Origin of the sequence: Streptomyces roseochromogenus subsp. oscitans DS 12.976, assembly GCF_000497445.1 — a bacterium.
Lineage (GTDB): Bacteria > Actinomycetota > Actinomycetes > Streptomycetales > Streptomycetaceae > Streptomyces > Streptomyces oscitans.
In genome coordinates this window covers 648,619-733,247 of record NZ_CM002285.1, presented here as the reverse complement: position 1 = coordinate 733,247, position 84,629 = coordinate 648,619, and the positions used below count along the sequence as shown (strand labels likewise).

Genomic DNA, 84,629 nt, shown 5'->3' with positions numbered 1-84,629 from the left:
CCCGCAGCCGCGCCCGCCCGGCCGCACCGGCGACCTGCCGCAGCCGCTGCGTCCGGTCCAGCACGTCCCGCGCGTACGGCAGCAGCAGCACCCCCAGCTCCGTGGTCGTGATCTGCCGCCGCGAACGGTCGAACAACGGGCCGCCGAAGTGCTCCTCCAGCGTCTTGATACGGCGGCTGAGCAGCGGCTGCGCGATGCCGAGCCGGTCGGCCGCCCGGGAGAAGCTCACTTCGTCGGCCGTCGCGACGTAGGCCTCTAGGTGCGCCAGGAGATCCATCCAGCACTCATATCAATAAGGCATGGGATATTCAAACTTCACTCTTGGACATGAGTGCACAGGTGGTGCTTCGCTGTCCGCGTCGAAGATCCAGGAAGCCGACCGACGGCGGACGACCGGAAGGGCTGCGCCCATGACCAGCGACCACCACCCCACCCCCATGGCCCGGCGCCGCCTGCTCAGGGCGGGCCTCGCCGCCACCACCGCGGCCCTCGCCGCAGGCGCCGTCTCCGAGTCCGCCGCATCGGCGGTCCCGGACCCCGAACGGCACGGTGCCGGGGCCGAGTTGACCGATCTGGAGCGGCGGCACGGCGCCCGGCTCGGCGTGTACGCGCGCAATGTCCGCACCGGGCGGACCGTGTCCCATCGGGCGGGGGAGCGGTTCGCGATGTGTTCGACGTTCAAGGCGTTCGCCGCGGCGGCGGTGCTGCGCGACCATGGCCGCTGCGCACCGTTGGACACGGTGATCCACTACCCGCCGCACGACATCCTGCCCCACTCGCCGCGCACCGAGGAGCACGTGGACACCGGTATGACGGTGGCCGACCTGTGCGCGGCGGCGATCCAGTACAGCGACAACGCGGCGGGCAATCTGCTGCTGCGTCAGATCGGCGGTCCCGACGGACTCACCCGCTTCTTCCGTTCGCTCGGCGACGGAACGAGCAGGCTCGACCGGTGGGAGCCGGAGCTGAACACGGCGATCCCCGGCGACCGGCGCGACACCACGACTCCCGAGGCCCTCGGCCGCGGCTTCGAGCGGCTGACCCTGGGCCGGGCGCTCGCCCGCGCCGACCGGGCGCAGCTCGTCACCTGGCTGAAAGGCAACACCACCAGCGCCGCGCGGTTCGGCGCGGGGCTGCCGCGCGACTGGGTGCTGGCGGACAAGACCGGCACCGGCGACTACGGGACCGCCAACGACATCGGCGTGGCCTGGACGACCCGGGGGACACCGGTCCTGCTGACCGTGCTGTCGAGCAAGACCGCCCAGGACGCGGCGGCTGACGACGCGCTCGTCGCGGAGGCGGCCCGGATCGCGGCCCGCGTCCTCGCGCCGGGGGAGTGAGCGTCCCTGTGCTGGGCGTCCCGTACGGCCGGGCCCGCGTGACGGTGTACTCGACGGGCGTCACCCACATCACCCGGGCCATGACCCGGCACGGCGTCCGGCGCCTGGTGTGTGACCTCCACCGTGCTGTTCGACGCGAGTGGGGTGAGCGACTACTGGTTGGCCCCGCACGGGCTGCCCGGACGGTTCACCTCCCGCGCCGGCCTCGCGCACGCGCTCGTGCGCGAGGCCGTAAGTGAGGGGCCTGTGCGCACCTGCCTCGACATGATCAGAAAGGAGGCGTTCGGCAGGTGAGGAGTGAGCCGGTCACGACGGCCAGCCGCCGTAGGGGACCGTGAGCAACTCCATGGCGTGGCCCGCCGGGTCCAGGAAGTACACGCCGCGGCCGCCGTCGTTGTGGTTGATCGTGCCGGGCTGCTTCCGGTGCGGGTCCGCCCAGTGCTCCATGCCGCGTTCGACGATCCGCTTGTACGCGGCGTCGAACTCCTCCTCGGAGACCAGGAACGCGTAGTGCTGTGGCGTGATCTGGTCCTCGGGGGCGGTGGCGTAGTCCAGCGTGACCCCGTTGCTGAGGGTGACCGCGACGAACGGGCCCCACGCCTTGGCGGTCTCGAGACCGAGCAGCTCGGTGAAGAAGTCGGCGGACTCCCGGTTGTTCCGGGCGTGGACGATGGTGTGGTTCAACTCGACTGACAAGGAATCCTCCCAGTCGTGTCCTGGCACCTCCATGCCTCACCCAGCCGGTGACCGACACGCGATGCCATCCTCGATCTTAGCCCGGCGTACCACGAACGGCTCAACCGACCGTGTCATCTTCGGCCACGCGGAAACGGTGGGTCGGCCCCTCCCCGGGATGCTCGTCCCAGACCCCGGGCAGGCCGTACGCGCAGGCGTTGACATGTGCTGCTCGAAGCCGCCTTCGACCGCGCCGGGATCATGCCGCTGATCATCGCGCCGGAGAACCTGGTGCTGGGCCCTGCTCTCGACCTCGCCGCATCCCTGGACCACACCCCTGCGCTTCTCGGTAAAGCGGACACTTTCCGACCTACATCCGCTCTACGGTGGTGTCATGGTCACTTCACCGGAGACCACGCGTCCCTGCCGTCCGACGAGTCCGCCGAGCTGCTCCAGGCCCTCGCCGAACAGCGGGACATCATCCGGGAGACGCTCGACGGGGCGAACACCACGGCGCAGCGGTGAGGGACGGTACGGGTTTCCCAGTACCGCCAGTAACATGATCACCTTGGCTCCGGGTGTACCAGTCAGTCAACTAGGCGCTGTCCCAGGACGCGCCCGGCCCGGAGATGTCCCAGATGTCCATGCATTCTCTCAACGACGCGTTGGAAAACGCGCGCCTCACCTATGAGCAGCACGTGCGGACGTGCCGCCAGTGTCACGCCGACGGCGCGGCCTGCGCCGTGGCCAAGCATCTCCTGCGGATCTACAACAACGCCCGCAGGGACCGTATGCGCTCGGGAGGGCAGCACACCACGATGGACCATCAGGGCTGACATCACGTCAGATCCCGTACACCGCACCCACATTGGCGCGGGGCGGCGGGGCGTGCCGGGCCGCGGGCCCCTTCGCGAACGTACGCAGGAGGTTCTCGGTGGTGCGGGTGACGAAGACGCGGGTGCGGGCGTCCATGCCGTGGTCGCGCCCCAGCGTGTCCGTCCCGGCCACCAGGCCCTCCACCCAGCGCATGATGCCGGTCGCGAACACGCCCGCACCGCCGGAAGCCGTGTAGTACGCCGAGTCGCTGTGGCTCGGCCGCCCGCCGCAGACCAGCGGGGAGTGCGCGATGATCTCCAGCGGTCCCGGGGTGGGGGCCCCGGGGGTGATCCGGTCGTACTCGACGCCGACGAGATGGGCGAAGGCGTCGCCGGAGCGTGCGCCGGTGCCTTCGTACAGCCAGTGATCGGCGGCCCGGACGACATAGGGGGCATCGACCGGATAGCCCTCGTAGAGCACGCCGGTCAGGGAGGACTCCGGGTCGGGCGCGGGCGCCAGACGGTAATCGGTGGTGACCAGCGCGGGGTGGGAGTCGTAGCAGGGATCGGTGCGGTAGGAGCTCTTGTAGCAGACCACCGTACGGTCGGCCGCGGCCTCTCCGGCCTCGAGCCGGACCCGGCGGAAGCACGTGTTCGCGCCCAGGAAGGCGATGTTCGTCCCCGCGTCCCGGGCGGCCGTCACATGGGCGCGTTGCTCAGGCGTCCAGTACTCGTCGTGGCCCAGGCAGACGACGGCGTGCGCGCCGCGCAGCACCCCGGGATCGCGGTGGACGTCGACGCCGGTGGTGTAGGCGAGCGGTATGCCGAGGCGTTCGGCCAGCACCACCAGCGCTCGCTCGTACACCAGGAACTTCTCGGCGCCCGTGCCGTCGTAGGGGCGGTCGAAGCTGACCGCGAGGGAGCGGGTGGCGTAGGCGCCGGACGCGCCGTTGTAGAGGCTGCTGCCGCCCCAGCGGTTGTACGCCTGCCAGGTGGCCGGGGCGTGCAGCAGGACCGTGCGGCCGGCGCCCACGGTGGAGCGGACGATCAGCGGAACGTACCGCTGGTGACCGCTGTCCGCCTCCAGCCGCAGCAGATAGGCACCCTCCGGCCAGCCGGCGGTGTCCACCGGCAGCGTGACCGGCCAGTCGGCGCGCACGGTGCGGGTGGCGGGCAACAGCCGCGGAGCCGGCCGGGTACGGCCGGGTATACGTCCGGACGCCCAGATCCGGCGGGCCTGACGCCCGCCGTACCAGCCGATCCGGAACGCGGACACCCGGAACGCCGCTGCGGTGGTGGACACATGCAGCCCGAACTCCTCGCCCGGGGTCACGCTCACCCGGTCCGTGTAGCCGGCCACCGCGTCCGGCGAGCCGGTGGAGGCGAGACGCCAGCCGGCGGTGCCCGGCGCGTCCTGCTCCGCCTCGGGCCGCAGCCGCCCGTCAGGGGCCGCGGTGGAGTGCGGATGCGGTGGTGCCGCCGTGCATGCGGCCGCCGTGCCGAGGCCGACGCCTGCGCACAGGGTGAGGAAGCGCCGGCGGCCGAAGCCGTCCGGCGGCGTGGTGTCGTGTGCCGGAGCCACTTCACCTCCCGGGGTGTGTCGGCTCCAGCGTCACGACGCCCGCGCGGCCGGCGCAACCCGCGGAGTCGGGCGAAGGCCGGTGCGAGGGCGACGCCGGCATGCCTGACCGGGCCATCGGCGATACGGCCGAACGGGTGACGGGTCTGATGCTGTCGGGCGCCGTCAGGTGCCGTCAGGTGCGGAAGCCGATGTGCACGTGGTCGTGATGGGTGGCGTCGCTGAAGAACTGTCCGGGGCCGCCGCCCGGCAGCAGCATGGGACCGCCCACGTTGTACGACCCGGCGGCCGCCGCGTCTCGCATGAACCGCTCGATCAGGCCACGTGACGTCGCCGGGTCGACGACCGCGTGGCCGTCGATCCGCCACACGTCGAAGGCCCGGCCGCGCGGATGGTCGCTGGGCCGGCTGGTGCCGAACACGTCCAGGGGATGCCCGGAGCGTACGACGCTCACCTCCAGCCGGTACGTCCGCGCCAGCGCGAGCATCGCCCCGGCCACGCTGGAGTGCACCTGACCACTGCGCAGATCCGCCACGGCGGCAGGCGGCAGCACGATCCGGTCGTCGGACAGCACGGTCCGGACGTCGGACGCCAACGACCGGGCGGCCGGCCCGGGTTCCGCCGGATGCAACGCGTCGACCGTCCAGTCCGGCCCCGACCGTGACAGGCGCACGTCGACCGTCGTCCCGCCCGCACTCACCGTGCCGCCGCGCCGGGTCCACTGCCGGCACACCACCAGCACGCTGGCGGACCGGGACAGAATCCCGCCGTACTGTGCGTCCACCACCTGCAGCGCCGCCGTGTCGGCCAGCGGCAGCAGCGGTCCGGCCTGGCCCACGAGGCCCGTCGGCAGCCCGAGCGCCGCGACCTTCGCCCGCGCCGCCGCCGCGCCACCGTGCCCGGCCGCCCACGCACCGATCGCCTCCACCAGCTGCACGGCGCGCAACTTCGCCGCCGGCTGGACTTCGGCGGACGTCGGCCGCCAGGGAGTGGTGTGCGGCAGGCCGGGCGAGGGCGACGGCGAACCGCTGCGGCTCGGGGCCCTCTCGGTCGGTGACCCTTGGCGTGGGTGTCCGGCCGGTGCCGTACGACCGGAGCAGCCGGCCGCGCCGAGCGCGACTCCGGCGAGGGCGGCCAGCACGACCCGGCGACCGGGCGGGGGAGCGGCGGGCGCACGCGCGCGGGTGACAGGGCCCAGTGTGGTCATAGGGCCCAGTGTCCGCCCGGTGGCGGGGTGCGGGCGACCGCGCACGGCGGATCGACCGGCGGGGTGTGGACCGCGGGGACGGCTCGGTGCTCCCGTCGGCGGCCGCCGACCGTGCTCGACGCGGCCCGCTCTCCCGCAGGTCCCTGTCCAGAAGGCATACCCTGGCCCACAGCCCTGATCAACACCGCTGTACCCATGCTCCCCACCACCGAACTCCCTCAGAACGGCGGTTCGTTGAGGAGTTCCAACAGGGACTCGGAGCTGTGCTCGTCGCCCGAGGCCGGCGCCGACGGGTCGGGGAACGTGCGGCCCCAGGCCGCCGCGCGGCCGAGGGCGCTCAGCCGCCAGGCGAGGTGTGCGGCGCGGCGAAGGTCCGCCGCCGTGCGGCCGGGAGCCGTCCAGGGTTCCAGATAGGCGTCCAGCAGGCGGGGCAGGACCTGCGGTCCGTACCGTGCGCGGGCCTTTTCGACCGGGATCCGCAGGCTGCAGAACGGGTGCGAGACGGCCGCGTCGCCCCAGTCGAAGAAGGTGCACCGGCCCGGTGCCGGACGGAACAGCTGGCCGTCGTGCAGGTCGGCGTGGTCCAGGGTGTCCTCGATGCCGGCGGACGCGAGTTCGGCGGACCAGTCCGCAAGGCGGGGCAACAGCCGTTCCAGCCGGGCACGGGCCTCCGGGCGCAGCGCGGTGTTCTGGGCCAGCAGATTGTCGAATGCCGCGGGCAGGTCCGGGGTCCGGGCGGAGGGCACCCCGAGCCGCTCGATCTCGCGGGCGTGCGGACTCACGGCCCGCTGCATGCTCCCGTACTGGCGCAGCAGGTCCTCCCAGGCCCGCGGCCCGACCGGCGCGCGGGAGAGCACGGAGCGGAACAGTTCTCCTCCGTCGGGCAGCAGGACCCATGCGCGCTGGGCGTCGACGGCCAGCGGCTCCAGCACATGCCCCGGCACCCAGCGGGCCAGCGCGGCGGTCAGCGGGCCCTCGAAGGCGCTGGCCGGCGGATTCGCCTTGAACCAGACGACGTCCCGCCCCTCGACGGGCACCCGCACCAGCACGGACCACGGACGCAACCGCACAGCCAGGTCACCGCCCATCCGCAGGCCGCGTTCGGCGAGCCGGTCCGCCACCCAGGCGAGGGCCGCGTCCCGCCAGGACTCCCGCTCCCACGGAGTCGGCGCGTACTGGTAGGTGCTCCGGTCCACGACGATCGAACACGCACGGTGCATCGCGCCATCTCACCATCGCCGCCGGGAACCGGCCACCCGATTTCCCCGGCGGTGCGGCCGAGCGCTCATGCGCCGGGGTGCGCGGACCGGACGATCAGGGTGCGCAGTTCTTCCACGGCACGTGTGCGTGCCCCCGTCAGTTCGGGCGCGGGCACGCATCCGGCCGCGATGCGGACCGGTCGTGGACCGCGGGCGGCGTTCGCCTCGATCGCGGCGATCAGGCGTGGGTGCCGGCCCCATTCGCCGCCGATGACGATCAGCTCGGGGTCGGTGAGGCAGACGGCCGCGGACACGACGCCGTCGACGGCGCGGGCGAGGGTCTCCCGGACCCGGTGGGCCCGCTCGTCGTCGCCCGCCACGGCCGCCTCCAGCGCCGCGACGTCGATGGCCGTCGAGTCGGCCCGGCGTAGCCCGAGCACGGCGAACACCTCGATCAGCGGCATCGCCGTGCCGTCCGGTCCGGCCGTGGGGACGTGGGCGATCTCGCCGCTGAGGCCGCGGTGGCCGCGCCGTACCGCGCCGTCGGTGACCACGGCGCAGCCCAGCCCCTCGCCGAGGTGGACGTAGACGAAGTCGTCGACACCGGCGGCGCATCCGGTGGAACGCTCCGCGCGGGCGGCCCAGTTGATGTCGTTGTCCACCAGCACGGGTCCGTCGACGTACCGGGCGAGGACGGTGGTGGGGTCGAGGTCGCCGACCAGGAACGGAGAGTCGGGCAGCCGTACGAGCCGGCCGGTCGCGCGGTCCACGGGATCGGCGGCGCTGACGACCGCGGTGCGCAGTCCGCCCGGTGCCGTCCTGCGCAGCCGGCGAGCGGCCTGGGCCAGGGCCTTGGCCGCGAGGTGTTCGCTCGCGTTGCGGCCGAGCTCGACCCGGGTCTCGGCGACGGCGGTGCCGTGGGCGTCCACCGCCTGAGCCGTCACGCCGTACGGGGAGATGCTCGCGACCAGGGCGAGACCGAGCTGTGGTGCCAGGGCGTAGTAGGAGCCCGCGCGTCCGCGGCCTGTCGTGCGCTCGCCGGTGTCCACCAGCAGGCCCGCCTCGGCCAGGCGCTGCACGCCGTCGGAGATGGTCGGCTTCGAGATGCCGGTCAGGGCCGCGATCTCCGCCCTGGTCAGGCGCGGACGGTCCATGAGGGTGCGCAGCACGTGCTCGTCCGTGAGGGCGCGCAGCATGTCCAGCGAGGGCTTGGCCGGGGTCATGCGCACCATTCTAGTAAGGACTGTTGCCTGAAACTCGGGAGCGGGGCTAACTTGGATTTGGTAAGGAGTCCTGACCAAAGGAGCCGGACCATGACGAGCGTCGCTGACCCGCGGCCATCGACCGTGGAGCTGCCGCACTGGGAGACGGTGCCCGAGGACCTGCCCGCCGCGATCCGCGCGATCAAGCGGGCACTGCGGGCCCGGATCGAGGCCTCCGGGCGGACCGTCGCGGAGGTGTACGCCGCCGCCGAGCGGCGCGTCGCCGCCCGGGTCACCGAGATCAAGGCGGCGAAGGAGGCCGGCGAGAGTGTCTGGCCGGCGATCGACTACGCCGACATCGAGAACGGCACCGTGCGCCCCGCGCAGGCCGACCTGGTGAGGAAGCGCGGATGTCTCGTCGTACGCGGTCACTTCCCGAGGGAGCGAGCCCTCGCCTGGGACGTGTCGATCGTCGACTACGTCGAACGCAACCACTTCTTCGAGAACTACACCAGCCCCGGCGACGACTTCTTCGGCAGCGTCGGCTCCGAGCCCGAGATCTATCCGATCTACTGGTCCGAGGCCCAGATGGAGGCCCGGCAGAGTGACCGCATGGCCCGCGTGCAGTCGTTCCTGAACTCCTTCTGGACGCATACCTCCGACGGTGTGCGCTGGTTCGACCCCGACCGCGACGCGCTCTACCCCGACCGCATCCGCCGCCGCCCGCCGGGCACCGACTCCCGCGGCCTCGGCGCCCACTGCGACCCCGGCACCCTCGACCTGTGGATGACCGAGGCCTATCAACGGGCGTTCCGGCACCTCTTCGACGGAAGCGTCGAGAGTTACGACCCCTGGGACGCCGCGCACCGCACCGCCGGCCCCCAGTACCCGGGCTCCACCATGTGCTCGGCGTTCCGCACCTTCCAGGGCTGGACCGCGCTGTCCGACATGGACCACGACCAGGGCGTACTGCACACCGTGCCGATCCCCGAGGCGATGGCCTGTCTGCTGCTGCGCCCGCTGCTGCCGGACGTCCCCGGCGACGACATGTGCGGCGTCACCCTCAACCAGGTCTTCCCCGCGAGCGAGAAGTGGCACCCGCTGCTGCTGGAGGCGCTCACCGGCATCCCGGACGTGCGCGCCGGTGACTCCGTCTGGTGGCACTGCGACATGATTCACAGCGTGGCACCGGTGACCGGCCAGCGGGGCTGGGGCAACGTCATGTACATCCCCGCCGCGCCCTGGTGCCCGCGCAACGAGCGGTACGCCGCCTCCGTGTGCGAGGCCCTCCTCTCCGGCTCCAGCCCGGGTGACTTCCCCGAGGAGCACTACGAGCGTTCCTGGACCGGGCGCTTCACCGCCGACCGGCTGGGCACCACCGGCCGCCGGGGCCTCGGACTCGACTGAGCGCGGCCCGCACACGAACGCGCCCCCGGTCGGTGAACGGGGGCGCGTTCGTGTGCGGGGAAGGTCAGGCGCGCTGCCTGCGGCGCATCGTCAGATACGTGCCGGTCGCGCCCGCGGCCACCAGGGCGCCCACGCCGAGGCCGACCGGCAGGGCCGGGAAGCCGGAGGCGTCGGTCGTCGCGGCCGTGTTCTGCATGGCCGGACCCGGAGTGATGCTGGTGGACACCGGGGCGACGTGCTGGATCGGGCCGACGTGCTTGACGGAGCCGTCGGAGTTCAGCAGCACCTGCTTGTTGTTCGGGTGCCGGAAGTCGAACATGCCCGACAGCGAACCGGCCGTCGCGTCGAAGGAGTGGTCACCGATCTGGCCGGTGCTCCAGTTGTCCTCGATGAACCGGGTGATCGACGCCTGGTTCGTCAGGGTGTGGTCGACCTTGTTCACCTTGCTGTACGGCGAGATGACCAGCAGCGGCTGGCGGGTTCCCGGGCCACAGCGGTCCGCGTAACCACCGGACGCCTTCGGGCCCTTCTGGCAGGCCGGGCTGTCCGTGGCCTTGCCGTTAGAGGCGACCGTGGAGTCCGTCGAGCCGTTCTTCGGGACGACGTAGGCGTGGTCGTACCAGCCGTCGGAGTCGTCGTAGGCGACCACGACCGCGGTGGACTTCCACTGCGGCGAGCTCTGGATCGCGTTGATCTGGTTGATCAGGAAGTGCTGCTCGTCGGTGGGGTCGGAGTAGCCGGCGTGGCCGTCCTGGTACTCACCGGCCTTGACGAAGCTGACGGCCGGCAGCTTGCCCGCCTTGAGCGCGGCGGAGAAGTCGGTCAGGTCGTAGTTGTGGTTGGCCTGACCGTCGTGGCCGATCTCCGAGACGGACTTCGGCGCCAGGTGGTGCGGGTTCGCCGTCGACTTGTAGTACGAGAACGGGTTGTGGTGCGGGCTGTAGTCCACTACGGACGCGCCGCCCACGTTGGTGTGCGCGGTGTCGCACTTGGCGTACGAGCCGGACGTGCCGTTCCACGCGGTCGACGGACGGAAACCGCCCTGGAACCAGCCCCAGGAGACCTTCTTGGTGTTGAGCAGGTCACCGATGTTCTTGCCCTGCAGCGACGCCAGCGCGTTGGTGCTGGTGTGGTCCTTGCCGGAGCAGTCGTCGTAGGCCGGGTCGGGGTCGTTGATGACCGTGCCGACACCCTTGGCGTCGGGCGACGCGATCGCGTACGAGTCCGGCTTCGGCGTCTGCTTGCCGGTGGCCGGGTCCACGGAGATGGCGCCGTGCGTGTTGCCGGAGATGAGGTTCAGGGCGCCGGGCGTGGACGGGCCGTAGTTCGAGCTGTAGGAGCGGTCGCCCAGCGAGTAGTTCTGGGCGTAGTTCCACAGCCCGGTGACGGTGTTGCCGTCGTAGTAGTCCATCGCCAGGCCCGGCTCGCCGAACAGGCCGCCGCTGCACTTGTCGACCTCGGTGTTCTGCACGAACTGGTCGGCCTTGCCGCCGTTGTAGGCGTACTGCTCCGCACCGTAGGAGTGGTTCTGGTCGCAGGTCATCGCCTGCGAGGGGGACAAACGTTTCGGCGCGTACTGGTTCGGGTTGTTCTTCAGCAGCCCGGCGTGCGCGAGGGTGTCGATGTCCTTCGGGGTGTTCTTCGACGCGGTGAACTTCGTGCCGTCGGTGTTCGCGGCCTTCGGGTACGTGGCGAAGTAGTGGTCGAAGGAGATGTTCTCGTCGAAGAGCACGACGACGTGCTTGATCGGCGTCGCGGTCGAGGAGTGCCCGCCGAGCGCCGCGGCGGGCGCCGCCGCCCAGCCGGGCGCGTTACTGCCGAGCACGGTGAGCGCCGCGGCTCCCGCGAGCGCGCCCAGGCTCCGCATAGCGGCTTGTCTTCCCCTGCTTGCCATGGTGGTCTACCCCTTTGGACAGAACGTCTGTACGTCGTACGAGCACGGATGCTGCGCTCGCTGCGCAGCGCGTCGGCGGAGCCATGATGACGTGCAGGTGAACACCAAGTCAGGGATGTCAGGGCAAAACTTGACTGTGTGTTGACCCAGCCGGCTGATGAGTTGTCCGGACAGGTTCAGCCGAACAGGGCGCGCCCGTACCAGTCCGAGGCGTCTTTGACACCGGGCAGCGCGAAGAAGTAGCCGCCGCCGAACGGGCTGATGTAGTCCGTCAGCGGCTCGCCCGCCAGCCGGTGCTGCACCGTCTCGAACTGCCGCTTCAGGTCCTGCTGGTAGCAGCAGAACAACAGGCCCATGTCCAGGTTGCCGTTGGCGTCCATGCCCCGGTCGTAGTTGTACGCGCGGCGCAGCAGGCGTTGGTCGGCGGTCGCGGGCGTACGCGGGTTGGCGAGCCGCATGTGCGCGTCCAGCGGGATGACGTCGCCCTTGGGGTCGTCGGCGTACTTCGGGGTGTCGTGCTCGTGGTCGCCGTCCAGCGGCGCCCCGGAGGAGCGGGCGCGGCCGAACATCCGCTCCTGCTCGCTGAGCGAGACCCGGTCCCAGAACTCCACCAGCATCCGGATCAGCCGTACGACTTGATAGCTGCCGCCGACCGCCCAGTCCGGCTCGCCCATGCCCTTGCCCACCCACACCAGACGGTCCATCTCGCGCGCGCTGGCGGTGTCCGGGTTGGCGATGCCGTCCTTGAAGCCCAGGAGATTGCGCGGGGTGCCCGAGGGCCGGGGCGGACTGGAGAAGCCGTCCAGCCGCCAGCGCACCTGCAGGGCGCCCCGGGTGTGCCGGGCGATGTCACGCAGCGCGTGCAGAGTGGTGTCCGGCTCGTCGGCGTGCAGGTGGAGGCTGAGGTCGCCGTGGCACCACTCCGCCTGGAGGTCGTCGTCCGGGAACTCGGGCATGGCGGTCAGCCGCCGGGGCCTCTGCGCGGCCAGCCCGAACCGGTCGTCGAACAGCGAGGCGCCGACGCCCACGGTGACGGCGAGTTGACCGGAGGGCGGTTCGTCGCCGAGGACGCCCGAGTCGGCGGGCGGTGCGGTGATGCCGGCCGGGGACGGCGTCCCGCCGGAGGTGAGGAAGCGGGCCCGGTCGGTGAGCGTGCGCAGCAGCTCGGTGAGGTCCGCACGGCTCTCGGCGGTCACGTCGAGGGAGGCGAACACACTCGTGCGGCGCGGAGCCGCGATCGCCGAGGCCTGGTGGGCGCCGTGGAAGGGGGCTATGGAGTCCGTCGTGGCGGCCGGCGCGGAGGCGGGGGCGGCGGCGCTCGTGGCGAGGCCGGCGCCCGCCAGGGCGGCACCGCGCAGAAAGCCGCGCCGGGCCAGACCGTCGGAACGCTCGGAACTGCTCACACGGTCCTCCGCGGGTCGCACAGGGTGGCCACCGAGGCCAGCCGCTCCACCAGGTCGCCGAGCACGGAGTCGGCCCGCTCCCGCTGGGCGCGGGTCAGTGCGTCGAGCGAGGTCCAGTCGTCGCCGTGCCGGAACCCGTCGAGGCTGTGCTGGGCGCGGTCCAACTCCTTGTCCAGGCCCGGCAGATCGGCGTACCGGGTGGCGAGCAGCGGGCGAAGCCGGGAGAGCACCTCGCGGGTGCCGTCCAGATTGGCGCGGGAGGTGGCGAGGTTGCTGCCACTGCCGTAGTCGGTACGGCCGGTCAGCTCGAACTGCACGGTGTTCTCCAGGATCTCGTGCGCGCGCAGACCCAGCTGGGCGGGGTCCATACGCGTCTGCGACCAGCTGTCCCGCAGCCCCGTCACCGCCTTCACCAGCGCCGCGGCCGGGGCGCGCAGACCGGCTGCCGCCTCGCCGTGCCACAGCCCGTACTCGATGCGGTGGAACCCGGCGAAGTCCTTGTCGCGCACCCCGCCGGCCAGGCCGGCGTCGGTGCCGTTGATCGCTCGGTCCGCGTCCCCGAAGGCGTCGTACGCCGCGCCCAGCCGCTCGTACTCCAGATGCGCCGGCAGCCAGGCCGACCGGGCGGCCGCGAGGTCACCCCGGTCGATCGCGTCCTTGAGCGTCGCCGTCAGCCGGACGACGTCGTCCAGGCCGCCGCCGACCCACTTCTGATAGGAGAGGGCGGGCGGGATCAGGTCGTGCTGGGTGACGGGTGCGGCACCCGGGCCGCGGCTGCCGCTGGTGATGTGCACGGTGGGCCCGGTGACGGCGTCGGCGTCGTCGGGCACGCACTTGAAGGCGTACGCGCCCTTGCCCAGCCGCACCGTCAACTGCCGTGTCGTACCGGGACCGATGCCCTCCACCTCGCCGTACACCGCCTGGCTGGCCGGGTCCTCCAGGTAGACCTCGGCGGCGCCGTCGGAGGAGTTGTGCAGATCGAAGGTGCGCACCCCGGGCTCGGGACGGGTCCAGCCGCGGCCGCAGTGACTCTCCGAGACGTCGACGACGACGTGCCCCGACGGCGCGCCGGCGGACCGGCCGTGCCGCGGCCCGCCCAGCGAGTACGCCAGCAGCGTGCCGCCGAGGACCACGGCGAGGACGACGAACACCGCGGGCGCCGTCCGGAGACGAACGGACCGCGTGCCGAGGCGAGGCAACGGCATGGCGAGCCTTTCCGGAACGACGTACGCAACGGCCTCATGGTAGGCGCCGTTCCGAATCCGAACACCCGTCCCAAGGTTTCGATGACCAAGAATTCCCCCCGGGTTAACCGGCAGGTGGTCTGCGGCGAGCCGCCTGACCAGGCCCGGCGCCCCCGGAAGGGCCGGTTCAGCGCACCGGGAAGCCGAAGGAGTAGCCCTGCTGCTTGAGCCACGGAAGCAGGGTGCGCAGCGCCGCCACGGTCTGCGAGCGGTCGCCGCCCGCGTCATGGAAGAGGATCGTCGGGCCGTTGGCCAGCTCACGCTTGACGGTGGCGACGATGGCGGCGCTGCCCGGCCGCTCGAAGTCCTTGGAGTCCACGTTCCAGCCGAGGGGACGCATCCCGTGCGAGGCCGCCAGCCGTCGGCTGTACGGGGTGAAGGCACCGCCCGGAGCCCGGTAGTACATCGGCTTCACGCCACCGGACGCCTGGGTGATCTGCCGCTCGGCCTCCAGGATCTGCTGCGACTGGTAGGCCTCGGGCTTCTTGTCCATCGTGGTGTCGTGCGACACCGTGTGGTCGCACAGCCGGTGCCCGGCCGCCACCACCTGCCGGACCAGGTCGGGGTGCGCCTGGGCCTGCGGGCCGATCATGCAGAACGTCGCCTTCACGCCGTTCTCGCGCAGGATCTGGAGCACCTGCGGGGTCCAGACCGGGTTCGGTCCGTCGTCGATGGTGATGTTGACCGCGTGCGCGCCGCCGTCCGAGGCATGGGCGATGTCGGCGGAGACGGGTGTCTCCTGCTTCGGCGCGGCGGGCTGCTGCGCCGAGATGTCCGGTGCCGCCGGACCGCCGCCGGACTGGCCGGCCTGCGCGGTCCACACCGAGGTGGCGGCCGCCACCGCCGTGACCCCGACCGCCGCAGCGACCATCCGGCCGTACCATCCCCGCCCGTTGTGCTGCGCCATGTCCCGCCCCGATTCGTTCCGTGTCCGTTTGGTCCCGTGCACCCGTGTTCTGTGCACCTGTCAGGACGGTGGGGGTTGAGTGGAGGTTCAAAGGAGGATCTGGTTGTTACCGATCACGGACAATTCCAGGGCGCTTCCACGACAGACGCCTCCGCGACAGAGGACACGAAAACGCGTGGGCGGTCGGCCGACGCAGTCGGTACGGTGCCCGGATGGCCCTCTATCCGGAGCTCGAACCGTACGCGCACGGCATGCTCGATGTGGGCGACGGCAACCACGTCTACTGGGAGACCTGCGGCAATCCGCACGGCAAGCCCGCCGTCGTCCTGCACGGCGGGCCGGGATCCGGGTGCACCCCCCACCTCCGGCGTCTGTTCGACCCGGCCGCCTATCGGATCGTCCTGCTCGACCAGCGCGGTTGCGGCCGGTCCAGACCGCACGCGAGCCGCCACGACACCGACATGAGCGTCAACACCACGGCGCACCTCATGGCCGACCTGGAACTGCTGCGCCGGCACCTGGGCGTCGAACGGTGGCTGGTGTGGGGCGTGTCCTGGGGGTCGGTGCTCGCGCTGCGCTACGCGCAGACCCACCCGGGCGTCGTCTCCGAGCTGGTACTCACGGGCGTCGCCACCGGTTCGAACGCCGAAGTCGAGTTGCTGACCAGGGGACTGGGCCGGATCTTCCCGGACGCCTTCGAACGGTTCCGGTCCGCGTTGCCGGCCGGCGAACGCGACGGGAACCTCGCCGCCGCCTGCAACCGGCTGCTGGAATCACCCGACCCGGAGGTGCGGGAGCGAGCCGCACGGGCCTGGACCGACTGGGAGACGGCCATGATCCCGGCGCCTCCGCGCTCCGTGGCTCGCTACGAAGACCCGGTCTTCCGCATGGGCTTCGCCCGCACTGTGACGCATTACTGGGGCAACGGCCACTTCCTCGGCGAGGGCAACGACGACGGTGTGGTCCTGCGTGACGCACACGTGCTCAAGGGGGTCCCGGGCACTCTGGTCCAGGGAAGCCTCGACTTCGGCAACCTCCTCGGGATCGTCTGGCGGCTCCAACAGGCATGGCTTGACAGCGAGTTGGTTATCGTGGGCGACGCCGGACACAACAGCGGGACGCCGGGCATGGCGGAGGCGCTGGTGGCGGCCACCGACCGGTACGCGGCCGGTGCCGGCCCAAGCGCCCGATGACGATCAGGAGCCCCGATGGCACCAGGAGAGCCGGATGGCGACCAGGACAGCCGGATGACGGCAGCACCGCCCCGACTCCGCCCGCTGCTGGACCAGTTCGACTTCGCGTGCGAGCGCCTCCTCGGTCGGCTGACCGGGCCCGTCATGGACAGCGGCGACGGTGCGGACACCGAGGTCGAGCCGCTGACCGACGACGAGTACCGCTGGGAACCGGTCCCCGGCTGCTGGTCGGTGCGACGGCGCGCGGACGGGCCGGGGCCGCGGGCGGCCTTCCTGGCCGGCGGCGGCTCGTGGGGGCGGGACACCGCGCCGTACCCGCACCCGTGGCCACCGCCCGTCACGACCCTCGCCTGGCGCCTGAGCCACCTCACCGAGATGTTGTCCCTGCGCGCCGACCACACCGCGGGCAGCCGCGAGGCGACGCGGGAGGAACACCCCGTCAGCGGGGACGCCGCCGGTGCCATCGCGGCCTTCGAGGCCGGCGCCGCCGCCTGGCGGCAGGCACTGCTGAGCGCCGACGACACGGCGCTGGACACCGTGGGGTACTGCGCCTACCCGTACGGCAGCGATCCGGAGGAACCCTTTCTCGACATCGTGTGGTGGGTCAACCAGGAAGTGCTGCACCACGGAGCCGAGATCGCCCTGCTCCGCGACCTCTACCGAGCGAGCCGGGCGAACCCGCAGACCTGACGGCCGCGGCCGGCTTCCTCACTCCCCGGCCAGTGCCGCCCGTACGATCGCCGCGGCCGCCGTGCCCGCCGCCCGCACCGGCCCGGAGCTGCGCGCGGCCCGGCCGAGCATGAAGGCGCCCTCCAGCAGGGCGATGACCGAGCTCGCTGTCTCCCGGGCGGCGGGCTCGGGGATGCCGCCCTGGGCGTAATAGGCGGCCAGATGGTCGATCCAGCTGTCGAACACCTCCGAAGTGGCCTGCCGCAGCGTCTCGTTGGTGCTCGCCACCTCCATCGCGACGGTCGCGATCGGGCACGGGTCGGCGAAGTCCAGCTCGGCGAGGGTGCCGGCCGCGGCGGCGAAGGCGTCGGCGGTGGCCGCCACCCGGTCCTCGTACGGCGTCATCAGCGTGGTGATGAGCTCCAGATAGACGGCGCCCGCGGTACGGATCACCTCCTCGCCCAACTGGGCCTTGCCGCCCGGAAAGAAGTGGTAGATCGAGCCGAAGGGAGCACCGGCCGCCTCGGCGATCTGCTTCATACCGGTGCCGGTGTAGCCCGAACGCCGGAACAGCTCGGTGCCGGCGTCCACGATGCGCCGCCGGGTCTCATGGGTGCTGATGGCCTTGCCGTCGCTCACGGGTGGCACCTCCGGTAAGCCGCTGTTGCCAAAGGGCGGTCGGCGCCTATTCTGTCACTAGAACGATCTATCAAGTGACGGCCTGGACGGGCGACCGGGGGCGGAGGCAGGGGCATGCCGGAGATCGAGCTGAGTGCGGGAACCATCGACTACCAGGACACCGGAGGCGACGGTCCCGTCGTGGTCCTCGCCCACGGCCTCGGCTTCGACGAGTCGGTCTGGGCCGATGTCGTATCCGCCCTGCACCCGGACTTCCGCGTCGTGGTCCCCGTACTGCCCCTCGGCAGCCACCGGCGCCCGATGCGACCGGACGCGGACCTCTCCGCGCACGGCGTCGCCCGCCTGCTGGCCGAGTTCATGGACCGCCTGGACCTGCGCGACGTCACCCTCGTCCAGAACGACACCGGTACGGCCCAACTCCTCGTCGGCGTCCAGGACGAGCGCATCGCCCGGCTCGTCCTGACCTCCTGCGAGGCCCTGGACAACTACCCGCCCGGCGTCCAGGGCCGGATCCTCTCCGTGGCCTGCAAGGTCCCCGGCGGAATCTTCCTCCTCCTGCAGTCCTTCCGCTTCCCCTTCCTGGCCCGTATGCAGACCTCGCTCGGCGGAATGGCGAAGAAGCGGCTGCCCACGGAGCTCATCGCGCGCTGGTACGGCCCTCTGCTGAGGAACCGTCACATCCGCCGTGACTTCACCCGGTTCCTCCGTACGACCCGGAAGGACTGCTATCTGCAAGCGGCCCGGAACCTCCCGGAGTTCACCCGCCCCGCCCTGGTCGCCTGGGGCGCCGAGGACCGCATGATGCCGCCCGCGACGGGCCGTCGCCTGGCCGAACTGCTGCCGGACGCCCGCTATGTGGAGATCCCCGACGCCCGCACCCTGGTCCAGCTGGACAATCCGGGCGCCCTCACCGAGGAGATCCACCGCTTCGTCAAGGACCACCCCGTGCCCGGAGAACGGTGACACCCGGCGAGCGGTCCCGGCCGGCGTCGAGGCGACCGCGGCCGCGATGCCACGCCCCCGGTACGCGGGCAGGGTGCCCACACCCGCCAGCTCGGCCGTGCCCTCGGCGGGCGCCGAGCAGAGCGCGCCGCCGGCACAGCCGCCGGGCGCGCGGACGAACCGGACGGCCCCGCCGTTCTCCTCGGTCCGCCGCAGCCGTGCCGCGCCTTCCGGGGACGGCTCCCATGCGCCGCCGAAGGCCTCGGCCAGGGCGATGTCGAGCGCGGTGAAGCCGGCGTCCGTGGCCGGGGCCGCCACCTCGACCGGGGCCGCCGAGTCAGGGACGGAGCCGGGCAGGGCCGGCGTGGCGGGGGTGCGGACCAGGTACTCGTGCACCGCCTCCGTGCGCGTGGCCAGACATGCGGGAACGGTCTCTGCGAGGAGGCGGGCGGTGTGCCGGACACCGCGTCGTCGGACCTCTGTGAGAAAACGCGAAAGGTACCGGAGAACGCTGCGTCGGAGCAGACGGCTCAGTACCGAAGGCGGCGTGTCGAAGTGCGGGTGGCTCGTTCGACGCTTGGGTGAAGGCGGGGTCCGCCTCGGAAGAACAGAGCAGAAGAAGACGGCCCGAAGAAGACAGGCCCAAGGAGACATCATGAAGATCCGTGCCCGCGTGAGCATGAGCGCCGACGGCTATGTGACCACACCGTCCGGATGGCCGGCGCTGACGGCCGACCCCGCTTTCGTGTCCGGCGAGAGCCATGGCATCCGGGAGTTCCTCGAAGGATGCGAGGCGGCGGTGATGGGCCGTACCACCTTCGAGCCCGCGCTGACCAACAACCGCTGGCCCTGGCCGAACCTCGATGTGTTCGTGCTCGGCTCGCACCGCCCGGCCGGCACCCCGGACCACGTCGTCACCGACAGCGATCCGGCGCGGCTGCTGGAGAGGATCCGCGCGGCCAACCGCGGTGGCGACGTCCACCTCGTCGGCGGCGCGCGCACGATCCAGACCTTTCACGCCCTCGGCGCCCTCGACACGCTGGAACTGGTCATCGTGCCGCTGCTGTTCGGCGGCGGGACACGGCTGACGCCCGCGCTCGACCCGTCCGCCGGGCTCACCTTCCAGCGTGAACGCGCCCTGCCCGGCGGGTCCGTGGAGATCGTCTACTCCTGCAAGGGCAGCCGGCCGCCCCTGCCGGGCGCTCCCGCGAGCCAGCGCTGAATCACGGAGAGCGAAGAGGGTGCCAGAGGAGTCTCAGCGGCTGGAGCGCTGCGCATCCACGATCGCGTGCACGGTCGGCTCCGCTCCCGCCAGCCGCTGCACCCGCTCTGCGAAGCCCGGGAACTGCGACGCGACCTTGGTGAGGAAGCGCAGCTCGGGCGGTGCCACATTGATCTCGGCGACATCGCGTTCAATGGCTCGTATCACGCCCCTGCAGACCTGCTCGGGCGAGACGGTGCGGACACCGCCGGGCGTCGAAGAACCCGTCTTGGCGAACATGCCCAGCTCACGTACGAAACCCGGCTGGACGATCGAGACGCCGACACCCGTGCCGTGCAGATCCTGGCGGAAGGCCAGCGAGAAGCCGCGCAGCCCGAACTTCGTCGCGGTGTACAGGGACGACGACTTGGTGGCCGCCATGCCGGACAGCGACCCGACGAAGCAGAAGTGGCCGCGTCCGGCGGCCACCATGGCGGGAGCCAGCAGCCGGGCGAGCATGGCGGGGGCGCGTAGATTCACCGCGAGGGCCCGGTCGATCTGGTCCGGTGTGTAGTCGAGGACGTCACCGCTGGAGGGCAGGGCCGCGTTGGCGATCAGGATGTCCGTGCCGGCGGCCTCTGCGGCCAGCCGCCGCACGTCGTCGGCGTCGGCCAGATCGGCCGTGATCATCCGGGCGCCGTAACGCTCGGCGAGGGGTTCGAGCGCCTCGGCCCGCCGGCCGGTGAGCACGAGACGGACGCCACGAGCGGACAGTTCGGCGGCCAGCGCGCCGCCGATGCCGCCGGTGACACCGGTGAGCAGAACGGTTGACCCGGCAATGTGCACGGCTACCCTCCAGTCCGGTCCTGTTCGTTCGAACGAACACTAGGGAGCCGGCACGGCCCTGTCCACCGGTGCCGCAAGGCGGGATGAGAAGTCGGCGCTGGAACGCAGTGCTGGAAACCGGTGATGGAAGAATGCACGCCATGCCGCACGCCGCCCGCCCTGCCCCGATGCGCCAGCGCATCATCACCGCCGTCCTGCGGATCATCGGCGAGGACGGAGTCGCGGCGGTCACGAACCGGCGGATCGCCAAGGAGGCGGGCGTGTCCCTCGGGTCGGTCACCTACCACTTCGAGACCCAGCACGATCTGCTGCGGGAGAGCCTGCTGTACTTCGTGCGCGAGGAGGCGCGGCACTTCACCGAACTGGCCGAGCAGTGCCAGACGGAAGGCCTCGCCGTCGAGGACGCGGCGTCACTGGCCGGCCAGGTCGCCTGTGGCACGGCGCTGGACAGCGCCCATCTCGCGCCGTTCGAGCTGTACCTGCACGCCGGGCGGGACGCACGGCTGCGGGAGGCGGCGGCCGAGGCGTTCGGCGCCTACGACCTGCTCGCCGCCCGGATCCTGACCGCGTTGGGCGTCCCGGACGCGGAACGCCTGGCCGCCACGACCGTCGCCCTCGTGATGGGCCTGCAACTGCGCCGGCTGGCCACGGGCAGCCCCGTGGACGACCTGGCGGACGACCTGGTCGACGCCCTCCTGCTGCTGGTGCGCGGGGCCGCCGACCGGTCGTCCGGGGCCGCTTCAGAGGAGCCGGCGGCACAGTAGGGCGTCGGGCCCGGGGCGGCTGCCCACCCGGGTGGTGTAGGCGATTCCGGCGGCGTATTCGTCCTCGCCGCACTGGCCCTTGTAGTCGCCGTACGCGAAGTCGCCGCCGGCGGCGCCGCTGGGACGGTTGTCGGACCGGTCGAACCACACCGTGCGGCCCGCTCCCGCCAGCGAGTTCCGGGCGGGCACGCACAGGGCCGCCGACACCCGCTCGCCACGGGCGCTGTATCCGATGAGGAAACCGCCCTCGGGGCACTGCAGTTTGGTGTATCCCGACGCCCAGTCGCCGCCGGCCGGGACATAGCGCTCGTCCGTGACCACCGTCTGGCCGCCGCCCGTCGCACGCAGATCGCCCGGGCCACCGCCGGTGCTGTCGGTGCACAGGCCCCGCCCAGTGGTGTGGCCGAGCCCGATGAGCCGCAGCCCGTCGGGGCAGGCGGCCTTGTAGGCCCCCGGATCCCAGTCCCCGGTGGCCCGCACCCGTACCGACTCCACCGCGTCGCCATGGTCGATGGAGAGCATCCGCCAGACCGGAACCGCCGCCACCGGACCGGTGTCGCTCGGCGCGGTCATGAGGTGCTGCCAGGCCGCAGCACGCCAGTCGCCCGCGTCGAGGATGCCGGAGCGGTGCCCGCTCTCGTCGTACTGGAGCAGCGCCCAGTCGTCGTGGCCCGTGAAGCCGACCAGAGGCCAGAAGGCGAAGTCGGTGTCGTGGTCGGCGAAGTAGTCGGTGATGCTGCCGAACCAGGTGCGGGCGGCCGGACTCGTCTCGCCCGCGCCGATGCCGAACTCGCTGACCCAGACGGGTGCGGTGTAGTGCCGCTCCGGCTCCTCCACGAAGAACGCCTCGTCGTGGAGCGCTGTGTACAGGTCGTTGCGGCTCAGGTCCTGGTAGCGGGGGTCATGGGTCTCGCCGATACCGGTCGCGCCGCTGTGGTGGGGGCCGGTGTAGCCGTAGAAGTGCGCGGAGTAGACCAGCTTGTGGGCGTCGACGAGGGTGTGGGACAGGGTCCCGGCGGGGGTCAGCACAGGGCGGCCGTGGGGGAGTCCGTCCGCGGGTATCCCCGTCCAGTTGATGCCCTCGACGACGATGAGGAGCCGTGGGTTGGCCTCCGTGAGGATGCGGTCGGCGGTGAGCCGGGCCGCGGCGTACCAGTCGTGGTCGTCGCCCAGGCCCCAGTTGGGGTCGTCCAGGACGTCGCGCCGCACCTCGTTGTACAGGTCCGCGCCGACCACCCGGGGGACGGAGGCGTAGCGGCGGGCCATGAAGACCCAGTCGTCGGCCCAGGCCCGCGTCGACTGCGAGCTGTTCCAGCGCTCGTTGCCGTCGATGCCGCAGCACCAGCGGGAGGTGTTGGTGTGGTTGTTGAGGATCACGGCGAACCCGCCGGCGCTGAGCGCGTCGACCACGGCGTCGTAGATCTCCAGCGGTGTCCTGCCTCGCAGTTGGGGATTGGCGGTCACGGCGCTGTCGGGCACCGGGGTCGTGCTGTGGATCATCGCGTTCGAGAACGGCAGCCGGATGGTGTTGATGCCCAGCTGATGGAAATCGCCGAGGAGTTGGTCCAGCGGTACGCGGTCCAGGCCGAGGGGGATGCCGTGGGAGTCCTGGCCGGCGTGGTGGTTGGCGGGATCATCGGCGCTGCCGCTGCCCGTCCACGAGCCTTGTGCGCCGTCCCAGTTGGCGCCCTTCAGGCGGAAACGGTTGCCCTGGCTGTCGACGATGGAGCGGCCTTGCGTGGACAGCGGCGGGGACCAGGTGGCCGGGGCTGCGGCTTCAACTGCGCCCGAAACACGGTGTGTTGGCTCCTTCGGGGCGGCGGAGGACGTGGTGGACGTGGTGGTGACGAGCAGGAAGCCCGCGACTGCGACGGCCAGGCGCAGGGCGGCAGGTGCGATCGGCATCTGGGGAGCCCTTGACGGTAGGGGGTGGGGGAGAGGGCGGCGACCGGGGTGACGACGTCGGCCCGGTGCGCGGAGTGTCCACCACGCGACACGGTTCAGGGAAGGGTCTCGTGCTACCGGGCGGCCTACAGGGTGCGGGCGACGAGCAGGGCCACGTCGTCGTGGTCGTCGGGGTTGCGCAGTCCGTACAGCAGGGCGTCGCAGGTCTCCTCCAGCGGCCGGTGCGCTTCGCCGAGGAGGTCCAGCAAGGCGTTCAGCCGGTCGTCGATGGCGTGCTGACGGGTCTCCACGAGGCCGTCGGTGTAGAGGACCAGCAGATCACCGGGGCGCAGCGTGACCGTGGTGGTCTCGAAGCTCACGCCGCCGACGCCGAGCGGCGCCCCGGCCGGCAGCTCCAGGAGTCTCGGCGGCCGGCCAGGGCGCGCCAGCGCGGGCGGCATGTGTCCGGCGTTGGCGATGCTGCACCGCCCGGTGCGCGGGTCGTACACCGCGTACAGGCAGGTGACGATGTAGTGCTCCAGATCGCAGGTGATCTTGTCCAGGTGCTGGAGTACCGCGCCGGGGGCGAGGTCGACATCGGCGTAGGCGCAGGTGGCCGTGCGCAGTCGGCCCATGGTGGCGGCCGCGTCGATGCCGTTGCCCATGACGTCGCCGACCACCAGGGCGGTCTTGTCGTCGGCCAGCGGGATGACGTCGTACCAGTCGCCGCCGACCTCGCTGGTGGCTTGCGCGGGCTGGTAGCGGGAGGCGAGTTCCAGGCCCGTGTGGTGCGGCGAGTGATCGGGCAGCAGACTGCGCTGCAGGGTGAGCGCGGTGTTGCGGACGCTCTGGAACCAGCGGGCGTTGTCGATGGCCACCGCGGCCCGGCCGGCGAGTTCGGCGGCCAGTACGACGTCGTCCTCGTCGAACGGCGCCGGATTGAGGGTTCGCTTGAGGTCCAGGGCGCCGAGCACCTCGCCGTGCGCGATCAGCGGCACCGCGAGATACGAGTGGACACCGGCCTCCGCCAACAGGGCGCCGGCCGTCGCGTCCCGGGCGATGCGCGGCAGATCGCGCGGCCCCACCCGGGGCACCAGGACCGGCCGCCCGGTGTGGACGCACAGGGTGACCAGACGGTCACCCGCGTAGGCGGCTAGGTCACCGGGAGCGTCGGCGGCGCGCAGCGCGACCGTGGGATGGGCCGCCTTCAGGGCGAGGGCCCGGAACAGCTCCGGGCCGTTGTCCGGTCTGCGTATCCGACGGCAGGACAGCGCGGAGTCGAGGACGTCCACGGCGACCACGTCGGCCAGCGCCGGCGCGGCGATCTCGGCCAGCTCATGGGCGGTCTGATCCACGTCCAGCGTGGTGCCGACCCGCGCGGAGGCGTCCGCGATCAGGGCCAGGCGCCGCCGCGCCCGGTCGGCCTCGGCCGCCGCGCGGTGCCGCTCGGTGACGTCGACGACCGAGGCGGCCGCGCCCAGGACCCGCCCTCCGGGATCCTCCAGACGGTAGAAGGACAGCGACCAGGCGTGCTCCTGGCCGGGATCGGAGGGGGGACGGCCGACGTGGTACTGGTCCAGCAGCGGCGTACCGGTGGTGAGCACCTGACGCAGGGCCGACTCGACGGTGTCGACCTCCGGCAAGGGCAGCGTCTCCCGCAGGTGGCGGCCGATGTGATCCTCGGCGGGAATGCCGTCGATCCGCTCCAGTGCCGGGTTGACCAGGAGATAGCGCAGCTCGGGATCGAGGAGGGCCAGTCCGATCGGGGACTGGTTGATCAACTGCTCGCACAGCGCCAGATCGGTCTCGACGCGCTGGAGCAGCGTGTGGTCCGCCGCGATACCCAGGGCATAGACGTCCCCGAGATCGTCCAGCAGCCGCATGGTCCGGAACTCGGTCAGCCGGCTGCCGCCGTCCTTGTGCCGGACCGGAAACGCGCCGGCCCAGCCCCTGCCGGTCTCCAGGACCTCCGTGAACAGACCCACCACGGCCTGGAGATGTTCCGGGTGGATGAGCAGGCGCGCCGCGTGCTTGCCGAGCGCCTCCTCGGAGGAGTATCCGAAGAGTTCTTCGGCCTGCGGGGTCCAGAAGACGATGCGGCCACGGGTGTCCAGGGCCACGGCGGCCACGCTCAGCACATCCAGCAGCCCGGTCGGCCGGGGCAGCTCGGCGTGCTGCTCGTTGTGGCCGGCTTCGAAGGAGTCCACTGCCATGCCGGGTTCACCTCCACCGGCCGGACGGGCCCGTGGGCGCTGACGGCCGGTCCTTCCATGGTCGCTCCGGCCACGGCCCGGCCCAACCGCACGGCGCCGCGTCGGGCAGACCCGTCAACATTCCGCAGTATCTATGCATATCACCTTACAAACAGGCTCATAGTGGTATATGGGTGTGACTCATGGAATCAGCGCGAGAGGGCTTCGCCGCGGGCCCGCCCGGGGGACCGGGTGATCTCTTCGACGCGTCCACCGACGCGGCCGCGGTGATATCGGAACACGGCGTCGTGGTCGGCTGGACCCGCAGCGCCGAAGTGCTCCTCGGCTACGAGGCACCGGACGTCGTCGGTGCCTCCGCCGCGCGCCTGCTCGCCATGCCCGAGGACCCGGCACGGCTCGCCGGTGTCGTGGCGCGGTGCCGCGCCGGAAACGGCTGGAGCGGCCAGATCGCCCTACGGCACCGGGACGGCCGCCGCCTCGACGTCCAGCTACGGGTATCGGCGTCGTTCCGGATGGGCACCGCCGAGTGCTTCCTGGCGTCGGCTCGCGCACAGCTGTCGCGGTGGACCATGGGCCAGTCGGTCCTGGACGGGTTCCTGACCCGCTCGCCGGTCGGCCTGGCCGTCCTGGACACCGAGCTGCGGTACGTCTGGGTGAACGACACCCTGGAACACATCAGCGGGGTCCCCCGTGACGAGCGGCTCGGGAAGCGGCTGGGCGAGCTGCTGCCCGGGCTGCAGGCGGCGGGCCTGGAAGGCCTGATGCGCGAGGTGCTCGCCACCGGCGTCCCGGTGACCGACTACGAGTACGTGGGCTGGAGCTGGGCCGACCCGCACCGCCAGCACGCCTACGCGACCTCGTTCTTCCCGCTGGTGGACGCCGAGGACGCCGTCACCGGCGTGTGCTACATGGTCCAGGACGTCACCGAGCGCTGGAACGCCCGCCAGCTGCTGACCATGGTCAACGAAGCCGGCACCAGCATCGGCCGGACCCTCGACGTGATGCGGACCGCCCAGGAACTCGCCGACTTCGCGGTCCCCCGCTTCGCGGACTTCGTCTTCGTCGATCTGCTGGAACCCGTGCTCAGCACCGAAGGTCACGGAGCGTGGCTGAGCGACGCCGGACCTGCGCCCGCCGGGCTGGCGATGCGCCGTGCCGCACTGCGCTCGGTGCGCGAGGGCACCCCCGAGGCCGTCGCACAGGTCGGCGACCGGGTCGACTTCCTCCCGCCGCCCCACGACACCCACCTGCTCATCGACGGTGAGCCGCTGCTCATCCCGGTCCTCGACCCGGCCGACGAACTGTGGACCGCCAAGGAACCCCTGCGCGTGGCACGCATCCGCGAGTTCGGCCTGCACTCGGTCATCTTCGCGCCGATGCGGGCGCGGAACACCGTACTCGGCCTCACCATGTTCGCCCGGTCGCTCAATCCCGTCTCCTTCGGGACCGACGACGTCATGCTGGCCCGGGAACTCGTGGCACGCGCGGCGGTGTGCGTGGACAACGCCCGCCGCTACACCAGGGAACACACGGCGGCGGTCACCCTCCAGCGCAGCCTGCTGCCACCCGCCCTGACCGGCGGCACCGCGCTGGAGGTGGCCTCCTCCTACCGGCCGGCGGATCCCTGCGGCGGCGTCGGCGGCGACTGGTTCGATGTGATCCCGCTGTCCGGTGCCCGCGTGGGCCTCGTCGTCGGTGACGTCGTGGGCCACGGCATCACCGCGGCGGCCGGCATGGGCCGGCTGCGCACGGCCGTCCAGACGCTCGCCGCCATGGAGATGCCCCCCGACGACCTGCTCGCCCACCTCGACGACCTCGTGTTCCGGCTGAGCGACGAGGAGGCCGCCGCGGGCACAGCCGCCCGGAGCACCTTCATCGGCGCGACCTGCCTCTACGCCGTCTACGACCCGGTCACCCAGCGGTGCGCGATGGCTCGGGCCGGACACCCGCCGCCCGTCGTCGTGGCACCGGACGGACCGGCGTACTTCCCGGAGATCCCCGCCGGACCCCCGCTCGGGCTCGGCGGAATGGCCTTCGAGGCCACCGAGATCGCACTTCCCGAGAACAGCCTCTTCGGCCTCTACACCAACGGCCTCATCGAGGGCTGCGACCACGACGTGGAGCGCGGCATGTCCCTGCTCGCACAGGCCCTCACCCACACCGACGAGGCCCTGGACGCGCTGTGCACCTCCGCCGTGCGCACGCTCGTGCCCGTGCCGCAGTCCGACGACATCGCGCTGCTCCTGACCCGCACCCATGTGCTCAGCGCCGACCGGGTCGCCTCCTGGGACCGTACCCCCCGACCCGGCCGCCGTCGCCACCCTGCGCGCCCGGGCCACCCACCAGGTCGAGGACTGGGGCCTCGGTGCGGAGGCAGCCATGACGACGGAACTCATCGTGAGCGAACTCGTCACCAACGCCCTCCGCTACGCGGCCCCGCCCATCCGGCTACGCCTCCTCCACGACACCCGCCTCACCTGCGAGGTCTCCGACGCCAGCAGTACGGCCCCCCGGCTCAGGCACGCCAGGAGCACGGACGAGGGCGGCCGCGGGCTCTTCCTGGTCGCCCAGCTGGCCCAGCGCTGGGGCGCCCGGTACACCGCCGAAGGGAAGATCATCTGGGCCGAACAGGAGATCCCCTGAGCCGCGATTTGCCTTCGAGTGGACTCCAGCGGCCAGACTGTCGGCGACGGAATCCGTGCCGAGAACCAGAACAGGATGGCGGCGGCCGATGGCAGCGACACACGAGGCGGGGCATCCCCTGCCGTACGACACCTACCGCGAGGCCATCGCCCGCGAGACCCTGCGCTTCGCCGAGGCGGTCCGGGGCGCCGACCCGGCGAGCGCCGTACCGTCCTGCCCCGACTGGACCCTGGCTGACCTCAGCCGGCACGTGGGAGCGCTGCAGCGCTGGTTCTCCACCCTGCTGACCGGGCTGGTGCAGGAGCCGCCCCGCAGCCGTGACGTCGAGCTGGAGCTGCCGGAGAACGCCCGCGACTATCCCGACTGGGTGGCGGCAGGCGTGCCCGGTGTGGCGGCCGTCCTGCGGGACACCGATCCCGACGCGCCGATGTGGGTCTGGGGCGAGGACCGGCACGCCCGGTTCTGGGCTCGCCGGATGCTCTTCGAGACGCTGGTGCACCGGGTGGACGCGGAGCACGCCGTCGGCCTGACCTCGGACATCGACCCCGTGCTCGCGGCGGACGGCGTGGACGAGTTCCTCGTCAACCTGCCCTACGCGGGTCTCTTCGCCCCCGGCGTGACCAAGCTGCGCGGCGACGGAGAGACCCTCGCGTTCCGGTGCGCGGGCCCCGACGGCGGATCCGCCGAGGAGTGGCGGGTGCGGCTGGACCCGGACGGCTTCCGCCCGGTGGCGGGGCCGGACCGCGAGTCCGACGCGTCCGCGCCGGTCACGGCGGCGGTGCTCGGCCGGGCGGCGGATCTCCTGCTCCTGCTCTACGGCCGGCGGTCGTACGAGGACCCGGCCTTCGAGATCTCGGGAGAGCGCGCGGTCCTCGACAACTGGTTCGCCCGCACGGCCTTCTGACCCGCTTCCGGCACGGGGCCGGGCTCACTCGGCCGGTGACGTCGCCGACGGCGCCTCGGGAGCCAGACAGACCGCGAGCGCCGCGGTGTCGTCCTGCGTTCTGTTGTGGCTGTACGCCAGCAGATCGTCGTGGAGTCGTTCGAGCAGATCCTTCGGCGGCAGGGGACCCCAGGCGCGCAGCCGCTGCAACAGCGGATAGAAGGTGCCCGTCGCGTCCCGCGTCTCCGTCACGCCGTCCGTGTACAGCAGCAGCTGATCGCCGGGCCGGAAAGGGTACTCGTCGACGTGGTACGGGTCCGCGACCAGCTTGCCGAGGGTCAGGGGCGGCGCCGGCCGCCCGCTGTCCAGTTCGCACACCTCGCCGGCCCGCAGGGAGATCGGCGGCGGATGGCCGCAGTTGACGATGCGGACGATGTGGCCGTCGGCGGGGATCTCGGCGAACACCGCGGTGACGAACCGCTCGCCCGTCTCGGTTCCGCCGAGCTGCGTCGCCCTGCGGTTCATGCTCGTGTCCGCCCGGCCGGCCAGCGCGGGCAGATCGGGTTCGTCGTAAGCCGCCTCGCGGAACGCACCGAGCAGCGTGGCGGCGGTCTCGACCGCCAGCAGTCCCTTGCCGCGGACGTCGCCGATGAGCAGGCGGACCCCGAACCGGGTGGGGACCGCCTCGTAGAGATCACCGCCGATGCGTGCCTCCGCGCTCGCGGACAGATAGAGGCTCTCCAGACGGAGGTTGCCGATGCGGTGCGGTACGGGGCGCAGCAGGACGCGCTGCGCGGTCTCGGCCACGAACCGGACGTCGGCGAGCGTGCGTTCCCGCCGGATCCGGTGGGCGGCCAGGATCGTGCCGAGGCCGCCCACCAGCGCCGTACAGATGTAGGACGCCACGTAGTGACGGTCCCACAGATAGCCGACGGAGCGGCCCGCACAGCACGGCGTACCGGCCAGCACCCCTTCGAGGACGACGGAGAACACCGTGGCGGCGGCGACGCCCACCGGCCCGTGCGCGAACGCGGCCAGCACCGGCACGGAGATCAGCGCGAAGCTCACCGGCCAGTCCACGGGCGTGGCCGGCTCCAGCAGCAGGACGGCGGCGACGTAGAGGACCGGAAGCCAGCGCAGCCACAGCGGCGGCGCCGGCAGCCGGGGCGCGGCGGCGTCCTCCGGCTCCCGGCCGGTCCGTTCGTCCTTCACCCGACCAGCCTGGTGCGCCGCGCCGCCGTACCCCGGTCATTGCTCCACTCAACGGCATGTTCCCCGGTCAGCTGCGCCCCGGCGCCGAGGCCGCGCCGCCGAAGCCGATCGCGAAGACATGCAGGCCCCCGGACGCGACGTCGGACGGCAGACGCACGCTGCTGACCGTCTTGCCCGGACTCAGCGCCACGGGCGTCGTGGCGAACACATATGTCGTGGTGCTGTCGGACGCGGTGCCCGCGTGATTGCGGTACGGCATGGTGAGCGCGATGGTGTTGTCGGCGCGCGGTGAGGCGGCGCCCGCGCTCAGCGTCCAGTCGGACAGACCCAGCGGGACCGACTGGGTCGTGCCGTCCGTGTAGGTGACGGTGGCGGTGCCGGAGACCGGGCCGTTGTTGGCGGCACCCAGGAAGGAGATGCTGCCGGAGCCGGAGGCCGGTACCGTCTGCCCGTTCGCCTCGTAGTTGTCCCGCGCTCCGGGCGCCACGTCCGGCCAGGTGAACGTCACCCCGCCCACGGTGACCTTGGCGCCAGGAGTGACCCCCGCGGTGGCCAGGGCGTGCGTGGAGTAACTGAAGCCGGCGCCGTCGAAGTCGGCCGTGGCCGCGGCGGTGTCGCCGGACGTGCCGACGTCGCTGTAGGCGGGCGCGCCCGGGTAGGAGGGCGGGGCGGCGGAAGGTGCCGACGCCCAGGACGTGTTCGGCGTGGCGCCGAGGACGTAGGTCAGGGTGCCACCGCCGGTCAGGGCACCCCCGGGAGCGCGGGCCGCGTTCCATGCGGCGCCGTTCCAGGTGGCCGACTGGACGTACGGAGCGTCGTCCGCGGCGCCCGTGCCGTTGATCGTGAGGGTGCGGCCGGACGGCAGCGTGATCACCGCCTGGGGGAAGAGCGGGCTGCCCAGCGCCAGATCGGCGGTGCCGGGGGTCTCGGGATACATGCCGAGGGCGGACCACACGTACCACGAGCTCATCTCGCCCAGGTCGTCGTTGCCGGCCAGCCCGGAGGGGCTGTCGGTCCAGATCTGGTCCTGGACCTGCCGGACGACCTTCTGCGTCTCGTACGGGCGGCCGATGTAGTCGTACTCCCAGGGAATGTTGAGGCTGGGCTCGTTCCCCAGATTGGTGTAGCCGCCGGCGCCGGTCAGCGAGGACAGGTCCGTGTCCAGGTACTTGGCCATGGCCGCGTCGCCGCCCATGGCGGTGGCCAGCCCGTGCAGGTTGAACGGCACCATCGGCGTGTACTGCCAGGAGTCGCCCTCGACGAAGTTCTTGCCCGAGGTGGGGGAGAACCCGCCCGTCCACGTGCCGGAGGTGTCGCGCGGCCGGATGAATCCGCTGTCGTGGTGGAAGAGGTTCTGCCAGTCCTGTGCCCGGTCCGCGAACCGGTGCTGATCGGCGGCGTGGCCGAGGGCGCCGGCGAAGGCGGAGATCGCGAAGTCCGCCGAGTTGTACTCGAGCGTCGTGGAGGCCGGGCCGTAGAAGTTGCAGCAGCCGTACTTGCCGTTGCTGGGCAGCCAGCCCAGCTGCTCCAGGTAGGTGAGCCCCGGCCGGTTGTTGTTGGGGACGGTGGCTTCCGCGATCATGCCCTTGAGGGCGGTCGCGGTGTCGAAGTTCCGGGCCCCGAAGGCGTGGTAGTCGGCGATGATCTCGTCGGCCGGATCGCCCACCATGACATAGGTCTCGCCGTTGTTCTCCGACCACTTCGGGAACAGTCCGGTCTGGCGGTAGTCGTCGACCATCGACTGCGCGGTGTCGGAGGCGATCTTCGGGGCCACGAGGCCTTCGAGCTGGGCCTGCGAGCGGTAGACGTCCCAGCCCGAGTAGTTGGCGTAGGCGGCGCCATGGCCCTTGTCGACGGTGTGGGTCTTGCCGTCGAACCCCGGATAGCGGCCGTTGGTGTCACTGATCACGTTGGGATGCAGCAGCGCGTGGTAGAGCGCGGTGTAGAAGACGGTCTGCCGGTCGGGCGTCCCGCCGGTGATCCGCACCCGTCCGAGGAGGGACTTCCAGGCGTCGTGCGCCGCGCCGCGCACCTTGGCCAGATTCCAACCGGGGTTCTCCGCCTGCCGGTTGCCCACGGCGTCGGCGGCCGAGACATAGGAGATGCCGACCTTGGCCTGCACGGCCCGATGGGTGGTGGTGTCGAAGGTGACATAGCCGTCGGAGCCGCTCGCCCGGGGAGCGAAGGTGTTCGGCGTACCGGGCACGTCACCGTGCAGCACCGGCTTGTTCGGTGCCTCGGGGGCGTTGGGGGAGGCGTGGGTCCTGGGCGTGGAGGGCGTTGCGGCGGCCACCGCGGTACCGCTGTGGCGGAACGGCTGGTCGAACACCATGTCGTAGTAGACGGTGTAGGAGTTGCCCTCGCCACAGAAGTTGCCGCTGGTGACCTTGCCTCTGAGCTCTCTGTCGTTCACCACGCCGAACTCGGCGGCCGTGTCGCCGTTCGCGCTGGCCGTCAGCTTGAAGAGGAGGTTCGCCCGGCTGGTGGACGGGAAGGTGAAGCGCGCCATGCCGCTGCGGGTGGTGGCGGTCAGCTCCGTCTTGACGCCGTTGTCCAGGGAGACGGTGTACGAGCCGGGCGTGGCCGACTCGTTGGCGTGCGAGAAGCTGTCCGTCGCGGCCGAGTCGACGGCGCCGACGGTCGGCAGCACCGGGATGTCGCCGGCGGCCCGGCAGCCCGGTCCGGCGATGTGCGTCAGGCCGAAACCGGTGAGGGCCGAGTCCTTGTACTCGTAGCCGCCGCCGTCCGGCCGGTGGGGGCTGGTGTCGGGACTCCACTGGACCATCCCGAACGGGGTGTCGGCCCCGGGGAAGTCGTCGGCGGCGTTCGAGGTCCCGATGAACGGATCGACGAGAGAGGCCGGATCGGAGACCGGCGCCGGTGAGACGGGAACGGCGTGGACGGGAACGGAGGCGGCGCCCACAGCCAGGGCGCCCGCGGCCAGCACGGACAGAAGTCGGAACGGCACCATCGTGACCAGGTCCCTTCGATGTCCTTTAGACAACGTTGTCCCGAAAGCTGGACCCATTGGCCCCTGCTGTCAAGAAGGCGCGGTACAGAAACAGCCGATCGCCTGACGAAACGTCATATCCGGTACGCGGTCAAGGGCTTGGTTCAGACACAAAGCCGGGGTGGACCGGGGCGCAGGTCTCGCCGGGTTCGGCTACCGGTACACCGGAGCCGTCTCGGGTGTCGCGGTGAGGGTGTCGCTGTGAAAGGACAGATCTCAGGAACCCGTGCCGGTGTCCACGGGCAGGCTCAGCCGGAACAGGGCGCCGCCGCCCGGCGCCTGGTGGGCGGTGAGTTCGGCGTGGTGGGTGTGGGCGATCTGCCGGGCCATGGCCAGACCGAGGCCCGAGCCGGGAAGCGCACGAGCGGCTCGGGCCCGGTAGAAGCGGTCGAAGACATGGGGCAGGTCTGCCACGTCGATGCCGGGGCCGTGGTCGCGGACGGTGATCTCCACACGCGCGCCGTCCGGTGACCGGTGCGCCGCCACCTCGACGCGGCCGCCGGGCGGGGAGAACTTCGCCGCGTTGTCCAGCAGGTTGGAGAACAGCCGCGTCAGCCGGCTCGGCACCGCAGCCGCCAGGGCGGTCGCGGCTGCGGGATCGGTGTCGAGGACGAACGGGACGTGCGGCCAGTGATCGCGGGCGGCCGCCACCGCGTGCTCCAGCAGGGCGGCCGGCTGCACCGACTCCAGGGCCTGCTGCGGCTCTTCGTCGCGGGCCAGGTCGATCAGGTCGTTGACCAGCGTGGTCACTTCCCGCAGCTGCCGGCCGAGCGCGCCGGTCGCCCGCTCCCGCTGGCGTGGCGTCAGCTGGTCCGCGCGCAGCAGGATCTCGGCGTTGGCGCGCAACGCCGTCAGCGGGGTGCGCAGCTCGTGCGAGGCGTCGGCGACCAGCCGCCGTTGCGCGGCGAGCGACTCCTCCAGGGCGTCGAGCATAGTGTTGAAGGTGACGGCGAGCCGGGTGATCTCGTCCTCGCTGCCCCGGGGCTCCGCGGGCAGCTCGATACGGAGCCCGGCGTCCCGCGTCGCGGTGATGCGTTCCGCGGTCGAGGTCAGCCGGGTCACGGGAGCAAGGCCCGAGCGAGACACCCAGTAGCCCAGCAGCGCCGCGACCGGCACGCCCGCCCCGCCGATCACGGCCAGCAGCCCGGCCGCCTGCCGCTCGGCCCGCTGTACCCCGTCCGAGCGGAGCGCCACCTGTATGGCCAGCCCTCGACGGGCCGGAGTGGTCAGCACCCGCACCGGATCGCCGTCCACCGAGGCCGTGCTGTAGTACGGCGCCCGCCGGCGGCCGGCGACCTCGCGGACCGCGTCGGTGACGGGCAGCAGATAGGGCTGGCGCGGGTCGTCCGCGGCGGACTCGGGCACCAGTTGGGCGCAGGCGGGTGCGGCCAGGTACCGGCACTCGCCGGCCTGCACACCGGGACCGTTCTGCTGGTGCTGCTGGATGGCGAGGGTGGCCGCCTGTGTCAGCTGCAGGTCGAACTGCCGGTGCAGGGTGTAGACGGTGACGGCGTACGCGCCCGCGCACACCGCCAGCGCCACGCCCGCCACCGCGGCCGACGCGGTCAGCGCGAGCCGACGGCGCAGCGGAGGACGCCGGTGCCGGCGGGGCCGGGGCACCGCGCGTCCCACCGACAGCCGACGCCGGATCGCCGTACGCCCAGCCCCTGGCCGATGCCAAGGCGCTGCTCGCCCGGTCGACGACCGACGCCGGGTCACCGCTCGTCCAGCCGGTAGCCGACGCCGTGCACGGTGTGGACGAGCCGCGAGCCTCCGCCGGTCTCCAGCTTCCGGCGCAGATACCCGATGTAAACGGCCAGGGAATTGGAGTCAGGGCCGAGGTCCCGGCCCCACACCCAGCGCATGATGGTCTCCCGTTCCAGCACCTGCCCGGGGTGGCGCAGCAGCAGATCCAGCAGGCTCCACTCGGTGCGGGTGAACTCCAGCCGCCGCCCGCCCCGCCGCGCCGTGCGGGTCTGCGGATCCACCACCAGATCGGCGAAGCGCAGCTGCGCGGACGGGGCCGGTTCGCCGGAGCCGGTGCGGCGCAGCAGGGCGCGCAGCCGGGCCGCCAGCTCGTCCAGCGCGAACGGCTTGACCAGGTAGTCGTCCGCTCCCGCGTCCAGTCCGTCCACTCGGTCGCTGACCGCGTCGAGCGCGGTCAGCACCAGGATCGGCGTACGGTCGCCCAGGGCACGCAACTGCCGGCACACCGCGAGCCCGTCCACCACCGGCATCATCACGTCCAGCACCAGCGCGTCCGGCTCCCAGTCCGCCACGGCCGCCAGCGCCGCGAGTCCGTCCGCCGCGCCCCGGACGGTGAAGCCCTCCAGGGCCAGCCCGTCCTCCAGGGCGGCGCGTACCTCGGGGTCGTCGTCCACGGCCAGCACGCGTGCGGCACCGGCGAGGGATAGGTCCTGACCTGCGTCGTTCATGGGACCCAGCCTGCCAAACGACGCTCTTAAAGACCTCTTAGAACGGACCGGGACCGTGCCGGGCATGGACATTTCCCTCTCCGTCGTGATCGGTGCCGGGGGCACCGGCGGCCATATCTACCCCGGGCTGGCGCTCGCCGACGCGCTGCGCCGCCGGGTGCCCGACGCGGTGATCTCGTTCGTCGGCACCGAGCGCGGCCTGGAAACCCGGCTCATCCCCGACGCCGGCTACCGCCTGCACACGGTCGACATGATCCCCTACGACCGCTCCCTCGGCGTCCGGCGTTTCACCCTGCCCGCCGCCCTGCTGAAGTCCGCCGGCCAGTGCCGGACCATCCTGCGCGACCAGCGTGCGCACATCGCCGTCGGCATGGGCGGCTACCCGAGCGCCCCCGTCATCCTCGGCGCCCGCCTCGCCGGGCTGCCCAGTCTCATCCACGAGTCCAACGCCGTGCCCGGCCGGGCGAACGCCTTCGCGGCCCGGCTCAGCCCGCATGTCGCGCTCGCCTTCGAGGCCGGCAGTACCCACCTGCCCGCGTCCTGCCGGCCCGAGCTCGTCGGCATGCCGCTGTCCGGGCCGCTCGCCGCCCTCGACCGCGACGCCGAGCGCGCGGACGCCCGCCGGGCACTGGGCGTACCGCCGCACACCCGGCTGCTGCTCGTCAACGGCGGCAGCCTGGGTGCGGCCCGGCTCACCGAGGCCGCCTTGGGCCTCGCCGAACGCTGGCGGGACCGCACCGGCGTACGGCTCCTGATCAAGACCGGCCCGGCGGGTCTGGACGCGGCCCGCGCCCGGCTCACCGCCACCGGCGCCGACCGTGTCGCCGACGCGGTCGCCTACCTGGACCGCATCGACCTCACCTATGCCGCCGCCGATCTGGTGGTGTGCCGCGCGGGCTCGGCGACCGTCGCCGAGCTGGCCACCATCGGGCTGCCCGCCGTACTGGTGCCGTATCCGCATGCCCCGGGCGACCACCAGACGCACAACGCCCGCGCCCTCACCGGGATCGGGGCGGGTGTCCTGCTGCGCGACGAGGACACCACCGCCGGGTCCCTCGAAGCCGTGGCCGGCTCCCTGCTCGACGACCCGGTCCGGCTGCACACGATGTCCCGGGCCGCCGCGACGGCGGGCGCCGGCACGCACCACCGCACCGCCGCGGACCGGCTGGCCGCCAAGGTGCTCCACCTGACCGGAAACCCCCTGCCCACGCCCCTGTCCGCGGCGCCCTGACCGTCACCGGAACCAGCTCACCCACCTCTGACCGACACCGAGAACAGCTCACCCCCTTCGAGAAAGGCCCCACCATGCAGGCATCCGGCTTCTTCCACGGCCGTACCGTCCTTGTCACCGGAGCCGAGGGGTTCATCGGCTCCACGCTCGTGGACCTCCTCGTCCAGCAGGGCGCCACGGTTCGCGCCCTGGTCCACTACAAGCCCTATGCGGAGAAGGGCAACCTCGCCCACCTCCAGGACCACCCCAGGGTGGATGTCATCGCGGGTGACGTGCGCGATCCGGGCCGGGTGATGGACGCGGTGGCCGGCTGCGACACCGTCTTCCATCTCGCCGCCCTCATCGGCATCCCCTACAGCTACGACTCACCGGGCGCCTACGTCGCCGTCAACGTCACCGGCACCGAGAACATCGCCGAGGCCTGCCGCCGTCACCACGTCCGCCGCCTCGTGCACACCTCCACCAGCGAGGTCTACGGCACCGCCCTGACCGTCCCGATCGCCGAGGACCATCCGCTCCAGCCGCAGTCGCCGTACTCCGCGTCGAAGATCGGCGCCGATGTGATGGTGCTCTCCCACCATCACGCCTTCGAGCTGCCCGTGACGGTCGTCCGCCCCTTCAACACCTACGGCCCCCGCCAGTCCGCCCGCGCTGTGATCCCCACCATCCTCGCCCAACTGCACTCCGGCGCCCGCGAGATACGCCTCGGCTCGCTGACCCCGACCCGTGACTTCACCTACGCCACCGACACCGCCCGGGGTTTCCTCGCCGTGGCCCAGTGCGACCGTGCGCTCGGCGAGGTCGTCAATCTCGGCACCGGCGAGGAGATCACCATCGGCGACCTGGCCCGCAAGCTGATCGGGGTCTCGGGACGGGACGCGGAGATCGTCGTCGACGAGGCGCGGCTGCGTCCGGCCGGCAGCGAGGTGCACCGACTGCTGTCGGACAACTCCCGCGCCCGTACCTGGGCGTCCTGGAAGCCTGAGGTCTCCCTGGACGAAGGTCTGCGCAACACCTCGGACTGGATCCGCGCCAACCTCCACCTGTTCGCGCCCGGCCGCTACGCCGTCTGAGCCGATACACCGCACCGACAGACCGCCTGACCAGGTGTCAGAGGATGTCCCCCTCCTCCGGAACGACGACCTGGTCGATCAGATGCTGGATCCGTTCGGTGGGCAGGGCGACCGCCATGGCCCAGTAGTAGACGACGAGGCTGAAGGCGGCCACGACCCCGATGTCCCACCACAGCGGGAACCAGGGGTGCTTGAGCGGCCCGAAGTCGCTGAGGTAGACGATGAGTCCCATGCCCACCAGGTAGACCGGCAGCCACTGGGCGGCGCGCAGGTCGAGCTGGGGGGTGATGGGGTTCATCTTGAACAACCGGTTGGCGACCAGGATGACGTAGCCGATCAGGATCGCGACGCCCAGCTTCCAGTCGGTGGTCCAACCCGACCACAGGATCAGCAGGTTGGCGACGATGAAGGCGAGCGGCGACAGCCAGCCGCCACCGGGCAGCCGGTAGGGGCGGTGGGCGTCGGGCAGCCGGTTGCGGAACACTCCGAAGGACAGCGGCGCGCCCGCGTACATCAGCACGCTGGCACTGGTGATCAGACCGACGAGGGAACGCCAGCTGGGGAACGGCAGGAAGCAGACGCAGCCGATGACGAAGGCGGTGATCAGACCGACCCAGGGCACCCCGCGCCGGTTGGTGGACTCGAACGCGGACGGCACATAGCCGTTGCGGCTCAGGCCGTAGGAGACCCGGGAGGAGCCGGTGATGTAGATCAGTCCGGTGCCGGCGGGGGAGATCACGGCGTCGAGATAGAGGACCGTTGCCAGCCAGCCCAGGCTGATGAGCGTGGCGACCTGGGCGAAGGGCCCGCTCAGCGCGGTGAACGCCGAGTTCGCCCAGTGGCTGCCGATCTGGGAGGCGGGCAGCGCGGCGAGGAAGGCGACCTGCAGCAGGATGTAGATCAGGATGCCGAGGATGATCGAGCCGATGACCGCGCGCGGGATGTCCCGCCTGGGGTTGGCGCTCTCGCCGGCGAGCTGGTCCGCCTGCTCGAAACCCAGCAGCGCGAAGATGATGCCGCTGGTGGAGACGGCGGACAGAATGCCCTTGGCCCCGTACGGGTCGAATCCGTCGGCCGCTGTGAAGTTGCTGCCGTGGAACTGGGCGATGGCGAACACGAAGATCGTCAGCAGCGGGATGCCGACCTTCCACCAGGTCGCGGCGCTGTTGGTGCGGGCCAGCAGCCGGATGCTGAGGAAGTTGATGGCCGTGATGACGGCCATCAGCCCTACGGCGACGGCGATACCGGGCGGGGTCAGGACGTGCTCGCCGCCCTTGACCTTCTCCCAGCCGCTCGCCCAGGAGTAGTGCTGGCCGTACGTGATCATCGCCAGCACCTCGATCGGCGCCACCGTGGCCGCCTGCAGCCAGGAGAACCAGCCGAACGACGCCCCGGCGGCGCCGCCGAAGGCATAGTGCGGGAAGCGCGCGGTGCCGCCCGAGACCGGATACATGCCACCGAGTTCGGCGTGCACCAGCGCCAGGATGAGGATGGCGATGCCGCCGACGGCCCAGGAGATGATCGCCGCCGGCCCCGCGGCGGCCAGGGCGCCCTGTGCGCCGAAGAGCCAGCCGGATCCGATGATCGACCCTTCCGAGGCCCAGATGAGCCCGATGAATCCGATCTCACGGCGAAGCCCGGGTTTCTGGGTCTTCGGACCGGGCGCAGCCTCTGACACGGCCATAGCCGACACCCCTTCAGTAGGGTGATGTGCATCACTATCGTGCCACGGTGACGCGGTCATGGCACCGGACGTGCAGGCACCGGTTCCGGGGCGGCTGTGCTCGCCTACGAGCCGGCGGCGACACGCGGTCCGGCCGGTGGGTCTCCCGCGACCGCGGCGCGATACAGGGCCTGGGTGGCGCTGCCGAAGTAGGCGCTGTAGGAGATCTGCGGGGTGTTGCCGCCGGTGTGGTAGCCGCCGATGACTCCGACGACCGCCCATCCGCCCGGCCAGGGTACGAGCATGGGGCCGCCACTGGTTCCGCCCACGAAGGCGTCGCAGGCGATGCGCGGGAACGTACCCGGGTCGGCCGGGTCGTCACTGTCCCACCGGGTGGTCCAGCTCCAGCACTCCAGGGGCTTCTCCGCCCCCGCCGGATAGCCGATCATCCGCACCGGGATGTGGTAGTAACCCGTCCCGGTGAGCAGCCGCACCCCACCGACCGCGTCTTCCAGGAGCGTTCCGTCCTCATTGGGCTCGGTGACCGCGAACGCGAAGTCGTACGCGGCGCCCGCGTGCTCACCCAGGTCGTAGTACTGCTGCGAGACATAGACGCCGTCGGTCGCCACTGGAAAGATGCCGAACGGTTTGAGGGTGTCGTGGTACTGCGGGACGAAGGCCAGATGGCGCTTGGGCGAGGTGCCCGCGTAGCCCTTCAGGCAATGTCCGGCGCTCAGCACCAGGTCGCGGCCCGGGCTGTGCACGACGGAGCCGCTGCAGGTGCGGCCGGTGCCCGTGGCGTCCGTCCAGAAGAAGGTCCCGGCCTGGGGGATGCCGTCGAAGCTCCGGCTGGGCGGGATGTATTCGCCCGGCTGCGGTCCGTCCACCTCAGGGGACGCGGTGGGCGCAGGCGTGCCGGTCTCGGTGCCTTTGCGGGGGTCGCCGGGCAGCGCGGCCGCCATACGGGCCGGGGTCCAGTAGGCGTTGAGCCGGCCGGCGAGCGGGTTCGGGTTGGCCTTGCCGCTGTCGGCGGATGCCGCGGTGGTCAGGCCGGCACAGAGCAAAAGGGCTGCCGCGCAGACAGCGGCGTATCTCACGATCCTGGTCCTGGGCTCCATCGGTTCCCCTCAGAACGGACGCAAGTGACGGCCCACCATAAGCCGACGACCGCGACCAGCACAGCGCACGCGGCCGTAGCGGGTCTACGACCGACCGGCAAACTCCCGCCGACATTTGGTGGCATGATGTCCCGTCAGGCCGTCGGGAGGGACGCAGTGAACGCAGCGGGGCTACGGCCGGCACTTTGCCTGCGGTGACGAGGTCGGCCTCGGCCGGCCGGAAGCAGCCCCGGCTGACCGGTGGCGGCGCCGGGAGCCGGCCGTACATCACAGCCCGGTGGGGCACAGCCGGTGCCTGGCACCGCCCTTGATCACCGCGTCGACACACCCGGCGGGCAGTCCGTCGTGGGAGGTGGCGGAGAAGTTGGCCGTCACGGTCAGCACACCCCGGCCGAACGTGGTCCGCTGCACGAGATGGTCGTCCGTCAACCAGTGGAAGTCGGTCATCGGCTGCGTGGCCGCCACCTTGTGCAGTGGCTCGAAGTATCGCTGCACCTGGGCGAGCTGCTTGCCGTGCCGGTCCAGTTCGTCCTGGTCGAGGACCAGGTTGAGGGGCACGTTGTACAGCATCGCGAGAAGGGCGCGGGTGCGGCTCTGGTCCGGCAGCTTCGACCAGGGCAGCTCCCAGCGTTCGGTGCTGATCACCGAGTCGTGCAGGACCGTCTGATAGAGCGGCACCCGGTATCGCGGGTCGTACATCGTCTTGGCGAGGTCGGCCGGGAGACGGACGGGCTTGAAGTAGACCGCCGGTGCGTTGGCGGGCTGGTAACCGCCCCATGTCCGGCGGTCCTTCTCCAGCTTCCACAGCCGGTCGTCGACCGGTGTGCCCGAGCCATGGCTGAAGGACAGAACGCCGTTCGCCCACGAGCCCGCGCTCTCCGAACCGAGCACCAGGTGACGGTCGCCGGACAGCCAGGCCATCCGCGCGAGCCGGTTGCGCCGGTCCTGAGCCTTGGTCATCGGATGCGCCGGAGAGTGATCGGTGAACAGTTCACCGGCGGCGTCGACGTCCAGGAAGTAGCTCGTGGCGCCGTTGGCGGTCATCTGCCTGGTGCGGTCGGCCAGATAGTGCCGGGACGGCTCGGCGCGCCGGAGCGCCTCGGAGCTCACGTAACAGCCGCGGCCGCGGAAACCGGTGACGATCGTGCCGTCCGCCCGGCGCACACAGGCGTCCTGCCACACCGGGGCGGGCCAGGCGGAGACAGGAGTGTCGGCCGACGCCGGATCCTGCGCGTTGGCCCAGGAGTCGTAGGGCCCGATGAGATAACCGGCCTGCCGGGCGAGGCGGGTCGTCTTACCGTCCATGGGGTTGCCGTCGGCGTCGTATCCCAGCCACATCCGGTCGATCCCCAGCCCCCGCAGGCGGCGGACGCCCTCGGCGCTACGAGCCTGGCCCCATGTGTAGGCGTGGAAGGCGCCCACCAGTTTGGCGACTTCGGGATTGCGGGCGATCTTCTGCCGCAGCGTGGTGATGCCACCGTGACCCTGCAGCCAAGCGCGGTAGTCGCGTGCCGCGGCGACGGGCGATCCGTCCGTGAGCGCGAACGTCACGGTGTAGTTCCCCGTGGCCTGCTGCGGCGCGAACTCGTGCTCGGCCTCCGTGTGCAGGCGCCCGTCGGCGGAGACGAACTTGAGGGTCGTGCCGATGTCGGACTCGACGATGTAGCTCGCCCCGTGCCGTCCGGACTGACTGGTGCCCCAGAACGGCATGGTCAGGCCCTCGGCCATATCGGACCCGGTGCCCGCCAGGCCCGCCGAAGCGGAGTTCCACCACCGGTCGGCGACCGGAATGGACAAGCCTTCACCGCGCGGGACTTGCAGCTCCTCGGTCGTTCCGTCCGTGCCGGAGACCGGCCAGGTCAGGCTGGACTGCCGGGCCGAGCGCACGGTGACGGCCAGGCGCCCTTCCTGCGCGGACGCGGTGACGTTCAGCCCCCCGTCGCCGTACGCCCAACTGGCCTTCCCATCACGGATGGTGACCTTCCCCGGCGCGCCCAGATCACCGGCGGCCGGCGCCGAGAGCTGCCATGTACGGCCGTCGTCCGCTCGGGCCCGCACCACCAGGGAGGTGAGGTCCACCATGGCGCGGCCCCCGTCGACCGGTACCGAGAGCTGCGTTCCGTGCGCTTCGATGCGCCGGGGCTCCCCCGTGCCGGTACCGAACGCGGTGGCCGTACCGACCACGCCGATCATCAGGAGCGCACCGCTCACTGCGATGACCTTCGTCTGTGTCTTCGTCTTCTTGAGCTTCCTCGCCTTCACGGGCGTGGACTCTGACGAGCGAATCTAAGAAAGATGTGAGAGCCCAGGTGTGTCAGGCGAGAGATGAGAGCCGATCAGACCGGGCGTTGTCAGTGGCGGTTGCCAGGACGTGGCCCGTGGTGGCGGAGCGGTGCCGGTCTGGCGGCCCGACGGCTACAACACCGACGAGGCACTGTGTCTGTACGACATGGTCAACGCATCGGCCTTCGACGCTCTGGACGATGCGTGTGAGCTGCATGTCAATGGAGTGGTGGGAGCGATTCGACGAGGATGTCGAGCCGTTCATCGCCTCTGTACGCAAGGACAATCCGGTGGCGGCCCTGTTCCACGGCCTGGGTCCGCAGCGCGCCCGGGTGCTGCCGGGCTGGGCGGGCGACACGGTACTGACCGCTGCAGAGGTGCGCGGCCGCCTGGAAGCCGTCGAGTCCGTGCTCGCACTGTCGGGGCCGAGCGGGAGCAGGTGCTCGGCCGTATCGACGACTGGCCCGGGGACGAGGAGGCCGCCGACATCCTCGACCAACCGCTGCGGGTATGGAGACAGACCGCGGCAGCGGGCCTGGGACTGCTGTCGTGCCGGATCTGGTTCTGACTCCGGCTTCCCGCCGGTCCTTCGCTCAGTTCCGGCTGCCGGCCCGATGGTCGGTGTGGTCGGCGCGCAGTCTCCTGATCAGGAGCTGGACCAGTCGACGTGCGTCGTAGCGGGGATCGCTCTCTGCTCCCGGACCGCGCGGACTTCGAGCCCTGCCGGCCGGTGCTGCGCCGCTGTTTCGGCGAGATCCGGCCGGCCGCGACCATGGTGGGGTGCGGCCTGGCCGACCCTCGCATGAAGATCGAGATCGAGGTGTACGCCCGCCGCGGCGCGGGACCCGCCTCGACGTAGGCCGATCCTGCCCACAGCCCGGCTCACGGCATCAAGCCCGACGCCCGGGCCTGCCGTTCCACGAGGCCGCCGCGTCGCAGGATCCGTGCCTCCCGTGGTAGCAGCCGAGGGCCCGCCACGACCAGGACCCCGCATGCGGCCCGGGCCGGGATGTGCCGGTGCACCGGCCTGCGGTGCAGCCGGGCCGCCAGGCCGCGGGGTCTGGCCATGCCGATGACCAGCAGGTCGTCCGGGGAGGACGCGATCGCGCACAGGACCGGCCCAGCGGGACCTCGGACGACCCGTCGTACGATCCGCAGGTCGGCCGGAGGCCCGCCGGCCGCCAGCTCGAAGGCCCGGTCCAGCCGCCGCTGCGCCTCGCCCGCCCATAGCCGGGCCCACGAAGGCTCGGGCCAGCGCCGGTAGAGCGCGTCGCCCTCCGGCGGCTCCCAGGCCCGGACGGCCACCAGAGTGCGGCCGGCCCTGCGGGCCTCGAGGATGCCTCGGCGCAATGCGGCCAACCCGGCGAGCGAGTCACTCACTCCCACGACCACATCCCCGACCGGCGCGTCACCTGTCGTTCCATGCGATGCCATGCCACCCACGCTAGAAAGGCCAATCCCACCCGGACAAAGTCCAACCGAAGGAAAGTGGCCTTGATTTGGCAGGGGCCGGGTGCAGCGGGTTGTGACGGTGGCTGCACCCGGCCAGGATGTCGGCGTTATGCCGGAGCCTGCTTAACGTGCGCCTTCCGAGGGCTGGAACACCCCGTCGGTGCCGGCTTGGGTGTCGAACGGGCTGCCTGTGCTGCCGTCGTACTGGGGGAGGCCGTTGATTTCGGATCCGAGTATGGAGCTTGGGAGGTTGGAGCCGACCCCGGCCCCTACACCGAGCCCGACTTCCTGGCGTTCCGTTATTCTCCCTTGCTGCTGGAGTGTGCTCAGGTCATTGGTGAAATTCCTGTTCGCATCGTTCATGCTGTCCGCGTTCCACAGGCCGTTCTGCTGGAGGGTGCGGAAGGCGACGTCGTGCCGCTCGCAGGCGATACGCGCGTCACCGCCCCCGAACAGGCCGGTGGGGTCGGAGCAGCCGTCAGTGTCCCAGCGGATGCCGTTGTTGTCGACGATGGGATCGTTCGACCCGGTGGGGTTGTTCGCCCGCTCCTCCTTGGCGAAGTCGTCCAGGGGTTCGTGGATGATGCGGTTGAAGGCCTCGGTGTTGAGGGAATCGGCGGGGAAGCTGACGCTGCCGGAAGAAGAACCGTCGTCCGCGTGGGCGGTGGACGCGAGCCCGAGCAGGGCGGTGATGCCGAGAACGGCGACGGTGGCACTGGCCGAAACCCGCCGAGTTGCCCGTGCGGCGGGCGCACGATGCTTTCGCATGATGTGTCTCCTTGGTGGACCGCCGGTCGGCACACTTGCCGGCCGACTCGCCGAAGTGGCGTAGAAGCATGAGAGATCGCAGGTCAGCGCCGGGACAAGGGATGTCGTCCGGTCCTGTGGTCGATCCTGTGCGGTCGCTGTCCCAGACCTGCGGACTCTCGTCCGGACGACTACGGATCGGCCTGCGGAAGTCCGGCGTGGCGGCGACCATCGGATGCAGTCCAGGGCTGTCGTCGGGTGTTGCGTCGGCGTGGGGCTCCGGGGCTGGTCAACGCGGCCGAATGCGGCAGGCGACGTCAGGCGGAAAGTGGGCTCAATGGCCTGCGGGAAGGGACTGTTCGGTCCAGATCGTCTTGCCGGACGTGGTGTGACGGGTGCCCCAGCGTTGCGTCAGCTGGGCGATCAGGAGCAGACCACGTCCGCCCTCGTCGTCGGCGCGAGCCCGCCGCATATGGGGTGAGGTGCTGCTGGCGTCGGACACCTCGCAGATGAGACTGATGTCCTTGATCAGACGTAGCTGAACGGGCGGTTGGCCGTAGCGGATGGCGTTGGTGACGAGTTCGCTCACCACGAGTTCGGTGATGAAGGCCGTCTCGTCCAGCCCCCAGGAGGCGAGTTGGCCTGCCGCCAGTTGACGTGCACGGGCTACGACGGCGGGGTCCGAAGGCAGGTCCCAGGTGGCGACATGAGAGGCGTCGAGGGTCTGAGGGCGGGCGAGGAGCAGGGCCGCGTCATCGGAGGGGTTGCCGGAGAGCAGTGCCTGCAACACCTTGTCGCAGGTGGCTTTCAGGGATGATGGCGCGTTTGCCAGAGCGTCACGCAGCCGCATCAGCCCGATGTCCACGTCCCGGTCGGCGGTCTCGATGAGGCCGTTGGTGAACAGAGCGATCAGGCTGCCTTCGGGCAGTACGAGTTCGGCCGACTCGAAGGGCAGGCCGCCCAGGCCCAGCGGCGGGCCGATGGGCAGGTCGGGGAAGTCGACCGTGCCGTCCGGGTACACGATGGCGGGGGCCGGGTGCCCGGCACGGGCAAGGGTGCAGAGGCGGGAGATCGGGTCGTAGACGGCGTACAGGCACGTGGCGCCGGCGACCTCGTCCTCGGGCTCCGTGACCTCCCGGGAGGACGCTCCCGCCTCGCGATCGAGACGCAGGACGAGGTCGTCGAGCTGCGTGAGCAGTTCGTCGGGTGGGATGTCGATCTCGGCGAGTGTGAGGACGGCTGTGCGGAGGCGTCCCATGGTGGCCGAGGCCTGGATGCCGTGGCCGACGACGTCGCCCACGACGAGAGCGACCCTGGCACCGGACAGGGGGATGACGTCGAACCAGTCGCCGCCGATGCCTGCCTTGGAGTCGGCCGGTACGTAGCGGGAGGCCACCTGCACAGCACTCTGCCGGGGAGGCTGCCGGGGGAGCATGCTGCGCTGCAGCGCAACAGCGGTGTTTCGCTCATGGGTGTAGCGGCGGGCGTTGTCGATGGCGAGGGAGGCTCTGGTGGTGATCTCCTCGGCGAGGAGAAGATCGTTCACGTCAAATGCTTCCGGCATACGGTGCCGGAGGAACACGGCGAGTCCCAGGGGGGTGCCGCGGGCGCGTAGCGGCACCACGATGAGGGAGTGGATCCCGTATGCGCGGACGGTATGGGAGCGCGACGCATCGTGCGCCAGCCACCGCTGGATGTCCGGTTCCTCGACCCAGTGCCATGCCGGCTCTCCCGTGGCCAGGGCACGGCCCATGGGGGAGTCGTCGGGGTAGCGGTCCGTATTGCCGGGGGTGACCACGGATTCCGGGCAGCCGTCCAGGACGGACTGCTGTGCCGCACGGCGGAGGACGACAGGTCGGGTGGCCGGATCGAACTCCGGCTCCATGCCGTGGAAGACGGACTCGAACAGGTCGACGCTGACGAAGTCCGCGAAGTGTTCGGTGGCCAGGTCTGCAAGTTCCTGAGCAGTCCGTGTCACGTCGAGCGTGCTGCCGATGCGGACGCTGGCCGCGTTCACGATGGACAGCCGTTGTCTGCTCCGGTACTGCCCCGTGATGTCGACGGCGGCCGTCGACATGCCCCGCACGCGTGTCACCGCCGGGGCAGGACTGTTCGTGAGCCGGGACAGAGCCGTCGGCAGTCCGGTCAGTGAGGTGATCACCGCGTCGGGTTCCGCGAGCTGGCTACGCGTCGGCGCCGGCGGGGCCTCGCCGCGCAGCATCCACACGGTGCGCATGCCGAGCCGCGCTGTGGGCCGGATGTCGGTGTCCAGCCAGTTGCCGACATAGGCGGCGCAGGCGGGGGGCACTCCCATCTGCTTCAGTGCGGCAAGGAAAGAGCGGGGATCCGGCTTCTCGAAGGGCTCGCCCCCGAGCACAATCGCGTCGAAGAGCTCCTCCAGGCCGTCACGGCGCAGTGCTTCCCGCACCCGTGGCGGGGACAGGGAGACGATGCCGAGCCGGTACTGGTGCACCAGCGCGTGCAGGGTGGGCCTGACGTCCGTGTAGAGGGCCTCGACCGGGTACTCCCAGTGCTGAACGATGTGCCGGTGCAGCAGCGCCGTGTCTCCGCCGGGGACGAATCGTCGGGCGAACGCGGTGTGCAGCAATCGGCTGCCGCCTTCGCGTTCGGCCTCGTACAGCCCCCAGAATTCGGATTCCTCGACGCCTCCGGCCAGTTCTACGACCGCCTGGTGCAGTGCCTGGACGTAGCGGGCGTCGTCGTAGATCGTCCCACCGATGTCGAACAGAACCGCGTCGATGCGCTCGGCCGGCCGCTCCTGCCTGGACAGGGAACGACCTGTGTGCCTGGCCTCGGTCACGGTTCCCCCTTGGTTCGGAGGACATGGATCAGTCCGACATCTCATCATTGCAGCGAGAACATGACCTGTCGCATTGCGTGAAGCCCCTCGGTCGGCCACGGGCGGCCTCTGTTCGGGTGACGGGGGGAGACGCGAGGCCTTCGGGACCGGGGCGGCTCCGCAGGTATTTCAGTCGCCCTCCGCAGCACGACCATCCTCGTACACCGGAGACACCGCAGCATCGCGTGAGAGTCCTTGTCGCGGGATGACCTGCGGGTTCGAATCTGGGCGACGCCGATTCCAGCCAAGGACGAGTCGGCGATCCCCGAGGGAAGTCGCCTGCGGGCCTCTCCCCCTACCAAGGAGTGCCTCATGCGGCTCACCATGCGCCGGCGCCGCGAACACGCCGATCCGCCGTGCCGTCGGCCGGCCAAGATCCTTTCGGTCATAGCCAGGGCGGGCCTCGCCGCGACCGTGCCGACGGTTGCCCATGCCGACGGCGACTGCGGCGTCTTCGAGGGATGCAGCCCGAAGCCATCCACAACCTTCGCCATGGCGGACAACGCCATGGCGAACCCTGACACCTTCATCGGAGGGGCGCTCGTCCTGGAAGAGGCGCACTGCCCCGACAGACTGTCGCGGGCGTTCTCATGAGGCTCCGAAACGGCTACGGCACTCGCCGTCTCCGGCGGAGCCCGACAGCCAGATCCGTCGCAGACGCGCAGCCCACGAGGGAAGCAGCGGTCCTGGTCATTCGGCCGAATGGGTTATCGTGCCTCGTCGGACTCTCCCCATGTGCGAATGGGAAGGACAGCTAGCAAGGAGACACGGTGTCCGATCTTGGGCGGCTCGTCGCCGGCCGGTACCTGCTGGTCGAGCGGGTGGGTAGCGGCGGCATGGGCACCGTGTGGCGTGCCGAGGACAAGCTGCTCGGCCGCCACGTGGCCGTGAAGAAGCTGCGCATCCCGCCCCACCTGCACGACGACGAGGCCCAGACCCTGCACGAGCGCACTCGGCGTGAGGCCCGCAGCGCCGCCCGGATCGCGCACCCCAACGTGATCGTGGTGCACGACGTCGTCGATGACGAGGGCCTGCCGTGCATCGTCATGGAGTACATACCCTCGGTCACATTGAGTGACGTACTGAAGCAGCGGGGTTCGTTGCCACCCGGAGAAGCCGCCCGGATAGGCCGTGCCATGGCCGCCGCACTGCGCGCCGCCCACGATGCCGGGGTCCTGCACCGGGATGTCAAACCCGCCAACGTTCTGCTGGGCGACGACGGGCGGATCGTCCTCACCGACTTCGGGATCGCCATGGAGTCGGGAACGTCCTCACTGACCAAGTCCGGCGAACTGATCGGCTCCATCCGCTACCTGGCACCCGAACGCCTCAGGAGTGCGAGCACCGGACCCGGTCCCGCCAGCGACCTGTGGGCCCTGGGCGCAACGCTGTACCAGGCGGTCGAGGGGCGGCACCCGTTCCACCGTGACACCCCCATCGAGATCGCGTACGCCATCGCCACCGACTCGTACGAGCCACTGCGCAGCGCCGGGGAGCTGGCCCCGGTGATCGAGGGCCTGCTCGTCAAAGAACCGGAACGGCGCATGGACGTACACGAGGTCGAGCGCCGCCTGGGCGATGTGACCGGGACACGAACTGCTCCCGTCGATGCCCCCACACGGCCGGAAGGTGCCGGCGACCTCGTGCCTCCCGGACGCAAGGGCCGCGGAAAGCGCCGCCGTACGGTGGTGGGAGCGATCGTGGCGGTGACAGTCGCCGCCTGTGTGGCGGGCGGCGCGCTGTGGTGGGTCAAGGCCGGTGCCGATGGGCCGAGTTCGCACGCGGCCAGGGCCGATTCCTCCGCCCCCTCCCCGAGTGGCGGCGCTTCCCTCCCGCCGCTTCCCACCGGATACCACCTCGCAACGGACAGCGGCTTCTCCGTACCCGTACAGGACGGCTGGACCAGCAAGACGCTGCCCGGTGGTGAAGTCGCCTACATAGACCCGTCCGGCTTGGTGGGTCTGAGGGTCAATGTCGTCCATTTCGCGGGTACCGACCCTCTGCAGCACTGGCGTGAGACGGAAGAAGACCAGACCCGCCGCGACAATCCCGGCTATGAACGAGTGAGGATGTCCGCGACAACCTTCCGCGGACGACCCGCCGGATACTGGGAGTTCACCTTCGCCGGCAGGGCACGGAAGTACCGGGCGGCGGAGCTGGCCTTCGCCAGCGCCGACGGCACCCAGTACGTGGTCTACCTCTCCGCGCCGGACGCGCAATGGCACAAGTACCGGCCGGCTTTCGACACCGCTGTCAACGGAGTCCACCTGAGCAACAGCGCCTGACAGCAGCGTGACCGCCGCGTGCGTGGCGGGCCACCCTTCTGAACAGGACCAACGCCACCCGTCTGCGTCCCGGCAGTACGGCAGATCTGCTTCTCTACTGGCAGGTCAGGTCCTGCTATTGGGGGCAATTGCGTCCTGGGTCGGTGGGGGGCCGGGGCAGGATCCCCAGCCGTCTGGGGCGACCGTGGCGCACCAATTCTCCTCCAATGCCGACGAGCGCGGCGACCGACGACAACGCCGCAGATGGGCGTGCCGACCCTCGCGTCCGCGACAGGATCCGCCGACAAACCCTAAGACTTGTCCCGCAAACTGCCTGCTCAGGGCTTGATGGCATGATCGAGGCGTGATCAGTGAACCCGGCCGCCCTGCCGCGATGAGGTATGTCCTGTTCGACGTCGATGGCACACGTTGATCGATGCCTTGGATAATCAGCGCCTGGTCTGGCGAACGTGGGCAGAGTGATACGGACTGGACCCCGACGAAGTCCACCGGGTGGCGCTCCGGACGAGGCCGTTGGAGACCTTCGCGCAGGTCGCTCCGGACCAGGATCCCCGAGAGTGCCTGGCCGCGCTGCACGAGCTTGAGGACGAGGACGTTCGCTCCGGCACCTATGCGGCCTTCGACGGAGCCGCGGAGTTGCTGAACGCTCTGCGGCCCGGGACCTGGGCAGTGGTGACCTCGAACTACGAGCACCGGGTACGTGGACGCTTCGCGCGGACGGGTTTGCCGGTGCCGGAGGTCCTCGTGGATGCGGCTGCCGTGGAGGAGGGCAAGCCGTCGCCGGTGCCGTATCTGCAGGCCGCCGCGCGACTTGGTGCCAAACCCGAGCAGTGCCTGGTCATCGAGGACGCCCCCTCTGGGGTGCAGTCCGGCCTATACGCCGGGATGACTGTGTGGGGCGTCAACACCCCTGCGGCTGTGAAGGGGGTTCACCAACACTTCGGCAGCCTGCGCGAAGCGGCCCGCGACATCCTCGCCTTCGTGTCCGGCCTCCACCCTCACCGACTGGAGGGATCAGCCACAGTGGAATGATCTTGTTGTGGCTAGTGTGATCTCGGCGTCTGAGCCGTCCTGGATAGCCCCGTTCACCGGGTTGAGCCCACACCAGTTCACGAAACTGGTGACGGCGCTGCGTCGCGCGGGGGTTGATGCCACCCGCCGGTGCAGGCCGTGGAGCCTGCCGCTGGCAGACAGGACACTGCTGGTCACGACTTACTGGCGCACGAACTTGACGATGCGCCAGCTCGCCCCGCTGTTCGGCGTCTCCAAGTCCGCCGCGGCCCGCATCATCGACCACCTCGGCCCGCTCCTGGCGCTGCAGCCCCGGCGCCGCTTCGCGAGAGACGCCGTACTCATTGTGGACGGCACTTTGGTACCCACCCGCGACCACCTGGTGGCCGAGCAGTCGAAGAACTACCGGTACTCGACCAACCACCAGGTGGTCATCGACGCCGACACTCGCCTGGTCGTGGTGGTCGGCCGGCCCCTGCCGGGCAACCGCAACGACTGCAAGGCGTGGGCGGAATCCGGTGCCAAGGACGCCGTCGGCAACACGATGACGATCGCCGACGGCGGCTATCCGGGCACCGGATTGGTCATTCCGCACCGCCGAGCGAGGGGCCAGGCCGAACTTCCGGCCTGGAAGCAGGAACACAACCGCTCCCACAAGCACGTACGAGCTCGTGTCGAGCACACCTTCGCACGAATGAAGAGCTGGAAGATCCTGCGGGACTGCCGCCTCAAAGGCGACGGCGTCCACCACGCCATGTGCGGCATCGCCCGTCTGCACAACCTCGCGATCACAGGCTGAGCAGCTCGCCGTTGCGGCGGACGCCCACCACTTCGCCTGACCGAAGATCCGGGACAAGCTTAGGATTGTGAGGGTGACGGCAAGTACCAGTGACATCGAGAAGGCGGCCGGTGCGCTGCGCGCCGGCGGTCTGGTGGCCCTCCCGACCGAGACCGTCTACGGTCTGGGCGCCAACGCCGAGGACCCCACCGCCGTCGCGCGCATCTTCCAGGTCAAGGGACGTCCGCCCTCCCACCCGCTGATCGTCCACATCGGCGGCGCGGAGCATCTGGACGACTGGGTCCGGGACGTGCCCGCGACGGCGCGCCTGCTGGCCGAGCATTTCTGGCCGGGGCCACTCACGCTGGTTCTGCGGCGCGGCCCCCGGGTGCCTCTCGAGGCGACCGGTGGTCTGGAGACGGTGGCCGTGCGCGTGCCCGACCACCCCGTCGCACTCGCGCTGCTGTCGGCTTTCGGCGGCGGTGTCACGGCCCCGTCCGCCAACCGCTTCGGCATGGTCAGCCCCACGACGGCGCACCATGTCCGTGCGGAGCTCGGCGATGCCGTCGACTTCGTGCTGGACGGCGGCCCCTGCGAGGTCGGCGTCGAGTCGACCATCGTCGACGCCACCGGCGATACCCCGAGCATCCTTCGGCCAGGCGGGGTGACGCGCGAGGACCTCGAAGCGGTGCTGGGGTGCCCGCTCGCGGTTCCCTCGACGAGCCGTGTCCGGGTGCCGGGCCAGCATCCGTCGCACTACGCGCCGCGTGCGCGGGTGGTCCTCGTCGAGCCGGAGAAGGTCGTCGCCGAAGCAGAGCTCGCGCAGGAGCTGGGGCACCAGGTGGGCGTCCTTCTGCCTGCCGCCTTCGCCGACGCTGCGGTGAAGGCGCATGCCGTGGTGGCGGTTCCCGATTCGGTGGCCGCCTATGCGCGCGGGCTGTACGGGTTCCTGCGCGAGCTCGACCTGCGGGGATGCGACCTCATCGTCGTGTCCTTGCCGGTGGAGGAGGGGCTGGGACTGGCGATCGCCAACCGGCTCCGCCGCGCCGCAGGGCCCCGGCCCACCGTGTAGCCGACGCCGTGGCCTTACTGCTCCCGGACGTGGGGCCGGGCGCATTCGTGACGGATTCGGCTGAGCGCCCACCGGTCTGGCAGGCCGGGCACAGCTCGTGCCGCCAGTCGTCGGCGACGACCGTTCCCCATCCCCGGCACACCTCGCAGCCCGGGTCGGCGCGGGGGACGGTGCTGGGCGCGCGGTCGGCTCCGTGAGCCATCGGAGGCCCTTCCATGGATGTTCACGCGGTGAACCCAATGGGTTCCTCATCCCCGTATGCGGGTGTCGTCCGACTGCGGCACATCACACTGAGCAGCCACGGGCGCGGCGGTCAGGACGCGGCGGGGACCGCCGCATCGAGGCCGCGAGAGGCGACGAGCTGTGCGCTGCCGTCGGCCAGGCGGTAGCACAGGCCCACCACGGCGGCCTGGCCGGCGGCGACCTTCTCGGCGAGTACCCGGGATCGGTCCAGCAGCAGGTCGACGGTGTGCCGTATGTGCTCGGCGAGGATCTCCTCGGGCTCAACCTGTCCGGCGGCCCTCGCTGCCAGCACGCTGGGGGTCACGCGCTCGACGACGTCCCGGATGTATCCGCCCGGTGTCATGCCGTTCTCCAGGGCGGCGCACGCTGCGCCTACCGCGCCGCACGAGTCGTGGCCGAGAACCACGACCAGCGGGCAGCCCAGCACGTCCACGCCGTACTCGATACTGCCCAGCACCTCCGGGCCTGTGACGTGGCCTGCGGTGCGCACCACGAACAGGTCGCCCAGGCCGCGGTCGAAGATGATCTCGGCGGCCAGTCGGGAGTCAGAGCACCCGAACAACACCGCGAAGGGCTGCTGGGATGGTGCGATCTCGGCACGGCGGGCCGCGTCCTGGTTGGGGTGCTCGGGGGCGCCGGCGACGAAGCGCTGGTTACCGGCCAGCAGCAGCTCGAAGGCGTCGCGGGGCGTCGGTGTGTGGATCTCGGTCATGTCCGCAGCCTATGAGCAGGCACCAGCCGTCGCGCGGCCTGCCAACACAGGGCTGTGAATGCCTCCATGCCCGTCGCGTCGGGGATGAGGCCAGCGGGCCAGGGAGCTGGCAGCGGCTGCGTGGTCACGGCCTAGGGGGGTGTCCGATGGGTGGGCCCTCGTGCCGTCGCCTACAGGTTCCATCACGGTCTCCTCGTCGTCGGACAACCAACCGGCGGCTCATTCCCTGACCGGCGGGCGGAACTTGTAGGTCGCGGCAGACCGCATCCCCTCACGAACCGGGCCGGGCATGGTCGCTGGCGCCGCGGCGTTCGTCCTCGTCCCTGGCCAGCATCGACAGCAGGCAGGCTACGGTCACGCCCTCCTCGGCCGGGTGGCGCAGCACCTTGTCCGGGTCGATGCTGTACTGATTGGCGCGGCCGTGGCGGGTGTGGGAGAGGTATCCGTCCTGCTCCAGGTCCGCGATGATCTTCTGGACGGCCCGTTCCGTGAGCCGGCATCGCGCCGCGATGTCACGGACCCGCGCGTGGTGGTTGTCGGCGATGCTGGCCAGCACGCGCGCGTGATTGGTCAGAAACGTCCACCCCGTGTGCGGCTCGGGCACTCCATGGACTTCTGTCACGACTCCATGTTACGACCACACGTTCACGCACCCAAAAACACGAAGATAAATTCGTGTAGGGGTTGACGTGTCACGTAGAGGCGGCTGAGCCTGGAGAAGAAAAACCCGGAGGACCGGAGGAGGCGAGCATGACGACGCTACCGTCCCCGGACACACCGCTCGCCAGCGACGAAGCCGACCGCACACCACCGTCCACCGGCGCGCTGCCGGTGCAGGCAGGGCCGGCCGGGATCCGCGTGACCGTCACCGTGAGCGGAGAGTTCTGCCTCGACAACTGCCAGAGCCTCCGGCACGCCCTGCGCGATGCAATCATGCGGTCGGCAGAGGGTGTGGACCTGGACCTCAGCGAACTTCACTTCGCGGACTGCTCTGCACTCAACGTGCTGCTGGCCGCCCGCCGCGACGCAGTCGCGGCGGGGAAGACGGTCACCGTCACCACGGCCAGCCCCGCCGTCGAACGACTGCTGACCTATACCGACACCCACAGCCTCTTCTCCCCCGCCCACGAGCATGCTGACCCGCCCGACCGAAAGCCCGGGCCGCCGCGCGAAGAAACCGACGACGACCTCCTGCGGACCGAAGTCGTCCAGCTGAGGCGCGCGCTGCGCACCCACCCGGACATCGACCTGGCACGCGGCATCCTCATGGCCTCTTTCGGTCTGAACCCCGACGAGGCGTGGCAGGTACTGGTCACAGCGTCCCAGAACACCAACACGAAACTGCACCGCCTCGCCGAGGACGTCGTCACCACCGTCCAAGGCGCGCCCCTGCCCGGCCCGGTCCGGCAGCAACTCACTGCAGCCGTCGCCAGAACACGCAACACCGGCGGCGGACCGGCATTCGCTGTCAGGGAGCCGGCGGGATCTGAGCTGCTGGGGTCGGTCTTGAGAGTCCGATGCTGAAGCCGGGCTTGCGTTCCGGATCTCATGCGCCGGCGCCTGCCGCAGGGAGGAGGCCCAAAGCCCGACTGTGGAGCACCAATTAACACAAATTGGGAACACGGCGGATATCGCCCATCCATGAGGAGGTCGGTCAGATGTCTACCGGCATGCTTTTGGCGATCGTCATTCCCGTCGCAGTGGCCGTCGTGCTGATTGCTGCGGCCCTGGCTCTTTTCCTGCGGCACCGGGCTCTGCGTCAGCGCTTCGGCCCCGAGTACGAACGGACCGTCGACGGCGCCGACAGCAGGCTCGCCGCCGAGCGGGAGCTCAGCGCACGCGAGAAACGGCACGACAAACTCGACATCAAGCCTCTGCCCGATCGTCTCCGCGAGCGCTACTCACGGGACTGGGACCACGTGCAGCACGAGTTCGTGGACCGGCCCGAGGACGCCGTACACGACGCGGACCATCTGGTGACCTCCCTGATGCAGGACCGCGGCTACCCCACCGAAAGCTACGGCCAGCAGCTCAAGGATCTCTCCGTCGAGCACGGCCGCACCCTCGAGCACTACCGAGCCGCTCACGAGATCGACAAACTCAGTGCGAGTCACAAGGCCACCACCGAGCAACTGCGCGGCGCCATGGTGCACTACCGGGCGCTGTTCGACGAACTTCTCTCCGACGGCGGCCAGACCCGCCACGCTCCGGCCTGACCTTCGGGCAGCCGGGACCGAACGGACACGGAGGAGACATGCAACGCGACGACACACCGCACACTCGTGACAGCGGGCTGTCCACGGAGGACCTCGCCCAGCCCCGCAAGGCCGACGCAGCGTCGAACACCACTCCACCGCCCCCGGTCTACCCGAGCGAGGGCGACGACAGAACGGATGCGGCCCACGACCTCGCGTCCCGCGACGGGGCCACCCCCGCGGCGGACGAGGCGGCGGGCGCACGGACCACAGACGCCGACGAGATGCCGCAACTGCTGACATCGCAGGACGAGGAAGGCTTCCGTAAGGAGTGGGAGAACATCCAGGGTGCCTTCGTTGACGATCCTCGCCAGGCGGTACAGGCCGCGGACAACCTGGTCGCCAAGGTCATGCAGACGCTCGCCACGATGTTCGACGAGCACAAGAAGAACCTCGAAGAGCAGTGGCGCCGAGGCGAGCAGGTCGACACCGAAGCTCTGCGCAGGGCCCTGCGCCACTATCGCTCGTTCTTCAACCGCCTGCTCACCACCTGACAAACACACCCGTGAGGCGAGGCGCAACGGGTCCAGGAAGTGAACGGCATCCCGCCTCACAGCGGCCGGCACACCGGCCGGAGAGAAAGAAGAACGCCGTGATCGCACTTGGCATCATCCTGCTCGTCGTCGGATTCGTCCTGAACATCGGCATCCTGTGGACGATCGGGATCATCCTGCTCCTCATCGGAGTCGTCCTGTTCCTCCTCGGTTCCTTCGGCCACGCGGTCGGCGGCCGACGCCACTACTGGTAGAGCACGCCTGTACAACTTCCCTTCCAGCGACACAGGCCTGCCCCCGATACACTGATGCGGTTCGTCAGGACTTCGCATCCTGGGACTGTTCTGCACCGGCCTCCCAGCCTGGGTCAGCAGTGTATTGACGACGAGCGTGGCCTTCGGGGGAGCTCGGACAGCCGAACAGCCAGTTTGCCCTCGCTGAGCGAGCCCCGCAGGCCGGTGCGCGCCAGCGTGCGCAGCAGGGCATGACGTGTCCGGACAGAGGGACTTCTACCGCGCCACCCAGGATGACCTCGTCATCACCGAAGATGGCACCGGCCGTACCAGCCACACGATGAAGATCCTCCGCAGCTCCTGCCTGAAAGGCGACGGAGTCCTCCATCCCACGCTTGGCATCGCGCACAGTCTCACTCTCACGGGGCGACCAGACAGCGAGCAGTCTCGAATACAAGTGAGAGATCGTTTACGGGACAGCCCTTAGCCTGACTCTGTCGGGGATCTTGGAGTTTCCCGGTGCGGCAGCAAGATCGACGGGCATGCTCGTGTAGTTCCGCCGACCGATACATCTGTCGAGGTGCTCGTTGTCCCTTCGTCCCCGTTCCGGTGAGCAGGTCCCGTCTCTGACTGCGCAGGTTGCGTGGGCGAGTAACCCGGGCGGCACGACGGCGATATGGGTGCGTGACCGCCTCGATGGGCTGTGGTGCGACGAGGACTTCGCCGACTGGTACCCGCGGGACGGGCGTCCGGGTCTCTCGCCCGCTCAACTGGCCACCGTCTGTGTTGCAGTTCCTGCTCGGTCTGTCCGACCGGCAGGCCGCCGAGGCGGTCCGCTGCCGCATCGACTTCAAATATGCGATGGCCATGGAGCTGGACGACCCCGGTTTCCATCACAGTGTGCTGGCCGACTTCCGTGATCGTCTCGCTGAAGACGGCCGTGCTGACCGGCTCCTCGATCTCGCGCTGGCCCGCCTCAAGGAGGCCGGACTGGTGCGCGAGCGCACCACTCAGCGGACCGACTCCACCCACGTTCTGGCCGCGGTGCGTGACCTGACCCGCCTGGAGCTGATCACCGAGGCGGTTCGCGCCGCACCGTCCGGCTCCTGGAACACCTCTACCGGTACGGAGCGGACCGCATGTCCGGTCCTCGTGTTCAGGCTCTGCGGCAGATCATGATGCAGAACTATCACCGTGATGCTGCTGGGCACCTGCGCTGGCGCACCGCCGAGAAGGAAGGCGGGGCGGGTCTGCCGCCGTCGTCGAGGGCGATCGTCTCGCCCTACGACACCTCGGCCCGCTACGCACGGCACGGACACCTCATCAGCTGGAAGGGGTTCACCGCCCACCTGACCGAGACCTGTGCTCCCGACGGCCCCAACGTGATCACGGATGTCGCCACCACCGCGGCCACCACCCACGACAGCAAGATCCTGCCCGGCATCCACACCCGCCTGGCTCGTCGCGGGCTGCTGCCCGCCGAGCACCTGGTCGACGCCGGCTACACCTCCCTGCCCCACCTGGAACAAGCTGCCCGTGAACACCAGGTCACCGTCTCCGGACCGCTGAAGAGCAACCCCACGCACCAGCATCGCCGCAACGAGGGCTTCGCCCGGGACGACTTCCATATCGACTTCGATCGTCAGCAGGTCACCTGTCCCCAGGGGCAGGTCAGAGTGGGCTGGCACGGCCCCTACCCGACCTCCTCGCCCACCGCGACCCCGCTGATCGTGGCACGGTTCACCAAGAGCCAGTGCCGTCCCTGCCCGGCACGCACGCAGTGCACCAGCACCGCCGACAGCGCCCGCACCGTGGGCTTTCCCCCGCGCGAGCTCCGTGACCTGCAACTCCGCGTCCGCGCCGAACAGCAGACGCCCGAGTGGAAGGCCCGATACGCGGTTCGCTCCGGAGTGGCAGGCACGGTCAACGAGTTCGCCCGCGGACACGGCATGCGGCGCTGCCGCTACCGAGGACAGGGAAAGGTCCACGTCCAGCACGTGTTGACGGCCATCGCCGTCAACATCGAGCGCCTCGGCGGACTGTCACCGGCTGAGGAAGCCCCCACACCCCGTCGGCCGACTGCCTTCCAGAACTACCTCGACCAGCGCGAGATCCCTCGCCCGAAGTCCTGGCGAACCCTGGGTAGTTGACTCCGACGACACCAAGATCCCCGACAGAGTCAAGTTAGGGCTGATCGATGCCGGCGAGTGCTCGCGGGAGGTCTTTTCGCGTGGTGATGCCGAGTTTGCGGAAGGCCCGGGTGAGGTGGAATTCCACGGTGCGGCGGGTGACGAACAGCTCTGTGGCGATCTGCTGGTTGGTCATTCCCTCGGCGGCCAGGGTGGCGATACGGCATTCTCTGCCGGTGAGGGCAGACACGCCTGACTGCCGTTTGCGGCGTGGGCGGGCGCCGGTCGCGAGCAGGGCGCGGTGCGCGCGTTCGGACAGGGGCCGGGCATGTGTGGTTTCGGCCAGGTCCAGAGCCTGTCGGAGCCGGGTGCGGGATGCGTCGATGTCCCCGTGTGCGGAGAGGAGTTCACCCAGGTCGGTGAGAGCGCGGGCCAGGTCGATGCGAGCCGGTGTCGATTCCAGAAGGGTGACCGCCTCGGTCAGTGCGGCGATGGCGGCCGGGCCCGTACTGAGCAGCCCGAGGGCGCGCAGGCTCGTGGCGACGGTCCGGGGGCTGCCCCAGGCGCGGGCCAGCTGCAGCTCCTGCCGGGCCAGGTGGGCCGCGGTGGCCCGATGACCGAGGCGCTGGTGGATCAAGGCGGCTTCGGAGCGCCAGGGGACGAGCGCGGGATTGTCGTAACCGCCTTCGGTCTGGCGGTGGCCGCACTCCTCCAGGTCGGCCAGAGCGGCCTCGGGCTGCCCCTGTTCGAGCCTCAGCCGGGCCCGAGCGGCCAGCAGCGCCGTCCAGCTCCAGTGCTTGCCGACCGGACCTTCGAACGGTGCCCGGCACACGCGGGCGGCTTCCCGGACGTCGCCGAGGTCCAGCAAGGCGTGGACGGCCAAGGCCGTCGCGTACGGCCAGTAGCGTTGGTCGGCGGATGCCGGATCGAGAACTTGTCCGATGTGGGCCAGGGCCCCTTCGGGGTCTCCCAGCCGGTGGGCCAGCTTCGCGCGCACGGACACCAGCAGCGACGGCGATTGCTCGTTCGGTCCGGCAACGGCCACGTGCTGGTACCAGTGTTCGGCCTCGGTCAGCCGGTCGGCGTTCAGCAGTGCGCTGACCGCGAAGGTGCCCGTGAGCACGGGGTCCGCGGGCGGGCCGAACTGGGCCAGGGCACGCTCGGCGAGTTTGGCGGCGGTCTCGGAGCACTGGCCGGTGAGGAAGGTCTTCACCGCGAGCGCCGCGAGCAGGAGGCGCTGACCGGGGGTGTCACCGGGCAGGTCGTCGCCGATACCGCCCCGGCCGATCCAGTCGTCCGCGAGCCGCGGGGTGTCCTCCAGCAGGAGAAGGATGCCCTGCGCCCACAGCCGGTACAGTGACTCACGGTCCGCGTCGGGAATCTCGGCCGCCAGCGTGTCCAGCAGAGCGACCGCCTCCTCACTGCGGCCCGTTCGGGTCAGCGCCTCGGCCAGGTGCGGGACCAGACGCACTCTGTCCACGGGTTCCAGATGCTCCACGGCCGCGCGCAGATGCTCGACGGCCGCGGCCGGGTTCGTCTGCACTTCCGCGATGCCCAACTGAGCCAGGATCTCCAGCCGGTCGGCCTGGCCGGGCGGTTCACTCAGCGCCCTGCAAAGGTACGCGCGGCAGTCGCCCAACTCGTGCCGGTCCAGTGCGTGTTGGGCCGCCGCGCGCAGCACCCGTACGCGCCACGCGTGCCCCTCCGGCTCGGTGGCGAGCAGGAGTTCCGCCACCTCCCTCTCGTCGCCTCCGAGAGCCAGCAGGGCATCGGCCGCTCGGGCCCGCAGTTCGTTGCGCGCTGTCGTACTGGTCCGGAGCTGAAACGCTTCCCGCATCAGAGGGTGCCGAAGCTGCCACGGCGGACCCGGCTCCGCGAGGCCGGCCTGCTCGAGCACGGTGAGTGCACCGGACACGGCGAGGGCGTCGAGCCCGGTGACCTCGCACAGCAGCGGCAGGCTGGTGATGCGTTCGAGAGTGGCCACCGCGGTGGCCACGGGCGCGACCGATGACGAGTGCCGGCGCAGCAGGACCGGCAGGTGGTGAGCGAGCAGCCGCTGTGCCAGCGCGGTCAGCCGCGGCAACTCGGAGCGCACCGGGGAGATCCCACTGCGGGCGACGTTCTCGGCGAGTACCCGCACGAGGTACGGATTGCCGCCCGTGATCAGGCTGCACAGGGTCACCACCTCTGTGTCGAGGTCAGCCCCCAACCCGTCGGTGAGGTACTGCGTGACGGCGGCCGGTGACAGCGGCGCGGGCCGCAGACGCCGGCAGGCCGGGTGAGCGGACAGCTCGGCCACCACGCTGTCCTCGATGTCGCTCCGGTCGGTGCGCACCGCGATGGCGAGCGATATCCGGCTGCCCCTCAACCGGCGGGCCAGGTAGGTCAGCCAGTGGAGCGAGCACGGGTCGGTCTGGTGGGCGTCATCGACCAGCACCAGCAATGGGTGGCGCTCCGCCAACCGCAACGCCAGCAGGTAGAGCCCGTGCAACTGCGCGAAGGGGACGTCCGTTGAGTCGGCACAGGGCCAGCCCTGACCGGCCGCCTGCTCGAAGACCGCCCGGGCGGCTTCGGCGGCACCGGTCGGCAGAGCGGGAAGTCCTAGGGAGCCGGACGCAACCATGGCCGGTTCAAGGAGCTGGCGTACGACACCGAATGCTATGCACCGCTCCAGGTCGCAGCCGTGGGCCTGGAGGACCATGAGCCCTCGATCGTGCCCATCGCGCGCTGCCGCCGCCAGAAGGGCGCTCTTGCCGACCCCGGCCGGGCCCTCGATCAATGCCACCGCACACTCGCCGTCGCATGCCTGCTCGATCAGCGAGCCCAATGCGCCCAGCTCCGCGGAGCGTTCCAGCAGGGTCACCATGAACTCCTCGCACCGTCACCTGTCCTGTCCTGTCACGGAAGTCACCGGCTGCTCGGCCGTCCGTGGTTCGCACGACGTCCACGCGTGGACGTTTCGGGCCGGGGCAGGCCGCCCAGGGAGACGCCGGTACCACCGCGGCCGTGGGGAGCGCTGCGCAGATCTGTCGCGGGTGCTGGTTGGAAGCCGTACGTCGGTCAACTGGCGGTGAGCCGCTCCGGTGCCCACGGCTTCTGCCTCCGGCGCGACCCGGGACGCGGCCGCGGTGGCTGTGAATTCCGCGCTTCCCGTCAGCCGGCGGTGTCCCAGAAGGCGGAGCCTGTCGCGGGAGCTGGGAGCTGGGTGCTGGGTGCTGCCGGTACGGTTCGGGGCGCAGTAGCGCCAGGACCCTTCTGCTCAAGTGCAGTCCGGCGTAGATCCTCAGCACACCCTGGACGCCGAGCGGTTCGATGAACGGTGTGCCGGTCAACGGCCCCAGTGCCACGCTCGCCCGGCCCCAGGCTGCAGACGGACATGACCTGGCCCTTGTGCTCAGGGGTCGGGGCCGTCAGGAGCGGAGGCAACGGTACGTACTTCGCCATGCCCGCGCCGAAGGCCCCGGCCGCGACGGCGGCCACGAGGAAGTTGTGGCCGACCGCCACCGGCAGGCAGTACACGTCCAGGCAGTACAGGTCCAGGCAGTACTCGGCGGCGGAGAGCACACCGCCGAGCCAGCCAGCCGTCCCGCGCTGGCTCCACCGGTCGCCGAGGGCACTGAAGAACACGACGAACGCCGGATTCATGCCCATCATCACCGTCAGCAGACGCGGCCACTCCTCCAGCGCTGACCCGAGCCGGTGAGTGAAGAACACCGGCACAGAGACCCAGATGCCGAACTGCGACGGGGTGGTGACGAGCGGGACGCGCGCGCCCATGGTGACGTTGGGCTTCTCGGCGAGGATCGCGAACCTGCCGGGGAGCGTCCTCTTCACAGCACGCCGTCCGGGCGGCAACAGCCCCCAGAAGGCGGCGCCGGCCAGCCCTCTCCCGGCGCGGCTTCCAGCCGTCCGGGAGAGCACCCGCGAGGAAGGCGCCGACCGCAGCGGCGATGCCGTAGACGGTGAAGACGAGGCCGACGCCGCTCTCGGAGAACCCCGGGCCGACGAGGTACGGCGGCGGGGGATACCCAGCCTCCACCAAGTCTCCGATCAGGAACATGATCAGCCCGAGGTGCCCCCACACCAACCCGAGGTACCCCCATACCAAGGCGCGGGGAAGGCCCGTCCGGTCGGACAGCGAGCGCCGTGGCGAGGGCAGCGAGCCGTACTCCGTGCGCGGGGGCCGGGTCGGAGCGAGGTTCTGGGCCACGGGGATACCTCCGTGCAGGTGCGGCACCTGGGTTCATGCCGCGGCGACGTGCCCTCGATGAAAGCCACCCGGAGCGATTCCTGTCAACGGATTGCCAAAATCTCACAGAAAGTGTGTGATGTTTGGAGGCCTTATAACGTACCGAGTCGAGCGCACCACCGTCGAGTCGAGGGGGATCAGAAGATGAGGCCGAGCCGGGGGACCGAGGCCGACGTCGAGCAGCGCCGGCATAGGCTGCTGCAGCAGGTCATCGCCCAAGGCGCCGTACGGATCGACACTCTGGCCGAGAACCTGCAGGTCAGCACCATGACGGTGCATCGAGACCTGGCCAACCTGGAATCCCGGCAGCTGCTGCACAAGCGCCGCGGCATGGCCGTCGCCCTGCCGAACGTCACGCTCGAGACCGCCACGCGGTTCCGCGAGTACCTCGACATCGAGACGAAGGAAGCGTTCGCCGAACGCCTCATCCGAGAGGTCAAGCCAGGGCAGACGGTCCTCATGGACTGCGGCAGCACGCTCTTCCCGCTCGCCCGCAGGCTGACCCGGATCGAGGGCCTGACCGTGGTCACCAACTCGCTCCGCATCGCGGGTCTCGTCGGCGGCGCCGACGCCGCGCCCGGCACGCGGGTGATCCTGCTGGGCGGCGCCTTCCGTGCCGACTTCGAGGCGTGCGCCGGCACGGACACGCTGCGCCACCTGTCCCGGATCCGGGCCGACGTGATGTTCTCCTCGGCCACCGCCATCCAGGGCGGCCGACTGTCCCACCCGGACCAGGCGTGGGCGGACCTCAAGGAAGCCCTGCAGAGCGCGGCCGAGCGTCGCGTCCTCCCCGTCGACCACAGCAAGTTCGGCCGCACGGCCACCCACTGCTACGGCGACGCCACCGGCTACGACCTGGTCCTCACCGACGACGCCACTCCCGAGGACGAAATCCAGGCGATCGAGGCACTCGGCGTCCCCGTCGAGATCGTCACCACCTGACTGGCAATCAGCTTCATGCACGCTGCCTGATCCCCATGGGGCACGCGATGCCGCGGGACATCCGCCCTGGCATTACTCAGAGCATTCACATTATTGCTTATAGTGATCGAGGGCGTGTGTTGTGGTCGCTGCCCGATTCACGGTCCTGTGGCTTAGCCCGCAGGCATCGAAGCTCATCCGAACCACAGAGATCATGCGGCACCACATCCACGTACTGGGCCGGACTGCAGGTCCATAGATAAGGAGAGCCGAAGAGTGATGCTTCAGCCAAAGGGTGGGACGCGTGGCCTGTCGGTCGGTGCGGCAGTCGTCTCCAGTGCCCTGCTTCTGACGGCTTGTGGCTCGAGCGGTAACTCCCGGCCCGCCAACACGTCGTCCATGACTGCCTCGTCCGCCACCTCCGGTGCGAGTGGTGTCAAATGCGGCAAGCCAGCCACGCTATCGGCTTCCGGATCGACCGCGCAGGAGTTCGCGATGAAGGTCTGGATCAAGAGCTACACGCGGGCATGTCCCGGTACCCGGATCAGCTACGAAGGCAATGGATCCGGCGCCGGCCAGACCGATTTCCTCAAGGGCAGAACCTCCTTCGCGGGTTCCGACTCCGCACTGAGCGCTGCCCAGATCAGCCAGTCCAAGGCCGTCTGCTCCCACGGCGGCCGAGCTGTCCACCTGCCGATGGTCGGCGGCCCGATCGCCATCGGCTTCAATCTGCCAGGAGTCAGCAAACTGGTCCTGGACGCTCCCACCCTGGCCAAGGTCTTCGATTCGCAGATCACGAAATGGAACGACCCAGCGATCACGAAGCTCAACCCCGGCACCAAGCTGCCGTCGACACAGATTCGGGCATCACACCGTTCCGATTCCTCAGGTACGACGGACAACTTCACTTCCTACCTGAGCGCCGCCGCACCAAGCGCCTGGCCGTACGGGCACAGCAAGCAGTGGACGGCCAAGGGCGGCCAGTCCGCCAAGGGCTCCTCGGGCGTCGTCGAACAGGTGAAAGGGACCGTGGGCGCGATCGGCTACGTCGAGCTGACGTACGCACTCGCTCGCAACGTGTCCACGGCTTCGATCGCCACCGGAGCCTCCTCTCCGGTCGACGCCAGTGTCCTCACGGCCTCCAAGGCGATCGCCGCATCCACGGCTGCGGGTTCCGGTGGCGACCTCGTGCTGAAGCTCGACTACGCGACCAAGGCCCCGGGCGCCTACCCGATCGACATGGTCACCTACGAGATCGTCTGCGACAAGGGCAACAAGCCGGCGACGTGGTCCGCCACCAAGGCGTTCCTGACGTACATCGCCGGCACGGGAGGCCAGCAGGACTTGAGTTTCGAGGGATACGCGACGCTCCCGGCGACGATCGTGAACAAGGTTCGCAGCAGGATTGACACCTTGTCCTGAAGAGCGTTGCGCAAGGTCACATTCGGACAAACTCACCAAGATCGACCATTACGGCCTCCCAAGGAACTCCCCGGCTGCCCCGCGCTGTCAGCCGCGCCCTATTGCACGCGGGCCTCCCATCACTCCGGTCGAACCACGATGAGCGCAAATGACCGTCGACCAGATCGGCCTCCCGATCCGCTTCGTCTCTGCCGGCCGGCGCAGCCGGCTCGCCCATTCCCAACAGGAGGCCCCTTCGCCGGGATTCGGCAGATTCCTGTCTCATCGACCGTCTACTGTACGGATACACCGCGCTGCGCACCGTGGTCACCCGAGGAGGAACCCTGTGTCATCGCCCTGCGACCCCCAGCACGCTCCCGCCGGCGATGTAAGCGCGGCGCTCATGATGATCGACTCCCGGCTCCGAGGCATCTACGACGGCAAGACGGAGGCCGACCCCGAACAACGGGCGCTGATCGACCAGTTCGCCGCGTCACTGGGCCCCAAGGGAGCCAATGACGTGCTGGACGGCGCGTGCACGCTCATCTTCATGTTCATGAAGTGGCTGCGGATGGCCTACGAGGACCACGACAAGGACGTCATCGAGTACGTGGTGCCCAACCTCGTGGCCACGATGCGCATGATGCCCAAGAGTGTCCGCCCCGAGGCCATTCCCACCATGGCCGGCCTGGTCGTCGCCGCGGGCACCGGCCTGAGCCCCAGCCTATGGCGTAAACAGTACGGATACTGGACTCAGAGCGAGATGACTCCCCTGGAAGTCACCGCCTTCCTGCTCGCGGAGCACATCAACCGCCTCACCGACGACCCCGACTTCGCCACCCGCATGATCACCGACGCTCTGTCGAGCGCAGAAGAGGACTGAAGTGCCGCTCGTTACGGCTGTTCGTGCGCAAGCAACCAGGAACCCCTTACTAACGGCGGTCCGAGCCGCTCGCCGGGGCAGCCCCGACGCTACGTGCCCGTATCGAGGCCGTCGGCCTGCCGGTGGAAGAACGCCCGCTGATGGCCCTCGACCCGCACCATCAAGTGCCTCCGCAGCTCCTGCCGGACGGCGTCACGCTCCGCGTGCTGACGGCCGACGACCCGGCTCTGCCCAAAGTACTCACTCTCCCTCGCCTGGCCTTCGCCGAGCCGGGCACCGCTGTGGGCCTCGCGGGCCTCGCGGAACTGTCGGCGGCGGCTGAGGAACTGGCCGCGGACGGCACGGTCGAGGCGATCCGGCACACCATCCGCGCCAGGCACAAAACACTCATCGCTGCCCTTGCCCCGGACGGCACCACCGAGATCGGCGGCGTCGCCACCCTCCCCACCGCTCGCCGCCAGGGCCTGGCCGCGGCCGTCACCGCGGCCCTGACCGTCCATGCCCGCAACCACGGGGTGAGGACCGTCTTCCTCGCCTATGCCGAGGACACAGTCGCCCGCATCTATGCCCTTCTGGGCTTCCGGCCCGCGAACATCACCCTTCTGATCGTCAACCAACCCGCACGGTCGTAAGGTCTGCACGCAGTGGTGATGTTGAGGTTCAGGGTGCTGAGCTGAGAGCCGTGAGAGTCAACACCCGCCTCCCGTAGGCCCGTTGACCGGCTGGCGCTTCTTGTAGCCGTGGGAGTGGTTTACCGTCCCCGTCCGTGTGAAGGCGCTGGCTTGGTGTCGCTCGTATGCCAAGTGTGATGAGCCATGCGTTCACACAACATGAGCAATCCCGACATGACTCCGGCGACCACGCGGAACACAGACGTGTCAGGCGAGGAGCAGCCTGCGTCGAGTGCTTCGCCGGCCTCACAGCCCTCGCGGCGCGCTGTGGTCACGGCGACAGGTGCCTCGGCGCTCGCTGCCGGACTCACCGCCGCCTCCGTCGCGCCCGCGACCGCGCTGAGCCCCGCCACCGCGCCCTCGACGGTGCCGGCAGAGGCGCCGCCCGGCACCGATCCCCGGGCGTACACCACGGTCGCGCGCGCCATCACCGTCTACGACGAGCACGACCAACCCCTCGTCCCGGCCTACCTGAAGGCCATCGAGAACGGCCTGCCCGCCAGCCGGGCGAAGGCGACGAAGCGGGTCCTGATCGTCGGGGCCGGGCCGGCCGGGCTGCTCGCCGCCGACCTGCTCAACCGGGCGGGCCACGATGTCACCGTGATCGAAGCCAACGGCAATCGGGTCGGGGGCCGTATCAAGACGTTCCGCAAGGGCGGCCACGAGAACGGGGAGCAGCCCTTCGCCGACCCCAAGCAGTACGCGGAAGCCGGGGCCATGCGGCTGCCCGACAGCCACCCCCTCCTCATGGCACTGCTGAAGAAGCACGGCCTCCCGCTCCAGGAGTTCTACCTCGTGGACGTGGAGGTCAAGAACCCGACGAAGAAGGCCAACCGCACCTGGATCCACGTCAATGGCGTCCATATGCGCCGGGCCGACTACGAGAAGAACCCCGCAAAGATCAACGACACCTTCGGTGTCACGGGCCCCAACCGCACCAAGACCGCCTCCGCAATCCTCGCAGACGCCCTCGAACCCGCACACCAGCTCATCCGGGGCAAGGAAGGCACAGCCCTCGTCAACGGCTGGGTCGAGGTCCTCAAGAGGTACGGCCACTGGTCCATGTACCGGTACCTCACCGAAGTCGCCAAGCTCGACATCAGGACCATCGACCTCATCGGTACCGTCCAGAACCTGACCTCTCGGCTGCATCTCTCCTTCCTGCACAGCTTCCTGTCCAGCGCCCTGATCGACCCCAAGACCAAGTTCTGGGAGATCAAGGGCGGGACCGCACTGCTCGCCGACGCGCTGTACGCGCCCGTGAAGGGCAAGGTGAGGCTCGACAGGCGTGCCGTACGCATCGAACACCACGATGGCAAAGTGAAGGTGCACACCGTTTCCGAGGACTGCCAGACCGGCAACGGGGGTGTCACAGAGGTCTTCGAGGGCGACGAGGCGATCATCACCGTGCCCTTCTCCGGACTGCGCCACGTGGCCTTCGACCCGCCGCTCACCTACGGCAAGCGCCGGGCCATCACGGAACTGCACTACGACGCCGCGACCAAGGTGCTGCTGGAATTCTCCCGCCGCTGGTGGGAGTTCACCGAGGAGCAGTGGAAGGAGGCGCTGAACTCCATCGAGCACAAGCTCTACGACAAGTACAAGGCGGGCCGGGTCGAGGATGGCACGTACCTCGGTGCTCACAAGTCCGTGAAGGACCTCGGGGTGACGATCCCCGACAAACTCAAGAAGTGCTTCACCGCCTTCCGCCCCGTCATGAGCGGTGAGCCCGAAGCCGCTCATACCCGCGGCGGCGGCTCCGTGAGCGACAACGCCAACCGCTTCGTCTACTTCGAGCACTCAGGAGGTACGGAAATCGGCGACGGAGGCATCACGCTCGCCTCCTACAGCTGGTCCGACGACGCTCTCAAGTGGGACGCCTACACCGACGACGAGCGATATCTGCGCGCGCTCGCCGGAGTACAGGCCATCTACGGCCGCCGCTGCGAGGTCTTCTTCACCACCAAGTGCAAGACCCAGTCGTGGATGCGCGACCACTACGCCTACGGGGAGGCATCCGTGCTGTTCCCCGGCCAGCACACAGAACTGTTCCCCGACATCCCCGCCTCCGAAGGGTCGCTGCATTTCGCGGGAGACCACACATCCATCAAGCCCGCCTGGATCGAAGGCGCCCTCGAATCCGCCGTCCGGACGGCACTGAAGGTCCACACGGGTTGACCACTGCTCCCGGCGGCGACCGCCGCCGCCCGGCACCGATTCACACGTGAAACCACACGTGAATCCACACGTGGCGGGCGTGAAACGCGCCCGCCACGATCGCCGGAGGCGAAGTGCCGAGGGTGACTCCCGAAGCCGTGTCGAAACGACCTTGACGAAGAGTGGTACCAGAGTGCCGTCAGCCGCTTGGTGGTTGGGGTGTCGCGTCGGCACAGGGCCATGCGGGTACGGTCCCGCGATCTGAGCAGAGGTCCGTGATCCGGGCGTTGCTGCCCGGCGCCGGCTCAGGCCGGCTTCCGGCCGCGGCGGAGCTCGGCACGCCGGACGGCGCGCTCCACCATCAGCAGGCCCCGGGAGCGCCCGACAGGGCGCAGCGCCCGCTGGACGGGTGCGGACCAGGGCTGGCGCATCCCACCGAGCACCGCGAACCGGGTTCCACGCCCCTCGGGTACGGCTGCCATGCCACCGACCACATAGCGGCTCTGCATCAGACACCATCCCGTCTGCAGCAGCACGTCGAACCGGGCGGTGTGGCCGAGCGGACCGTACGCCCAGGCCAGCCGGCGGTCACCCGAGGCCGGACGGCAGCGGAAGGCACGCAGGGTCGGTACCAGGTGGGGCAGTTCGCCCTCCAGGTCGCTCGCCACGGCCCAGATGTCCCGCATCGGCAGGTCCACATGCGCTTCCGCATACATGACCGCGTTCAGCCCCGCAGCCATGACACGCAGCCGGCGCACCGGGTCGAGCTCGGCCACAGTCCCGTTCAGGTTCATCGCGCCCACGCCTTTCGGAAACTGTGACGGGCACGGTGCAGCCGGGACTTCAGCGTGCCGCGGGAGATGTCGAGTATGTCGCTCGCCGTCCGCTCGTCCATGCCCTCCAGCTCGCGCAGGACCAGGACCGCTCGGTGCTCGGTGGACATGCGCCGCAGGACGTCCCGTATGTCCACGGCCAGTTCTGGACTGTCCGGCCAGGCGATGTCGTCGAACTCGCTCACCGGGGTCTCCCGCTCCGTCCGGCGGGCCACCCGCACCGCCTCGCGCACCGTGATGGTGCGCACCCACGCGTACAGGGCGCGCGGATCCTTGAGCCGGGGCAGGCCCTGGAAGACGGCGATCAGCGCTTCCTGGACGGCGTCGGCGTTGTGGCCCAGGGCGATCGGTCGGCACAGCCTGCTCACATACGGGGTGAGCAGGCTCAGGAGGTCGTTGAGCGCCATGACGTCACCGGACTGCGCGGCCAGGACGAGCGGGGCCGCTGTGGCCCACGGATCCTCCGGTGCGCTCTGCGGGGACGGCGGGCCCTGTTCGTGGGTGCCCGCTCGCGCGGTTGTCATCTGTCGTTCTCCTCTCCTGGTCGTCGATGCTCCAGCGGCACCAGGGCGGTGTCGGTTCGGGAGCTACGGTGGGAAGGAGGTGCGGGAGAGCCCTGGTACTCCCGGCTTTTTGCGCTCTGGCCGGAACTCATGCCGGGATCGGGGGGGGCATGTGCCGGCGGCCGCCTCTGCCTGGAGCTCAACTTCGCAGCTGCGTAGGATTCCGTGGCCTTTTTCGGCGGGTGCCCGCGCTGCCGCGTTCCGTGCTGCAGATTTCGTTCCCCGCCGGGCGGCTGCCGTTCCGGGGTTTTCGGCCTCCCGGGGCCTCTGAGCCCGGTGCTAGGGTTGCGGGCGGTGTGCGTGCTGTCCAATTCGCCATCAACGGGGTTATGAATTCATGGTTCTGTGCTTCCTGTGCGCGAGAAACCCGGTGAGTGCATTGCCGCGGGCATTCCCCTTCTGTGCCCTCAGGGGTGTGGCGGGGCCGGAGGCAGGGACGCGGTGACGGGGGACGGCAACACGAGTACGTTCCACGATCCGCAACTACTCGCCCGCCTGGTCGAGGGGGCGCAGTGCGGCGACGCGCTGGCGATGGACGAACTGCTCGGCGTTCTCGCCCCCTACGTCGGACGGATCTGCGGGCCCGTAGCCCTGCAGGACGGTGCGGACGCGGCACAGGAGACCCTCATCGCGGTCTTCCGCAGCATTCGCCAACTCAAGGAACCCGCAGCCCTGTTCGGCTGGGTCCGGGCGATCGCCGTGCGTGAGGCACTGAAGTTCGCGAGGCGGCGTCGCCGGCAGCCGACGGTGTCCATGGAAGGAGAGGAGGTGCCCGCCTCCGGAGAAATCCACCTGGCGTCCGACATCGCCGACGCCCTGCACCGGCTGACACCCGAGCACCGGGCGGTGCTGATGCTCCGTCATGCGGAGGGACTCAGCGAGCAGGAGGTGTCCGAGCTGCTGGAGATACCAGTGGGGACGGTCCGCTCCCGGCTGTTCCGGGCCCGGCGGTCATTCCGCTCGGCCTGGGGCTGACCGGGCTGCCACCCGGACCCCGAGCCGGTCGAGCAGGTCCTCGGCCCGCCGCGCGGACCACGGTCCGCGCAGCCGGTCGAGCACACCGCCGCCGGGAAGCCGCAGGCTGGTGAAGAAGGCGAACCGGCAGCCGTCGCCGTCCGCGGTGGCGGCCATGCCGCTGGTCAGCACCTTGCCCTGCATCAGGCACCAGCCGGGGCGCAGCACGACGTCGAACCGCTCCCGGACCCCGAGGACGCTGACCGCCTCGCCCGACAGCCGCTCACCGTCGGCCTCGGTGACGGAGAAGGAGCGCAATCCCGTGACGATGAGCGGGAGTTCGTGCTCCAGGTCCGAGGCGACGGACCACAGCCGCTCCAGCGGCACGGCGTAATGGCGCTCGGCGAACGACGGATGCCCGGTGGCCGACGCGATGACCTTCAGGCGGCGCACCGTGTCCAGTTCGGCTGCCGGCCAGCCCCTGCTCCCCGAACTGGTCATCCCCGTAGCCCCCTCTGTGTCGTACGGCGGGAGAGCCGCACCTGGCCCCGCAGGCGTTCAAAGCCGGTGAAGCAGGGAGCGCATCGGCACCACGCTGCCTCGTTCGAGTCCGGAAAACCCAGGATACCGACTGCCATGAGCGGGCCAGGCGCAGGAAGAACACCTCGTGCAGCCCGCCGGTGGCATCGATCGGGGGACGGACGGAACCTTTCGCGCGCCTGGCGACTCCTGACAGGCCGACCAGCTCCCTCCAACACCTGACTGGAGCACTCGTGGAGACCGTGGACCACATCCCGCCGTTGCCCGAACTGGACGGAGTCCGCCACCGTTATGTCAGCGTGCGCGGTCTGCGCCTGCACATCGCGGAGGCCGGCCAAGGAGAACCCGTTGTCCTGCTGCACGGATTCCCCCAGCACTGGTACGGCTGGCGGCAGCTGATCCCGCTGCTGTCCGGCCGGTACCGGCTGCTCTGCGTGGACCAGCGCGGTTTCGGCTGGTCCGATGCCCCGCACCAGGGCTACGACACCGACAGCCGGGTCGCCGACGTGCTCGGCCTTCTGGACGAACTGGGCCTGGACCGGGTCCATCTCATCGGGCACGACTGGGGCGCGTGGACCGGGTTCCACGTGTGTCTCACGGCCCCGGAGCGGATCCGGCACCACCTGGCGCTGAACATGATGCACCCCTGGCCGCTGCACCGGCGGCTGATGCCGGAGTCCTGGCGGTTCTGGTACACGGCGGTGCTGGAACAGCCGCTGCTGGGCCGCTGGATGCTGCGCAACCGGCCCGGTTTCACGCGCTACCTGATGCGCAAGGGAGTGGTGGAGCAGGCCGTATGGACACCGGGTGCCATGGGGGAGTTCGTGCGCTCCAGCCAGGAGCCCGGCCGGGCGCGGGCCGGGGAGGCGCTGCACCGCGCGTTCGCCCTGCGGGACATCGCCAAGCTGGTCCTCGGCCGGTACAAGAGGCTCCGGCTGACCACGCCGACCGTGATCCTCGCCGGCGAGCGGGACTTCATGCTGCCGCCGAGCGTCATCACTGACGCCGGGCGCCACGCCGACGACCTCCGCGTCCAAGTGGTCCCCGGCTGCGGCCACTACCTCCACGAGGAACGCCCCGGCCTGGTGGCCGAGACGGCCGTAACCCTCTTCTCCGGCCGTCACTGACCCGAGCACCGCCCGCGTTCCCCGTCGCGGGCGGCTCCCCCCCCGCGTGCCTGCGGCAATCGCAACGACGTCGCCCGGGCTGATCCCGCTGCTTCAAGCCGTGCGCCCGTGAGAGGCAAGCGCGGCCGACCCCGGCACCGCCTGGACGCCGTGTTGGCCGATCGCGGCTACGACCACGCGCCAGCGGCCGGCTAGAGCGAGATCTTCCGCTCGCCGGCTTTGAGACCGCGGAGTGTCCAGAGTCCGTACAGAGCCAGCAGCGGTTTGACGATCATCCACTCGCCGGGGCGGTAGTCATCCGCGCGTACGAGCTTCACGGCAAGATCAGGGCGCTGTCGCCGCAAGTACGCGCGGGCCTTGAGCGCATGAGCCGGTTGGGAGACGATTTTGATGCGGTCGGCGTCCTCGAGCAGTGGGGTCACTTTCATGACGTTCTCCCATGTCGTCCTGCTTTGGTCTTCGAGGACCACTGTGCCGTCGAACTCGAGCACCGACTTCGCGTAGTCAGCCATCAACCGCGCCTCCGCAGCGCCTCCGCTGGTCGTCGCGCCGCCGCTGAAGATCACGCGAGTGTCACGCGCACTGTCGCCGGTGATCGAGCGAATTCCAGCACGGACTCGCCAGCGGTTGATCAAGTTCGCCGTCGCCTGGGGGTTTCGGTAACCCAGCACCACCACGGCTTCGGAAGCGCCCCCACCGCTCCCCAGGAGTGCGCGAGACCAGCGCCAGTTCAACCACTCGCCCCAGGCCAGGGCCGCTGCCCCGGCGACCGCCAGTGCCGTCCCTCGTCGCATGCGGCGACTCTAGGCCACGTCGGTGCCGAACAGCGGCTGCTCGCAATGTTCGCCAGCTTTGTCCACTGATGTGCTCCCGGAAAATCGGGTTGCCCGGGAACCGCATGACCCACAAGATCTGCCTATGATCACGACCACCGCCCCGCTGCCGTTGCCCTCCGCCGATCGGCCGGTGCGAGTCCAGCAGCAGCCGGGCCGACCGCGAAGGCCGACGCTCCTGCCGGCATGACCGGCGCCTTGGCCGCGGGACTCCTTGCCGGCTACGGCATCGCCGTCCCGGTGGGAGCGGTCGCGACCTATCTCGTGGCTCTGACCGCTCGGACGTCCTGGAAAGTCGGCGCCTGTGCCGCGCTGGGCGTCGCGACCGCAGACGGCCTGTATGCCCTGATCGCCGCGTTCGGCGGCGCCGCCCTCGTCCCGACGATCAAACCGATCATGCTTCCCCTGCGGTATGCCTCGGCCTGTGTACTGCTCGTGCTGGCTGTCCGCAGTGCCGCCACGGCGATCCGCCACTATCGCGAGCACAAGCCGACGACCCGGACCGATGAGATCCCCCTCAGCCCAGCCCGGGCGTATGCGGGACTCTTGGGGATCACGATGACGAACCCCATGACCGTGATCTACTTCGCGGCACTCGTGCTGGGCAGTCGCGGCACAGCCGTTCAGGACCACTTCCAGCAAGCCGCGTTCGTTCTCGCGGCCTTCGTCGCATCGGCAAGCTGGCAGCTGCTTCTGGCAAGCGGTGGAGCACTGCTCGGCCGAACAGTGACCGGCACCCGGGGGCGGCTCCTGACCGCACTTGTCTCCAGCACACTGATCACCGCACTGGCGGCGCACCTGCTGATCACAGCGCTATGAGCCGGCCGCTCTCGGTGGTGTTGTGGACCGGCCAGGGGCTGGGGAGCCCAGCGAGCGGCTCCCCAGCCCGCAGCCCGAGAGATCAGCGCACGGGCAGTGCGGGGGTGTGCTCGGCGCGTACGGCGTCCAGGGCTCGCGGGTCGAGGCCGAGGAGCCGCAGGATGGTCGGGGCGATCTGGGTGGTCTCGACCGGTGCGGCGACCCGGACGTCGTGCGGGATGACGGCGCCGGAGACGACGAGGGGGACGTCGAGGTCGTCGGCGTGGGCGCCGCCGTGCTCGGCGATCTTCTTCTTGCCGCCCGTGTAGACGACGCCGTACTGGGTGATGCCGAACAGGTCGGGCACGCGGGAGTCACCCGGCTTCACATGGAAGTACCGGGCGGCGTCCGCGCCCGCGTACAGGGCGTTCAGGCCGCTCGCCGTGAAGAGCTTGGCGTTGCCGTCGATGCCGTTGCCGGTGCCGGACTGGGCGAGCAGGTACGCCTTGGCGAAGTCGGTGGCGGCCTGCGAGCGGTCGGTGAGCCAGATCAGCATGGCGTCGTCGTCCACGGCGTGCGCGACCAGGTCGCCGGAGCCCGGGTGAGCCTTCTTCCAGGCGGCGTTGAGGCCGTCCAGGAGGGGGCCGTCGTCGATGCGGGTGAGCGCCTTCGGGTCGGTCGGCGACTGGCCGTGCTTGGCGGACAGGACGACCGTGGTGCTGCCGTCCAGGTGCCGCTTGCCGAGCTCGGCGACGAACGCGCCGACCTCCCTGTCGACGAAGGCGAGGTTCTTCTCCAGCAGCGGTCCGGGCACCCCCTTGGCCTTGTAGCCGCCGGCCAGTCCGTCGGAGGCTGGCAGCTTCTGGGCGGTCGACACGGACTGGAAGTTCATGCCGAATACCGCCGGGGTGCCGACCTTGTGGGTGCCGCTGTGGTCATAGCCGTCGATCTCGTTGAGCACGGCCTGCACCTTGTAGCCGTCGTACTGCTCGGTCGCCGCGTTGTCCTTGGTCCAGTCGTCGCCCGCGGGGTAGCCGATGGCGGTGCTGTTGATCTCGGGCGCGAACAGGTCCTGGATGCCGTTGCCCGAGGGGCCGTTGAGGATGTCGTACGCCACGTGCTTGTCGGACCACGCGGTCCGCAGTCCAGCCTTGCGGGCCACGTCGAAGACCGTGTTCACCCGCAGGTACGCGTGCGGGGAGACGGGCGCGCAGGACTTCGGGTCGACCGGCAGCTTCGTCGGGTCGATGAGGCTCGCGGCGTGACCGGTCATCTTCAGGATGCTGCCGGGCAGTCCGGTCAGGCCCTGGCCCGCGTCGATGGAGTCCTTGTTCTTGTCGAGGTCCTCGGTGAGGTCGACCTCGGCGCCGCGCTCGGCGCCCGCGCACTTGGTGGTGCCGGCCGGGAGCAGGGCGGCGTCGTAGCCGTCGTCGTAGTAGACGCCCGTGGTGCCCGGGTTGCCGCCGGTGAGCTGGCCGACCATGCCGGGGAACGAGTCGGAGGGGATGGTGCTTCTCGCGTGTGTGTACTCCACGCCGCCTCCCGCGAGCCGGGCGAGTGCCGAGTGCGGGTGGCGGGCGATGTACCAGGCCAAGTCGGACTGGTGCAGGCCGTCGACCGACAGCAGCAGGACGTGCCGGGCGGCCGGGTGTCCGGGCGTGTGCGCCGAGGCGGGCTCGATGGCCGTGGCGGTGAGCGCGCTGGTGGCGGCGAGCGCGGCGGCTGCCGCGACGACCGTACGGGCCGGACGGGCCGGACGGGCCGAACGTCGGATCAAGGGTTCTCCTCAGGCAGTGCGGGAGGGGGTGGCATGGTCCGTGCGGGGACATCCGAAGGGCAGAACGTGTACAGGAGCGGACGTCCGTGCCGTGTCCTGACCAAGAAACGCACGTGGACACGCAAAGCCGCGTGTCAGGTGCCCGCAGACTTGCGCGTCCGCGTCTCCAGCGCGCCGGCCACGCTCTCTCCCCCGGTACGGGTGGAAGGAGACGGGCTGGCGGTACCCGCCCCATTTACCGTAGGCCGTGCACTTGTGCCCTTTTCCGTCCTCTACTCGATGAAACGGCTACGCGAGAGTCGGCTTTTCCTCGCCGTAGAGCCAGGTGTCGAAGAGTTCAGTCAGATCCATGCCGGACTCTTTCTCGCACAGCTTGATGAACTGGGTGGTGTGGGCGTTGCCGTACCGGTGTTGTTCGGTCCACGTCTTCAAGATGGTGAAGAAGCTGTTGTCGCCGACGGTTTCGCGGAGACGATGGAGGGTCATGGCCCCGCGTCCGTAGACGGGAGAGTCGGACACCTGCTTGGCGCTTGGGGGTTGCGCTGGAGGGAAGTCCCAGATCCCCTCGCTTTCGGGGTGGGTGCCGTCATAGAAGGCGTTGAAGATCTCATCGGCGGTCGTGTCGCCTTGGTCTTCCTGCCAGATCCATTCGGCGTAGGTGGCGAACCCTTCACTCAGCCACATGTCCTGCCAGGAGCGAGGGGTGACGGAGTTCCCGAACCATTGATGGGCAAGTTCGTGCACGACCAGCGTTTCGTCGGGGGCCTTCTCGAAGTACGGCTTGGTCTGGGTCTCCAGCGCGTACTCGAGATCGGGGAGATGATCGACGATCGCCCCGGTGCTGGCAAAGGGGTAGCGGCCGAACCGGCTGCCTGCCCAGTCGATGATCTGGGGGATCAGCTCGGCCATGTCGGGGGAGTCCTCGACCTCGTCGGGGTCGATGGCGATGTATACCGGCAGCCCCTGCGCGGTGGTCGTGGTGGATATGTCGAAGCTGCCCACTACGACGGTTGCGACGTAGCTGGCCATCGGCTCACCCATATGCCAACGTGACGTCGTACGCCGCCCCTTGTCCCGTATCCCGGTCAGTTCGCCGTTGCTGACTGCTGTGTAGCCCTTGGGGACGGTGATGGTGATGTCGTACAGAGCTTTGTCGGACGGATGATGGTTGCCCGGGAACCAGGCCATCGAGCCTGTCGGTTCTCCGAGCGCTGCCGCGCCGTCGTCGGTTTCGATCCACCCCTCCACGCTTGCGTCCGCAGCGGTGAACATCTTCGGGGTGCCGGAGTAGTGGATGGTGGTCGTGAAGGTCGCGCCGGTCTTGAGCGGATGAGCGGGCGTGAGGATGAGTTTGTTCTTCTTGCTGCTTACCCCGGCGTCGGCTCCGTCGATGCTCGCGTCGCGCACGCTCAGGCCCGCGAGGTCGAGGGAGAAGCGGCTCAGGGGCTGTTCGGCCCGGGCTGTGATCACCGCGGTGCCGGCCAGCTCGTTGGTCTCCGGGACGTAGTCGAGTGTCAACGCGTAATGCGCGACGTCGTAGCCGCTGTTGCCCAACGCGGGAAACAAGGCGTCTCCTGCCGAAACCGCACCAGGCCTGGGGGCTTCGTCGGGGCGACCGCCGGAACTCGTGCAGGCGGTCTCGACGGTGAGGAGCAGCACGGTGAACAGAGCGGCCCGAGACAACCGAGCAGAATGCATGACACCTCCTGGTGCAAGGGACGACAACGACGACAACGCCAAAGTGGCTTGCGTAAACAGCAACTCCGGGAGCGCGCGCCCCATCCGTGGTCAGTGGCCCGGTCTGTCGCGATCTTGAACCCTATCCTCATCCACGCTCGAATGTAAAAACTATTCCACGAAGCAACCAAGGGATCGTGAAACAGCTCTCACCGGATGGACGGTCAAGGAAATCGAGAGGGGAAACGGGCATGGCAACAGGGCCTGTCGGGCCTGTCCACGCGCCTCGCGTACTTCCGGCAGGTCGGGCGTCGGCCCGGAGGACCGGCTTGTCAGGTCCTCTGGGCGGGGTGCAGGAAAGCGGCCCAGCCGGCGCTCGGCTTCTCGCCGACCTGGAGGGTGCGGAGTTGCCGGAGGATTGCGGGGTCCTGGGTGTCGAGCCAGTCGACGAACTGGCGGAAGGAGACCAGACGTACATCCTCCCGGCCGGCGATCTGTCCGAGCGCCTCCTCCGCCGCGTCCATGTAGATGCCGCCGTTCCACTGCTCGAAGTGGTTGCCGATGAACAGCGGCGCCCGGTTGGTCTCGTATGCTCGTTGGAACCCTGCCACGTAGGCCTGTGTCGCCTGGGCGCGCCAGTACGGGTAGTTGTAGGAAGGTGCCCGCGTCGAGTTCTTGGACTGGTTCGCCAGCATGTTGTAGTCCATGGACAGCACTTCGAACGAGTGCCCGGGAAACGGGATGCTCTGCAGCGGCAGGTCCCAGACACCGTGCCGCTTCCTGGGCCAGCGTTGCAGCCCGCCCGGCGAGGAGGCGTCGTAGCGCCAGCCCAGTTCACGCGCGACCGGCAGCAGGTTCGCCTGCCCGAGGAGGCACGGGGTGCGGCCGCCTACGAGTTCCTTGTCGTAGTCGAAGGGGAGGGGCGGATGGTCGTGCCAGCCGGTGTGCGTGCGCCATGACGTGACGAATGCCCGCGCCTGCTCGATCTCCGAACGCCACTGCTCCGGAGTCCAGTTGGCCACCGATCCGGGCCCCTCGCAGAAGTGCCCGTTGAAGTGCGTGCCGATCTCGTGGCCGTCCAGCCAGGCCTGACGCACGTACTTCAGTGTCTCCTTCAGGTGGGCGTCGGTGAGGTAGCCGATGTCCGAGGCCCCGACCGGGTTGTTCGGCGGATCGTAGAGCCGCTTCTTCCCCTCCGGGAGGAGGTAGAGCCCGGACAGGAAGAACGTCATGTGCGCGCCGTGGGTGCGGCCGAGCTCCAGGAATCGCGGGAACAGTCCGGTGCCCAACTCGCCCGCCCCGTCCCAGGAGAACACCACGAACTGCGGGGGAGTCTCGCCGGGTTCGAGGGGCGCGGGCGGCTCCGGCTGGTGCGGCTGCCGTCCGGTGTACGCCGTCGAGCCGTCCCCGATCAGCCGCAGTGCCCCTTGCCGGGGCGCCGCGCCCTGTCCTTTCGGGCCCCCTGGCGAGCCGCTCGGTCCGTCCTGTCCTCCGAACGCCGCCAGGGCGGCGGCCGCACCGATGCCGGCGCCGAGCCCCAGGCGTGCCACATTCCGTCGGCTGATTCCACCCATCGCCATCCCCATCCGCGCCCTGCCGCGACGCGTTGTGCACCCCCCTCGGTCGAGCTTCCAACACCCGCACCATAAGTGCGATAAACATATAAAAGGGCCGATCTGGTGCGGTGTGGCGTGCAAAGGTGTTGTCAAAGGTGTTGTCAGGCGTCACTCGTGTCACCCGGTCGGCCCCAAGGGGTCATGCGGAGGATCAGCGGAACGCCGCCACGTGCCGTGCCGCCCACGCGGAGAAGGGGGCCGCGGGGCGGCCGAGCAGACGCTCCACGTCCGTGCCGACCGCTTGCTCCTCCGGTGTGGGTGCGCCGAGGACGGCGAGCGTGCCTTCGGCGACGGCGGCCGGCATGAACCGGATCATCTGGGCGTGGGCCTCCTCGCGGCTCTGCTCGACGAATGTCACCGGCTCGCCGAGCACGGCCGCGATGGCGGCGGCCCGCTGCCGGGGGGTGGTGGGCTCCGGGCCGGTCAGTGTGTAGAGGGCGCCGTCGTGTCCGTCTCCGCGCAGCACGGCCGCCGCCACCGCGGCGACATCGTCCGGATCGACAAACGGCAGTGCCACATCGGCGAAGGGTGCCGCCGCGGTGCGGTACCGGCGGATCGGCTCCGCCCAGGCCAGCGCGTTGGAGGCCAGCCCGCCCGAGCGCAGGACGGTGAAGGGCAGCCCCGATGGGGCCATGGCCGCCTCGAAGCGCGTCGCGTGCGTGTACGTCTCAGGCCGGGTGCCCGCCCCCAGCGAGGACAGCAACACCACCTTGGCGACCCCGGCCGCGGCGGCCTGGCGCAGAATGCCGGCCGGATCCTCGCCGGCCACCAGCAGAAACAGCGCCTTGGCGCCCGACAGTGCGGGAGCGAGGCTCTGCGGCTGCCCGAGATCGGCCGCAACGGCGCGCACACCAGGCGGAACGTCCTCCGTCCCGATGTGCCGGGCGAGGGCCGTCACCGTATCCCCACCCTCGCTCAACTCGGCGACCAGAGCCCGTCCGACGTTCCCTGTGGCACCCGTGACAACGATCATGGCAACTCTCCTGGCTATCTGAGTTAGTTGACTAACTAAGTCGAGACGCTAGTCCGTGATGGCGACCGTTGTCTATCCTCAGTCAGGTGACTGACTCAAATTCCGCGCCGACGGCCGAGGTCGCGCGGCCGAGCCGATCCGGTCGATCCGGCCAGGGTGGCAGCCGGGGCGGCAAGCGCGAGCGCCTGGTGAAGGCGGCCGTACGGGTCTTCCATGAGCAGGGCGTGGAGAAGACCACCCTCGGCGACATCGCCCGCGCGGCAGAGGTGCCGCTCGGCAACGTCTACTACTACTTCAAGACCAAGGACCAGCTCGTCGACGCCACGGTGGACGCCCACCGCGAGCAACTCGAAGCGCTGACTGCTCAGTTGGACGCACTCCCGGATCCGGCGGCCCGGCTGAAGGCACTCGTCGCCGGCTGGGTCGACCAGCGCGAGACCGCGGCCCGCTACGGCTGTCCCTTCGGTACCCTCGCCACCGAGCTGGACAAGAGGGACGACGGCCTGGACCAGGCCGCCGCGCAGGTCATGCGGGCCCTGCTCGCCTGGGTGGAGGCCCAGTTCACCCAGCTGGGCCGCGCCGACGCCGCCGCCCTCGCCGTCGAGCTCGTCGCCGCCTACCAGGGCATGTCCGTCCTCACCAACACCTTGCGTGACCCCGGCCTGATGGCCGTCCAGGGCGAACGCCTCCAGTCCTGGATCGACGGGATCGCGGGACGGTAGGAAGACGGTAGGAAGCGGAGGTTACCGGGGGCGTTGCGTCGTTCCTTGCTCGGCGGCATGCCTATCCGGCCAATCTCCGGGCGGTGCATCACGGCATGCTCGGCGGGATGTGTGGTCAAAGCGGAGCACCGGTGAGCGGAGAAAGTCTGAAAGTGACTATGCCGGAACGGTTTTGATCCCTCTGGCGATTATTCGTCGGTGGGGCGAGGGAAGTTTCCCGGAGTCATCGACACACGATCTTCACTAGTGGCTCCGGTGTCGTCGTGTGTCGCCCGTTCACCCTCTCCAGGAGGTGCACTGATGAAGCTTCTCTTCGCCATCCGCAACAAGGTCGCGGCCGCCAAGAGCCTCAAGGCGAACGCCTGGTACCTCTGGTACTGATCCCACGCCTCGCCGCGCAGGTGAGGTGACATCGTTGTCCGGCCGTGCGTGGTCACGGCCCGGCCGGACAGCGGTGGTACGCCGTTCCGCGGCCTCCGGTCCTCTCGCGCCCTTCCCCGGCCGCCCGTTCACCACCGGGAGCATCCATGCCGCCGTCTTCCGCCACGCGTGCGCGCACCACCGTGTTCGCCCCGCGGCTCGCCGCGCTCATCGGCGCCCACACAGGACAGGACGTCTTCCGGCTGGAACCTGACACGGTCGGTGTCGCGGGACACGAGGTCGCCGATCGCATCCTCGCCGCACGCCGGGCGACGGAGACCGAGCGCCCCACCTTCAAGCCACTGCACGGGCGTTCCATCACACGCACCGAGGCATCCACCGTCACCCGCACCCTGGGCAACGACGTGCGCGAGGCACTGTCCGGACCGCTGCCCGAGGACGCGGACCTCGCCGGCTCCTGGCCGCTGACCGGGCACCTCTTCCTGCGTGACCTCATCCTCGGCCAGGACCCCTACCGGCTGCGCATGCTGATGAGCCGTAATCTCGAACTCACCCCGAAGCTCACCTGGTCGGTGATCGCGATCGGCGCCGCGCTGCCCGGCTGGCCGCGGCCGAGCAGCCGGCTCACCGGTCTCGCGGGCCGTGCCGCGCGGGCCACCGGCTACCAGGAGCGCCGGTACGCCATGGGCATGTACCGCAGGGCCGCCGCCCCCGTGTGCTTCACCGTCTCGACCCTGGTGGCCAACGCGCTCTGGCTCGGTGCGCCCTTCGACGACGCCACACCCAACCGCGGCATCATCCTCGAGTCCCTGCGGCTGCTGCCGCCCTCGTGGAACATCCTGCGCAACGCCTCGCCCGAGTACCCGGCCGTCGACGACCGGATCGGCGAGCGGGACGACGTCCTGGTGCTGCCACTGCTGTCCCACCGCGACCCTGCCCTGTGGGACGACCCGGACACCTTCCGCCCCGAGCGCTGGGACGACCTCGACCCCGAGACGACTCCGGGCTACCTCCCCTTCGGCCACTCCTCCGAACGCTGCTGGGGCAGACACATGGTGATGCCGCTTGCCGAACTGCTGCTGGACCTGGTCCGCGGCTCCGGACTCGTGGTCGATCCCCGTCAGAGGACCGGCAAGGTCCCGCTCCTCGGCCTGCTCGGCGTGGCGGACGTACGGCTGACGCACCCGCGCTGACGGCAGGGCCCTCTCGGGGGATGTCAACCGGTCGGCTCCGGAAGTCCTTCGGGGGTTGACCGGGCCTCAGGTGGTGAAGGCGGCTTCGAGGAGGGTTTCAGCGGCGGCGGTACGGGCGTAGAGGACGGAGCGGCAGGCCCGGTGGGCGCCGACCAGGCCCGCGCCACGTAGTGTGGTCAGGTACTGGGATACCCCGGCCGGGGACAGTCCGGTGCGGTGTGCCAGCTGGGTGGTGGAGGCCGGGGTGTCCAGTTCGATCAGCAGGCGGGTCCGTGAGCGGCCGAGTACCGCGGCCAAGGCGTCGGCGTCGGCAGGGGGCTCGGGAGTCCAGAGCGAGCCCGTACCGCGCGCTGGACAGACGAGTTGTGGTGGTTCGGGTGGTGCGACTCGGGTGGGCAGCCGCGGCCCGGTGAAGGCCGAGGGGACCAGCAGGAGCCCCGGGCCCGCTGTGGTGCGGGACAGGGGCCGACTCCGGCGGGTCAGGTGCAGCGTGCTGCCGTCCCATCTCACCGCGGTGTGCAGGTCGTTGAGAACGTGGCCCGCACCGTGCTCGGCGACCTGGCGGGCCCGGTGGAAGACGTCCGTGTCCAGTACCGCGGGGATGCGTGCCCAGTAGGGGGCGAGCGCCGGCTCCCAGTAGGTGTGGATCTCCTGGGTGGCGCGGGCCAGACGGGTGTCCGGGTCGTGGAGCAGCGACCGCAGCCGGGGGCCGAGGTGTCCCTGGTGGTATTCCAGATGATCGACGTCGCGGCCGATCCGGTCGACGGGGGTGTCCTGGATGGCGGCCAGCTCCGTGTCGAGCGCCGGGGCCGGCCCCGGCAGGGGCGGGGTTGAGAAAGTACGGAAAGAAGCCCGTCGGCGGGATCAGCTCCGCAAGCCAGCCCCTCTCCAGTCCGGCGGCCGCCACCCGCGGCCGGACCCGACCGGCACACTGCCGATCACCCGGAAGAACCCTCTGTCGCCCTGGCAGCCCGGGCCGATGCCACGGTGATGTGCTGGACGGCCCGGCTGAGCACCACCACACCCACGACGATCAGCAGCGCACTGCAGGCCTCCGGTACGAGCCACCAGCCGGTGCGGATCCGCTCCTCGAACAGCGTCATCCCGAGCGTCAGACTCACCACCGCGTCGCCGATGGTCAGCGCCGGCTGGGCCGCGGCCAGTGGACCGGCCTGGAGCGCGTTCTCCAGCAGCACCACCGCGGCGATGCCGGTCAGCGCGAAGCCGTACGTCTGCCAGGACCGGAGGAACGCGGTGAAGCCGTGGTCGGCGAACGTGCCGCTGGCCGACTTCAGCAGGGCGGCGGTCAGCGCGT

73 protein-coding genes and 4 pseudogenes are annotated in these 84,629 nt (G+C 70.2%); 39 read left to right on the top strand and 38 right to left on the bottom strand.

The window, feature by feature from the left end; translation table 11 throughout:
• On the bottom strand, positions 1 to 277 hold a 277-nt coding region (locus M878_RS46865), incomplete at its 3' end, for a LysR family transcriptional regulator (RefSeq protein WP_031223933.1).
• Positions 278 to 437: 160 nt separating this feature from the next.
• Between M878_RS46865 and bla the strand changes: the two genes are divergently transcribed.
• Both bla and M878_RS53525 read left to right on the top strand, forming a co-directional pair.
• Complete coding sequence (gene bla, locus M878_RS53530) at positions 438 to 1,340, top strand: class A beta-lactamase (protein WP_063750642.1); 903 nt, start codon at positions 438 to 440, stop codon at positions 1,338 to 1,340.
• Positions 1,341 to 1,451: 111 nt separating this feature from the next.
• Positions 1,452 to 1,634: a hypothetical protein gene (locus M878_RS53525; RefSeq protein WP_023544706.1), complete on the top strand. Its 183-nt coding sequence runs from the start codon at positions 1,452 to 1,454 to the stop codon at positions 1,632 to 1,634.
• Positions 1,635 to 1,646: 12 nt separating this feature from the next.
• On the opposite strand, the gene M878_RS53520 is transcribed toward M878_RS53525, so the two are convergent.
• Complete coding sequence (locus tag M878_RS53520) at positions 1,647 to 2,036, bottom strand: VOC family protein (RefSeq protein ID WP_031223932.1); 390 nt, start codon at positions 2,034 to 2,036, stop codon at positions 1,647 to 1,649.
• 204 nt (positions 2,037 to 2,240) lie between these two features.
• On the opposite strand from M878_RS53520, the gene M878_RS000000101710 reads away from it, so the two are divergent.
• Both M878_RS000000101710 and M878_RS53510 read left to right on the top strand, forming a co-directional pair.
• Entirely contained in the window at positions 2,241 to 2,540 is a 300-nt protein-coding gene (locus M878_RS000000101710) for a hypothetical protein (protein ID WP_023544704.1), read from the top strand.
• A 113-nt stretch (positions 2,541 to 2,653) separates the two neighbouring features.
• Positions 2,654 to 2,851: a hypothetical protein gene (locus M878_RS53510; RefSeq protein ID WP_425347886.1), complete on the top strand. Its 198-nt coding sequence runs from the start codon at positions 2,654 to 2,656 to the stop codon at positions 2,849 to 2,851.
• Between the two features lie 7 nt (positions 2,852 to 2,858).
• On the opposite strand, the gene M878_RS53505 is transcribed toward M878_RS53510, so the two are convergent.
• The 4 genes from M878_RS53505 to M878_RS53490 all read right to left on the bottom strand — a co-directional run bounded on the left by M878_RS53505 (position 2,859) and on the right by M878_RS53490 (position 8,038).
• A complete protein-coding gene (locus M878_RS53505) occupies positions 2,859 to 4,412 on the bottom strand; it encodes a N,N-dimethylformamidase beta subunit family domain-containing protein (RefSeq protein ID WP_023544702.1) in 1,554 nt (517 codons plus the stop codon).
• Between the two features lie 172 nt (positions 4,413 to 4,584).
• Entirely contained in the window at positions 4,585 to 5,616 is a 1,032-nt protein-coding gene (locus M878_RS53500) for a hypothetical protein (RefSeq protein WP_245238020.1), read from the bottom strand.
• Positions 5,617 to 5,834: 218 nt separating this feature from the next.
• Positions 5,835 to 6,836: a phosphotransferase gene (locus M878_RS53495; RefSeq protein ID WP_023544700.1), complete on the bottom strand. Its 1,002-nt coding sequence runs from the start codon at positions 6,834 to 6,836 to the stop codon at positions 5,835 to 5,837.
• Between the two features lie 65 nt (positions 6,837 to 6,901).
• On the bottom strand, positions 6,902 to 8,038 hold the full coding sequence (locus M878_RS53490) for an ROK family transcriptional regulator (protein ID WP_023544699.1): 1,137 nt from the start codon (positions 8,036 to 8,038) through the stop codon (positions 6,902 to 6,904).
• A gap of 90 nt (positions 8,039 to 8,128) precedes the next feature.
• On the opposite strand from M878_RS53490, the gene M878_RS53485 reads away from it, so the two are divergent.
• Positions 8,129 to 9,424: a DUF1479 domain-containing protein gene (locus M878_RS53485; protein WP_023544698.1), complete on the top strand. Its 1,296-nt coding sequence runs from the start codon at positions 8,129 to 8,131 to the stop codon at positions 9,422 to 9,424.
• Positions 9,425 to 9,488: 64 nt separating this feature from the next.
• Here M878_RS53485 and M878_RS53480 read toward each other — a convergent pair whose 3' ends face one another.
• The 4 genes from M878_RS53480 to M878_RS53465 all read right to left on the bottom strand — a co-directional run bounded on the left by M878_RS53480 (position 9,489) and on the right by M878_RS53465 (position 14,872).
• A complete protein-coding gene (locus M878_RS53480) occupies positions 9,489 to 11,318 on the bottom strand; it encodes a phospholipase C (protein ID WP_031223928.1) in 1,830 nt (609 codons plus the stop codon).
• A gap of 176 nt (positions 11,319 to 11,494) precedes the next feature.
• The gene (gene efeB, locus M878_RS53475; RefSeq protein WP_031223927.1) at positions 11,495 to 12,721 is read right to left on the bottom strand and encodes an iron uptake transporter deferrochelatase/peroxidase subunit; all 1,227 of its coding nucleotides are present in this window, start codon (positions 12,719 to 12,721) and stop codon (positions 11,495 to 11,497) included.
• Entirely contained in the window at positions 12,718 to 13,926 is a 1,209-nt protein-coding gene (locus M878_RS53470; RefSeq protein ID WP_031223926.1) for an EfeM/EfeO family lipoprotein, read from the bottom strand. The genes efeB and M878_RS53470 overlap by 4 nt, the downstream gene beginning before the upstream one ends.
• Before the next feature lie 166 nt (positions 13,927 to 14,092).
• Positions 14,093 to 14,872, bottom strand: coding sequence for a polysaccharide deacetylase family protein (locus M878_RS53465; protein WP_023544694.1), 780 nt, complete (start codon positions 14,870 to 14,872; stop codon positions 14,093 to 14,095).
• A 212-nt stretch (positions 14,873 to 15,084) separates the two neighbouring features.
• On the opposite strand from M878_RS53465, the gene pip reads away from it, so the two are divergent.
• Positions 15,085 to 16,065, top strand: coding sequence for a prolyl aminopeptidase (pip, locus tag M878_RS53460; protein WP_023544693.1), 981 nt, complete (start codon positions 15,085 to 15,087; stop codon positions 16,063 to 16,065).
• 15 nt (positions 16,066 to 16,080) lie between these two features.
• Positions 16,081 to 16,755 carry a DinB family protein gene (locus M878_RS53455; protein ID WP_245238018.1) on the top strand — a complete coding sequence of 225 codons (675 nt, stop codon included), beginning with the start codon at positions 16,081 to 16,083 and terminating at the stop codon, positions 16,753 to 16,755.
• 18 nt (positions 16,756 to 16,773) lie between these two features.
• On the opposite strand, the gene M878_RS53450 is transcribed toward M878_RS53455, so the two are convergent.
• The gene (locus tag M878_RS53450; RefSeq protein WP_023544691.1) at positions 16,774 to 17,373 is read right to left on the bottom strand and encodes a TetR/AcrR family transcriptional regulator; all 600 of its coding nucleotides are present in this window, start codon (positions 17,371 to 17,373) and stop codon (positions 16,774 to 16,776) included.
• Between the two features lie 114 nt (positions 17,374 to 17,487).
• On the opposite strand from M878_RS53450, the gene M878_RS53445 reads away from it, so the two are divergent.
• Both M878_RS53445 and M878_RS53435 read left to right on the top strand, forming a co-directional pair.
• Complete coding sequence (locus tag M878_RS53445; protein WP_023544690.1) at positions 17,488 to 18,336, top strand: alpha/beta fold hydrolase; 849 nt, start codon at positions 17,488 to 17,490, stop codon at positions 18,334 to 18,336.
• Between the two features lie 634 nt (positions 18,337 to 18,970).
• Positions 18,971 to 19,537, top strand: coding sequence for a dihydrofolate reductase family protein (locus M878_RS53435; protein ID WP_023544689.1), 567 nt, complete (start codon positions 18,971 to 18,973; stop codon positions 19,535 to 19,537).
• 33 nt (positions 19,538 to 19,570) lie between these two features.
• On the opposite strand, the gene M878_RS53430 is transcribed toward M878_RS53435, so the two are convergent.
• Positions 19,571 to 20,362: an SDR family NAD(P)-dependent oxidoreductase gene (locus M878_RS53430; RefSeq protein ID WP_023544688.1), complete on the bottom strand. Its 792-nt coding sequence runs from the start codon at positions 20,360 to 20,362 to the stop codon at positions 19,571 to 19,573.
• Between the two features lie 140 nt (positions 20,363 to 20,502).
• Between M878_RS53430 and M878_RS53425 the strand changes: the two genes are divergently transcribed.
• A complete protein-coding gene (locus tag M878_RS53425) occupies positions 20,503 to 21,126 on the top strand; it encodes a TetR/AcrR family transcriptional regulator (protein WP_031223922.1) in 624 nt (207 codons plus the stop codon).
• On the opposite strand, the gene M878_RS53420 is transcribed toward M878_RS53425, so the two are convergent.
• Together M878_RS53420 and M878_RS53415 are read right to left on the bottom strand one after the other, a co-directional pair.
• Positions 21,103 to 23,031, bottom strand: coding sequence for a glycoside hydrolase family 5 protein (locus M878_RS53420; protein ID WP_023544686.1), 1,929 nt, complete (start codon positions 23,029 to 23,031; stop codon positions 21,103 to 21,105). The genes M878_RS53425 and M878_RS53420 overlap by 24 nt on opposite strands.
• A gap of 125 nt (positions 23,032 to 23,156) precedes the next feature.
• Positions 23,157 to 25,223 carry a SpoIIE family protein phosphatase gene (locus tag M878_RS53415; RefSeq protein ID WP_023544685.1) on the bottom strand — a complete coding sequence of 689 codons (2,067 nt, stop codon included), beginning with the start codon at positions 25,221 to 25,223 and terminating at the stop codon, positions 23,157 to 23,159.
• A gap of 182 nt (positions 25,224 to 25,405) precedes the next feature.
• Between M878_RS53415 and M878_RS53410 the strand changes: the two are divergent.
• Positions 25,406 to 27,866, top strand: a pseudogene (locus M878_RS53410) (SpoIIE family protein phosphatase).
• An 88-nt stretch (positions 27,867 to 27,954) separates the two neighbouring features.
• A complete protein-coding gene (locus M878_RS46855; RefSeq protein ID WP_031223918.1) occupies positions 27,955 to 28,770 on the top strand; it encodes a maleylpyruvate isomerase family mycothiol-dependent enzyme in 816 nt (271 codons plus the stop codon).
• Positions 28,771 to 28,794: 24 nt separating this feature from the next.
• On the opposite strand, the gene M878_RS53405 is transcribed toward M878_RS46855, so the two are convergent.
• The 4 genes from M878_RS53405 to M878_RS53390 all read right to left on the bottom strand — a co-directional run bounded on the left by M878_RS53405 (position 28,795) and on the right by M878_RS53390 (position 35,406).
• A complete protein-coding gene (locus M878_RS53405) occupies positions 28,795 to 29,889 on the bottom strand; it encodes a PP2C family protein-serine/threonine phosphatase (RefSeq protein ID WP_031223917.1) in 1,095 nt (364 codons plus the stop codon).
• Between the two features lie 139 nt (positions 29,890 to 30,028).
• Positions 30,029 to 32,932, bottom strand: a complete 2,904-nt coding sequence (locus M878_RS53400; protein WP_023544681.1) for a lectin — start codon at positions 32,930 to 32,932, stop codon at positions 30,029 to 30,031.
• A gap of 255 nt (positions 32,933 to 33,187) precedes the next feature.
• Positions 33,188 to 34,591 carry a HAMP domain-containing sensor histidine kinase gene (locus tag M878_RS53395; protein WP_023544680.1) on the bottom strand — a complete coding sequence of 468 codons (1,404 nt, stop codon included), beginning with the start codon at positions 34,589 to 34,591 and terminating at the stop codon, positions 33,188 to 33,190.
• 95 nt (positions 34,592 to 34,686) lie between these two features.
• Positions 34,687 to 35,406: a response regulator transcription factor gene (locus M878_RS53390; RefSeq protein ID WP_051430062.1), complete on the bottom strand. Its 720-nt coding sequence runs from the start codon at positions 35,404 to 35,406 to the stop codon at positions 34,687 to 34,689.
• Positions 35,407 to 35,470: 64 nt separating this feature from the next.
• Between M878_RS53390 and M878_RS53385 the strand changes: the two genes are divergently transcribed.
• Positions 35,471 to 36,637 carry a UDP-N-acetylglucosamine--N-acetylmuramyl-(pentapeptide) pyrophosphoryl-undecaprenol N-acetylglucosamine transferase gene (locus M878_RS53385; protein WP_023544678.1) on the top strand — a complete coding sequence of 389 codons (1,167 nt, stop codon included), beginning with the start codon at positions 35,471 to 35,473 and terminating at the stop codon, positions 36,635 to 36,637.
• A gap of 74 nt (positions 36,638 to 36,711) precedes the next feature.
• Entirely contained in the window at positions 36,712 to 37,710 is a 999-nt protein-coding gene (locus M878_RS53380; RefSeq protein ID WP_023544677.1) for an SDR family NAD(P)-dependent oxidoreductase, read from the top strand.
• A gap of 37 nt (positions 37,711 to 37,747) precedes the next feature.
• Here M878_RS53380 and M878_RS53375 read toward each other — a convergent pair whose 3' ends face one another.
• From M878_RS53375 to M878_RS53365, 3 genes are all read right to left on the bottom strand, one after another.
• Positions 37,748 to 39,394, bottom strand: a complete 1,647-nt coding sequence (locus tag M878_RS53375; protein WP_023544676.1) for an APC family permease — start codon at positions 39,392 to 39,394, stop codon at positions 37,748 to 37,750.
• A 104-nt stretch (positions 39,395 to 39,498) separates the two neighbouring features.
• Entirely contained in the window at positions 39,499 to 40,470 is a 972-nt protein-coding gene (locus M878_RS53370; protein WP_031223907.1) for a trypsin-like serine peptidase, read from the bottom strand.
• A gap of 288 nt (positions 40,471 to 40,758) precedes the next feature.
• A complete protein-coding gene (locus M878_RS53365) occupies positions 40,759 to 42,753 on the bottom strand; it encodes a glycoside hydrolase (protein ID WP_023544674.1) in 1,995 nt (664 codons plus the stop codon).
• Between the two features lie 460 nt (positions 42,754 to 43,213).
• Between M878_RS53365 and M878_RS000000100990 the strand changes: the two genes are divergently transcribed.
• Both M878_RS000000100990 and M878_RS53360 read left to right on the top strand, forming a co-directional pair.
• Positions 43,214 to 43,342 carry a hypothetical protein gene (locus tag M878_RS000000100990; RefSeq protein WP_023544673.1) on the top strand — a complete coding sequence of 43 codons (129 nt, stop codon included), beginning with the start codon at positions 43,214 to 43,216 and terminating at the stop codon, positions 43,340 to 43,342.
• A 117-nt stretch (positions 43,343 to 43,459) separates the two neighbouring features.
• Positions 43,460 to 43,633 (top strand): annotated as a pseudogene (locus M878_RS53360) (Rid family hydrolase); the annotation flags it as partial.
• A gap of 23 nt (positions 43,634 to 43,656) precedes the next feature.
• On the opposite strand, the gene M878_RS46850 reads toward M878_RS53360, so the two are convergent.
• From M878_RS46850 to M878_RS46845, 3 genes are all read right to left on the bottom strand, one after another.
• The gene (locus tag M878_RS46850; RefSeq protein WP_078630174.1) at positions 43,657 to 44,208 is read right to left on the bottom strand and encodes a universal stress protein; all 552 of its coding nucleotides are present in this window, start codon (positions 44,206 to 44,208) and stop codon (positions 43,657 to 43,659) included.
• A gap of 141 nt (positions 44,209 to 44,349) precedes the next feature.
• Positions 44,350 to 44,994 carry a phospholipase A2 family protein gene (locus M878_RS53355; RefSeq protein ID WP_023544670.1) on the bottom strand — a complete coding sequence of 215 codons (645 nt, stop codon included), beginning with the start codon at positions 44,992 to 44,994 and terminating at the stop codon, positions 44,350 to 44,352.
• Positions 44,995 to 45,307: 313 nt separating this feature from the next.
• Positions 45,308 to 47,794 (bottom strand): HAD-IA family hydrolase, encoded by a 2,487-nt coding sequence (locus M878_RS46845; protein WP_023544669.1) that lies wholly within the window; start codon positions 47,792 to 47,794, stop codon positions 45,308 to 45,310.
• A gap of 351 nt (positions 47,795 to 48,145) precedes the next feature.
• Here M878_RS46845 and M878_RS53350 point away from each other — a divergent pair, with 351 nt between their 5' ends.
• The 5 genes and pseudogenes from M878_RS53350 to M878_RS53335 all read left to right on the top strand — a co-directional run bounded on the left by M878_RS53350 (position 48,146) and on the right by M878_RS53335 (position 52,979).
• Complete coding sequence (locus tag M878_RS53350) at positions 48,146 to 48,427, top strand: hypothetical protein (protein ID WP_023544668.1); 282 nt, start codon at positions 48,146 to 48,148, stop codon at positions 48,425 to 48,427.
• A gap of 176 nt (positions 48,428 to 48,603) precedes the next feature.
• Positions 48,604 to 50,118, top strand: coding sequence for a serine/threonine-protein kinase (locus M878_RS53345; protein WP_023544667.1), 1,515 nt, complete (start codon positions 48,604 to 48,606; stop codon positions 50,116 to 50,118).
• A gap of 343 nt (positions 50,119 to 50,461) precedes the next feature.
• Positions 50,462 to 51,150, top strand: a pseudogene (locus M878_RS53340) (HAD-IA family hydrolase).
• 7 nt (positions 51,151 to 51,157) lie between these two features.
• Positions 51,158 to 51,928 (top strand): IS5/IS1182 family transposase, encoded by a 771-nt coding sequence (locus tag M878_RS46835; RefSeq protein ID WP_031223900.1) that lies wholly within the window; start codon positions 51,158 to 51,160, stop codon positions 51,926 to 51,928.
• Between the two features lie 73 nt (positions 51,929 to 52,001).
• Positions 52,002 to 52,979, top strand: a complete 978-nt coding sequence (locus M878_RS53335) for an L-threonylcarbamoyladenylate synthase (protein WP_023544664.1) — start codon at positions 52,002 to 52,004, stop codon at positions 52,977 to 52,979.
• A 313-nt stretch (positions 52,980 to 53,292) separates the two neighbouring features.
• Here the strand turns inward: M878_RS53335 and M878_RS53330 are convergent, their stop codons facing one another.
• Complete coding sequence (locus M878_RS53330) at positions 53,293 to 53,934, bottom strand: carbonic anhydrase (protein WP_023544663.1); 642 nt, start codon at positions 53,932 to 53,934, stop codon at positions 53,293 to 53,295.
• Positions 53,935 to 54,205: 271 nt separating this feature from the next.
• Positions 54,206 to 54,556 carry a MarR family transcriptional regulator gene (locus M878_RS53325; RefSeq protein ID WP_078630171.1) on the bottom strand — a complete coding sequence of 117 codons (351 nt, stop codon included), beginning with the start codon at positions 54,554 to 54,556 and terminating at the stop codon, positions 54,206 to 54,208.
• 128 nt (positions 54,557 to 54,684) lie between these two features.
• Here M878_RS53325 and M878_RS53320 point away from each other — a divergent pair, with 128 nt between their 5' ends.
• From M878_RS53320 to M878_RS99395, 6 genes are all read left to right on the top strand, one after another.
• A complete protein-coding gene (locus M878_RS53320) occupies positions 54,685 to 55,458 on the top strand; it encodes an ANTAR domain-containing protein (RefSeq protein ID WP_023544661.1) in 774 nt (257 codons plus the stop codon).
• Between the two features lie 134 nt (positions 55,459 to 55,592).
• Positions 55,593 to 56,150 carry a hypothetical protein gene (locus M878_RS53315; protein ID WP_031223891.1) on the top strand — a complete coding sequence of 186 codons (558 nt, stop codon included), beginning with the start codon at positions 55,593 to 55,595 and terminating at the stop codon, positions 56,148 to 56,150.
• Positions 56,151 to 56,188: 38 nt separating this feature from the next.
• Positions 56,189 to 56,683 (top strand): hypothetical protein, encoded by a 495-nt coding sequence (locus M878_RS53310; RefSeq protein ID WP_023544659.1) that lies wholly within the window; start codon positions 56,189 to 56,191, stop codon positions 56,681 to 56,683.
• A gap of 98 nt (positions 56,684 to 56,781) precedes the next feature.
• Positions 56,782 to 56,937: a DUF6131 family protein gene (locus M878_RS98210; protein WP_023544658.1), complete on the top strand. Its 156-nt coding sequence runs from the start codon at positions 56,782 to 56,784 to the stop codon at positions 56,935 to 56,937.
• Positions 56,938 to 57,699: 762 nt separating this feature from the next.
• Positions 57,700 to 58,095 (top strand): transposase, encoded by a 396-nt coding sequence (locus tag M878_RS99400; RefSeq protein ID WP_023544657.1) that lies wholly within the window; start codon positions 57,700 to 57,702, stop codon positions 58,093 to 58,095.
• Positions 58,056 to 59,066, top strand: a complete 1,011-nt coding sequence (locus tag M878_RS99395) for a transposase (protein ID WP_245238016.1) — start codon at positions 58,056 to 58,058, stop codon at positions 59,064 to 59,066. Before M878_RS99400 ends, M878_RS99395 begins: the two co-directional genes overlap by 40 nt.
• Positions 59,067 to 59,100: 34 nt before the next feature.
• Here the strand turns inward: M878_RS99395 and M878_RS53300 are convergent, their stop codons facing one another.
• Both M878_RS53300 and M878_RS53295 read right to left on the bottom strand, forming a co-directional pair.
• Complete coding sequence (locus M878_RS53300; protein WP_023544655.1) at positions 59,101 to 61,911, bottom strand: AAA family ATPase; 2,811 nt, start codon at positions 61,909 to 61,911, stop codon at positions 59,101 to 59,103.
• A 287-nt stretch (positions 61,912 to 62,198) separates the two neighbouring features.
• Positions 62,199 to 62,879: an MFS transporter gene (locus M878_RS53295; RefSeq protein WP_023544654.1), complete on the bottom strand. Its 681-nt coding sequence runs from the start codon at positions 62,877 to 62,879 to the stop codon at positions 62,199 to 62,201.
• A gap of 559 nt (positions 62,880 to 63,438) precedes the next feature.
• On the opposite strand from M878_RS53295, the gene M878_RS53290 reads away from it, so the two are divergent.
• From M878_RS53290 to M878_RS53270, 5 genes are all read left to right on the top strand, one after another.
• Complete coding sequence (locus tag M878_RS53290) at positions 63,439 to 64,236, top strand: DeoR/GlpR family DNA-binding transcription regulator (protein ID WP_023544653.1); 798 nt, start codon at positions 63,439 to 63,441, stop codon at positions 64,234 to 64,236.
• Between the two features lie 255 nt (positions 64,237 to 64,491).
• Positions 64,492 to 65,637, top strand: a complete 1,146-nt coding sequence (gene pstS / locus M878_RS53285; RefSeq protein ID WP_031223889.1) for a phosphate ABC transporter substrate-binding protein PstS — start codon at positions 64,492 to 64,494, stop codon at positions 65,635 to 65,637.
• Positions 65,638 to 65,962: 325 nt separating this feature from the next.
• A complete protein-coding gene (locus M878_RS53280; protein WP_031223882.1) occupies positions 65,963 to 66,499 on the top strand; it encodes a hypothetical protein in 537 nt (178 codons plus the stop codon).
• Positions 66,500 to 66,639: 140 nt separating this feature from the next.
• Positions 66,640 to 67,131 carry a GNAT family N-acetyltransferase gene (locus M878_RS53275; RefSeq protein WP_023544650.1) on the top strand — a complete coding sequence of 164 codons (492 nt, stop codon included), beginning with the start codon at positions 66,640 to 66,642 and terminating at the stop codon, positions 67,129 to 67,131.
• 198 nt (positions 67,132 to 67,329) lie between these two features.
• Entirely contained in the window at positions 67,330 to 69,348 is a 2,019-nt protein-coding gene (locus M878_RS53270) for a flavin monoamine oxidase family protein (RefSeq protein ID WP_425347926.1), read from the top strand.
• 284 nt (positions 69,349 to 69,632) lie between these two features.
• Here the strand turns inward: M878_RS53270 and M878_RS53265 are convergent, their stop codons facing one another.
• Positions 69,633 to 70,121, bottom strand: a complete 489-nt coding sequence (locus M878_RS53265) for a hypothetical protein (RefSeq protein WP_158692629.1) — start codon at positions 70,119 to 70,121, stop codon at positions 69,633 to 69,635.
• Positions 70,118 to 70,684, bottom strand: coding sequence for an RNA polymerase sigma factor (locus M878_RS53260; protein WP_023544647.1), 567 nt, complete (start codon positions 70,682 to 70,684; stop codon positions 70,118 to 70,120). Before M878_RS53260 ends, M878_RS53265 begins: the two co-directional genes overlap by 4 nt.
• A gap of 480 nt (positions 70,685 to 71,164) precedes the next feature.
• Here M878_RS53260 and M878_RS53255 point away from each other — a divergent pair, with 480 nt between their 5' ends.
• A complete protein-coding gene (locus M878_RS53255) occupies positions 71,165 to 71,698 on the top strand; it encodes an RNA polymerase sigma factor (RefSeq protein ID WP_023544646.1) in 534 nt (177 codons plus the stop codon).
• Here M878_RS53255 and M878_RS46820 read toward each other — a convergent pair.
• Complete coding sequence (locus tag M878_RS46820; protein WP_051430059.1) at positions 71,675 to 72,178, bottom strand: hypothetical protein; 504 nt, start codon at positions 72,176 to 72,178, stop codon at positions 71,675 to 71,677. The two genes, M878_RS53255 and M878_RS46820, sit on opposite strands and share 24 nt — an antisense overlap.
• Positions 72,179 to 72,450: 272 nt before the next feature.
• On the opposite strand from M878_RS46820, the gene M878_RS53250 reads away from it, so the two are divergent.
• Complete coding sequence (locus M878_RS53250) at positions 72,451 to 73,344, top strand: alpha/beta fold hydrolase (protein ID WP_023544644.1); 894 nt, start codon at positions 72,451 to 72,453, stop codon at positions 73,342 to 73,344.
• Between the two features lie 191 nt (positions 73,345 to 73,535).
• Here M878_RS53250 and M878_RS46815 read toward each other — a convergent pair whose 3' ends face one another.
• Positions 73,536 to 74,138 (bottom strand): YdcF family protein, encoded by a 603-nt coding sequence (locus M878_RS46815; protein ID WP_031223871.1) that lies wholly within the window; start codon positions 74,136 to 74,138, stop codon positions 73,536 to 73,538.
• Between the two features lie 225 nt (positions 74,139 to 74,363).
• Between M878_RS46815 and M878_RS53245 the strand changes: the two genes are divergently transcribed.
• Positions 74,364 to 74,996, top strand: coding sequence for a LysE family transporter (locus tag M878_RS53245; protein WP_023544642.1), 633 nt, complete (start codon positions 74,364 to 74,366; stop codon positions 74,994 to 74,996).
• A gap of 82 nt (positions 74,997 to 75,078) precedes the next feature.
• On the opposite strand, the gene M878_RS53240 is transcribed toward M878_RS53245, so the two are convergent.
• From M878_RS53240 to M878_RS53225, 4 genes are all read right to left on the bottom strand, one after another.
• Entirely contained in the window at positions 75,079 to 76,752 is a 1,674-nt protein-coding gene (locus M878_RS53240) for an alkaline phosphatase family protein (protein ID WP_023544641.1), read from the bottom strand.
• A 288-nt stretch (positions 76,753 to 77,040) separates the two neighbouring features.
• Positions 77,041 to 78,450, bottom strand: a complete 1,410-nt coding sequence (locus M878_RS53235) for a M1 family metallopeptidase (RefSeq protein WP_031223865.1) — start codon at positions 78,448 to 78,450, stop codon at positions 77,041 to 77,043.
• Between the two features lie 311 nt (positions 78,451 to 78,761).
• Complete coding sequence (locus tag M878_RS53230) at positions 78,762 to 80,003, bottom strand: polysaccharide deacetylase family protein (RefSeq protein ID WP_031223864.1); 1,242 nt, start codon at positions 80,001 to 80,003, stop codon at positions 78,762 to 78,764.
• Positions 80,004 to 80,196: 193 nt separating this feature from the next.
• Entirely contained in the window at positions 80,197 to 81,018 is an 822-nt protein-coding gene (locus tag M878_RS53225) for an SDR family oxidoreductase (protein WP_023544638.1), read from the bottom strand.
• Positions 81,019 to 81,203: 185 nt separating this feature from the next.
• On the opposite strand from M878_RS53225, the gene M878_RS53220 reads away from it, so the two are divergent.
• From M878_RS53220 to M878_RS53215, 3 genes are all read left to right on the top strand, one after another.
• Positions 81,204 to 81,740 carry a TetR/AcrR family transcriptional regulator gene (locus tag M878_RS53220; protein WP_483414726.1) on the top strand — a complete coding sequence of 179 codons (537 nt, stop codon included), beginning with the start codon at positions 81,204 to 81,206 and terminating at the stop codon, positions 81,738 to 81,740.
• 300 nt (positions 81,741 to 82,040) lie between these two features.
• Positions 82,041 to 82,121, top strand: a complete 81-nt coding sequence (locus M878_RS000000101705; RefSeq protein ID WP_351572402.1) for a tryptorubin family RiPP precursor — start codon at positions 82,041 to 82,043, stop codon at positions 82,119 to 82,121.
• A 146-nt stretch (positions 82,122 to 82,267) separates the two neighbouring features.
• A complete protein-coding gene (locus M878_RS53215; protein ID WP_023544636.1) occupies positions 82,268 to 83,314 on the top strand; it encodes a cytochrome P450 in 1,047 nt (348 codons plus the stop codon).
• 66 nt (positions 83,315 to 83,380) lie between these two features.
• Here the strand turns inward: M878_RS53215 and M878_RS99390 are convergent, their stop codons facing one another.
• Positions 83,381 to 83,611: an ArsR/SmtB family transcription factor gene (locus M878_RS99390; protein WP_023544635.1), complete on the bottom strand. Its 231-nt coding sequence runs from the start codon at positions 83,609 to 83,611 to the stop codon at positions 83,381 to 83,383.
• 387 nt (positions 83,612 to 83,998) lie between these two features.
• Between M878_RS99390 and M878_RS99385 the strand changes: the two genes are divergently transcribed.
• On the top strand, positions 83,999 to 84,148 hold the full coding sequence (locus M878_RS99385; protein ID WP_245238014.1) for a hypothetical protein: 150 nt from the start codon (positions 83,999 to 84,001) through the stop codon (positions 84,146 to 84,148).
• A gap of 104 nt (positions 84,149 to 84,252) precedes the next feature.
• Here the strand turns inward: M878_RS99385 and M878_RS53205 are convergent.
• A pseudogene (locus M878_RS53205) lies at positions 84,253 to 84,629 on the bottom strand (DMT family transporter); the annotation flags it as partial.

What these genes read in the sequence shown, in the direction of transcription:
- bla (WP_063750642.1), top strand. Translation starts at nt 438, where the DNA reads ATGGCCCGGCGCCGCCTGCTCAGGGCGGGCCTCGCCGCCACCACCGCG.
- M878_RS53510 (WP_425347886.1), top strand. Translation starts at nt 2,654, where the DNA reads ATGTCCATGCATTCTCTCAACGACGCGTTGGAAAACGCGCGCCTCACC.
- M878_RS53500 (WP_245238020.1), bottom strand. Translation starts at nt 5,616, where the DNA reads ATGACCACACTGGGCCCTGTCACCCGCGCGCGTGCGCCCGCCGCTCCC.
- M878_RS53495 (WP_023544700.1), bottom strand. Translation starts at nt 6,836, where the DNA reads ATGCACCGTGCGTGTTCGATCGTCGTGGACCGGAGCACCTACCAGTAC.
- M878_RS53490 (WP_023544699.1), bottom strand. Translation starts at nt 8,038, where the DNA reads ATGACCCCGGCCAAGCCCTCGCTGGACATGCTGCGCGCCCTCACGGAC.
- M878_RS53485 (WP_023544698.1), top strand. Translation starts at nt 8,129, where the DNA reads ATGACGAGCGTCGCTGACCCGCGGCCATCGACCGTGGAGCTGCCGCAC.
- M878_RS53480 (WP_031223928.1), bottom strand. Translation starts at nt 11,318, where the DNA reads ATGGCAAGCAGGGGAAGACAAGCCGCTATGCGGAGCCTGGGCGCGCTC.
- M878_RS53470 (WP_031223926.1), bottom strand. Translation starts at nt 13,926, where the DNA reads ATGCCGTTGCCTCGCCTCGGCACGCGGTCCGTTCGTCTCCGGACGGCG.
- M878_RS53465 (WP_023544694.1), bottom strand. Translation starts at nt 14,872, where the DNA reads ATGGCGCAGCACAACGGGCGGGGATGGTACGGCCGGATGGTCGCTGCG.
- pip (WP_023544693.1), top strand. Translation starts at nt 15,085, where the DNA reads ATGGCCCTCTATCCGGAGCTCGAACCGTACGCGCACGGCATGCTCGAT.
- M878_RS53455 (WP_245238018.1), top strand. Translation starts at nt 16,081, where the DNA reads ATGGCACCAGGAGAGCCGGATGGCGACCAGGACAGCCGGATGACGGCA.
- M878_RS53445 (WP_023544690.1), top strand. Translation starts at nt 17,488, where the DNA reads ATGCCGGAGATCGAGCTGAGTGCGGGAACCATCGACTACCAGGACACC.
- M878_RS53435 (WP_023544689.1), top strand. Translation starts at nt 18,971, where the DNA reads ATGAAGATCCGTGCCCGCGTGAGCATGAGCGCCGACGGCTATGTGACC.
- M878_RS53425 (WP_031223922.1), top strand. Translation starts at nt 20,503, where the DNA reads ATGCCGCACGCCGCCCGCCCTGCCCCGATGCGCCAGCGCATCATCACC.
- M878_RS53420 (WP_023544686.1), bottom strand. Translation starts at nt 23,031, where the DNA reads ATGCCGATCGCACCTGCCGCCCTGCGCCTGGCCGTCGCAGTCGCGGGC.
- M878_RS53415 (WP_023544685.1), bottom strand. Translation starts at nt 25,223, where the DNA reads ATGGCAGTGGACTCCTTCGAAGCCGGCCACAACGAGCAGCACGCCGAG.
- M878_RS46855 (WP_031223918.1), top strand. Translation starts at nt 27,955, where the DNA reads ATGGCAGCGACACACGAGGCGGGGCATCCCCTGCCGTACGACACCTAC.
- M878_RS53400 (WP_023544681.1), bottom strand. Translation starts at nt 32,932, where the DNA reads ATGGTGCCGTTCCGACTTCTGTCCGTGCTGGCCGCGGGCGCCCTGGCT.
- M878_RS53390 (WP_051430062.1), bottom strand. Translation starts at nt 35,406, where the DNA reads ATGAACGACGCAGGTCAGGACCTATCCCTCGCCGGTGCCGCACGCGTG.
- M878_RS53385 (WP_023544678.1), top strand. Translation starts at nt 35,471, where the DNA reads ATGGACATTTCCCTCTCCGTCGTGATCGGTGCCGGGGGCACCGGCGGC.
- M878_RS53380 (WP_023544677.1), top strand. Translation starts at nt 36,712, where the DNA reads ATGCAGGCATCCGGCTTCTTCCACGGCCGTACCGTCCTTGTCACCGGA.
- M878_RS53375 (WP_023544676.1), bottom strand. Translation starts at nt 39,394, where the DNA reads ATGGCCGTGTCAGAGGCTGCGCCCGGTCCGAAGACCCAGAAACCCGGG.
- M878_RS46850 (WP_078630174.1), bottom strand. Translation starts at nt 44,208, where the DNA reads ATGGCATCGCATGGAACGACAGGTGACGCGCCGGTCGGGGATGTGGTC.
- M878_RS53355 (WP_023544670.1), bottom strand. Translation starts at nt 44,994, where the DNA reads ATGCGAAAGCATCGTGCGCCCGCCGCACGGGCAACTCGGCGGGTTTCG.
- M878_RS53350 (WP_023544668.1), top strand. Translation starts at nt 48,146, where the DNA reads ATGCGGCTCACCATGCGCCGGCGCCGCGAACACGCCGATCCGCCGTGC.
- M878_RS53330 (WP_023544663.1), bottom strand. Translation starts at nt 53,934, where the DNA reads ATGACCGAGATCCACACACCGACGCCCCGCGACGCCTTCGAGCTGCTG.
- M878_RS53320 (WP_023544661.1), top strand. Translation starts at nt 54,685, where the DNA reads ATGACGACGCTACCGTCCCCGGACACACCGCTCGCCAGCGACGAAGCC.
- M878_RS53315 (WP_031223891.1), top strand. Translation starts at nt 55,593, where the DNA reads ATGTCTACCGGCATGCTTTTGGCGATCGTCATTCCCGTCGCAGTGGCC.
- M878_RS53310 (WP_023544659.1), top strand. Translation starts at nt 56,189, where the DNA reads ATGCAACGCGACGACACACCGCACACTCGTGACAGCGGGCTGTCCACG.
- M878_RS99395 (WP_245238016.1), top strand. Translation starts at nt 58,056, where the DNA reads ATGTCCGGTCCTCGTGTTCAGGCTCTGCGGCAGATCATGATGCAGAAC.
- M878_RS53300 (WP_023544655.1), bottom strand. Translation starts at nt 61,911, where the DNA reads ATGGTGACCCTGCTGGAACGCTCCGCGGAGCTGGGCGCATTGGGCTCG.
- M878_RS53290 (WP_023544653.1), top strand. Translation starts at nt 63,439, where the DNA reads ATGAGGCCGAGCCGGGGGACCGAGGCCGACGTCGAGCAGCGCCGGCAT.
- M878_RS53275 (WP_023544650.1), top strand. Translation starts at nt 66,640, where the DNA reads ATGGCCCTCGACCCGCACCATCAAGTGCCTCCGCAGCTCCTGCCGGAC.
- M878_RS53270 (WP_425347926.1), top strand. Translation starts at nt 67,330, where the DNA reads ATGAGCAATCCCGACATGACTCCGGCGACCACGCGGAACACAGACGTG.
- M878_RS53265 (WP_158692629.1), bottom strand. Translation starts at nt 70,121, where the DNA reads ATGAACCTGAACGGGACTGTGGCCGAGCTCGACCCGGTGCGCCGGCTG.
- M878_RS53260 (WP_023544647.1), bottom strand. Translation starts at nt 70,684, where the DNA reads ATGACAACCGCGCGAGCGGGCACCCACGAACAGGGCCCGCCGTCCCCG.
- M878_RS46820 (WP_051430059.1), bottom strand. Translation starts at nt 72,178, where the DNA reads ATGACCAGTTCGGGGAGCAGGGGCTGGCCGGCAGCCGAACTGGACACG.
- M878_RS46815 (WP_031223871.1), bottom strand. Translation starts at nt 74,138, where the DNA reads ATGCGACGAGGGACGGCACTGGCGGTCGCCGGGGCAGCGGCCCTGGCC.
- M878_RS53245 (WP_023544642.1), top strand. Translation starts at nt 74,364, where the DNA reads ATGACCGGCGCCTTGGCCGCGGGACTCCTTGCCGGCTACGGCATCGCC.
- M878_RS53235 (WP_031223865.1), bottom strand. Translation starts at nt 78,450, where the DNA reads ATGCATTCTGCTCGGTTGTCTCGGGCCGCTCTGTTCACCGTGCTGCTC.
- M878_RS53230 (WP_031223864.1), bottom strand. Translation starts at nt 80,003, where the DNA reads ATGGGTGGAATCAGCCGACGGAATGTGGCACGCCTGGGGCTCGGCGCC.
- M878_RS53225 (WP_023544638.1), bottom strand. Translation starts at nt 81,018, where the DNA reads ATGATCGTTGTCACGGGTGCCACAGGGAACGTCGGACGGGCTCTGGTC.
- M878_RS000000101705 (WP_351572402.1), top strand. Translation starts at nt 82,041, where the DNA reads ATGAAGCTTCTCTTCGCCATCCGCAACAAGGTCGCGGCCGCCAAGAGC.
- M878_RS53215 (WP_023544636.1), top strand. Translation starts at nt 82,268, where the DNA reads ATGCCGCCGTCTTCCGCCACGCGTGCGCGCACCACCGTGTTCGCCCCG.